Raw genomic sequence first — 115,343 nt, forward strand, 5'->3', positions numbered from 1 at the left:
ACCGCCGTCGGACAGCGCGCTGAAGCCGAACGCCTCGGGAAACGATCGGATTTCTTCGGTCGTCGGGTGGTGCGAAGCCCCTGCCGGAGGTTCGTAGCCGAGGAGCTGCTCGGCGTCGGCCAGCACCTGCGTGGGCAGTCCGGCGCTGACCGCCGTGAACCGTGCGCCGCCCCCGGCGCCACCCGCGCAGGCAGGGGCAGAGGTGTAGTGCAACTGCGCGAGGCTCATGCGTCGGCCCTCTTCGTCCATGCCACGGCCTCCCCGTGCCGGACAGCACCCCCGCTCCGTCGGCGCTGCCGAGGGCGGGCCGTACGGGTCGCGGGGACGACCCCGGCGGGGAGCGGGTCCGCGATCGCGGGAGCGACGCTATCAAGGACGCAACTCCCTTACGTACCCCGCTGGATGGACGCACTCGCGACCGGAGGCGGACACCGCCACGAGTCCCGGCGTTCATGCCCGGGTCATCCGGAGCCGGGCGCGAGGCAAAGGCGCGTTCAGTGCTCCTTCATCACTCGAATGGCCTACGCACCCGGGGCGTCTCCGGTCGTTGAGCGTCATCGGATTGAACGATCCCCCTGGGGCACCGCGATCCGGGCCCGAGGGTCGCCCTCCGTATAGGAGTTACTCGAATGAACCTCAAGTCTCTCTCCGTGGTGGCCGCCGTTCTCGCCCTGTCCGGTCCGGCCGGTGCCGCGACGGCGAGCGCGGTGCCCGGCACCGTCTCCGGCGACGGCGGCAACCGCATCGGCACCCTGCGGGCCAACGGCGACGCCTATGTGAAGGAGGGCGGCCTCAGCGCGCCATGGGTCCTGGAGCGCGACGACGTCAAGCAGATCACGCTGTCCGGAAACCGCATCGGTGTGCTCACGGGCGCCGGTACCGCCTGGGTGAAGGAGGGCGGTCTGAGCGCCAACTGGGTGCGGGAGGCCGGCGACGTCAAGCAGATCGCCCTGGCGGGCAACCGCATCGGTGTCCTGAAGGACAACGGCGAGGCATACGTGAAGGAGGGTGGCCTCAGCGCGAGTTGGGTCAAGGAGGCCGACAAGGTCAAGGAGCTGGAGCTGTCCGGCAACCGCATCGGCATCGTCAAGGGCAACGGCCAGGCGCATGTGAAGGAGGGCGGCCTCAGCGCGAACTGGGTCAAGGAGGCCGACGACGTCATCGGCATCGACCTGGCGGGCAACCGCATCGGTGTCCTCACCGCCAACGGAGCCGCCTGGGTGAAGGAGGGCGGCCTCAGTGCCAACTGGGTGCGGGAGGCCGACGACGTCATCCAGCTCGAACTGTCCGGCAACCGCATCGGCATCCTGAAGGACACAGGCGACGCGTACGTGAAGGAGGGCGGACTGAGCGCCAACTGGGTTCACGAGTACACCCACGCCATCCAGATCGCCCTGTCCGGCAAGCGCATCGGCGTCCTCAAGGGTGACGGCGCGGCCCGGGTCAAGGAAGGCGGCCTCAGTGCGTCGTGGGTCCTGGAGGCGGACAACGTCACCGAACTCGCCCTGTCGTGACGTGCGGGTCCGACGATTGACCTCGGGACCTCCGACCTCGGGACCTCCGACCTCGTGACCCCCTGACTCCGGACCTCTGAGTCCTGACCGTTGTTCCGATAACCACCGTGCCGCGTACCGGAGTCGATCCGGTGCGCGGCACGGTGCCGTTCGGGCCCCGCGCTGTCGGTTCGGACGCTCACGGCGTACACGATGAAATCGGTCCATGTGGTGGGGGCGAGGGCGGGTCCTGGTCGAGGCGTTGGCCGACCGTTGGACGGTGCTGGAGCGCGTACCGTCACCGGGGAAGACCATCCGCGCCGAACTGGATGTGCCATAGCGCACGCCGTGGCAGACGCTCCGGCTCCGGCGCGTCCCGGCATGCCCCTGCGCGTCCCGGAGCGCCCCGGTGCCGCGCCACCCCGGAGCACGGGGCGGCACCGGGACGTGTCGGTGGCCCCGGGATGCGCCGGTGGTGGCCTCAGGGAAGTTGAGCAGTGATCACGGTCACCGTGCAGACCAGCGCACCGGAGACGAGCGTGGGAACGGCGAACGTGAGCACGCGCAACCAGGTGTGCGAGCCGCGGGCCACGGGGAGCCGATGCCATACGCGGACGGAGGCTGCTGCCGCGAGCGCCAGCAGTCCGATGCCGATCGGCCAGACGACGGTGGGGACATGACCCCATTCGCCGATGCGCAGGGAGAGCAGGGACAGGGCGGCTCCGGTGACCAGCAGCGAGATCACCTTGAGCCGGTCCAGGGGCCGGGAGAGGCGGCTGCGGCGCGGCCGGACGACACCCACGAGGACCAGTGCGGGGGCGCCCGCAGCGAGCAGGAGCGTCAGCGCGATGAACGCCGGATGCGGCGACTGCGGTTCGTCGAACTCCGGTGCGGCTATGCCCAGCAGCGAGAATCCGATCTTCTCGACCGGTGTGCGGGTGGAGTTCGCGAGAACGACGACGGCGCGCCCGTCGTCGGTCTTGGCGACAAAAGTGCGGGAGCCGTTGGTCAGGCCGTTGTGCCAGCTGACGGAGGTGCCCGCAGCTTTCCAGATCTGCCAGCCCAGACCTATCCGGCCGTCGTGCTTCGCGTAGTCAGGGACGTCCGCCAGGGGCATGTGGGTACGGGCCAGAGCCTTGGGTGCGGACGGGCTCCGGCCGGCGGTGAGGAACTTGACGAGGTCGGCGCTGGTGGTCCAGGTGCCCGTACCGACCGCTGCCCAGGGGAGGTTGGTGAAGGGGACGGTGGGAACGCCCGCGGTGCTGTGCGGCAGCGCCGCGCCGCGCGGGGTGCCGGCGGTGTCGCGGATGGTGGTGTCGTGCATGCCGAGCGGGTCCAGGACGCGAGCGCGCAACGCGGTGCCGTAGTCGCGTCCGTCGACCTCGGCCAGGGTTTCGGCGAGGACGGCGTACCCGAGGTTGGAATACGCGAAGGAGGGACGCGCACCGGGACCGACGCCTGTCAGCGTGGCGAGGGTGCGCATGGGGTCGCTGAGCGCCGCGTAGCCGTTGCCCCCGAGGAGATGGATGGCCATGGCGCGGACGAAGGCCGGGTCCTGAGGGGGTATGGACGGCAGTCCGGCCGTGTGCGTGGCCAGCTGCCGGATGGTGATCGCACCGACGGCGGGGTCCGCGAAACGGACATCGGGCCACAGCTCGGCGAGCGTGTCCGTGAGTGTGATCTTCTTCGCCTCCAGCAGTTCGGCGAGCAGCGTGGCGGTCAGCACCTTCTGCACCGATCCCGTCTCGAAGGCGGTGTCGGGCGTGACGGGTGTGGAGCCGTCGGTGGTGCCCAGGGCTGCCCGGGTCGTCCTTCCTCTATTGACGAGGGCGACGGACAGGCCCACCGAACCGCCCGCGCTCCGACCGTCCGGGAGCAGCTCGGCGACACGGCCGGCGAGAGCGGCGTCACCGGTGGTGCGGGACGTGACCCCGGCGCTGCCGGGCGAGGCCAGGAACGCGACGACCAGGGCGAGCGACGCGGCGGCGAACGCCCACCACATACTTCTTGGGCGTCCTGGGCGTCCTGGGCGTCCTGGGCTCCTCGTGTTTCTCCTGCTTCTCGTGGTTCGTGTGCTGCTCGGATTTCGCGTGCTTGTCGGACGGCCGTCGTGGCCGTTGCGGAACGCGGGCATGGGACTTCCTCTCGGGCCGCATCGGACGGCCCCGGCCGGTGAATTCCACGTTCGCCCAGGTCACAGCGGCGCCGCGTCGGCCGTCCGGCCCGTAATCGGCACCCTGGAAATAGCCATTCGGCCACCGTGCCGGGCCCACTTCCCGACGTACAGTGCGGAACATGCACAACCAGTCAGCTGCCCGGTTCCGGCCGGGCGGCACGATCAAACTGCCCACCCCTCGGGTCCTGCTGTTCGGCTCGGCGGCGGTCCTGCTCCTGTTCGCCCTCCTCGTCGATGTCGACAGGCTGCGCGGCCTGAGCCCCGGGGGCGCCGGTCTGGGCCCCGGGGGCATCGACGGCGCGCTGTTCCTGGGGTCGGGCGCGATCGCCGCCGCGCTGGTGGTGTGGGCGCTGCGCCCGGGGACCTCGCCCGGGGCGACCGCCGCCGCGGCGACCGGGGCGCTCGTCGCCTCCCTCGCCGCCTCGGCCGGTTGTCGGCTGCTGTCGACGGGACACCAGCCGATCGGTTTCACGGAAGCGGCGGCCACCGCCCTGATCGTCCCGGTTGTCGCGTACCGCTGCCGCTCATGGCTCGTCGCGGGCGTCTCGGTCCTCACATTCGTCGCGATGCTCGCCTCTTCGCAACGCGCGGGACACCCACTGGACCCGGACAACGCGCTCCTCGTCCTCGCCCTCCTCAGCCCGGGTTTCGCCCTGCGCTGGCGCGACGAGCGGCGTGCCTGGCACATCGAGCGCGCGCTCCGGCAGGAACGAAACGCCCTCGCCCGTGATCTGCACGACGTCGTCGCCCACCAGGTCACCGGCATCGTGGTCCAGGCACAGGCGCTCCAGCACCTCGCCGCCCGCGACCCCGACACTCTCTCCACCGCTCTCGCCGACATCGAGGACGCCGGAGTGAACGCGCTCACCGCCATGCGCCGCCTGGTCTCCGCCCTGCGCGACGGAGAGCACCCGAGCGCCGGGACGGACCCGCCCACCGCGGTCCTGCGCGCCCTGCATCGCCCTGCCGTCGGGGACCGGCCCGCCGTCTCCGTGGTCCTCGACGACGGGGTGGACCTCGACCGGGTGCCCGGCGAGATCGCCGCCGCCGTGGTGCGCATGGCCCAGGAATCGGTCACCAACGCGGAGCGTCACGCCTGCGGAGTCGGCCGCATCACGGTACGAGTGAGTGTCGGCGAGGGAAGCATCCGGCTCGACGTCCGCGACGACGGCCACGTGGTCCACCGGGCCCACGCCGGTGAGGACTACGGCCTGATCGGTAGCACCGGCACCGGCACCGGCACCAGAACGAGAACCAGCACCAGCACCAGCACTGGCACCGGCAGTGGGCACGGTCCGGTCGGCACCAGGGCCGGCACCGGCGGCGGGTACGGATCGATCGGCACCCGCGGCGGTGGGTACGGGCTGATGGGTAGCGGCGGGGGTGGGTACGGTCTGATCGGTATGGCCGAGCGGGCCAAGCTCCTCGCCGGGACCTTCCACGCGGGACCCGCACCGGACGGTTCCGGCTGGCAGGTCAGCGCAGCCCTTCCAATCAACGCCGACGCGCGGAGGAAGAGGTGACCATTCGTGTACTCGTCGCCGACGACCAGCGCATGGTCCGTTCGGGCTTCCGCTACATCCTGGACGCCGAGCCCGACATCGAGGTCGTGGCCGAGGCGGGGGACGGTCACGAAGCACTCCGCCTCGCCGAGCGGCACCGGCCGGACGTGTGCCTGCTGGACATCCAGATGCCCGGCATCACCGGTCTGGAGGTCACTCGCCGCCTGGCCGCACCGGACGTGGCCGATCCGCTCCGGGTCGTCGTGGTGACCACCTTCGACCTCGACGAGTACGTCTACGAGGCGCTGTACGGAGGTGCCGTCGGCTTCCTCCTGAAGGACGCCGGTCCGACGACGCTCATCGAAGCCGTACGCGCCGCCGCACGCGGCGACGCGATGATCTCCCCGCAGATCACGGTCCGCCTCCTGAAGCACTTCACCGCGGCCGCTCGCCCGACCCGGCAGTCGGGCGAGCCGGGCCATCCGCTCACCAGCCGTGAACTGGAGACCGTCCGGGCCGCCGCGCGCGGCCTCACCAACGCCGAGATCGCCCAGACCCTGTACGTGTCGCTCGGCACGGTGAAGAAGCACCTGGCCGCCGCCCAGCTCAAGCTCGACGTCCGCAATCGCGTCGAACTCGCTGCCTGGGCCCACCGCCATGGACTCGTCCGTGACACGGACGACCCCTCACCCTTCGCCCGGTGATGGTTCTCCCGGGTGGTCGTGGGGGCGGGACGGGCCGGGGTGGGTAGGCAGGAGAGCGGTGGACCGTCCGTCGCTTCCCGCGCCCGTCCCGTACCCGACCCCTTCGAGGAGCCGCCGTGAAATTCGGGGTATCGACCTTCATCACCGACCAGGGCATCAGCCCCACCTCGCTCGGGACCGCCCTTGAGGAGCGCTCGTTCGATTCGTTGTTCATCGCCGAACACAGCCACATCCCGGTGAAACGCGAGACGCCCTATCCCGGCGGGGGAGAGCTGCCGGAGATCTACTACCGGACCCTCGACCCCTTCGTCGCCCTCACCGCCGCCGGGGTGGTGACCGAACGCCTGCTGCTGGGTACCGGCATCGCACTGATCCCGCAGCGCGATCCGATCATCACGGCCAAGGAAGTGGCCTCGCTCGACCTGGTCTCCGGCGGCCGGGTGATTCTCGGCGTCGGCATCGGCTGGAACCGCGAGGAGATGAGGAACCACGGCACCGATCCCACCACCCGCGGTCGACTCACCGACGAGCGGCTGCATGCCATGCGGGACCTGTGGACCGAGGAACAGGCTGAATTCCACGGTGAGTTCGTGAACTTCGCCCCGGTCTTCTGTTGGCCCAAGCCCGTACAGCGCCCTCATCCGCCGATCTACGTCGGTGGCGGCGAGGGTGCGTTCCGTCGGGTGGCGCGGTTCGGAGACGCCTGGCTGGCCCTCGGCGAGTCGCCCGAGAAGCTCGGTCCGCAGATCGAGCGGCTGCGGGACCTCGCCGACCGGGAGGTGCCGGTGGCGGTCTACGGCGTGCCCGACGACCCCGAGCAGGTCGAGGGATACGGCCGTCTGGGGGTCGAGCGGCTGTTGTTCTACGTGCCGACGATGCCCGAACGGGAGACTCTGGAACACCTGGACCGGCTGGCCGGGCTCGTCGCGCGGTACAGCTGAGGCACGGGGGCTGCGCCCGCGCGGCGTGTGCGCCGTCCCGCGTTGCGCGTGCTGTCCGCACGTGCGGTGCGTCCTGTCCGCACGTGCAGTGCGTGCTGTGCGTGCTGTGCTCGGGTGCCGTGCGGGCCGGGCCCGCGTGTCGTCCGTGCTGTGCCCAGGCGCCGCGTTCGCCCTGATGCCCTGGCTGCTGGGCGTGTGTGCTGTGAGTGCTGGAAGGGGTGCGATGCCCGCTCTGACGAGCGTCGAGGCGCGGGAGCTGTTCGCCGCGGCGCGTGTCGCCCGCCTGGCGACGGCCGACGCGTCGGCCCGCCCACATGTGGTGCCGGTGGTGTTCGCCCTGGACGGCGATGTGCTGGTGCTGGCCGTGGACCACAAGCCGAAGCGGACGACGCGGTTGAAACGCCTGGCGAACATCACGGCCAATCCGCCGGTCTGTCTTCTCGTCGACCACTACGAGGACGACTGGGAACGCCTGTGGTGGGTCCGGGCCGACGGGGAAGCCCGTGTGCTCCCGCCGCCGGACCGGTCCGGCGAGGCGGCCCGGCGCGTCGGAGCGCTCGTGGCGAAGTACTCCCAATACGCGGGCCGGTCACCGGAGGGGCCCGTCATCGAGGTCGCGGTCATGCGCTGGAGCGGTTGGCGCGCGGCGTGACAGGACAGCACCCGACAGCCGCCCCCCTCACCGCACCCGCCTATCGCCCCCTGCGCGTCGGGGGCGCGCACCCTCGCCCGCACACCCCCGACCGGGGGCATGCGGCCGGGGGTGTGCGGGCGAGGCCGTCAGGAACGGGTCGCGCCCTCCCGTACCGACACCGTCACGTGCTGGACGCGCATCGGGTGGCCCGGTTCGGTGCGCGGGCCCACCGTGGCGCCGTCGGTGGACGGGAGCATCCCGCCCATGGCGACGTTCAGGACCAGGAACATGCCCTGCTGTACGGCCCTGTCCCAAGTGCGCGTGTCCATACGGGACTTTGCGACATGGTGGTACGCACGCCCGTCCACGTACCAGCGCACCTCCTCGGCGCCGGGCGCCGTCCGGTCGACCTCGACCGCGTACGTGTGAAAGGCGCTACGGCAGCCGGGGCACGGCTGCGGCCGCGAGGTGAGGCCCACGGGCTCCTCACAAGGACCGCCCTCCAGGACGCCGCAGTGCATGGTGCCGAACACGGTGTCGCGGCCGTTGACGGACTCCATGATGTCGAGTTCCCCGACGCCCGGCCATCCGGTGTAGCCGTCGCGCAGCTTCGCGCCCAGGGTCCAGAAGGCGGGCCAGTACCCGGCCGCCGCGCGGCCCGTGACGTCCGGCAGCGCGATCGACGCCTCGATCCGCAGCGCACCGCCGGGCGGCGCGGCGAAGTCCGCCCGCCTGGACTCGATCCGGCCCGAATACCACCTGCCGTTCCTGAGCGTCGGGACGATCTCCAGCGAACCCTTCCCGTCCAGGCGGACGTTGTCCGTCGAGTCGGTCATGGTCTCGACCTCGCCGGTGCCCCACTGCGGGGCGGGGCAGCCGGGGTAGCAGGTGCCGAGGTCGTACGTCCAGTTCTCGGCGGACGGCCGACTGCCCGCAGGCCCGTCGAAGTCGTCGTGCATGACCCGCCGCCAGCCGGTGCCGCCGGCGCCTCCCGTACCTCCGGTGCCCCCGTCACCTCCGTCGGGCCCCGTGGCGGGCGAGGCGGCGGGCAGGGCGCCGATGTCCGTGAGGAGCCGTTCGAGCCGGGGCGCCAGGACCACCGCGGCGACGTTCGTCAGATGGGCGTCGTCCCGGTACAGCAGGATCCGGTCCCGTACGGCGGGGCAGGTCGCCCCCTTCTCCGGGCACAGGACCGGATTCACCGAGACGCCCCGCACCCCCGGCGTCCGCCCGTCGGCGATGCTCCGCGCCAGTGGGTCGGGCCACCGGGCGGTGTCGCGGTCGAACGCACAGGCCGCGGGATCCGTGGGGTGGCCGGACACACACGCGGGGATGTCCGTGCCGGGAATCGGGGTGTCCTCCAGGTACACGATCGGGGCACCGAGCGCGCGCAGCTTCTTCAACGTCTTCTCCCAGCCCCGGGCGAGGAGATTTCGGTCGTCGGTGTAGCGGTTGAGGGAGGAGATCACGACGAGGCGGGGCTTCGGGCCCCGCCGTAGCCGGTCCAGGGAATCCGCCCGCCAGGTGTCGCACTCGTGATAGGTGCGCCCCAACTGTGGGTTGACCACGTTCAGTTCGGGAAGAGGGCAGCCCTGCTTAACCAACTCCTGGAGGGCCCAGCCGCGTTCGGCCGCCAGGGCGAGCATCGGGGAGAACCACTGCCCGGCATGCGAATCGCCGAGCAGTACGATCCGGTCCTCGCTGTCCGCGGCGCCGAACAGGCACGGAGGGCTGCTCGTCACCGCGGGGGCCACCTCGCACGCCCCGTCCGGCGGAAAGTCCTTGCGCGCCTGGAGGGGGCTGGGCACCACGGGCCCGTCCCGGAACGGCGTACCGTTCCGCGCCAGCAGGTGCGGTCCCTCGGCCGCACCCGGCGGCAGGCCCTTCACGTCCACCGGGGCGGCCGGGCCGAGCAGGCGCAGTGCCGTCGTCCCCGTCACCAGGGCCAGGGCGACCGGGAGGACGACCGCAGCGACACCCACCGACAGTCCGCGCCGGGGGAGTTCGGTCACCGTCCTGTTGCGGCGCAACGGACGTTCGACCCAGCGCATGGTGGCCAGCGCGGGCAGTACGGACGCCAGGGTCAGTGCGACCTTGGCCGGCCGGCCCAGTGTCCCCAGGTGCGCCTCGGCGAGCACGAGCACGGGCCAGTGCCACAGGTAGAGGGTGTACGAGAGCCGCCCGAGCGCCCGGGGCCCCCGGGCCGCCAGCAATCGGCCGATGCCGTAGGCGATTTGGGCATCGGGGGCGGACTTCCCGGGACGACGTCCGGGTGTGCCGGCCAGGATGATCGCCGCCGTCGCGAGCGTCGGGACGAGGGCCGCGTATCCGGGGTACGGCGTCGATGCGTCGTAAGCCGTCATGCACCACACCAGGGCCGCCGCCCCGCCCCAGCCGCTCAGCAGGCGCAGCGGGCGCGGGCCGCGCAACAGATGCCACGGAAGCAGCGCCAGCAGCGCGCCGACCCCGAACTGCCAGACGCGCGAAGGGGTCCCGAGGTAGGCCATCGGCGCGGAGTCGCCCGTCCAGTGCTGCGCGAGAGCGAACGAGGCGAGCGTGAGCAGTACGGTCACGGCCGTCACCAGGGACCGTACGGCCCGGCCCCTGCGCACCGCCCTCGTGGCGGCGTACACGCACCCGGCGAACAGGGGCGCCCAGACGAGATAGAACTGTTCCTCCACCGCCAGCGACCAGAAATGCAACAGCGGGCTCTGGTCCTGACCGGCGGCGAGATAGTCGGTCTTCTGTTGCACGAAACGCCAGTTGGCGAGGGACAGCGCCGCCGCCACGACATCGTGCTCCAGGTCGGTGCGGCGCAGCGGGACGGTGAGCCAGGCACCGGCGAGCGCGACCGCGGCGAGGACGACGGCGGCGGACGGGAGCAGCCGGCGGGCCCGACGGGAGAAGAACTCGCCCAGCCGGACGCGCCCGGTCGTGACGGCCTCCCGCACCAGCAGCCCGGTGATCAGGTATCCGGAGATGACGAAGAAGACGTCGACGCCGACGAATCCACCGGCCATCCCTGGCACGGCGGCGTGGAAGAGCAGGACACCGAGCAGCGCGACCGCGCGCAGGCCCTCGATGTCGGGGCGGAAGCCGGCCGGGTGCGCGTCGGGCCGGGAGGCGTCGTGGTGGGGAACGTGCGGGCCCCGGGGACCGGAGCCGTCCGAGGGAGGTCCGGGAGGTGCGGTGCTCCCACTGCGGACGTCGGTGGGAGTCACGAGGGTGGACATCGGTGTGACGGGCCTTTCAACTCAGCCAGGGGAGCATCGGGTCGACCCAGCCGGACGCGAGCAGAGCGACGAGCAGGAGGGTCGAGGTCGCGGCCAGGGCTTCCGGCCAACGCCGGGGCAGTACGGGGCGCGCGCGGCGTACGCGGGGTGCGCAATCCGTAGGTCCTACGGTCTCCCGCAGGTCCGGCAGGGGCCGGGATGTCTCTCGGGCCGGACGGCGCAGCTCGGCCAACAGGTCCCTGATCAGGGGGAGATTGATCTGGCACTGCACCAACAGGTAGAGCAGGAGCCCCCAGTTGGGCGCCCAGCCGTTGCGCGCCACGGCGAGGACGAGTCCGGCGGCGGCCGCTCCGGTCGAGCAGCCGAGCCAGGCCAGCGAGACGAACACGACCCGGCGAGCCATCGCGCCCTTCGCCCCGCCCGAGACCCCGGTGGGTACCCAGGCGGCGCTGCGTCCGCGCAGGGTGTGCAGGAACGCGGCCCCGGCGGCGACGCTCGTGAGGACGTTGGCGCGGATCACCTCCACCCGCCAGCGGGTCCGGCTGATGCGCGGCAGCAGCACGTGCCAGAGCCAGAGCGGGGCCAGCAGGGGCAGCACGTGCCAGGGCCGAATGTCGTCCGGGTACCCGAACAGCATCACCAGCGGCGGAAGGGGAGCGGCGAAGGTGTTCACCGCGGTGGTCAGGTAGCCGACGATGCCTTCGTAGAAGCACAGTCGCATCCGCCAGGGCGCTCCCATGCGTTTGAGGACGGGGGTGCCCAGCAGGTGCAGATTCCCCATCGCCCAGCGGTACTGCTGGTTGACGAACGAGGCCAGGTTGTCCGGCGAGGTGCCCTTCGCCACCAACACCGGTACGTACAGGGTGCGGAACCCGTGCTCGTGGAGCGCGAGCCCGGTGTACAGGTCCTCGCTGTGGTCGAGTCGCGCGAAACCACCGGCCAGATCGATGGCGCTGCGCCGGTAGACCGCGTTGCTGCCGCAGCAGATGGCGGCGTCGCTGGCGTCCCGGGAGGGCTGGATCCAGCGGAAGAACCACTCCTGGGCCGAACCCGCCGCGCGTTGGATCCAGCCCATCGACTCGTCGGTGTCGAAGCACTGCGGACTCTGCACGATGCCCACGCCGGGGTCGGCGAGGTACGGCACCAGATGGCGCAGGAAGTCGGGGCGCGGCGCGAAGTCGGCGTCCAGGATGGCGATGTGTTCCGCGTTGCTCAGGGTGAGCGCGTGGTTGAGATTGCCGGCCTTCTTGAGGTGCCCCCGGTCGGGGCGCACGACGTAGCGGTAGCCGTACGCGGCGGCCAGTTCGCCGACCTCGGCCCGGTCGGCGTCGTCCAGCACCCAGACGGTCAGCGCCCCGGGCCAGTCGACCGAGGCGACGGCCCGGTAGGCGTTGTCCAGCACGGCGAGCGATTCCCCGCAGGTCGGTAAGTAGAGGTCCACCGTGGGGAGTTCGTCGGGGGTCCAGGCGTGGACGAGCACCTCGTGCGAACGCCTGCTCAGTCTGCGCTGGCGCAGGCTGTTGACCGAGGAGAGTACGAGCGCGACGACGTTGAGGGCGAGCACCGCGAGGAACGCCCACAGGGCCGGGGCGCGCAGGGAGAAGGTGAGCATGGTCGCCGCGGTGAGCACGAAGGCGAGCGAGCTGGCGATGAGCACCCAGCGGCGTTGTGGCCCGAAGTACCAGTAGAGCTCGTGGTCGGACGGAGGCTGAGGTAAGTGGTGGGTCGTCATAAGTCCCCCATGGCTGTGCATGTGGCGGCATCGGGTGACCGTCGAGAGCGCTCACCCTATCGTCAAAGGTGTAGACCATTCATCAAGGGTGTGTTAACTGAGCCGCCTGGTCGGGGCGTCCCTCAAGTGGTCCAGACCTATTCGATCATCTGTGCTCACGTCGTGCGGAATCAGCAGGTCGCGGCGCGGTGAACAGCCGTCCAACTCCTGCTGCGCGAGGGCCGGTGCGCGGTGCCTTCTGCGCCGGGTGTCGCGTGCCTCTTTTCGGGTAGGTCCTCACAACTCGCTTGTGAGTCAAGTGTCTTGATGGGGAAACAATCCCGGCCCGAGTCCTCGGGGCCGGACGCGTGGCCGTAGCATCGACGCGGCGCCGGGGAGACGGTGCCGGGGGAGACGATTCCGGGGTGACGGAGGTGTCCTGTCGTGTCATGGTCCGGGTCCGGGGCGAAGCCCGGGTACGGAGTCCTGGTGGCGGCCCCGCTGCTGATGCTGCTGGTGGCGTGCTCCGGTGGCGGGGAGGGGGCCGACGGAGCAGTGAGGAGCGCCCGCCCGGCCGATGGCGCCGCAACGTCCCCGGCCGGCGATGCGGGAACGACCGGTGGCGCGGGAGTCCCCCGGGCCATCGACGCGGACCCGGCCCGGCTGCCGGCCACCCGTGGGGCGGCGCTCGACCTCGTCCGGCGCGTCATAGCGGACCCCGAGAGCTTCGGGCCCGGAGTCGTGCCGCGCAGCCCGTACGAGAGCGGCCCCGACACCTGGCCCGTACTCGGGGCCGACTGCGTCTGGCGCCAGGAGAAGCCGGCGCCCAGCGTCCTCGCCAGCCTCACTCGCTCCTTCGAGGTGCCCGCCGCCCGGGGGAAGGGGCCGCTGCGGCTCGCCGCGGTCGTGACCGTGCACCGGACACGGGAGGACGCGCGGTGGGAGATGGCCGAGGCCATGGAGGAGACGATGCGCTGTCCGACACAGCAACTGCGGCCGGGCGAACTCGTCGGTTCCATGGTCTCGGGCTCGTTGATGCGGGGGGAGGCCACCCAGAACAACGCCGAGGACGCGCTGACGGAGTTCGGCGAGTACCGGAGTACCGCGCTCGGTGGCCCTCATCCGTATCTGTGGCACCAGACGCAGAGTCTGCAGTTCACCGTGTCCGTGACGGGCAAGGGGGCCAAGGGGTGGTCCGCGGACGACATCGGCGACTTCACGAGCCGGGCCCAGGCCGCCATGGAGGTGCGGCTCGAATCCGCCGTGGAGAAGCAAGGTTGAGGAGGACAGGCGGCTGATGGACGCGTTGAGGGCCTCGGACCCGTCACGGATCGGCGGGCACCGGCTGCTGGGGAGACTCGGTGCGGGCGGGATGGGGGTGGTCTACCTCGGCCGCGCGGATTCCGGGGCGCTCGCCGCGATCAAGGTGATCCTGCCCGAGTACGCCGAGGACGACGACTTCCGGACCCGTTTCAGCCGCGAGGCGGAGGCTGCCCGCCGGGTGGACAGCCCCTGGGCGGTGGCGGTCACCGATACCGACACCGCGGGCGAACGTCCCTGGCTGGCCACGGAGTTCGTGCCGGGTCTCGCACTGTCGGAGGCGGTGGCCCGGTGCGGACCGCTGCCCGCGCGGAGTGTCCGGGTGCTCGGGCGGCTGCTCTCCCGCGCGCTGGCCTCCGTGCACGCGGCAGGGCTCGTCCACCGCGACGTCAAACCGGGCAACGTCCTGCTGTCGGCCGACGGACCGCGCCTGATCGACTTCGGCATCGCGCGGGCCGTCGACGCCACGGCGCTGACCGCGACGGACCTGGTGGTGGGCACCCCCGGGTTCCTCTCCCCGGAGCAGGCCACCGGGGGCGGCACGGCCGCCGGACCCGCGAGCGACGTGTTCTCGCTGGGGTGCCTCCTGGCGTACGCGGCGACCGGGCGGCCCCCGTTCGGCAGCGGCGCCGTCGAGTCCCTGCTCTACCGCACCGTCCACGACGAACCCGACCTCGACGGGTTCGACGACCCGGAACTGCGTGCGCTTCTCGGCGTGTTGCTGTCCAAGGAGCCCGCAGCGCGGCCCGATGCCGCCCGGCTCGACGAGCTGATCGTCGAGGACGCGCCCGACGGCTCCATCGACTGGCTGCCCGAGGACGTCGTACGGCTGATCGCCGTCCGGTCCGCCGCGATGCTCGCACAGCCCGACATCGACGCCACGGTCGCCGAGCAACCCGCGACGGCCGCACCCGCACCGGGGCGAAGGGGGCTTCTCCTGGTGGCGGGCGCCGGAGCCGTGGTCGCGGCGGGCGGCGGCGCGTACGCCGTCCGGGAGTGGCTGGGCGGCGGTTCGCACGATTCCGGTGCGGCCGGCCCGGGCGGACCGGCCTGGACCCTCGGCGTACAGGCAGATCTGTCCGGCCCCAGGAGCGCCGACGGGCGGGCGCAGGAGCGAGGCGTGCGCCTTGCCGTCGAGCGGTTCAACTCCCTTGGGAACAAACCGTTCACGCTTGGGGTGAAGGTGCTCGACGACCGCGGGGAGCCGACCCGGGCCGCGCGGGTCGCCGAGCGGTTCGCCCGTGACCGCGAGGTGCTCGCCGTCATCGGTCCGACCGGCGATCCCGCCACCGAGGCCGTCCTCGGCGTGTACGACGAGGCGATGCTGCCGGTCATCACCCTTTCGGCGCTGCTGATCGCCTACTCCGCCAGGTCCAAGAAGTCCTTCTTCCAGGCCGCCCCGTTCGATGCCGCGCTGGCCGAGCCGATCATCAAGCGGCTGATGCTCCGGCCCGATGTCGAACGGCTCGGGGTGCTGCTGGACCGGTCCGGCGGCCAGGCCGCCTACCAGGTGGGCTACGCCACCCAGATGAACGCCGGTGTGCTCACCACCGGGACGGCGTATCCGAGAGTGGTGCCGACCGGAACACGGGACTTCGCGCCGGTCGTCGCGGACATGCTCGCGCACGCCACTGACGCCTTCTTCTACGCGGGTGGCGCGGCCGGAGCAGCCCGCATGGCGCGCGCCCTCGCCGCCACGTCCTTCAAGGGTCCGCGGATGGCCATGCACACGGCCATGAACGCCGCGTTCCTGAAGGACGGCGGGGACGCCGCCGAATCCTGGGAATTCACCGCCCCCTGCATCGCCGCGACGGCACCCGAGGCCAAGAAGTTCGCCGCCATGCACCGGAGACGGTTCGGGTCCGCCCCGGCCCGCTGGGCCGCCGAGGCGTACGACGCCGCCGGGCTCGTGATCGCCGCCCTCGCCCCTCTCGTCGCCCCTGCCGCCACCGCCGGTCCCACCCGGCGGGCCGGGAAGGCCCGGCGCCCCACGCGGGCCGCACTCGTGGCGAGGATCGCCGCGTCCACGTACGAAGGGGTGTCGCGGACCTATGCCTTCGACGAGGACCACCGCCTCAAGGGCTCGGACGCCTTCCTCTACACGGTGCGGAACGGCGGCTACCACTATGTCGGCCGGGCGCCGAGGACCGGGGCCTGATCCGATATGCGGCCCCTCACCCCGGACGACCCCCGCACCATCGGCGAGCACCGCACCCTGGCGCGGCTCGGGACGGGTGGCATGGGGGTGGTCTATCTGGCCCGTTCGCCCGGCGGAGCGCTCGCCGCCGTGAAGGTGATCCGGGCCGAACACGCCGACGACCCCGGCTTCCGCGCCAGGTTCCGGCGCGAGACCGAGGCCGCCCGGAGAGTCGCCGGACCGTGGGTGGTGCCGGTGACGGGAGCGGACCCCGAGGCCCGTGAGCCCTGGCTGGCCACCGTGTTCGTGCCCGGCCCCTCGCTGGCCGAGGCCGTCGTTGCCGAAGGTCCGCTGCCGGACACGACCGTCCGCCTGCTCGGCGCCCGGCTCGCCGGCGCACTCGCCGCGGTGCACGACGCCGGGCTCATCCACCGCGACGTCAAGCCCGGCAATGTGCTCCTCGCGCTCGACGGCCCCCGGCTCATCGACTTCGGTATCGCACGCCATGAGGGCGCCACCGCTCTCACCGCGACCGACGTCGTCATCGGCACGCCCGGCTACCTCGCCCCCGAACAGGCCTCGGCGGGTCCGCTCGGCCCGGCCTGCGACATCTTCTCGCTGGGCTGCGTCCTCATGTACGCGGCGACCGGGCGGCGGCCCTTCGGACAGGGCAACGCCGCCAGCGTGCTGTTCCGTACGGTGCACGAGGAACCGGACCTGAACGGCCTGCCGCCCGGACTGCTGTCACTCGTCGCGAGCTGTCTGGCCAAGAACCCGGCGGACCGGCCGACGGCACGCCAGGTGGAGCAGCGGCTCACCGCCGCCACGGACGACACCGTTCCCACCGGTGCCGCCGCTCCCACCCGGGCCGCCGATGCCGCGCACCCGGCCGAGTGGTCCTGGGCGCCGTCCGGGCTGTCCGCCCTGATCGCCGAACGCGCGAGCGCCGCCCTCGCCCTTCCCGCCCCCGAACCGCCCACGGCCGTGGCAGATCCCGGCCCGGACCGCGATCCGGGTGCGCCGCGCCCCGCGCGGCGACGCGTGCTCACCGCCGCAGCCGCCGCTGCCGTCCTCCTGGCGGGTGGCGGAACCGCGGTCCGAGTGATGGGCCGGCAACGGGACGAGGAAACCGCCGCCCGCACACTGCCCACGTACACGGTCGGTCTGCACGCGGACCTGACCGGCCCGGGCAGAGCGGTCGGCCTGGCGCACGAGCGCGGCGGCCGGATCGCCGTCGCCGACCACAACTCCCGCGCCGAAGCTGCCGGTTTCCGGCTCTCCCTGCGCGCCGAGGACGACGGTGGGGACGCGGCCCGCGCCCTTCGCGTCGCCGGCCGGCTGGCCGCCGATCCTGAGGTGCTCGCGGTCGTCGGCCCCACCGGGAACATCGCCGAGAACGCCGTCGTCAGCCGCTACGAGAAGGCGCGCCTCGCCCAGGTCGTCGTCGCGGCAGGGTCCACCACAGCGCAATGGGCGAGCGCCAAGTCCCTGTGCGTGACACGGCCCTTCGACGACGCGCTGTCGATCGCCCTGGTCCGCTACCTGGCCGTCCGTGCGGTGGACCGGCTGGTCGTCGTCGAGGACCGCGCCGACCCCCGGACCGGCTGGTCGCTCGCGAACTCCTTCCGGGACACCCGGTTCCGGAAGACCGAGGTGACCGTGCGCCCGGTCGCGGCGGGCTCCGCCTCCTTCGCCCCGGCCGCCCGCGCGGTGGTCGCGGCGGGAGCGGACGCCGTCGTCTACGCCGGGTCGTCACCCGCCCGGGGCGCCCGCTGCGCCACCGCCCTGGCCGACGCCGGATTCACCGGGACCGGCATGTCCGTCGGACCGGTCCTGGCACCCGCCTTCCTCCGGGACGCGGGGAAGGCGGCCGAGGGGTGGGTGTTCGCGGAGGCGTACACCAACCCGTCCCTGCTCCCCGCCGCGAAGGCGTTCACCGCCGCGTACCGGAGACGGTTCGGGACCGCCCCGGCCCGCTGGGCCGCCGAGGCGTACGACGCGGTGGGGCTGATCGCCCGGGCGGCCCGGGCCACGAGCGCCGTCGACGCCGTGCGCGACGGCCTCGCGCAGCGGCTGTTCCTCACCCGTCACCCGGGCATCACCCGGACACTGTCCTTCCAGCGCACCCGTCAGGTGACGTACGAGACGGGGATGTTCCTCTACCGGATCGACGGCGGACGGGCGCGCTTTCTGGGGCCGTACGAAGACGTGTGAAGTGCGTGAGACGTATGAACCGCATGAAACGTGTGCGGCGGGGGCGGTGGGACCGGCGGGACCGGTGTGGCGCGGGCCCCGGGTGCGGCGGGCTCGTCCCCGGGCCGTACGGCGGGGCATGAAGCGGAGCTGCGGGCGCGCTTAAGAAATCCTCGATGGACCCCGGGCGCGGGGTGCGGCAGATTTTGCCCGGGACGGCGCAGGATGGTGCGCGGCAGCCGGTCGACGCGCTGCCATGCCGTCCCTCATCTTCGTCCCCGGGCCCGCGGATTCCCCCAGGAATGCGCCGGTCCGGGGCATTCGACGTCGTACAGCGCAGGGAGCCACCGCCGTGAAGGCACTCGTGAAGCAGAAGGCCGAGCCCGGACTCTGGCTGATGGACGTGCCGGAGCCGGAGATCGGTCCCTCGGAGGTACTGATCAAGGTGCTCCGCACCGGCATCTGCGGCACCGACCTGCACATCCGGAACTACGACGGCTGGGCCCAGCAGGCCGTCAGCACTCCGCTCGTCCTCGGGCACGAGTTCGTCGGCGAGGTCGCGGAGACCGGCGCCGACGTCGTCGACATCAAGGTCGGTGACCTGGTCAGCGGCGAGGGCCACCTGGTGTGCGGGAAGTGCCGCAACTGCCTGGCCGGACGGCGCCACCTGTGCCGCTCCACCGTCGGGCTCGGCGTGGGACGGGACGGGGCGTTCGCGGAGTACGTCGCCCTTCCCGCGTCCAACGTCTGGGTGCACCGGGTCCCCGTGGACCTGGACGTGGCCGCGATCTTCGACCCCTTCGGCAACGCCGTGCACACCGCGCTGTCGTTCCCGCTGGTCGGCGAGGACGTGCTGATCACCGGTGCCGGGCCGATCGGCATCATGGCCGCCGCCGTCGCCAGGCACGCGGGCGCCCGCAACGTCGTCATCACCGACGTCAGCGAGGCCCGTCTGGAGCTGGCGCGGAAGGTCGGCGCCAGCCTCGCCCTGAACGTCGTCGAGGAGACCATCGCCGACGGGCAGCGACGGCTCGGCCTGCGCGAGGGCTTCGACATCGGCCTGGAGATGTCCGGGCGGCCCGAGGCGATGCGCGACATGATCGCGAACATGACGCACGGCGGCCGGATCGCCGTGCTCGGACTGCCGTCCGAGGAGTTCCCCGTCGACTGGGCCCACGTCGTCACCTCCATGATCACCATCAAGGGGATCTACGGCCGTGAGATGTACGAGACCTGGTACGCCATGTCCGTGCTGCTGGAGGGCGGCCTCGACCTCGCCCCCGTGATCACCGGCCGGTACGGGTACCGGGACTTCGAGGCGGCCTTCGACGACGCGGCGAGCGGCCGTGGCGGCAAGGTCATCCTCGACTGGACCTCCTGACCCGTCATCGCCGTCCTCGAAGCCGGCGACCGCCCGCCGAAACCCGGGGCCCGTCCGCCGAAACCCGGGGCCCGCCCGCCCGAAGCCGCGCCCGCCCCTCCGACACCCGACGCTCAACACCCCCGCCCGTACACGGCGAACCCTCGCGACCAGCTGGGAGACACCCCTCATGTTCGACTCCGTACGCGACGACCTGCGCACCACCCTCGACGAGATCCAGGCCGCCGGACTGCACAAGCCCGAGCGCGTGATCGGCACCCCGCAGTCCGCGAGCGTCGCCGTCACTTCGGGCGGCCGCCCCGGCGAGGTGCTCAACTTCTGCGCCAACAACTACCTCGGCCTCGCCGACCACCCCGACGTCATCGCCGCCGCCCACGAGGCCCTGGACCGCTGGGGCTACGGCATGGCCTCGGTCCGCTTCATCTGCGGCACCCAGGAGGTCCACAAGGAGCTGGAGCGACGGCTCTCCACGTTCCTCGGCCAGGAGGACACGATCCTCTACTCCTCCTGCTTCGACGCCAACGGCGGCGTCTTCGAGACCCTCCTCGGCCCGGAGGACGCGGTCATCTCCGACGCCCTCAACCACGCCTCCATCATCGACGGCATCCGGCTGTCCAAGGCCCGGCGCTTCCGCTACGCCAACCGCGACATGGCCGACCTGGAGACCCAGCTCAAGGAGGCGTCCGGGGCCCGCCGCCGCCTCGTCGTCACCGACGGCGTCTTCTCCATGGACGGGTACGTCGCCCCGCTGCGCGAGATCTGCGACCTGGCCGAGCGCCACGACGCCATGGTCATGGTCGACGACTCGCACGCCGTCGGTTTCGTCGGCCCCGGCGGCCGGGGCACCCCCGAGCTGCACGACGTGATGGACCGCGTCGACATCATCACCGGCACCCTCGGCAAGGCCCTCGGCGGCGCGTCCGGCGGCTACGTCGCGGCCCGCGCCGAGATCGTCGCCCTGCTGCGCCAGCGCTCGCGCCCGTACCTCTTCTCCAACTCCCTCGCCCCGGTCATCGCGGCGGCCTCGCTCAAGGTCCTCGACCTGCTGGAGGGCGCCGACGACCTGCGTGAACGGCTCACCGCCAACACCAAGCTCTTCCGTACCCGGATGACCGAGGAGGGCTTCGACGTCCTGCCCGGCGACCACGCCATCGCCCCCGTCATGATCGGGGACGCGGCGAAGGCGGGCCGGATGGCGGAACTGCTCCTGGAGCGCGGGGTGTACGTGATCGGGTTCTCGTACCCGGTCGTCCCGCAGGGCGCCGCCCGCATCCGGGTCCAGCTCTCCGCCGCGCACTCCACCGAGGACGTGAACCGCGCCGTGGACGCGTTCGTCGACGCGCGGGCCGCGCTGGGGCAGTAGCCCCCGCTTCCCGGAGCCGGGAACTTCCTCCCCCGGAGTCAGGACCTTGCTTCTCCCGGAGTCAGGACCTTCTTCGTGACCTGGGACAATGAGGAACATGATCGATGCACGGCGGCTGCGCATTCTCCGTGCGGTGGCGGACCACCGCACGGTGACCGCCGCGGCCGCCGCGCTCTATCTCACGCCCTCCGCGGTCTCCCAGCAACTGGCCGCACTGGAGCAGGAGACCGGGCACCGCCTCGTCGAACGCAACGCGCGCGGCGCCCGGCTCACCCCCGCCGGGGACATCCTGCTGACCCATGCCAACGCGGTGCTGGCCCAGCTGGAGCGGGCCGAGGCGGAACTGGCCGCCTACAGCGCGGGGGACGCCGGCACGGTCACGGTCGCCGCGTTCGCCACCGGCATCGGCCTGGTCCTCGCCCCCGCGATCGCCGAACTGGCCCGCACCGCACCCGGCATCCGGGTCCGGGTCCAGGACGCCGAGGGCGACGCGAGCGTGCCGATGGTGCTGGACCGTCAGGTGGACGTGGCGGTCGCCGTCGAGTACCGGGGCGCGCCGGGCGAGGACGACCGGCGGCTGACCCGGGTCCCGCTCTACTCGGAACCCTTCGACGCGGTGCTGCCGGTGGACCATCGGCTGGCCGGACAGGACGCGGTGGCGATCGCCGACCTGGAGAAGGACCCCTGGATCGGCCCGTACCCCGGCAACCCGTGCCACGACGTGGTGGTCCTTTCCTGCGAGTTCGCCGGGTTCCAGCCGAGGATGGAGCACTCCTCCGACGACTTCCGCGCCGTCGTCGCACTGGCGGGCGCGGGTGCCGGGGTGGCGCTGGTGCCCCGCTCGGCGCTGCGCGGCATGGAGCTGACGGGCGTGGTGGTACGGCCCGTACGGGGCAGCGCGCCCACCCGCCGCGTCTTCGCCGCGGTACGGCACGGGGCGGAGGGGCACCCGCTGATCGCACCGGTGCTGGACGCGCTGGCCGCGGCGGCGGAACGAGAGGCGGCACTGCCGCTGCCCGCGTCGCCGTGACGCGTGGCCGGCCGGGCGCTCCGCCTCAGCCGGTCCGTCCCCCGAGGCGGCGTCCCCCGGCCCCGCCCGGACGCATCGTGCCGAGTCCGGCCGCCGCCACCACGGCCAGCGCCAGCGCCCCGTAGCGGGCCGGGGGCAGGTACGGCGGCGAACCGGTCGTCGACACCGCGAAGGCCACCAGCGGCACCGCCGCGACCAGCGTGCCGATCGCCAGGCCGGCCACCGCGACCAGACCCGTCTCCAGGACCAGAGCCCGCCGCACCTGGCGGCGGCTCGCGCCGACCATCCGCAGCAGGCGGAACTCCGGGGCGCGCCCCACCGTGATCAGGGACAGCGTGCTGATCACCGCGAGCAGGGCGAAGCCGCCGATCACCCCGACCCCGATGATCACCAGGGCGTCGTCCTGGTCCGAGGCCGCCGGGGCGATCCGTATGTCGTCCGCCGTCGCGGCCCGGACCCGTACACCCGTGTACGGGGCGAGCGCGTGTCGCACCGCGGCGGCCGATTCGGTACCGCCGTCCGCCGTGCGGACCAGGATCCGCAACGCGCGCGGGGACTCGACATGACCGGCCAGGGCCTCGCTCGGCAGCATGAACTCACCGAGCCCCACGGACCGTTCGTACAGCGCCACCACGCGGAGGCGTGCCCGCGTGCCGTCGCCGAGGCGGAGCGCCACCGTGTCGCCGGTGCCGATGCCCAGATCGGCGGCCCGGTCCCGGCCGACCGCGACCGTGCCCCGGCCGGTGAGCTCCGCGAGGTCGCCCGAGGCGACGCGCGGATCGAGCGTGCCGGACAGCCCGCCCGCCGTCACCCCCAGCACGGGGATCCGCTCCAGCACCGGATCGCCCAGCTCACGACGGGTCAGGACGACCCCGGAACGCAGTACGCCGGTCGCGGCCGTCACACCCGGGGCCTCCCGCACCGCACGGACCGCGCCCTCCGGCAGTCCGGCGGCCGGACCCGTCACCACCAGGTCCGCCCGCAGCGCGGCGGCGGCCTGCCGGCCGGCGACCCGCTCCAGCGTCGAGGCCGCCGACAGCTGTACGCAGACGAACGCGACGACCAGCACGATCGGGGTGATCGCCGTGCCGAGGCGCCGATGGTGCGCGCCCGCCGACCTGACGGCCAGAAATCCGGACACCCCGCCCAGCCACCGCACCGGGCCGCCGAGCAGCCGCAGCGCCACCCGGGCGACCCACGGCCCCAGCAGCGCCACCGCGATGATCAGCGAGGTCGCGGCGCCCGAGGCGGCGACCGCCGCGGCCTGCCCGCTCTGCGCCGTCGCCGCACCGGCCGAACCGACCCCGGCGACGGCCAGCGCCACACCGGCGACCGTCCGCGCCCGGCCCGGTCCGCTCGGCTCGGGCGCACCCGCGGCGCCCAGTGCCGCGGCGGGCCGCAGCCGGGTGATGGACCTGGCCGCGAGCATCGACACCGGCCGCGCCAGGAGCGTGACGAGGCCCGCCGCCACGGCGCCCGCCGCGAGCGGCAGCCACACCGGCACGGGCAGCGGCAACGCCTCCGTGGTCAGCAGCGACCGCATGAACAGTCCCAGCGGTACGGCTCCGAGCGCGCCCGGCACCGACGCGGCACCGGCCACCCGGCTCACCTCTCGCCCGACGGCCGACCTCAGCTGACGGGGAGTCGCCCCGACCGCGCGCAGCAGTGCCAGCTCGCCAGAACGCTGGTGGACCGCCTGGGAGATCGTGGTGGCGATCACCAGCAGCGCCACCATGACGACCGTTCCGGCCACGGAGGCCAGCAGCGGCAGTGATTCCCCGCGGGCGCCGAGCGCGTCGACGTACTCGGCCTGCCCGCGCTCCGGTCCCGTGAGGACCCGGAGGGCACGGTCGCCGTGCGCGCGGTCGGGCAGCGCGGCTTCCAGCGACGAGCGCAGCGCCTCCACCGGCACACCGTGCTCGGCGACGACGCCGACGGCGTCGACCGTGCCGGGATGCCCGGCCAGGGCGGTGAGCCGCCGTTCGGTGAAGAAGAGGGCGGGGGCGCCACCGATCCGGTGCGAGGGCTCGGCGACGCCGCTGACGGTGTACGGCCGGGGCGTGCCGTCGGTCTGCACCGTCACCCGGCTGCCGGGTCCGCTGCCGGTCGCGGCGGCCAGGGCGCGGTCGACGACCACCTCGTCCGGGCCGTCCGGCGCGTGACCGCCGGTCAGCCGGTACGGGGTGAGCGCGGCGGCCGCCCACGACCGCCCCACGGCCGGGACCGCGTCCCGCGCCCGGCCGTCACCGTTCCGGGAGCCCACGGCCACCAGCACCGAATCGTCCGCGACGGCCTTCGCGGCACCCTCGGCGGCGGCCGCCCCCGCCACCACCGAACGGTCCAGACGCACCCGTTCCGGCAGATACGTCTCGGCGGTCCTCGGCTCGCTGCCCCAGGGCTTCGCCGTGTACGTCACCCGCTGGTCGGCCACCACCACCGCGTCCGCCGCGGCATGACGGCCCACCGGCGGTCCGGCCAGCAGCAGCGACCCCAGGACGAGGGCGAACGCGCCGATCAGCGCGGCCGCGGCCGCCGTCGCCCCGAACACCGCGGCCCAGGCCCCGCGATGGGCCCTCAGCGAGCGCCGGGCGAGGAACGCCGAGGCACGCCGCGCCCCTGAACGCATGTCCTTGCTCCCGGGACCGGACCAGGACCCGGACCCGGACCCGGCCCCCGAGCCGGGCACGCTCCCGGTCCGGGCGGTCCCGGGACCGGAACCGGCGCCGGTCGCTGCGCCCGACACCGCGCCTGCTCCCGTGCCCGCGCCGGTCCCCGTGTTTGCGCTCGTGTCCCTTCCCGTGCCCGTGCCCGCGTCCGCGTCCGTGTTCCTCCACGTGTACGGGGTCATCGCAGCCGTCCGCCGTCCATCGTCAGTACGGTGTCCGCCCGGCTCGCCGCCGCCGGATCATGGGTGACCATGACGACCGTGCGGCCGTCGGCCCGGACCGCGTCCCGCAACAGCCCGAGCACCAGGCCCGCCGACTCCGGGTCCAGAGAGGCCGTCGGCTCGTCCGCGAAGATCACCTCGGGTGCGGTCACCAGCGCCCGTGCCACCGCGACCCGCTGCTGCTGACCGCCCGAGAGCGTCGCGGGGGCCTGCCCGCCCCGGCCCGCCAGGCCGACCCGGGCCAGGAGATCACGGCCGCGGGCCAGCACCCGCTCGTCCGTCGGACCGGCGCCCGCCAGCACCAGCGGCAGCACCACGTTCTCCTCGATGGTCAGCGAGGGCACCAGGTTCAGGGCGTGCGACTGGAACACGAACCCGATCCGGTCCCGGCGCAGCCGGGTCAGCGCGGCCTCGGACAACGAGCCGAGATCGGTCCCCCCGACCCGTACCGTCCCCGAGGTCGGGCGGTCCAGGCCCGCCGCGCACTGCAGGAACGTGCTCTTCCCCGACCCCGAGGGCCCCACCACCGCGGTGAAGCTCCCGGCCGGGACCGTGCAGCTCACCGCGTCGAGCGCGAGCGTCCCCCGGCCGCCGCGCGGCCCATGGCGCCGGGTCACCGACTCCAGGGCGAGCGCGGTCGCCCGCACCCCCGTGACCGTTGTGACCGTGTCCACCCTCGAACCCACCGTTCCTCTTCCGTTCCTTGGCTGACCTGTGTAAACGCTAGGAGCGCCGGGAGCGGGGAGCGAGGGCGCGCACACCCGGACCGGGGTTCAGCCCGCTACACCGGGAGCCCGGGGGAGACCACCACTCCGGCGACGGGGGACGCCCCGTAACGTGGTGCGGCATGAGCACCACCCCCACCCCACTGGCGATCGCCGTCCGGCGCTCCTGGGACGCCTCGCGCCACCTGTTCATCGGCATGGGGACGGCCGTGGTCTGCTACGTGGGCTCCTTCCTGGTGGTGGCCGTCCTGTTGTTCGCGGCGGTGCTCATCGGGCTGCCCGCCCTGCCCGAGGCCGTGAAGCCGCTGCGCCTGCTGGTGGAGTTCGAGCGCCGCAGGGCGGCCGAACGGCTCGGCGTCCCCTACGCCCCGGCGCCCTGGCCCGCCCCGGACGGCGGTGAACTCTCCGAACGGGTGCGCCGTGTCCTCACCGATCCGATGGTCTGGCACGGGGCGCGCTGGATGCCGTTCCACGCGCTCGCGGGGAACGGCCTCGGATGTCTCGCGATGGCGCTGTGGCCGGTCGGGCTCTTCGTCGACGGGGTCGTGCTGCCGGTCCAGCACCTGCTGGACCGGCGGAGGGCCGACGAGTACGGCACGCCGCCGCCGGTGCGGCACGGCTGGGCCCTGCGCTGGCACGGTGTCCTCGCCGACCTGTCGGCGAGCTGGACCCGGTCCCTGCTCACCCCCTCGCCGTCCGCCGTCCTCGCCGGCCGGATCGATCAGCTGACCGAGAGCCGGGCCGGGGCGGTCGAGGCGCACGGCGCCGAACTGCGCCGCATCGAACGGGACCTGCACGACGGCGCCCAGGCCAGGATCGTCGCCCTGTCGATGCGCATCGGCCTCGCCAAACAGCTCCTCGACCGCGACCCGGACGCCGCGCGCCGGCGCCTCGACGAGGCCCAGGACGGGGCGGAGGAGGCGCTGGCGGAGCTGCGGCACGTGGTGCGCGGCATCCACCCGCCGGTCCTGACGGACCGCGGACTCGCGGGCGCGGTAAGGGCGTTGGCCGCCGACGTCGGCGTGCCCGTCAGCACGGACGTGGACGGTGTGGACGACGGGCGACGGCTTCCGGCCGCGATCGAGGCGGCCGCGTACTTCGTGGTCGCCGAGGCCCTCACCAACATCGGCAAGCACAGCGGCGCCACGGCCGCGACCGTGCGGATCGACCGGCCCCCCGGCAACCTGCGCGTGGTCGTCGGCGACGATGGTCGTGGCGGCGCGGACGAAGGCGCCGGCAGCGGGCTGGTCGGCATCAGACGGCGGATCGCCGCCCTCGACGGCACCACCCGCATCAGCAGCCCCACCGGGGGGCCTACGGAGATCGAAGTGGAGCTGCCGTGCGGATCGTGATCGCGGAGGACAACGCGCTGCTGCGGGAGGGCCTGATCCTGCTGCTCACCAGCTCGGGCCACGAGGTGGTGGCGGCCGCGGCGGCCGGGCCCGAGGTGCTGCCCGCCCTGCTGGAGCACCGCCCGGACGCCGCCGTGCTCGACGTGCGGCTCCCGCCCACCTTCCGCGACGAGGGCCTGCGTGCCGCGCTCGCCGCCCGCGACCGGCTGCCCGACCTGCCGATCCTGGTCCTGTCGCAGTACGTCGAGGAGACGTACGCCGCCGAACTGCTCGCCCGGGGCGCCCAGGGCATCGGCTACCTGCTGAAGGACCGGGTGGGCCGCGTCGACCAGTTCCTCCAGGCGCTCGAACGGGTCGCGGGCGGGGGTACGGCGCTCGATCCCGAGGTGGTGACGCAGCTGCTGACCCGCAAGTCCTCGGCCGAGCCCCTGCAGAACCTCACCCCGCGCGAGCGCCAGGTGCTGGAACTGATGGCACAGGGCAAGGCGAACGGCACCATCGCCGACGAACTGGTGGTGACCGAGCGCGCCGTGAGCAAGCACATCGGGTCGATCTTCCTCAAGCTCGGTCTGGAACCGGACGACGGCACGGTGCACCGGCGGGTGCTCGCGGTGCTGGCGTACCTGGAGGGCAAGGGCGCGCGCTGACTCCGGTCCGGGGCCGGACCGCGCCGCACGGGGCGGCGTGGCGCCCGCTACCGGCCGGCCGGCGCGGTCCGCCGCTCGCGGGACGCGCGTGCCGTGGGCACCACGACGGGGGCGCCGTCGCCGGGCGCGTCCATGATGTCCGCCTCGACCCCGTACAGCTCCCGGACGAGGGCGGCGTCCACCACGTCACGGGCCGCGCCCCGGGCGACGATCCGGCCCCCGTTCATGGCCACCAGGATGTCCGCGTACCGGGCGGCGCCCGCCAGGTCGTGCAGCACCATCACGACCGTGCGGCCGGCCGCCGCCACCTCCCTGACCAGTTCGAGGACCTCGACCGCGTGACCCAGGTCGAGCGCGCTGGTCGGCTCGTCGAGCAGCACGATCGGCGTCTGCTGGGCGAGCACCATCGCAAGCCAGCAGCGCTGGCGCTGGCCGCCGGACAGCTGGTCGATGCGGCGGTCGGCCAGCCCGGTGGTGCCGGTGGCGGACAGGGCCTCGCGCACGGCCCGTTCGTCCTCGCGGGACCACTGCCGGAACAGGCCCTGGTGGGGGTGGCGTCCGTACCGGACGAGACCGGCGACCGTCACCGCCTCCGGAGCCTGCGGGGACTGCGGCAGCAGGGCGATACGGTGTGCGGCGGCGCGCTGGCTCAGCTGCCAGATGTCGGAGTCGCCCGCCCGGACGGTGCCCGACTCCGGGCGGTGGAGGCGGGCGATCGACCGCAGCAGTGTGGACTTGCCGCAGCCGTTGGGGCCGACGATCGCGACGACCTTGCCGGCGGGCACGGAGAGGTCGACCCCGTTCACGACGGTGTGGCCGGGGTATCCGGCGGTGAGCGCCTCGATCGTCAGGTCCATGCCGGGCACCGCCGGGCCCGTGGCGGGCGGTGTGCGGGGCGGGACCGTCGTCGTGGTGGCGTCTGTCATGCCGGTCATGCCTTTCCTCGGGGCTGTCCGGGCCGGAACCGGCGGTCGGGGCCGCTCTCCCGCACCATCAGCATAGGTAAGCCTAGCCTAATCCCTCTTCGGTCTCCCGGAGGCTGCGGTGCACGGCCCGGGCGCGGCCCGCCCGTCAAGCCCGGCGGGCCGCACCGGACTTGGCCGCCGCGCGCCCCGTTCGCGAATGCCGTGCGCGACGCCCCGCACCTCGCCGCAGAGGTACCGCTCCGCGCGTTCCCGCGGGGTGCCGCTCGCGTCGACCCGGTGGGTACGGGCAGGATGCCGTACGCCGTGTCATGTCCCGTCGTGACGTCCCGCGCTCGCCAGGAGGCCCGTATGCCCAGCCCGAACCAGCCCGTGCCCTTCACCGCCGACGACTACCGGGCCCGGATGGCGCGCGCGGCCGACGCCGCCGCCGAGGCGGGGCTCGCGGGGGTGCTGGTCGCCCCCGGCCCCGACCTCGTCCACCTCACCGGCTATCAGCCCGTGAGCACCGAACGCCTCACGCTCCTCGTCCTCACGCCCGGTCAGGACCCCGTCCTCGTCGTCCCGACCCTGGAGGCCCCCGACGCGGCGGAGGCCGTCGGCGGACCGGCCCTCACCCTGCGGGACTGGACCGACGGCAAGGACCCGTACGCCGTCGCCGCCCCGCTCCTGCGGGACCGGGGACGGTACGGGATCAGCGACAACGCCTGGGCCATGCATCTGCTCGGACTGCGGCGCGCGCTCCCGGACACCTCGTACGTCTCCCTCACCGAGGCCCTGCCGATGCTCCGCGCGGTCAAGGACGCCCCCGAGCTGGAGCGGCTCGCGGCCGCCGGGGCCGCGGCCGACGCCACGTACGAGGAGATCCTCAAGGTGCGGTTCTCGGGGCGCAAGGAGACCGACATCGCCGCCGAACTCTCCGACCTGCTCAAGCGGTTCGGGCACTCCCAGGTCGACTTCACCGTCGTCGGCTCCGGCCCGAACGGCGCCAACCCGCACCACGAGGCGGGCGACCGCACCATCGAGCGGGGCGACATGGTGGTGCTCGACTTCGGTGGTCTGAAGCACGGTTACGGCTCCGACACCTCCCGTACGGTCCATGTCGGCGAACCCACCGCCGAGGAGCAGCGGGTCCACGACATCGTGCGGCAGGCGCAGGAGGCGGGCTGCGCCGCGGTCCGGCCCGGGATCGCCTGCCAGGAGGTCGACCGGGCGGCCCGCGCCGTCATCACCGAGTTCGGCTACGGCGAGCGCTTCATCCACCGCACCGGCCACGGCATCGGCGTCACCACCCACGAGCCGCCGTACATGATCGAGGGCGAGGAACGGCCGCTGGTGCCCGGGATGTGCTTCTCGGTGGAGCCGGGCATCTATCTGCCGGGCCGGTTCGGCGTACGGATCGAGGACATCGTGACCGTGACCGAGGACGGCGGCCGACGCCTCAACAACACGGCGCGCGAACTGGCGATCGTCGAGTAGCCGGGCGACCGCGCGGCGCGCGTCGACGGCGGGGAGCCGGGCGGGAGGCGGGGACGCCGGCCCCGGTCCCAGAGCCTGTCGGGTGACCTTCGATCGGAGAGCGGGCGCGGCGTGGTGCGTGCGATTCCAAGGCGCCGGAAGCGTGCGTGCCACGCCGCGTCCGCCCGATCAGAGGTCACCCGACAGGCTCTCAGTCGTCGGCCAGCAGCACGCACGACTCCGGCGGCAGGTGCAGCAGCCCGTCGCTCCCCGGCGCTTCGACGGGCTCCCACGCCGCCACCACCCGGCCGAAGCCGCCCCTGCGCCGCCCGTCGCCCAGCGGGATCGTGGCCGGTCTCCCGTCGAGGTTGACGGCCATGCGCAGATCGCCCCGCCGGTAGGCCAGCCAGCGCGCGTGCTCGTCGAACGCGGTGCGCACCGACGCCAGGTCGGGGTCGGCGAGGTCGGGCAGCGTGCGGCGCAGCGAGATCAGCCGCCGGTACCAGGCCAGCAGGCGGGCGTGCGGCTCCCGGTACGGTTCGCTCCAGTCCAGGCAGGAGCGGTCACGGGTGGCCGGGGCCTGCGGGTCGGGGACGTCGTCGGCGGCCCAGCCGTGCGACGCGAACTCGCGTCGCCTACCGGTGCGGACCGCCTCGGCCAGCGCCGGATCCGTGTGGTCGGTGAAGTACTGCCAGGGGGAGCGGGCGCCCCATTCCTCGCCCATGAACAGCATCGGGGTGAAGGGGCCGGTCAGCACGAGCGCGGCGGCGCAGGCCAGCAGGCCGGGGGAGAGCGTGGCGGCGAGCCGGTCGCCCCGTGCCCGGTTGCCGATCTGGTCGTGGGTCTGGGCGTAGCCGACGAAACGGTGGGCCGGGGTGCGGGCGATGTCGACCGGGCGGCCGTGGGTCCGGCCGCGGAAGGCGGAGTACGTACCGTTGTGGAAGAACCCGCTGGTCACCGTCTTGGCGACGGCGGCCAGCGGGGCGGCGGCGAAGTCCGCGTAGTACCCCTGGGACTCGCCGGTCAGCGCGGTGTGCAGGGCGTGGTGGAAGTCGTCGTTCCACTGGGCGTGCAGTCCGATGCCGCCGGCCTCGCGGGGTGTGGTCGTCCGGGGATCGCAGCGGTCGGACTCGGCGATCAGCGGGAGCGGGCGGCCCAGTTCGGCGGAGAGCGCGTCGGCTGCCGCGGACAGCTCCTCCAGAAAGGTCAGCGCCCGGGAGTCGGCCAGCGCGTGGACCGCGTCCAGCCGCAGCCCGTCGATCCGGTAGTCCCGCAGCCAGGCGAGCGCGCTGCCCAGCAGATAGGCCCGCACCTCGTCCGAGCCGGGTGCGTCGAGGTTGACCGCCGCGCCCCACGGGGTGTGGTGGGTGTCGGTGAAGTACGGGCCGAAGGCCGGGAGGTGGTTGCCCGACGGGCCGAGGTGGTTGTGCACCACGTCCAGGACCACCGCGAGTCCCAGACCGTGCGCCGTGTCGACGAAGCGCTTCAGGCCCGACGGGCCGCCGTACGGCTCGTGAACGGCCCAGGGCGCCACCCCGTCGTACCCCCAGCCGCGGGTGCCGGGGAAGGGGCACACCGGCATCAGCGACACATGGGTGACGCCCAGTGCGGTGAGATGGCCGAGCCGGGCCGCCGCGGCGTCGAAGGTGCCCTCCGGCGTGAACGTACCGATGTGCAGCTCGTACAGGACGGCGCCCGGCAGCCCCCGCCCCGCCCAGGCGTTGCGCCAGGCGTACGCCGAGTGGTCGACGACGGCGCTCGGCCCGTCCGGCCCGTCCGGCTGGCGGCGCGAACGGGGGTCGGGCAGCACGCGTACCCGATCGGCCTCGCCCTCGCCTCGTTCCCCGTCCCCGTTCCGTTCCCCGTGCGCGCCGCCGTCCTCGTTCCCGCCCCCGGCCAGGACGAATCCGTAGCGGTCCCCGTCCGACGCCTCGGCCTCCACCGTCCACCAGCCGGCCCGCTCGGCGTCAGGCGCCATCGCCCTCCGCGCGCCCGCCAGCCACAGATCGACCGCGTCCGCGTCCGGTGCCCATACCTCGAACAGCATGCAACGCTCCTCGTCTTCTCGCGCACCCGTGCCCCGTCGTCGGCAGCAGCCGCGACGGCTGACTCACGACACTGGATCGAGCCCCTTACCGGCGATTAAGGTCTGGTCCTGATCATTGCCCTGCCCGCTTTCGCTCAATACGCACTCCCTCTTACGGCTGTGGAGGCCGAGATGAACGTGCCGCGGTCGAATGTGCCGATGCCGAACGCGCCAGTGCCCGCCGCGCCGGCGCCGAACGGGTCCGGGACGGGCGGGGCCGCGACGACCGCGACCGCGGCCGCGTCCGCCGTGCCCGTGTTCCCGCCCGGTTTCCTCTGGGGGGCATCAGCCTCCGCGTTCCAGACGGAGGGGGCGACCGACACTGACGGCAAGGGGCCCTCCGGCTGGGACGCCTTCGCCGCACAGCCCGGACGTATCAAGGACGGCACCGACGTCGGCCGGGGCACCGGATTCCACCAGCACTACCGCGAGGACGTCGCCCTCCTGGCCGGGCTCGGCGCCGACGCCTTCCGGTTCTCCATCAGCTGGCCGCGCGTGGTGCCCGGCGGCAGCGGCGCCGTCAACCCGCAGGGCCTCGACTTCTACGACCGCCTCGTCGACGAGCTGTGCGCCCACGGCATCACCCCCGCCCCCACCCTCTACCACTGGGACACCCCGCTGCCGCTGGACGAGGCGGGCGGCTGGCTCAACCGGGACACCGCCTACCGCTTCGCGGAGTACGCGGGCATCGTCGCCGAACGCCTCGCCGACCGCGTACCGATGTGGATCACCATCAACGAACCGGCCGAGGTGACCCTGCTCGGCTACGCGCTCGGCCGGCACGCGCCGGGCCACACCCTCCTCTTCGACGCCCTGCCCGCCGCCCACCACCAGCTCCTCGCCCACGGACTGGCCGTGCGCGCGCTGCGCGGCGCGGGCGCCGACAACATCGGCGTCGCCGTCTCGCACACCCCGGTCTGGCCCGCCGGCGACCGCGAGGAGGACCGTTTCGGGGCGGAGCTGTACGACACGATCAGCAACTGGCTCTTCGCCGACCCCATCCTCACCGGCCGCTACCCCGACGAGAACTTCGCCGCGCTGATGCCCGGCCCGGTCGCGGACGACCTCGCGACCATCTCCACCCCGCTCGACTGGTACGGCGTCAACTACTACAACCCCACCCTCGTCGGCGCCCCCGACGCACAGGCCCTCGACTCCTTCTCCGGCTTCGAGATGCCCGCCGAACTCCCCTTCGGCATCCGGGAGATAGAGGGTTACGAGAAGACCGACTTCGGCTGGCCCGTCGTCCCCGACGGACTGCGCGAAACCCTCGTGCAACTGCACGCCCGCTTCGGCGACCGCCTCCCGCCGCTGTACATCACCGAGAACGGCTGCGCCGTCGACGAACCCGCCCGCGACGCCCGCCGGATCGCCTACCTCGAAGGACATCTGAAGGCCCTGCACGCCGCGATCGGCGCGGGCGTCGACGTCCGCGGCTACTTCACCTGGTCGCTGACCGACAACGTCGAGTGGATCGAGGGGGCCAGCAAGCGCTTCGGACTGGTGCACATCGACTACGAGACGCTGCGCCGCACCCCCAAGGACTCCTACGCCTGGTACCGCGACCTGATCCACGCCCAGAAGAACGGACACGCGGCGGCCGGGCACGCCTGACGGCGTCCCGCGCCCGGGTCCCTCACGGCCGCCCATTCACGGCCGCCCGGGCCTTACGAACGGCCCCGCGCGTGATCAATACTTCGCGCCATGGTCGCTTCGTGGTGGTCCCGGGCCCGACTGGGGATCTTCGTGCACTGGACGCCCGCCTCCGTGCCGGGCTGGGCCCCGCCGTACGTCCCCCCGGACGAACTCCCGGCGGAGGGCCGGCGCGCCCCGCTCGCCTGGACGGCGTACGCCGAGTGGTACGAGAACGCGCTCCGCTTTCCCGGAAGCCCCGTCTTCGCCCACCACCGGGCCACCTACGGCACCCGCCCCTACACCGCCTTCGGCGGCGACTTCAACGACGCGCTGGACTCCTGGGACCCGGCCGCCTGGGCCCGCGAGTTCCGGGCCGCCGGTGCCCGCTACGCCGTCCTCGTCACCAAGCACCACGACGGGTTCTGCCTCTGGCGCTCCGAGGTCGCCAACCCGCACCGCACCGGCTGGCACACCGCGCGCGACGTGGTCGGGGAGTTCGCCGAGGCCGTACGGGCGGAGGGGATGCGCTTCGGCGTCCACTACTCCGGAGGACTCGACTGGACCTTCGACGACCGTCCCATCGGCACCGCCGCGGACACCGTCTCCGCGGTCCCGCGCGGCGGCTACCCCGCCTACGCGGACGCGCAGGTGCGCGAACTGATCCGCCGCTACCACCCCGACATCCTCTGGAACTACATCGCCTGGCCCGCCTCCCGGGCCGATGTCCAGCGGCTCCTCGCGTACTACCGGTTCACCGTCCCGCACGGCGTCGTCAACGACCGGCTGTACCCGTACACACCGATGTGGCGCGCGCTGCGGCTGCCGGGGGCCAGGGCGCTGTACGACCGCCGCGAGCACCGCACCGTCGCCCGGGGCGAGGGGTTCGTCCCCCGCAAGCCCCCGTACCACGACTTCCGCACGCCCGAGTTCGCCCGTCGCACCGGCCCCGACCCGTACGAGATCACCCGCGGCGTCGACCACAGCTTCGGCTACAACCGCAACTCCCCGCCCGAGGCGTTCCTCGGCCGGGACGCGCTGGAGGCGCTCGTCCGCGAGACGGCGGCGGAGGGCGGCAACGTGCTGCTCAACGTGGGGCCGCGCGGCGAGGACGCGACGATCCCCGCCGAACAGCGCCTGCGTCTGGAGTGGCTGGCGGAACTCGCCCGCCGGGACGGTCAGTCCCAGACCATGGCGAAGGACCGCCCGAACTCCGCATAGCCGAGGCGGGCGAAGGACGCGGCCATCGGCGCGTTGCCGAGATCGGTCGCGGCCCGGATCCGGTCCACTCCGTCCTGCGCGGCCAGCAGCCGGGTCCCCTCGGAGAGGATGCCGTCCACGTACCCGTGGCCGCGCCGGGCGGGAAGGACACCGATGTACGCGATGACCGGGTTGTAGTCGTTGCGCGCCGGGATCACGAACCCGACCGGCTCGCCGTCCGGCAGTTCGGCGATCCGCCACCACTCGCGCGGCGTGGCGTACAGGGCCAGCTCCTCGTCGTAGTGCTTCTCGGCCGCCTCCCGGGCGCTGAGCCCGGACGCCAGGTCGGCCCGGCCGTGGGCGTCCAGGGTGCCCTCCATCACCGCCGTCATCAGCGCGAGCAGATCCTCACGACCTTCCACCGGGCGGAACCGCAGCCGCCCGTCGTCCGGCGGGACCGGCGTACCGGCGCGCCACTCCAGGCGCAGCCGCTCCACCAGCATCCGCGCCCCGGAGCGCTCCATCACCCGGATCCGCGCCTCGACGCCCTCACGGGTGGCCGGGTCCTCGCGCCAGTCCGGCGGTACGAAACGGCCGTACTCGGGGCGCGTCGCGCCGGCCGGTACGACCGCCGCCGTCGCCGTCTCCAGCAGCCGCAGGCCCGCCTCCTCGCGTTCGGGGCCTGGCAGGGTGTCGTCCAGGTCGAAGACGTCGAGGAGCAGAGGGGCGTCCCCGTCCCGGCTCCACCAGGCGATCCGGGCCACCACGCGCTCGCCGCGCAGCGCCACCCACATCCACCCGGGACGTCGGCGCCCGCTCTCCAGGTCCTCGGCGAGCTCGTCGTCGAGGAGGTAGGACAGCCGGAGAAAGAGCCCGAGTTCGTCCGGGCCGGTCAGCGGACGGATGGTCAGTTCCTGTGACGTCGCTTCCGGTGAAGCTGGGGGCACGAGGTCTCCTCGACGGTTGCGGAAGGCCGCCCGGGGACCACGGGCGGCGCGAGGCGGGAGACGGTAGCAACCGCTCCCCGGCACCGCTCCCGGATTTCGCGGCGGCGCGCGGCCCGGACGGAAGCGTGCCCGTACGGGCCGGGGTTCTTCTGGACACTCCAGGGCGGTCGGGCCGACAATTGGGCGTGTGACGTCCCCCTTCGAGTCCCACACGTACCCCGCGCGGCCGTCGGACGCCCAGCGCGACCGTGTGATCGGCGTACTCAGAGACGGCGCCGCACAGGGCAAGCTGTCGCACGACACGTTCTTGCGCCGCATGGAACTGGCTCTCGTCGCCCGGAGCCCGGAGGAACTGTCCGTCCTTACCGCAGACCTGGCGGGGAGCGAGGGCCGCTGGTCGCGGCGGCTGCTGAAGGCCGTGGGCGGGGTGTCCGGCTTCCCGGGCCGGGTGCGCCGGGTCTGGCGGACCGAACGGCTGCCGAGGCTCCTGCTTCCCGTCCCCGGTCCGTACCCCCTGCTGATCGGCCGCGATCCCGGCAACGGACTGCGGCTCAACCACGAGTCCGTCTCCCGGCTCCACGCCGAACTCACCACGCGGGACGGCCGCTGGATGCTCCGCGACCTCGGCTCGACCAACGGCACCTGCGTCAACGGGCAGCGCGTCGTCGGTGTGGTACGGGTCCGCGAGGGGGACCAGGTGAGCTTCGGGGGAATGAGCTTCCGGCTCACCGCGCCCGCCGTCGAACCTCCCGCCTGACGGCGACGCCCGACGCGCGCCGGACCCGACCGGCCGTGCCCGGTCCGGTCGAGCAGGCAGGTCGGTCCGGCGGCGGTGCGCTGGGGCGCGGACCCGCACAAGTGGGCCGTCACGGCACGAGTGGGTCACCCGGTGCGCACGGCTGTGGGCCGGTGGAAGCGGTGAGCGGGACAAGGGAACGGCCACGGGTTTTGCCGGACGGCCCTCAGCCGGTCCCGGTCCGGGCGAGCAGCGCCACCGGCCGTTCGGCGAACAGCTCGGCGACCGCGACCGAGGGCCCGGTGAACTTCCGGCCCGGCGTCAGCAGATCGGTCCACGGCCCGTCGTCCGGGAGCACCAGCTCCGTGTCGTGCCAGCCGCCCGACTCCGCCAGCCGCAGCGACAGCCGGGTCACCGCCGTGACCACCTCGCCCGAGCGGCAGAACGCCAGACAGTGCGCGGCCGCCGGACCGCGCGCGCTCAGCGGGACGTACGTACCGGATTCCCCGAACACCCCGGGCCGCTCGCGCCGCAGCCGCAGTACCACCGACGTGAGTTCCGCCTTCTCCTCGCAGGGGCCGTCCTCGGGCGGGAGGCGGAAGGGCCGCCGGTTGTCCGGGTCGACCAGCGCCACGTACTCGCGTTCCGTGCCCTGGTACAGATCCGGCACGCCCGGCATCGTCAGATGCACCAGCGCCGCGCAGAGCACATTGGCCCGCGCGTACGGGGCGAGCGTGGCCGTGAACCGGTCCAGCGTCTCGCGCACCCGACCGCCGTCCGCCGCCGGTCCGGCCGCGACGAAGTCCGTCACCGCCCGCTCGTACCCCGGATCGCGCTCGGTCCACGTGGTGGACAGTCCCGCCTCGCGCACCGCCTTCAGCAGTGCCGGTTCCAGCCGTCCCGCCGCCTCCCCGGCCGGCAGCCGCGCGCAGCCCGCGGCCGTCTGCCACGCCTGCCACGCGAACTGCTCGTCGGGCGCGGTCGTGGGGGTCGTCCGCGCCAGCTCCACCACCAGCCAGGACCACTGCTCCGGGCACTCCGTCAGCACCGCGACGCGGGCCCGCACATCGGCGCTCCGCTTGGTGTCGTGCGTGGTCAGGACCGTGGCCGTGGCGGGCCGCTCCCGGGCCAGCCGGGCGCAGAACGCGTGGAACTCGTCCGGTGTCACGGCCGGCCGCCCCGGGTCACCGCCCACCTCGTTCGCCGAGACCAGCGGGACGTACCGGTAGAACGCCGTGTCCTCGACCGACTTGGCGCGCAGCGCCGACGCGGTCTGCGCGAACCGGGCGCAGAACGCGGCCCGGTCGGGCCCCCCGCCCAGCCGACCGAGCGCCAGGTCCCGCACCACGTCCACCGCCGACGCCTCCTCCGGCACGGCGAACGCCGCCTTCGCATCGCGCACGACCACGTCCGGCAGCGTCTCCGGGGGCGTCCCGGGTTCCACATCCGGGGGAGCCCCCGGGCCCACCGCGGAGGCCGCCCTCGGGCGCGGACCGTCCGCCGTCACGTACGCGCGGTAGACCGGCATGCGCACCAGCAGCTCGCGAACGGCGGCGTGCAGGGCCCACGGCGCGTGGTCGCGCAGCGCGGGGTCCTCGGCGCAGACGCGTGCGGCAAGCCTGGTGAGCAGGCCGGTCTCCGCGGCCAGCTCGTGCGTCACGACCTCGTGCGCGGCGCGTCGGACGGTCGCCTTCCACGACCCGCCGCGGTCCATGGCCGGTCCCGCGTGCTCCCGGTAGCGTCCGATCAGCTCCGCGGCCCCCATCGGGTCGACGAAGAGACCGTCGATCCGGTGCAGCGCGTCGTACCCGGTCGTCCCCGCGACGGGCCAGTCGGCGGGGAGCGGCTCGTCACCGGTGAGGATCTTCTCCACGACCGTCCACCGTCCGTCGGCCGCGGCCGCGAGTCGCTCCAGATACGCCCCGGGATCGGCGAGCCCGTCCGGATGGTCGACGCGCAGCCCGTCGATCACCCCGTCCCGGACCAGTTCGAGGATCTTGCCGTGGGTGGCGTCGAAGATCTCCGGGTCCTCGACGCGCACCCCGATGAGACCGGAGATGGTGAAGAACCGGCGGTAGTTCAGTTCGGTACGGGCCAGCCGCCACCAGCAGAGCCGGTAGTGCTGGGCGTCCAGCAGCTCCGGCAGCGGCAGGTGCGCGGTGCCGGCCCGGAGCGGGAACTCCTGCTCGCCGTGGCGGAGCACCTCCCCGTCGACCCGGAACGCGTCCAGCTCGTCGCCGATCCGCCCGCCGAGCACCGGCAGCAGCACCCTGCCGCCGCCCGCCTCCCAGTCGATGTCGAACCAGCGCGCGTACGGTGACGCGGCGCCCTCGCGCAGCACCTCCCACAGCGGGCGGTTGAGGCGCGGCACGGCCGCCATGTGGTTCGGCACGATGTCCACGACCAGCCCGAGGCCGTGCTCCCGGGCCGTACGGGCCAGCCGCCGCAGCCCCTCCTCGCCGCCGAGCTCGGCGCGCACCCGCCCGTGGTCGACCACGTCGTAGCCGTGCCGGGAGCCCGGCACGGCCTCCAGGACCGGGGAGAGATGCAGATGCGAGACCCCGAGTGCGGCGAGGTAGGGCACGGCGTCCTCGGCGGCCGGGAACGGGAAGTCGGGCTGGAGCTGGAGCCGATAGGTGGAGGTGGGCGTCATGCGCCGTTACGTACCCGGCCCGCGCGCCCCTGTGTCACGGAACGCCGCAAAGGGCCCGACCGGCGGTGTCGCGGCCCGCCCCGCGACGCGCCGGGGCGTGCACGCCTGGAACCCGCGCCCGATGCCCGCGCCGGGCGCGCCCGCCGCGCGCGTACGCCGGACACCCTCGCACTCCACGTCCCCGCGTCTCGCCACGTACGTACGCGCGGGCGTGCGAGACGTCCGCACCGGGCAGTCGTGCGCGGCGCCTACGCCGGGCGCTGGAGCACCGCCATGCTCCGCCCGACCAGCGTCACCCGTTCGCCCGCCGATACCTTCGGCCCGCAGCCCGGCAGGACCCCGGCCGGGCGCGCCGTGTCGACGACCACCATCCACTGCCGCCCGTGATGCACCGGCACGCGGAACTCCAGGGTCTCGGCGCTCGCGTTGAACATCAGCAGGAACGAGTCGTCGGAGATCCGCTCGCCGCGCGGCCCCGGCTCCGAGATCGCGTGGCCGTTGAGGAAGACCGTCAGCGCCTTGGCGTGCGCCGCCTGCCAGTCCCGCTGCGTCATCTCCCGGCCCCCGGGCGTGAACCACGCGATGTCCGACAGCTCGTCGTGCGTGCCCTCGACCGGACGGCCGTGGAAGAACCGGCGGCGGCGGAAGACCGGATGGTCGCGGCGGAGCCAGACCATCGCCCGGGTGAACTCCAGCAGGCTGCTGCCCAGACCGTCCGCCTCGCCCGCACCGTCCTCCCGCTCGCCGTCCTCCGCCCCGGACTCGCCGTCCAGGACGCCGCCCTGCGGTCCGCTCCGCGCGGCGTCGGCCGGGTCCGGCCAGTGCACCCACGACAACTCGTTGTCCTGGCAGTACGCGTTGTTGTTGCCGCGCTGGGTGCGCCCGAACTCGTCGCCGTGGCTCAGCATCGGCACGCCCTGGGACACCATCAGCGTGGCGACGAAGTTCCGCATCTGCCGCATCCGGAGCTCCAGGACCTCAGGGTCCTCCGTCTCGCCCTCCGTCCCGCAGTTCCAGGACCGGTTGTAGCTCTCGCCGTCCCGGTTGCCCTCGCCGTTGGCCTCGTTGTGCTTGTCGTTGTATGCGACCAGGTCGTGCAGCGTGAACCCGTCGTGGCAGGTGGCGAAGTTGATCGAGGCGAGCGGGCGCCGCCCGTCGTCCTGGTACAGGTCGGACGAGCCCGTCAGCCGTCCGGCGAACTCGGCGAGCGTCCGCGGCTCGCCCCGCCACAGGTCCCGCACGGTGTCCCGGTACTTGCCGTTCCACTCGGTCCACAGCGGCGGGAAGTTGCCGACCTGGTAGCCGCCCTCGCCCACGTCCCACGGCTCGGCGATCAGTTTCACCTGGCTGACCACCGGATCCTGCTGCACCAGGTCGAAGAACGACGACAGCCGGTCCACCTCGTGGAACTGCCGGGCCAGCGTGGCCGCCAGATCGAACCGGAAGCCGTCGACGTGCATCTCCGTGACCCAGTACCGCAGCGAGTCCATGATCAGCTGGAGCACGTGCGGCGACCGCATCAGCAGGGAGTTCCCCGTCCCCGTGGTGTCCATGTAGTACCGCTGGTCGTCCGCGAGCCGGTAGTACGAGGCGTTGTCGAGGCCCCGGAAGGAGAGCGTCGGCCCCAGGTGGTTGCCCTCGGCGGTGTGGTTGTAGACCACGTCGAGGATCACCTCGATGCCCGCCTGGTGCAGTGCCCGCACCGCCTGCTTGAACTCCAGCACCTGCTCGCCGCGGTCGCCCCAGGAGGCGTAGTCGTTGTGCGGGGCGAAGAACCCGATCGTGTTGTAGCCCCAGTAGTTGGCCAGCCCCGCGTCCACCAACCGGTGGTCCTGGACGAACTGGTGAACGGGCATCAGTTCGATCGCGGTGACGCCGAGTTCGGTCAGATGGGCGATCACCTCCGGATGGGCCAGTCCCGCGTACGTTCCGCGCAACTCCTTCGGGAGCCCCGGATGGAGCATCGTCAGGCCCTTCACATGGGCCTCGTAGATCACCGTGCGGTGGTAGTCGGTACGCGGCCGCCGGTCGTCGCCCCAGTCGAAGTACGGGTTCACCACGACCGAGGTCATGGTGTGCGGCGCCGAGTCGAGGTCGTTGCGCGCGTCGGGCCGGCCGAACGGATAGCCGTACACCGCCTCGCCCCACCGGACCTGCCCGGCCACGGCCCTGGCGTACGGATCGAGCAGCAGCTTCGCCGAATTGCAGCGGACCCCGCGCTCGGGCTCGTACGGGCCGTGCACCCGGAAGCCGTACCGCTGTCCGGGCATCACCCCGGGCAGATAGGCGTGGCGGACGAAGGCGTCGGTCTCCCTGAGCTCCACCGCCGTCTCGGAACCGTCGTCGTGCAGCAGGCACAACTCGATTCGGTGGGCGGCCTCCGAGAAGACCGCGAAGTTGGTCCCGGCGCCGTCGTACGTGGCTCCGAGGGGATACGCCTGTCCCGGCCAGACCTGCATAGCTTCGACTCTTCCACTTCTGATCCGGGTGCCTGGTGGTTATGGGTCGTTCGAGCACGGTCTCTCATGAATATTCCGTATCTTCCCGATCTTCTCGAATCTTCCCCGAAACGGGTGCGGCTTCCTAGGACGTCGCGCGGGCCGGTCAACATCGGTCCGCTCCGTGTCGCCCCCAGGACCGGAATCCCGGGCCCCGAAATCGCTCCGGCCCCGGAACGAAGCCTCGGGCGGGGGGTCCAATCGCTATGAATCCGCTCACTACGGCGGATCTCGCCCCGGGGAACGCGCTTTCCACCTTGGGGAGTTGATGAAAGCAGCCTGTGCATCCGGCTGCACCGGATCACGCTCGCGGAGTACCCTTCCTTGATCGTTGGTGGGGGAGTGGAAGGCGGTGCACGGGTGAGCTCGGAAGGCTTCGAGCTGCCCCCGGGTGACACAGGTCACGAGGGGGAATCCGCCGATGCCCCACCAGGGGCGGTCTCGCTTGCCCGGCCCGTGGAGATCGGCGCGGAACTGGACTGGGGGGCGGACGCCTGGAGCGAGGTGCGCACCCGAGCCCAGCGGGCCGGACGCGCCTACATCTGGCTGAACCTCGTGGAGCAACGGCTGCGGGCCGTGGTCGCGGCGGTGCTCCGGCCCATCTACGAGCCGGTCCACGGCGAGGAGTGGGTGGTGGCCGCCGCCGGGCCCGCCGGGCAGGAGTGGGTGCAGCGTGCCGTCGCCGTGCGCGAGGTCTCCCGGCGCAAGGGCTATCTGCTCGATCCGGCCGACGACAACGTGCTCAGCTTTCTCACCCTGCCCCAGCTGCGGGAGCTGCTGGTCCAGCACTGGCCGTGCTTCGAGCCCTACTTCGACGACCGCCGCGAGGTCGAACTGGCGCTCGACGAGCTGGAGGTCGCGCGCAACGTGGTCTCCCGCAACCGCGCGCTGAACGAGGCGGTCCTCGCCCAGGCCGAGCGCGCCTCCGCCCGGCTCCTGGAGATCCTGGGCGGCGGCGCCTCGGTCCCGTCGGCCGACCGGCTCCCGGTCGACGCCGTCGAGGAACTGGTCGGCGACCGGTACGCGGACGTGGTGTCGGTCCATCCCGACCGGGTGCGGCTCCAGCGCCAGCTGCCCGCCGAGGACCTGTTCGGCGGCTCACGGCGCCTCGACGCGATCGGCATCGGACTCAACCTGCTGGTGCAGAACTTCTCCGGCCGCAGGCTGATCCGGCTGGCCGAGTCCGGCTGCCGGGTCCGGCTGCTGTTCATCAACCCGGCGAGCAGCGCGGTCAAGCGGCGCGAGCGGGAACTGGGCCTCAAGAAGGGCGAACTGAGCCGGTCCGTGGAGATGAACATCCTCCACATGCGCCGCGTCCGTTCCAGGCTCCGCGACCCCGGAGCGTTCGAGATCCACGTCTTCGACGAGACGCCGCGCTTCACGGCCTACCTCGTGGACGGAGACGGGACGGACGCGGTCGGGGTGGTGCAGCCCTATCTGCGGCGCGCACGCGGCATGGAGTCGCCGGTGCTGGTGCTGCGCGGCGGCGGGCGATCGGTGGTGCGGGCCGGGCAGGACAGCGAGCACGGCTTGTTCGAGACGTACCGCGAGGAGTTCGAGTCCGTGTGGACGGACTCCCGGCCCGTCTCCTGAGGGGCCGTGAGCCCGTTGTCAGTGGTGCGTGCGAGGGTGGTCACCACATGGGGGAGGAACACGAAGGAGGTACCCGATGAGCTGGCACCGGGAGGCGCTGGTCGGCTTCGACCTGGAGACGACGGGCACGGACCCGCTGGAGGCCCGGATCGTGACGGCCGCGGTCGTGGGCGTCGAGATAGGGGACGGGGAGCCGGTGCGGCAGCGCACCTGGCTGGCGGATCCGGGCATCCGGATCCCCGCGCAGGCGTCGGCGATCCACGGCATCAGCAGCGAGCGGGCGGCGGCCGAGGGGCGGCCGGTGCGCGAGGTGGCCGACGAGATCGCCGACACGCTCACCGGCCACTGGCTCCGGGGCGTCCCCGTCGTCGCGTACAACGCGGCCTTCGACCTGACGCTGCTGACGGCCGAGCTGCACCGGCACGGGCTGCCGTCCCTGAGCGACCGGCTCGACGGCGCCGGGATCGGACCGGTCGTCGACCCGTACACCATCGACCGGGCCGTCGACCGCTACCGGAAGGGGAAGCGGACCCTCGAAGCGGTCTGCGTCGAGTACGGGGTGGTGCACGGCGGCGCCCATGACGCGGCGGCGGACGCGCTCGCCGCGGTCCGGGTGGCGTACGCGATAGCCGAGCGGCACGGCTCGGTGGCCGGGTTCACCGCCGCCGAACTGCACGAGCGCCAGGTGGAGTGGTACGCGCGATGGGCGGCCGACTTCCAGGAGTTCCTGCGCCGCAAGGGCACCGCGGACGCGGTGGTGGACGGCCACTGGCCGTTGCGGGAGCCCGCCCGGGTGGCCGGCTGAGGGCGGGAGCGCCCCGGCCCGCCGGGGCTCACCGGGCGACGGGCGGCCTCCGCTCCGCCGGGAGCGTACAAGCGGTCGTCGGCCCCGCCGGGAAGCCCGGGACGGGGCCTCAGAACGGATACCACCGCACGGTCGCGTCCCCCTCGCGCAGCGACGCCACCCTGCGGCGGAATTCCGCCAGCGCCTTGGGGTTGGTCGGCGCGTGCTGAGACACCCACGCGCAGCTCGCCGTCTCCCGGGCGCCGCGCAGTACCGCGCAGCCGTCCCACTCGCGGACGTCCCAGCCGTACGCGGTGGTGAAGGCGTCGTACGCCTCGACGGGCAGACCATACCGGTCCCGGGACAGCGCGAGCACCACCAGATCGTGCTCCCGCAGGTCCGCCGAGAAGGTCTCCAGATCGACCAGCACCGGCCCGTCCGGGCCGACGTGCACGTTGCGGGGGAGGGCGTCGCCATGGATCGGGCCGGGGGTCAGACGCGGGATCAGCGTCGCCGCGGCCGCGGCGAAGCCGTCACGGCGCTCACGCAGATAGTCGGCGTCGGCCGGGTCGATCGCGTCGCCCGCGAGACGTAGCCAGCGCTCGACGCCGCCCAGCAGCTCCCGGGGCGGAAGTGTGAACCCGTCCGGGGCGGGCAGGGCGTGGACCAGCCTGAGCAGCCCCGCCAGATCGCGCGGTTCGGCGGGGCGCACGGCCGTCGGCAGCCGGTGCCAGAACGTCACCGGATGACCGTCCACCAGCCGCACCCCGGGCTCGGCCGCCCGTACGGCGGGGACGCCGGAGGCGGCCAGCCACCGTGCCACCGCCACTTCGCGCTCGGCCCGGTCCCGCAGCTCCGGGCTGAGCACGGCGTCCCGGCCGACCTTGACCACCAGATCGTCCACGGCGAACACCGCGTTCTCGCCCAGCGCGAGCAGCTCCGCGCCGCCGGACAGTCCGGCAGCGACCAATACCTCACGCGCACGCATTTCGTCCATGGATCCGATTTTCGCACTCGTGTCGGCCGGGTTGACGAACCGACGGCCCGTCAGCACGATGACGAGGATCACCTGAGCGTTCAGGGCGGTAAGAATCCGATCGAATGACGCAAGGGGTCGCATTCGCGACATCGACCAGCGCAGCGGTGCGAACCGGGCGAAAAACCCGCATCGGTGGACCGTGCGGGCGCCAGCCCCGACTGCCCGGAGCCCGTCCCCGGTCGGCCGGCGGCGGCCCGGGTGCCTGGTTCCTCGTCCTTCCCGCGTTGGTCCCGATCCTGGTCCTCAGCGTCGGGCCGCTCCTCCACGGCGTCGCACTGGCCTTCACCGATGCCCAGTCCGGCCGTACCCGCGCCACCCAGTGGGTGGGCACGCTGAACTTCCAGGACCTGCTGCACGACACCCTCTTCTGGGAGTCGTTCCGGATCGGTCTGCTGTGGGCGGTCGGTGTCACGGTCCCGCAGTTCCTCCTCGCCCTCGGCCTGGCCCTGCTGCTCGACCAGAACCTGCGGATGCGCTGGGCGGCGCGGGCCCTGGCGATCGTTCCGCGGGCGATGCCCGAGGTGGTCGTCGGCATCATGTGGCGGCTCGTCTACCACCCGGACGCGGGCGTCCTCAACGAGACGGTGCGCGATCTCGGCCTCGGCGACGGCAGGGCCTGGCTCACCGGCCCCACCACCGCCCTGCCCGCCGTGATCGTGGTGGGCGTCTGGGCCGGCATGCCGCAGACCACCGTCGCCCTCCTCGCCGGACTCCAGAACACCCCGCACGAACTCCACGAGGCGGCGGCGCTGGACGGGGCCGGTGCCTGGCGCCGCTTTCGCACCGTCACCCGGCCCGTCCTGAGACCGGTCGCGCTCGCCGTCACCGCGCTCAACTTCATCTGGAACTTCAACGCCTTCGCCCTGGTCTACGTGCTGACCGACGGCGGACCCGGCGGCCGTACCCGGCTGCCGACGCTCTTCGCGTACGAGGAGGCGTTCCGCTACGGGCAGTTCGGCTACGCCGCGGCGATGGGCTGCGTGCTGGTCGCGGTGGTCGCCGTGATCCTCGCGGTGTTCCTCGCCGGGCGGCTCGGGGGAGGGGAGGACCGGTGAGCCCGGCCCCCCGCGGCCCGGTGCGGGCCGGACAGTACGCCGCTCTCCTCTGCTACCTCGCCTTCCTGGCGTTCCCCTTCCTGTGGCTGATCTCCACCGCGTTCAAACCGGCGCGGGAGCTGGGGTCGCTGCACCCGACCTGGATCCCCGCGCACCCGACGGCGGACAACTTCCGCAGCGCGTTCGACGAACAGCCCCTGGTCCAGGCCGCCGTCAACTCACTGACCGCCGCCACCTGCGCGGCCCTCGTCGCGGTCGCCGTCGCCACCCCCATGGCGTACGTGACGGTCCGGCACCGCTCCCGGCTGTCGACGGCCACCACCGGTTGGGTCGTGGCCGGTCAGGCGTTCCCGATCGTGCTGGTGATCATTCCGCTGTTCCTGATCCTGAAGGAGCTCCATCTGATCGACACCGTGTGGGGGCTGGTCATGGTGTACGCGGTCTGGGCCCTGCCCTTCGCGCTGTGGATGCTGACCGGATATGTACGGGCGCTGCCCGTCGAACTGGAGGAGGCGGCGTCCGTCGACGGGGCGGGCCGGCTGCGGACGCTCGTCCCGGTCACCGCCCCGCTGCTCGCTCCCGGCATCGTCGCCACGGCCCTCTTCGCCTTCGTCACCGCGTGGAACGAGTTCTTCTTCGCGCTCGTCCTGCTCAAGTCGCCGGAGAACCAGACCCTGCCGGTCGTGCTGACCCACTTCATCGGTGCGGAGGGGGCCGCCGACCTCGGGCCGCTCGCCGCGGCCGCGTTCCTCGCGACGCTCCCCTCGCTGCTCGTCTTCGCGGTCGTCCAGCGGCGGATCGCGGGCTCCGTGCTCGCCGGGGCGGTGAAGAGCTGATGCGCGGCGCGGTACGCAGGACGGCCGTCGCCGCGGCCACCGCGCTGGCCCTGCTGCTCGGCGGCTGCGCGGGGACGGACGACGGCCGGGACGCCGATGGCAGGACCGAGATCCGATTCCTGTCGCTCGCCTGGCGGAAGGAGTCCGTCGAGGCGGGCAAACAGCTGGTGAGGGAGTGGAACGAGGCCCACCCCGACACCCGTGTCGGATACGTGCAGGGCAGTTGGGACACCGTCCACGACCAACTGCTCACCTCCTTCGAGGGGGGCGAGGCACCGGACGTCATCCACGACGCCTCCGACGACCTCGCCGACTTCGCGTACGGCGGATACCTCGCCGACCTGCGCACGCTCCTTTCGGACCGGCTGACCGCGGACATCCCGCAGCGCAGCTGGCGGACCACCACCTTCGGCGACGGCGTCTACGGGGTGCCGTTCCTCCAGGAACCCCGTGTCCTCATCGCCAACACCAGGCTCCTGGAGGCATCCGGCGTCCGCGTACCGATCCCGGCCCGCCCCTGGAGCTGGAGCGAGTTCCGCCGGGCGGCCAGGGACATGACCGGCGAGGGCACGTACGGGGTGGCCCGGCCGCTCAAGGAACCGGTCTCCGTCACCCTCAACCTCGGGCTCTCCGCGGGCGGCAGGCTCTTCCACCGAGGTCCCGACGGCAGGGTGACCCTCCGGGCCGGGCCCGGCGACCGGGTCGTCCCCGGAATCGTCCACGACCAGATCGCCGTCGACCGCAGTGCCACCCCCACCGCGCTCGGCATGAGCGGTTCCGACACCCTTCCCGGCTTCTTCGGTGGCAGGTACGCGATGGTCCCGCTGGGCTTCTCGTACCGTCAGCAGATCGTCGAGCAGGCCCCCGAGGGCTTCGAATGGACCGTCCTGCCCCCACCCGCGGGCAGCGAGGGAGCGGTCCAGGGAGTGAGTCCGCAGACCCTCTCCATCGCGGCGGCCAGCCCGCACAAGGCGGAGGCGGCGCGGTTCGTCGACTTCCTGCTGCGCCCCCGGAACACGGTGCGCCTCGCCCGGGGCGACTGGATGCTCCCGACCGGCACCGAGGCCCTCGCCGACCCGGCGCCGCACACCGGAAGACACGGCTGGGCGACCGGCGTCGCGATCGCGAGGGGACTGCGTCCGGCCCCCGCCCAGTCGGTCCGCGGCTACCCGGAATGGAAGGACAAGGTCGCCCCGCCCGCGCTCCAGGAGTACTACGGCGGGGCGATCGGCGCCGACGAGCTGAGAAGACGCCTGGTCGACGACGGAAACCGGGTGCTGGCCCGCTATCAGCGCTGAGGCACGCCGGGCGTGACGTGCCGTCAGGTCGCCCTGCTGCGCGGACGGCGTGTCGAACCGGAACATCCTCCACGAGGCCATGCGGTTGCCGCCGCCCTCCTGGACATCCTGCGCAGGACACCCCCGGAGTACCCCGCGCTCGACCCCCGGATCGGCGCGACCGGCGACGTCCTCGACCGGCTGCGTCGCGAGGATCTGACGGTGAGTCCGGAGCAGACCGCGGCGGAGGTTCCGCTCGCCGGACTGATGAGGGTCTCCGGGGCGCGGGTCGTACGGGCTGAGGGCCGGGGTTCCGCGCCGTCAGGCCCCGGGCGCCGGGCCGGGCGCGGTACGGGACCCGAGTCGGGCTCGTGTGAGCCCGGGGCCGGCCCGCGGGCCGGGACGGCGCCGACGGCCGGGGGCGTAAACAAGCCGAGTCCTCGTCGGCGTGCACGGCCCGGTGCGGTCCGCCTTCCCTCGTGCGAAGCGCAAGGGCCGTACTGGCGAGGGCGTCGGGGCCGTGCGAATGGTCCAACTTGCGGCGCGGGCGCCCGACTTGGGCACGCCTGGCCGAATTTCTATTACAAAACTTTGTTGCGTAAGTCACAGCCGCAAGAAGGTCTTGATCTGAGCGCGTCAATCGGCAAGGGTTTCGAGCCAACCCCCGGAGATCTTCCGGCCGGGGGTCAATCCCCCCACAAAGAATGACGAGGAGACCCCTCTTCATGGCTATTCACAAGCGCGCACGCCGGATCAAGCTCACCGCCGCGATAACCGCCGTGGCGGCGGCCGCCGGAGTCACCCTGCTGAACACGCCCGTCGCCGGAGCCGCGTCCGCTCCCGCGATGGGCGTCGTCTACGGCGCCGACGCGGCGAACGCCGTCCAGGGCAGCTACATCGTGATGCTGGACCACAAGGCCGACAAGTCGAAGCTGGCCAAGAAGTACGGCGGCAAGCTCGACCGGAACTTCAAGTCCGCCGTCAACGGCTTCTCCGCCAGCGGCCTCTCGCTGACCGAGGCCAAGCGACTCGCGGCCGACCCGGCCGTCTCCAAGGTGGTCCAGAACAAGAAGTTCCACATCGACGCCACGCAGCAGAACCCGCCGTCCTGGGGGCTGGACCGGATCGACCAGACCGAGACGGCCGGCGACGACGCGTACACCTACCCGGACAGCGCGGGCGAGGGCGTCACCGCCTACGTCATCGACACCGGTGTCCGCACCACGCACAACGAGTTCGAGGGCCGGGCCACCTCCGGCTACGACGCGGTGGACGACGACGACAGCGCGGACGACGGCAACGGCCACGGCACGCACGTGGCCGGGACCATCGCCGGTGCCACCTACGGTGTCGCCAAGAAGGCGAAGATCGTGGCCGTCCGGGTCCTCGACGACTCCGGCTCCGGCACCACCGAGCAGGTCGTCGCGGGCATCGACTGGGTCACCGCCAACCACGAGGGCCCCTCCGTCGCCAACATGAGCCTCGGCGGCGGTGCGGACGAGGCGCTCGACGCCGCGGTCCAGAAGGCCATCGCCTCCGGGGTCACGTTCGCCGTGGCCGCGGGGAACGATTCCTCCGACGCGAGCCAGACCTCGCCGGCGCGCGTTCCCGAGGCGATCACCGTCGCCTCGTCCACGGTGGACGACGAGCAGTCGTACTTCTCCAACTACGGGTCGATCGTGGACATCTACGCACCCGGGTCGGACATCACCTCGTCCTGGAACGACAGCGACGACGGTTCCAACACGATCTCCGGCACCTCCATGGCGACCCCGCACGTCGTCGGTGCCGCCGCCGTCTACCTCTCCGGACACCCGGACGCCACCCCGGACGAGGTCGCCACGGCGCTGACCGAGGGCGCCACCCCCGACGCGATCTCCAACGCGACCGAGGGCACGCCCAACAAGCTGCTCAAGATCGTCGAGTAGTCGCCCCCCGGGCGTGACCGGTGTCCGGACGCCGGTCACGCCGGGGGCCCCACGGCCGCCGCGCCCTCCCCCACGGGGCGCGGCGGCCGCTCCGCGCGGGCGCGTCGTCCTATGGTGTGACCATGACGATGTACGCGGCGCTGTTGCGCGGGATCAACGTGAGCGGCCACAAGAGGGTGCCGATGGCCGAACTCCGCACCCTGCTCACCGAACTGGGCCACGGAGACGTCCGTACCCATCTGCAGAGCGGCAACGCCGTCTTCAGCAGCCCGTCGGACGACGAGAACCTGCTCGCCGCCGAGCTGGAACGGGCCATCGAGAAGCGGTTCGGGTTCGCCGTCCCCTGTCTGGTCCGCGACGGCGCGTACCTCGCGGCGGTCGCCGCGGCCTGCCCCTTCCCGGCCGCCGAGCTGGAGGGCAGGCAGTTGCACGTCACCTACTTCGGGCAGCCCGTGGACGCGGCGCGCTTCGAACGGATCGAGGCGGCGGACCACCTCCCCGAGGAGTTCCGGCTCGGGGACCGCGCGCTGTACCTCTACGCACCCGACGGGCTGGGCCGGTCCAGGCTCGCCGACGCGCTGTCCCGCCCCTCCCTCGCCCCGGGCATCACCGCCACCTCCCGCAACTGGAACACCGTGCTCAAGCTGGTGGAGTTGACGGCGGCGGGGGAGACCACGCACCACGGAGCCGGCGCATGACCCAGACGCCACCCGGAGTGGCCGCGGCGGTGGAGGGCGAACTGCGTCTCCTCGACCCGGCGGTACGCGCCTGCGCCGACGTCCTCGCCCAGGTGCTGCACCCGGACTACCGCGAGATCGACTCCACCGGCCGGATCTGGGACCGGGACGCGATAATCGCCTCGCTCACCGGTCAGGGCGCCCCGCGCCCCGGCCCCCTCACCGCGTCGCGGATGCGCGGGGTCCAGCTGGACGGCGGACTGGTCCACCTCACCTACGACACCGAACGCAAGGGGCACCTCGCCCACCGCAGTTCGCTGTGGCTGTTCACCGGGACGGGCTGGGCGCTCTACTTCCACCAGGCCACACCGTTCGGCGCGACGGCAGCGGACATCGTTCCCCGCGCCGGCGGCTGAGCCCGCGCGGCGGCACGTCACGCGCTGCGAGCCGCGGCGAACGGACCCCTGCGCGGGCGACCGCCGCGCTCGTCGGCGGGCGGTCACGGTCGTCGGTGGACGGACGCGGACGGTCGCGCGCCCAGGGGCGGACCCGCTCGTTCAGCGGCGTGCGGCCCGGTGGGCCCGCGCCGTCCACCGGCCGTCCGTACGGGAGATCCGCACCGGATGTCCGAAGCAGTCGCTGACCAGGTCGGTGGTCAGCACCTCGTCCGCGTCGCCCGACGCCACACAGCGTCCTCCGCGCAGCAGCATCGCGTGCGTGGTGGACGCCGGCAACTCCTCCAGATGGTGTGTGACCAGGACGGTGGCCAGCTCCGGATGCTCCTCGCGCAGTGCGTCCAGACTGTCCAGCAACTGCTCGCGGGCCGCGAGGTCCAGGCCCGTGGCCGGTTCGTCGAGCAGCAGCAGGCGCGGCTCGGGCATCAGCGCGCGGGCGATGAGCGTACGGCCCCGCTCGCCCTGCGAGAGCGCGGGCCAGCGCGACTCCGTCTTCCCGCCCATGCCGAGGGTCTCCAGCAGGGTCTCGGCCCGGTTTCGCTGCTCCCGGGTCGGGGACCAGCGTGGCACCGGCTCGATCGAGTTGGTCAGACCGGTCAGCACCACCTCGCGCACCGACAGCGGGGAACGCAGCGGATGCCGCGGATCGACATGCCCGAGCATCGACCTCAGCTCCCGCAGATCGACCCGGCCCAGGGTGCGTCCGAGCACCTCGACGGTGCCCCGGGTGGGATGGTTGACCGCGCCGAGCAGACCGAGCAGCGTGCTCTTGCCGGCCCCGTTGGCGCCGAGCAGGGCCCAGTGCTCACCACTGCGCACGGTCACGGACACCGAGTCGAGCAGGACGTTGCCGTCCCGTACCAACGAGACGGCCTCGGCCCGGATCACCGGGGCGGCCGCGCCGCGAGCGGGTGCCCCGGCCGGGGCGGGAACGGGGGTGGTGGTCTGCGTGGTCACCTACGAGCACTCTTTCATGCGGGGCGGGTCCTTCGGGCGGACGCGAGCCCTTCCAGAAGGCTCATGTCCTCGGCGGACAGCCGGACCTCCCGAGCCCCCATGTTCTCCGCGAGATGGACGGGCGAACCGGTGCCGGGGGTGGGGCACAGGACGGGGGAGCGGTGCAGCAGCCAGGCGAGGGCGATCTGCCCGCGCGTGGCGCCGTGCCGATCGGCGACACCGGTGAGTGCGGCGCCCGCCTCACCGGTCAACGCCCCGTCGGCCAGTGGGAACCAGGGCAGAAACGCCAGGCCGTGGGCCTCGCACACCCTCAGTACCGCGTCCGACGAGCGGTCGAGGAGATTGAACCGGTTCTGCACCGAGGCGATCCCGGTCAGGGAGAGGGCCTGCTCCAGCTGGTCGGCGGTGAGGGTGTCCAGACCGATATGGCGGATCTTACCCTCCTGCCTCAGTTCATCCAGTGCGCCCAGCTGGTCGGCCATGGGCACCTCGGGGTCCAGCCGGTGCAGCTGGTAGAGACCGATCCGTTCCGTCCGCAGGCGTCGAAGGCTCGCCTCGCACATCGCCCGCAGCCGGTCGGGGCGGCCGTCGACGTGCCAGGCACGGTCGCTGGTGCGCACCACACCGCCCTTGGTCGCTACCACCAGTTCGTCCGGGTACGGGCGCAGGGCCTCGGCGACCAGTTCCTCGGCCAGACCGGGTCCGTAGTTGTCGGCGGTGTCGACGAGCGTGACGCCCTGTTCGACGGCCGCCCGCAGCACCGCCACCGCCTCCCGCCGCTCCCCGCGCGGCCCCCAGTAGCCGGGACCGGTCAGCTGGGCGGTGCCGTAGCCGAGGCGGCGCACGGGCGACTCGCCGCCCAGCAGGAACACGTCGTCGAGAGGGTGTGACACGGGAGACATGCGCAAAGGCTATCGACGACGGTGCGCCGTGCCGTGAGGCCCGGGCGTGGGGCGCCCGCGCCGGGGAATCGGCGGCCGGGGTGGGTAACCACTCAGCGAGAGAGCGGGAGGCGTTGTGCAGTGTCCCAGATGCGGCAAGCAGATGAGCCGTAACGTCGGTGGCTGGTGGACCTGTTGGAGCTGTGGCAACACCCAGCCCGGATACGGGGCGCCCTCGGCGTCCCGGCCGGTCGCGCCGGTCACGGGCGCAGACGTGTCGATGTGCCGCGTGCTCATATGAGACCGGCTCCGGCACCGGTTCCGGGACCCGCTGCGGCGCCGGTGAGATCCCTGCCGTCTACATCGATCTCCCGATTCCCGCCGTCCGGGGCCGTCCAGGTGCCCTATGGTGGTGCGGTGTCGACAGGAAACACCGTGGTCGCGCGCAACATGCGCTTCCTCAGAGAGCAGCGCGGGTTGTCGCTGGCCGAACTCGCCCGCCAGGCCGGGCTGGCCAAGCAGACGCTCTCCAAGGTCGAGCTGGGCACCGGAAATCCCACGGTGGAGACGCTGTTCGCGGTCGCGGCCGCCCTCGGCGTGCCGGTGACGCGACTGGTGGCCGAACGCGAGCAGGTCATGACGGTGCGTCGGGGCCGGGACGCGTCCTGGCAGGAGCGGTCCGGCTACGAGGTCCGCAGCCTCGACCATGTCTACGGCTCGGGTGTCATCGAGAACTACGTGCTGCGGATCCGGGGCGAGGGGCACTCGCAGCCCCACCCGGTGGGCACGCTCGAACATCTCTACGTCATCAGCGGCCGGGTCAGGGTGGGCCCGGAGGACAGCCCGGTGGAGCTGTCCGCCGGTGACTTCGTACGTTTCCCCGGCGACCGCCCGCATCTGTACGCGTCCCTCGACGGGGAGAGCGTGGTGCACATCGTGGTGAGCGTGCCGCGGGTCCAGCCGGGCACCGGCGGGGTGCACGGCGGTGTGCGCCGCGAGAACGGCGTGGCCACCGAGGACTGACCTCCGACGGGCGGGCGACGCTGTCGGAGTCCCGGAGTCCCGGAGTCCCGGCGGCACGTCGTTGCGCGACGGTCGCCGGGGCCCGGCCGGGGTGGCGCGGCTCAGGCGGCCGCGGGCTCCGCCGGTGCCGGGCGGCGACGACCGCGCGGGCGGGCCGCGGCGCCCAGCTCCCTGGCCGCCTCGAAGGCGACCCGGCGCAGCTCCGGCGCGACCCGGGCGGGTTCGAAACGGTGCAGTGCGCCGGAGACCGAGATCGCGGCGACCGGGCGGCCGGCCGCGCCCATGACCGGCACCGCCACGCACGTGACACCCGGCAGGATCTCCTCGCGCTCGTAGGCGATTCCCTCGCGCCGGACCCGGGCCAGTTCGGCCCGGAACTCCGCCGGATCGGTCACCGAGTGCTCCGTCGGCGCGGGCAGCCCCTGGGTGATGGCCAGCTCCGCCGCGTCGTGGTCGAAGGCGAGCAGCGCCTTGCCGACCGCGGTGCAGGACGCGGGCAGCCGCGAACCGATCCGGGTGGGCGTACGGGCCCGGCGGTGGCCGTGCAGCTTGTTGACGTACATGACGTCCGTGCGGTGCAGCACCGCCAGGTGCACGGTCTCGTGGGTGAGGACGTACAGCTCGGTGAGGAAGGGGAGCAGCCGTTCCTGGAGCATCAGCGGCGTCGGCCCGTAGGCCCGGCGCCCGATGTCGAAGAGCTGGGGGCCGAGCCGGTAGCTGCTCCCGACGCGCTCGACGACGGCGTTGCGCTGGAGAATGCCCAGCAGCCGGAACGCGGTCGACTTGGTGAGCCGGGTGCGGCGGGCGAGTTCGCTGACGCCGACCTCGCGGTCCTCCTCGGCCAGCGACATCAGCAGGGTCAACGCCTTGTCCACGGCGGTCTGCTGGTCCTGCGAGGGGCCGGTGCCGGACGCGCTCCCGGCATCGGTGGTCGAGATGGGGTCGAGCATGTCCGCCTCCGCAACACTCTCCGGCGACCACTTCAATGGACGCATGTCCACTTTAGATGACTGTTTCGGCGTCGTGAAGAGCAAAGGCTCCGCAAAATGGAGAAAGCGGTGCCTCGCATGTCATATCCGAGGGACGGGTGGCCGGGGGACACGTGCCGTGTCCGGGCGGCGTACGAGGCTCCTCACCCGCGGAACCGGGCCGGACGGGCGTCGCGCTGACCGCCGTCCGGCCCGTGTCCGGGGTGTGGTCCCGGTCAGGGGCGGACGATCACCTTCCCCGTGACCTCACCGTCGATCATGGCGCGGAAGCCGTCGTGGATGGCGGTCAGCGGGATCTCCCGGTCGATCCGGGGCCGCACCCCGGCACGCTCCATGAACCGCAGCAGCGACACGAACTCCTGGCGTGTCCCGCCGGTGGAGCCCAGCACCCTCTGCTGGAGGTAGAAGACCCGGTTCAGGTCGGCCGGCGGGTTGGCCCCGCTGGTCGCGCCGGCCACCACCACCGTGCCGCCGGCCCGCAGCGAGCGCAGCGAATGGGACCAGGTGGCCTCGCCGACCGTCTCCACGACCACGTCGACCTTCTCCGGAAGCCGTTCCCCGGTGGGCAGCGCCACATGGGCCCCCATTTCCAGGGCCGCGTCCCGCTTGGCCTCCGACCGGCTGGTCGCGTACACCCTGGCTCCGGCCGCCCGCGCCAGCGTGATGGCCGCCGAGGCCACACCGCCCCCCGCGCCCTGCACCAGCACCCGGTCGCCTGGACGTGTCCGCGCCTGGGTGAACAGCATCCGGTACGCCGTCAGCCAGGCCACCGGCAGACAGGCGGCCTCCGCGAAGGACAGCGAGGCCGGCTTGGGTATCAGATTCCGCCGCGGCACGCACAGGAACTCGGCGAACGCCCCGTCGTGCCGCTCCGACAGCAGCGCCCGGCCGGGGTCCAGGGTCTCGTCGCCGCCCCCGGCCTGCGGGTCGCCGATCACCGGATGGACGACGACCTCGTTCCCGTCCTCGTCGTACCCGGCCGCGTCGCAGCCCAGCACCATGGGCAGCCGCTCCGCCGGGTGGCCGACCCCGCGCAGCGTCCAGATGTCGTGGTGGTTCAGCGCGGCCGCGACCACGCGGACCACCGCCCAGCCGGGCGGGGCCACCGGAGCGGCGACCTCGCGCAGCTCCAGCCCGCCGAGCGGATCGGCGGGGTCCTGGCGTACGGCGACGGCGGCGAGCATCGGTCCTCCTGGGGCGGGGCGTCATCGAGATCGGCGCACGGGCGCGTACCGGCGCACCGCGCGAACCCCCGACCCTTCCCGGACCGGGCGTCCGGCGGCCAGCGACCGTGCCGGAAAGCGGCACGAACGTCCGGCGGGCCAGCCGGACCCGGCCCGGCCCGGCGGACACGGAGGGCGCGGAGAGCGCGGGTGCGGCCGGTGACCGGGCGCCGGGCGGCGTGACCCGGACGCGTTCCACAGGGCGGCACAACGCGTGGCAGCGCCGCCCGGGACGTCGTCTGCTGGGTGCTGCCCGTACGGACCGACAGCCCGTCCGGCCCCCGCCCGTACCCCCTGACCAGACCTGAAGGGACGGCCCGTCATGCAACTCAGCGGACTGGGATACTTCGGACTCCGCACCCGGCACGTCGACCGATGGCGCGCCTTCGCCGAGAACGTGCTCGGACTGTCGGCACGGACCACCGAGGACGGGCTGCGGCTGCGCGCGGACGACCGGGCCTGGCGCATCGCCCTGCACGAGGCCGACACCGAGGAATTCGGCTACGTCGGCTGGGAGGTGCCCGGCCCCGCCGAACTGGCCGCCGCCGCGGCGGAGCTGGCCGCCGCCGGTGTCGAAGTGACGCACGCCGACGACGAGTTGCTGCGCGAGCGCGATGTGCTCGGCCTCTTCCACGTCGAGGACCCCGACGGCGTCCGGGTCGAGATCTTCTACGGTGCCCGCACCGCCGTCACCCCGTTCGTCTCGCCGACCGGCGCCCGCTTCGTCACCGGCGAACAGGGCCTGGGCCATGTGGTGTTCTCGGTTGACGACTACGCCGCGACGCTCCGGTTCTACACGGAACTGCTCGGCTTCCGGCTCTCCGACTTCTGCGACCTCGGCCGCAAGCGCATCGCGTTCCTGCACACCAATCCGCGCCACCACTCGCTCGCCTTCGCCGGGCTCGTCATCGAGCCCGAGCGCAAGCCGCGCAAGGACGTGGACCCGGGCGAGCTGTTCCACTTCATGCTGGAGGTCGACGACCTCGACACCGTCGGCCACGCCTACGACCGCTGCCTGGAAGGGGCCGCGCCCGTCGCGCTGACCCTCGGCCGGCACAGCAACGACAAGATGCTCTCCTTCTACGCGGTCACGCCCTCCGGCTTCGAGATCGAGTACGGCCACGGAGCGATCACCGTCGCCGACCCGTGGACCGCGACCCGTGTCGACGGCACCAGCCTCTGGGGCCACCGCCGCCCGCCCAAGCCCGCCCCCGCCGTGCCCCCGGCCGCGGCCGCCCCGGAAGGAGCCACGGCATGAGCGCCCTGAACCGTGCCCCGGCCCCCTCCGTCGACGTCAGTGGGTACTTCGACATCGACCAGGGCCTCGTCGACCGCGGGATCTTCAGCGACAGCGGGCTCTACCAGCAGGAACTGCGCCGCGTCTTCGCGCCCAGCTGGCTGTTCCTCGCCCACGAGTCCCAGTTCGAGAAGCCCGGTGACTTCTTCAGCACGTACATGGGCGAGGACCCGGTCATCGTGACCATGGGCAAGGACCGGCGCATCCGGGCCTTCCTCAATGCCTGCCGCCACCGCGGCATGCGGGTCTGCCGCGCCGACGCCGGAGCCACCAAGGCGTTCACCTGCAACTACCACGGGTGGTCGTTCGACACCTCGGGCAAGCTGATCAACGTCCCCAACCGCGAGGGCTATCCGGACGACTTCGACGAGAGCCGCTGGGGCCTGATCGAGGTCGCCCAGCTGGACACGTACAAGGGCCTGATCTTCGCGACCTGGAACCCGGACGCCCCCGGGCTGGTCGAGGCGCTCGGCGGCATGACCTGGTACATGGACGCCATGCTCGACCGCGACCCGGAGGGCACCGAGGTCGTCGGCGGGGTCCACAAGTGGGTGCTGGAGGGCAACTGGAAGCTCGCCGCCGAGCAGTTCTCGTCCGACTGGTACCACGTCAACATCTCGCACGCCTCCGCCCTGATGGTCATGTCACCCACCGGCAAGGGGCCCAAGACCGAGATCGTGCAGACGCCGGGCCGCCAGTACACCGACCCGAACGGGCACGGCGCCGGCTTCCCGACCCACCCCAAGAGCCGTTTCGACGACCAGGTGGTGCACGAGTACTACGACTACGACCGGCTGCGCGAACGCCTCGGCAAGGAGCGCGCCGAGGGTCCGATGACGACCGGACACGCCAACGTCTTCCCCAACTTCTCCTACCTGCCCGTGAACGGCAGCATCCGCGTCTGGCACCCCAAGGGCCCGGACCGGATGGAGGTCTGGGCATGGACGATCGTCGACAAGTCGATGCCCGACGAGGTGAAGAACGCCCAGCGGCTCTACAACCTCCGCACGTTCGGACCCACCGGCATCTTCGAGCAGGACGACGGCGAGAACTGGAGCGAGGTCCAGGCCACCGCGCACGGCTTCGTGGCCGGCGGCATGGCGCTCAACTACCAGATGGGCATCGGGACGGGAGCCGAGGACGGCGTCCACCCCGGCACCACCGGACACCTGTACTCCGACGGGGCCGCCCGCGGCTTCTACACCCGCTGGCGCGACCTGATGAACACCCCGGCCTGGCACGAGAAGGCGGCTGAAGAACGATGAACACCACCGGCAACGTGGTACGGGTCGCCGATGTCGGCGACATCGAGGAGGGCGAGGCCCTCCAGGTGCCCGCCGAGCGGACCGGCTACCGCGACGCCATCGCCGTCTTCCACGACGGTGGCGCCTACTACGCGCTCGACGACACCTGCTCTCACGGCCAGGCGTCGCTCGCCGACGGCTGGATCGAGGACGGCGAGGTCGAATGCCCCCTGCACAGCGCCCGCTTCTGCCTCAGGTCGGGCGAGCCGCAGTGCATGCCCGCCACCATCGCCGCCCGGACCCACAAGGTCGAGGTGCGCGAGGGCGGGATCTGGCTGCACCCCGGTCAGGAGCCCACGGCATGAAGAGGATCGCCCTGGTGGGCGCGGGCATCTCCGCCGTCTCCACCTGCGACGCGCTGCGCTCCGGCGGATACGACGGCGAGATCGTGCTGCTGAGCGACGAGGAGGGCGTGCCCTACGACCGTCCGCCGCTCAGCAAGGACGTCCTGCTCGGCAGGGCCACCGTCCGCGACGACGTGGCGCTGCGACCGGCCGACTGGTACGAGAAGCAGCGCGTCGACCTGCGGCCCGCGACCGCCGTGACCGCGCTGCGCCCCGACGAGGGCGTACTGGAACTGGCCGACGGCACCGAGTTGACGGCCGACCGGATCGTCCTCGCCACCGGCGGCACCGCCCGCACCCTGCCGGTGCCGGGCGCAGACGACCCCGCCGTGCACACCCTGCGCACGTGGGCCGAGGCCGAACTCCTGCGCTCCCGGCTGATCCCCGGGGCCCGGATCGCCGTCGTGGGGGCCGGGCTGATCGGCGCCGAGACCGCGGCGGTCGCCGCCGGACTGGGCTGCCGGGTCACCCTCGTCGACCCGGTCCCCGTGCCGCTGACCGCCGTCGTCGGGCCCGACATCGCCCGTGCGCTGCACGACCGGCACCGGGCCGCGGGCGTCGACGTCGTCACGGGCGGCGTGGAACGCATCGACCGGGCGCCCGGCGCCGACGAGGTCACCGTCACCGTCGGCGGCCACGCCACGCCGATCAACGCCGACACGGTCGTCGTCGGCATCGGGATCCGGCCGGACACCGCGCTCGCCGAGGCCGCCGGGCTCACCGTCGACAACGGCATCGTCGTGGACGCCGCCCAGCGCACCTCGCACCCGAGGGTCCACGCGGTCGGGGACGTCGCCCGCCGCGCGGACCACCCGGTGCGCCACGAGCACTGGGACGCCGCGCAGCGCTCCGGTCAGGCCGCGGCCGCCGGACTGCTGGGGACGGACGCGCCCGGCGAACCGGCCTCCTGGTTCTGGTCCGACCGGTACGGCAGCCGCCTGGAGGCGGTCGGCTCGATGGCCGACGCCGAGGAGACCGTACGCCGACCGGAGACCGGGTCCGCGGCGTTCACCGTGTTCGGGCTGCGCGCGGGACGGGTGGTCGCCGCCGCGGCGATCGACCGGCCCAAGGACATCAAGGCCGCACAGCGGCTGATCGCCCGCGCCGTCGCCGTCACCCCGCAACGGCTCGCCGACGAGTCCGTCGAGCTGCGCGCCCTGCTGCGCGGCTGACCGGTCGCGCCCGCCCCCTTGTCGTTCCCCGCCGTCCGGCAGCCGGCCGAGGTCCACCGCCCGGACCGTGCCGCGGACCGGCACACCCGCTCCCCGCGCCCGCCGCCGTGCGATGGGATAGCCGACGCAGCGCGGCCTTCTAGGAGGATCCATGAGCATCCACACCCAGGACTCCGCCGCCCCCGCTCGAGGTGCGGCGCTGGACGACATGCTGCTCCACTTCGAGGTGCAGCGTTTCTACACGCTGGAAGCCCAACTGCTCGACCAGCACCGCTACGCCGACTGGCTGGAGCTGCTCGCCGAGGACCTGCACTACTGGGCGCCGGTACGGACCAACCGGCTGCGGCGCCAGCAGTCGCTCGCCGACGGCGCCCCGGGCGAGGTCGCCGTCTTCGACGAGACCAGGGCGAGCCTCGCCTGGCGCATCCGGCGGTTCGACTCCGGCATGGCCTGGGCCGAGGACCCGCCGTCGCGTACCCGGCACCTGATCACCAACGTCGCCGTGCGCGTCGGTGACGAACCGGGCACGTACGTCGCCGAGTCCGACTTCCTGGTCTACCGCAACCGGCTGGAGCGCGAGGTCGACGTGTACGCGGGCGGCCGCACGGACCTGCTGCGCCGCGAGGAGGACGGGAGGCTGCTGATCGCCCGCCGTCACATCCTCCTCGACCAGAACGTGCTGCTCGCCAAGAACATCAGCACGTTCCTCTGACCGCCCGCCCCTCCTTCCGCACGCCGGGCCCGATCTCCGACCGCCGCCCGCCGTGCGACGCTCGGCACGCGCGTGGCGACCGCCCTTCCGCACCCGCGGCGACGACCGCCCGCCGTTCCTGCCCCGTACCGACCGGCAAGCCCACCCCGCCGGCCCCGCATCCCCGTGGAGTTCCCGTGACGTCCGTCCGCACACCCGACGCCGTAGAGCCCGAGATCACCGAACACACCGTCCAGACGTCCCTGGGCACGATCTCGGTCAGTGAGGCCGGGCAGGGCCCCGTCCTGGTGATGCTGCACGGCGGCGGCCCGGGCGCCACCGGTCTCGCCAACTACCGGCAGAACCTCCCCGCGCTCGCCCCGCACCACCGGATCCTCCTGCCCGACCAGCCGGGCTTCGGTGGCAGCTACCGGCCGTCCGAGGAGGATCTGGACGCCCGCTCCATCACCGAGATCACCGTGGACGCGCTCCTGCAGGCCCTCGACGCCCTCGGCGTCGAACGGTTCCACCTGCTGGGCAACAGCCTCGGCGGCGCGGCCGCGATCGCCACCGCCCTCGCGGCGCCCGAGCGGGTCGAGAAGCTGGTCCTGATGGCGCCCGGCGGCGGCTGGCTGCCGTTCGGCCCGACCCCCACCGAGGGCCAGAAGGCGATGTTCCGCTACTACAACGGCGAGGGCCCGACCGTGAAGAAGATGCGGGACTTCATCCGCGTCATGACGGCCGAGCCCAAGCGCTGGGAGGACACGGTCCAGGCCCGGTACGAGGCCTCCCTCGACGCGAGCCACATCGAGTTCTACCACCGCTACAACGCGGCCTTCGGCAAGCGGCACGGCATGGACCCGCTCTGGCGCGACGTGCACCGGATCAAGGCTCCGACGCTGCTGCTCTGGGGGCGTGACGACCGCACCATCACCCTCGACGGTGCCCAGCTCATGCTCAAGCAGATCCGCGACGTCCAACTGCACGTGTTCGGAGGCTGCGGCCACTGGGTGCAGCTGGAGCGGCAGGCCGAGTTCGAGCGGCTCGTCAACGACTTCCTCCAGGAGCGCTGAGCCATGACCACCGCACACCCCGCCACCACGGAACCGTCCGCCGGCTGGCTCGACGGCGACGTCGCCCTGATCACCGGTGGCGCCGGCGGCCTCGGGCGCGCCGTCGCGCTGCGGTACCTCGCCGAGGGCGCCCGTGTCGCGGTGCTCGACCGGGACGCCGAGCAGCTGAAGGCGCTGGCCGAGGCCGCGGGCGAGCACGCCGACCGGGTGCTCGCCCTCACCGGTGACGTACGCTCGACGCAGGACCTGCACGCGGCGGTCGCCGCCACCGTCGAGCGGTTCGGGAAGCTCGACGTCCTGGTTCCCAACGCCGGGATCTGGGACTACCACCGCAGTCTCACGCGGCTCACGGGCGAGGAGCTGGCGGAGGCGTTCGACGAGGTCTTCGCCGTCAACGTCAAGGGCTATCTGCTCGCAGTGGAGGCGGCCTGGCGCGAGCTGGTGTCGACCCGGGGCAGCATCATCATGACTCTCTCCAACTCCTCCTTCCACACCAACGGCGGCGGCCCCGTCTACACGGCGAGCAAGCACGCCTGCCTCGGTCTGGTCCGGGAGTTCGCGTACGAACTCGCCCCCAGGGTCCGGGTCAACGGTGTCGCCTGCGGCGGCATGCGCACGCAGCTGCGGGGCCCGGAGAGCCTCGGTCTCGACGAGCGCAGGATCGAGGACTCGTTCGCCCGCGCCGAGGCGGCGGGCGAACGCCCGAACGTGCCGCTGTACGAGGCGAGCGTGGAGCCGGAGGACTTCACCGGGACGTACGTCCTTTTGGCTTCCCGCCGCAACAGCGGCAACATCACCGGGGCCGTGGTCCCCGTGGACGGCGGCATCGCCGTACGCGGCTTCCGCACCGCGGCCGGCGGCGCCGGTCTCTGACCGGTCGCCCCCGCCGCTTCCCCGACCGCCTCAGCCCCCCACCGACACAGCTCTCCCCTCCACCGCCACAGCCGACAGTCACCGAAGGAGCCGCTCGGGTCATGGTCGACATCAGTCCTGCTGCCGCCGTGCAGCGCAGAGCGCGGTACGACTCAGCCGCCCCCGCTCTCGTCTACGAGGGCCGGACCATCACGGCCGGCGCCCTCGCCGCGACCACGGGCAGGCTCGCCGCCGGGCTCGCCGCCCTCGGCGTGCGGCGCGGCGACCGCGTGGCGTTCCTGGGTCTCAACAGCGCGACGCTGCTGGAGACGCTGCTGGCAGCCACCCATATCGGCGCGGTGTTCGTGCCGGTCAACCACCGGCTGGCCGCCGACGAGGTACGGCACATCCTCGCCGACTCGGGAACGCACACGCTGATCGCCGAGGAGAGCCACCGGTCCCTGGCGGAGTCGATCCTCTCCGAGGTCCCGGTCCGTCGGCCGGTCCTCGTCGACACCGACCCGTCCTGCCCCGCGGCCCCCGCCCCGCCCGCGGTGTGGACCCCACTGTCCGAGGTGCTCTCCACGGACACGACGCCGCAGACCGCGGTCCCGGTGCGGGACGACGACCTGGCCGCGCTGATGTACACGTCGGGGACCACCGGCCGGCCCAAGGGGGTCATGCTCACCCACGGCAATCTGTGGTGGAACGCGGTGAACGTCGACACCATGGTCGACACCCGCCCCGACGACGTGAACCTGGCCGTGGCCCCGCTCTTCCACATCGGTGGGCTCAACGCCCTCACGCTGCGCACGCTCACCCGCGGCGGTGTCGTCGTCGTACGCCGCCACTTCGATCCCGAGCAGTGCCTGGCCGACCTGGTGGCGCACCGGGTCACCAGCGTCTTCGCGGTCCCGGCCATGTTCGCGGCGCTCACCCGCGCACCGGGGTTCGGGGAGGCCGATCTGTCCGCGCTGCGCGCGGTGATCGTGGCGGGCGCCGCCGTGCCGCCCCAGCTCATCCGGGACTACGCGGAGTCGCACGGTGTGCTGCTGCAGCAGGCCTGGGGCCTGACAGAGACGGCGCCGTTCGCCACGTATCTGCCCGCCGCGCGCACCCTGGAGAAGACCGGGTCCGCCGGTCTGCCCATGCCGTACACCGAGGTCTGCCTGATGGTGCCGGGCCGGGGCACCGTCATCGAGGAGCCGCATGTGCGCGGCGAGATCTGCGTGCGCGGCCCCAACGTCGTGGCCGGCTACTGGAACAACCACCGGGCCACCCGGGAGGCGTTCGACGACGCGGGCTGGTTCCACAGCGGCGATGTCGGATACCGCGACGAGGACGGCCACTACTACGTCGTCGACCGGCTCAAGGACATGATCATCAGCGGTGGCGAGAACGTTTATCCCGCCGAGGTCGAGCGGGTGCTGAGCGCCTTCCCCGGAGTCCACGAGGTGGCGGTCGTCGGCATCCCCCACCCGAAGTGGGGCGAGACCGTCGTCGCCGTCCTCACCTGCGAGCCGGGGGTCGAACCGACCCTCCAGGAGGTGCGCGACTTCGGCTCCGGCCGGCTCGCCCGCTACAAGCTGCCCACCCGCCTGGTCCTCGCCCCCGAACTGCCGCGCAACGCGAGCGGCAAGCTGATCAAGAGCCGGGTGCGGGACATCGTCACCGACACCGGGCCGACCACCGGCTGACCGGTCCGGCCGGCCCGGCCGCTCTCCGCCGGGCCGGCCGGACCGCCCGTCCCCGACCGGGGGACGGGCGGGCACACCCCGGCCTCGGGCCGTCGCACTTCCCGGCCCACCGCCTGCCGGGATCCCCCCACCACGAAGGGTCGCCGCCATGAAGCTCACCACCGTCGGCCACCACCCGCTGCCCGTGCCGGCCCTCCCGGGCCACGTCTCCGGATGGACCCTGCGCCCTGCCGGCTCCGCTCCCGCCACCGGGGCCACCGTCCCGTTCGGCGCGGCTCCGGCGGGCGCCGTCCGCACCTGCACGGCGAGCAGCGGCCACGACGGCGGACCGGTCGTCCGCCTGACGATCCACCGGGTGCTCCACCATCCGCTGCGCGGCTGCTACCCGGTCGGCGCGCACGATCTGCTGCTGGAGCTCGACATCACGGAGCCGCGGAACCCGGTGACCGGCGAGGGCCGGGACACCGCGGGGCTGCTCCGCTCCCTGGTCGCGGCCCTCTTCGCGGCCGATCCGTCCTGCCGTCGCATCACGGCGGCCCCGCCCGTCGAGGACACCGCCGCCCGGGAGCGTTACGCCGCCGGAGGCTTCCGCCCGGTGGCCGAGGCCGAGGTGCGCGAGGGAACCGTGGTGCTGATGGTGGTCGAGCCCGCGCAGGTCACCACGATCGACACGGCCCTTTCCGCCATGCCGCACTGACCTGCCGCGCAGGCTGTGGGGCGGGCTCGCCGGGGGCGGCGGCCCGGAGCCGTCCGCCCGACGGCCGGACGGCATGGGGGCGCGTGCGGATGCCGTCCGTCCGGTCCGACGGTTCCCGGTCGCGGGGCGGCCCGGTCGGACCGAGCGCGTCCGGTCGCGGGGCGGCCCGGTCGGACCGAGCGCGTCCGGTCGCGAGCCGGTCCGGCGGTGCCCGGGCGCGGAGACCGTCCCGGAACGGGTCACGCGCTGAGCGTGCCCGTCCGCGCGAACCCGGCCACGTGCCCGGCCGGCGCCGCAGCTCGCGAGGCCGGCGCGCGGGCCTCGTCGTACCGGTGCAGCAGCAGGCGGGCCAACTCCTGCGCCGGGCCCAGGACGTCGGCCAGCACGTCCGCGTCGGCCGCGCCCGCCGCTATCCGGTCGGGGAGCCGGCCGGGGGCGACGACGTACGGGGCCACCGCCACCCGCCGCACCCCCTCGGCCCGCAGGGCCCGCACCGCGTCCTCGGTGCGGGGGAACCCTGCGGGAGATGAGGCGGAGGCGAACGCAGGCCGCACGGCGCACCAACCGGTGTGCCGCAGCTCCCGCGCGATTTCAGCGATCACTGCGATCGCCTCCGGGTCGGTGGAGCCCGCCGAGGCCAGGACGAGCCCGGTCGAGGCGCGGTCGCCGGGACGGACCCCGGCCTCGCGCAGCCGACGTTCCAGCGCCGCGTTCAGCAGCGGCGACGGGCCGAGCACCTCGGCCTGACGGACGCGCAGCCGGGGCAGTCTGGTCCGGGCCTCGTGCAGCACCGTGGGGATGTCGGACTTGGCGTGGAAGGCCCGGGTCAGCAGCAGCGGCAGCGCGACGACGTCGACGGTGTCACCGGCGTCCTCGGGTTCCCGCGCCGCCAGGCGTTCCAACACCCTCGGTACGGACGGGGCGTTGAAGTCCAGGAAGCCGGTCTCCACACGCAGCCCCGGCCGCAGCGACCGTACCCGCGCGGTGAGCGCGTGCACGGTCGCCGCGTGCCGCGGGTCGCGGCTGCCGTGGGCGATGACGAGGAGTACCGGGGCGGACATGGCGTGGCTCAGTTCTTGACGAGGAGGCCGCGGCCGCGCAGCACCCGCCGCTCCAGCGGACTGAAGATCAGCAGGTCGATCGCGATGCCGACGAACAGGATCAGGATGATGGCGAGGAAGATGCCGGGCATGTCCGCGTTGTTGCGGCCGTTCTCCAGCAACTGCCCGAGTCCCAGGCCCAGATCGGGCGAGGAGGCGATGATCTCGGCGGCCATCAGCGAGCGCCAGGAGAACGCCCAGCCCTGCTTGAGACCGGCGAGGTAACCCGGCAGCGCCGCGGGCAGCACGATGTGCCGGGTCCCGCGCAGTCCCGTCGCGCCGAGCGTGCGGCCGGCCCTGAGAAAGAGCGGCGGCACCTGGTCGACGCCCGACACCAGACCGTTGGCGACCGAGGGCACCGCGCCCAGCAGGATCACCGCGTACATCATCCGGTCGTTCAGGCCGAGCCAGATCACGGCGGGCGCCACCCAGGCGACCGACGGCAGGGACTGCAGCCCGGACAGGATCGGGCCGATCGCCGCCCGCACGGGCTTGACCCGGGCCACCAGCAGGCCCAGCGGCGTACCGATCGCCACGGCCAGCAGGAAGCCGAGCAGACCGCGCGAGACGCTGGTCCAGATGACGTCCAGGAGCGTTCCCTGGAGCCACATGTCGGTCGCGCTCCGCCAGACCGCTGCCGGCGACGGCAGCTTGTAGTCGTCGGTGACCCGGGCCCGGACGAGGAGCTGCCAGACGACGAGCACCAGGGCCACGGCCAGCAGCGGCGGCAGGACCTTGCGCAGCAGCACCTCGCGCACGGGCGTGCGGCGCTCCTGCACGGCGTCCAGGGCGTCGAGTCCGGCCTCCAGGCCCGCCAGGTCGTCGGGCTTGGTGTCAGTGCTGGCCATGGCGGCGGATCTCCCCACGCAGTTGTTCGGTGATCTCGATGGACAGTTCCGCGACCGCCTTGTCCTCGATGCGGCGCGGCTGCTCGATGCCGACGGTCCACTCGCGGGCGATCCGACCGGGGCGGGAGGACAGCAGGACGACCCGCTGGGCGAGCCGTACCGCCTCGCGCACGTTGTGGGTGATGAAGAGGACCGAGACGTTCGTCTCCCGCCAGATCCGGGTCAGTTCGTCGTGCAGCACGTCCCTGGTGATGGCGTCGAGTGCGGCGAACGGCTCGTCCATCAGCAGCAGTTGACTGTCCTGGGCGAGGGCGCGGGCCATCGCCACGCGCTGTCGCATGCCGCCCGAGAGCTCGTGCACGCGCTTCTCGTACGCCCCGCCGAGCCGGACGAGTCCGAGCAGCCGCTCCGCCTCCGCCCGCCGATTCGACCTGGGCACGCCGCGCAGACGCAGCGCGAGTTCGATGTTGCGGCCCGCGGTCAGCCACGGGAACAGGGCGTGCTCCTGGAACATGAGGGCCGGCCGCCCGCCGGGGGTCTCGATGGAACCGGTCGTCGGGCGGTCGAGCCCGGCCACCAGGTTGAGCAGCGTCGACTTTCCGCACCCGGAGGCCCCCAGGAGGGTGACGAACTCGCCGGGCGCGACATCGAGCGAGATGTCGTCGAGGACGAGTTGCGGTCCCTCCGGTCCGCCGAAGGACTTGGACACGTGCGAGATGCGGGCGGCGTGCCCGACCGCGGTACGGTCAGCGGCCCTGGTGAGCGTGGTCGCCATGGTCGTCACCTCCTGGGGATCTGGATCCGGGCTCCCGGGGACGGGACCCGGGCTCGGGTTCGGGCGGGGCTACTTGACGCCGAGACCGGCGTCGGAGACCTCGGGCCTGCCCGCGGCCTTCAGGACCTTGTTCAGCGGCTCCAGGTCGTAGATGCCGTTCAGGTCGGGCTTCTCCAGCAACCCGGCCTTCACCGCGTGCTCCGCCTGTGCGTCGAGCGTGGCGGCCAGCGGATCGTCGGTGAGCTGGATGGACTTCCACGCCGGGTCGAGGATCTCGGCGGGCAGCGGCTTGCCGGTCAGCTTCTTCAGCGCGGCGTTCGCGGACGCCTTCGCCCTGTCCGGGTCGGCGTTGATCCACTCGTTGGTCTTCACCGAGCCGCGCAGCACCGCCTCGACGACGTCCGGGTGCTCGGCGAGGAACTTCTGCGACACGATGATGTTGGTGATCACGAACTTGTCGTCCGGCCACAGCGACGACTCGTCGAGCAGCTCCTTCGCGCCCTCGGCGACGAGCTTGGACGCGGTGGGCTCGGGGACCCAGGCGCCGTCGATGGAACCGGACTTGAAGGCGTCCGGGGTCACCTTGTTGTCCGTGCGGACCACGGACACGTCGCCCTTGCCGCTCTGGGCGTCGACCTTCCAGCCCTTCTCGGAGATCCAGTTGAGGAAGGCCACGTCCTGGGTGTTGCCGAGTTGCGGGGTGGCGATCTTCTTGCCCTTGAGGTCGTCCAGGGTCCTGATCTTCTTCGGGTCGACGACCAGCTTGACCCCGCCGGAGGCCGAACCGCCGATGATCCGCAGGGACTTGCCCCTGGACTTGGTGTATCCGTTGATGGACGGCGAGGGGCCGATGAAGCCGATGTCGATCGATCCGGCGTTCAGCGCCTCGATCTCGGACGGGCCCGCGTTGAACTGCGAGGTCCTGAGCGTGGTGCCGCCCAGTTCCTTCTGGAACAGGCCCTCCTGGTCGCCCACCAGGGCGGTGGCGTGCGTGAGGTTGGGGAAGTAGCCGATCCGTACGGTGTCCACGGAGAGCTTCTTCGCGCCGGCGGCGACGGCCGGATTCTTCGTGTCGTCGTCCTTCGCCGCGGAGCCGTAGCCGCAGCCGGTGAGCGCGACGGCGAGCAGCGGCAGGGCGGTGACGGCGGCCAGTCGGTGGCGCGCGGTGGTACGGAGGGCAGGCACGGGAGGTGTTCCTCTCGTTGGCCCGGCGCTCATGTCCCCCGGAATCAAGGGGGACGCGGCCGGGAGTCGGCGGGTCTTCGTCTGAGCCGGCTGAACCGGATGAATCGGCCGTACGCGCGGACGAACCGGCCGTGCGTACGGCGCGCGCGGTGCGCGTGCGGGCACGGTCGGTGCGCGCGGGGGCGCGAGCGGTGGGTGTACGTCATCGGGCGCATCGCGCACACCGCTCGCACCGCGCACATCGCGCGACCCCGCCCTGACCACTGCCGAGGGCGCCGCTGCCGACACGGCCGCCCTCCTTCGCGAACGTGGCGTAGACGTCCGCGAACACGGAGCGGACGTCCCCGGGCACGGAGCGGACGTCGATGCCCATCAGAAGTCCCATTCGGCGTCGTCGGCGGCGTCGGCGGCGTCTTCGGCCCCGGCGCCGGACGCGGCGGCGAACGAGGCGCCCGCCATCCCGGCCGTCAGCGTCGTGCCGTCGGCCGGGTCGATCAGCAGGAAGGAGCCGGTGCGCCGGGAGTCCGCGTACGCGTCGAGGGCGAGCGGCTCCGCCGTACGGATCACGACCCGGCCGATGTCGTTGGCGACGAGGCGACCCGGCGCCGGGTGCTGGGAGAGGTCGTCCAGGGTCAGGCGGGAGGGGATGTCCTTGACGATCGCCTTCACCGTGCGGGTGGTGTGCTTGAGCAGCACCCGCTGTCCGACGGCGAGCGGCCGGTCGGCGACGTGGCAGACGGTCGCCTCGACGTCCTGGGTCACCGCGGGGGCGTCGGCCGACGGGGCGATCAGGTCGCCGCGCGAGATGTCGATGTCGTCGGCCAGCCGCAGCGTCACGGACTGCGGCGCCCAGGCGATGTCCACGCTCTCGCCGAGCGCGTCGATGGCGCTGACGGTCGACGTACGGCCCGAGGGCAGCACGGTCACGGCCTCGCCGACACGGAACGCGCCCGCCGCTATCTGGCCCGCGTAACCCCGGTAGTCGGGGTGCTCGGCGGTCTGCGGCCGGATGACGTACTGCACCGGGAAGCGGGCGTGGCAGGCCGTGAGGTCATGGCTGACCGGCACCGTCTCCAGGTGCTCCAGCACGGTCGGCCCGCCGTACCAGTCCATGTGCGCGGACGGCTCCACCACGTTGTCACCGGCCAGCGCGGAGATCGGGATCGCGGTGATCTCCGGCACGCCCAGCGACGCGGCGTATGCGGTGAACTCCTCGGCGATCGCGGCGAACACCGGCTCCGCGTAGTCGACCAGGTCCATCTTGTTGACGGCCAGCACCACGTGCGGCACCCGCAGCAGCGCGGCGACCGCGGCGTGGCGGCGGGTCTGCTCGACGACCCCGTTGCGGGCGTCGACCAGGACGACGGCCAGTTCGGCCGTCGAGGCGCCCGTCACCATGTTCCGGGTGTACTGCACATGCCCCGGGGTGTCGGCCAGGATGAACCGGCGGCGCGGCGTCGCGAAGTAGCGGTACGCCACGTCGATGGTGATGCCCTGCTCGCGCTCGGCCCGCAGCCCGTCGGTCAGCAGTGCCAGGTCGGGGGCCTGCTGGCCGCGGTTGCGGGAGGCGTGCTCGACGGCTTCCAGCTGGTCGGCCAGGACCGACTTGGAGTCGTGCAGCAGACGTCCGACGAGGGTGGACTTGCCGTCGTCGACGGACCCGGCGGTGGCGAACCGCAGCAGGGTGGTGGCCGACAACTGCTCTGTGCTCCGGGTGGATGTGGTCATCTAGAAGTACCCCTCGCGCTTGCGGTCTTCCATCGCGGCCTCGGACAGTTTGTCGTCGGCGCGCGTCGCGCCCCGTTCGGTGAGCCGGGAGGCGGCGATCTCGGCGATCACGGCGTCGAGCGTGACGGCGTCTGAGTCGACCGCGCCGGTGCACGACATGTCGCCGACCGTGCGGTAGCGGACCTGACGGGTCTCGACCCGCTCGCCCTCCCTGGGGCCGCCCCAGTCGCCCGCGGTCAGCCACATCCCGGACCGGCTGAAGACCTCGCGCTCGTGCGCGAAGTAGATCTCCGGCAGCTCGATGCCCTCCCGGGCGATGTACTGCCAGACGTCCAGCTCGGTCCAGTTGGAGAGCGGGAAGACCCGGACGTGCTCGCCGGGGGCGTGCCGGCCGTTGTACAGCTGCCACAGCTCGGGGCGCTGGCGGCGCGGGTCCCACTGGGAGAACTCGTCGCGCAGCGAGAACACCCGCTCCTTCGCGCGCGCCTTCTCCTCGTCGCGGCGCCCGCCGCCGAACACCGCGTCGAAACGGTTCTGCTGGATGGCTTCGGTCAGTGGCACCGTCTGGAGCGGGTTGCGGGTGCCGTCCGGGCGCTCGCGCAGCTTCCCGGCGTCGATGTACTCCTGCACCGAGGCGACGTGCAGCCGCAGCCCGTGCCGGGCCACGGTGCGGTCGCGGTACTCCAGCACCTCGGGGAAGTTGTGCCCCGTGTCGACGTGCAGCAGCGCGAACGGCACCGGCGCGGGCGCGAACGCCTTGAGCGCCAGGTGCAGCATCACGATGGAGTCCTTGCCGCCGGAGAACAGGACCACCGGCCGCTCGAACTCGCCCGCCACCTCGCGGAAGACGTGCACCGCCTCCGACTCCAGGGAGTCCAGGTGGCTGAGCGCGTATGGGCTGTCGGTGCCCTCCGACACGTTCGCGACGGCTCTCATGCCGCACCCCTCTCGCTCAGCAGCGCGTACAGCCGCGCCGCGGACTCCTGCACGGTCTGCCGGTGCGACTCGATCCGCAGGTCCGGCGACTCGGGCTCCTCGTACGGGTCGTCGACCCCCGTCAGCCCGCTGATCTCGCCCGCCGCCTGCTTGGCGTAGAGGCCCTTCACATCGCGCTGCGAGCAGACCTCGACCGGCGTCGCGACGTGCACCTCCAGGTACGGGGTGCCCTCCGCCTGGTGCCGCTTTCGCACCGCGTCCCGGCTGTCCGCGTACGGGGCGATGACCGGGACCAGTACCTTCACCCCGTTGGCCGCCAGCAGCTCCGCGACGAAGCCGATCCGCTGCACGTTGGTGTGGCGGTCCTCGCGGGAGAAGCCGAGACCGGCGGAGAGGAACTCCCGGATCTCGTCCCCGTCGAGGACCTCCACACGGTGGCCCTCGCCACGCAGCCGCCCGGCGAGCTCGTACGCGATGGTGGTCTTGCCCGCGCTCGGCAGACCGGTGAGCCAGATGGTGGCTCCCGTCTCCGTCACGCTCATCGAAGTCTCCCGATCAGTCGTCATCAGTCGTTCCTCGGCGGGCCGTCCCGCAGCCGTCGTCCGCCGTCCCTCGGCGGGTCCTTCGCCGCCCGTCATCAGCCGTGCAGCCCGCACTCGGTCTTGCCCCGGCCGGCCCAGCGTCCGGCTCGGGCGTCCTCGCCCGCCGACACCCTGCGCGTGCAGGGCGCGCAGCCGACGGAGGCGTAGCCGTCCATCAGCAACGGGTTGGTGAGGACGCCGTGCTCCGCCACGTACGCGTCGACATCGTCCTGCGTCCAGCGGGCGATCGGGGAGATCTTGACCTTCCGCCGCTTCTCGTCCCAGCCGACCACCGGGGTGTTCGCCCGGATGGGTGACTCGTCGCGGCGCAGCCCGGTCGCCCAGGCCGTGTACCCGGTCAGGCCCTCCTGGAGGGGCTGGACCTTGCGCAGCCGGCAGCACAGGTCGGGGTCGCGGTCGTGCAGCCCCGGCCCGTACGCGGCGTCCTGCTCGGCCACCGTTCGGCGCGGGGTGAGCGTGATGACGTTGACGTCCATCACCGCCTCGACCGCGTCGCGGGTGCCGATCGTCTCGGGGAAGTGGTAGCCCGTGTCGAGGAACACCACGTCGACGCCGGGACGGACGCGCGAGGCGAGGTGGGCGACGACCGCGTCCTCCATCGAGGAGGTGACGCAGAATCTCTCGCCGAAGGTGTCGGCGGCCCACTTCAGGATCTCCTGTGCGGAGGCGTCCTCCAGCTCCCGGCCCGCCCGCTCGGCCAGGAGCCTGAGGCTCTCGGTCCCGGGGGCACCGTTCCCGGCGTCCCGGGCGTCGGCGACGTCTCCGTCCTCAAGACCCGCATTTTGCCGACTGCTCATCATGTCGCGTCCCCTTCACCGTCGTTGCGCTGAAGACCCCGGGTCAGCAGGCCCAGGAACCTGAGCTGGAACGCGCGGTTGCAGGAAGCGCATTCCCAGGCGCCGTGCCCGGTCTCGTGCGGGCGCAGGTCCTCGTCGCCGCAGTACGGGCAGTGGAACGGCGCGGCACGTCCGCTCATGACAGCGACTCCGCGCTCGCCCGCGCCGCCCAGGCGGCGAACCGCTCGCCCTCCTCGCGCTCCTCCCGGAATCGGACGAGCACGCGCTCGACGTAGTCGGGCAGTTCGTCCGAAGTGACCTTCAGGCCGCGGACCTTGCGGCCGAACCCGGCCTCCAGGCCGAGGGCGCCGCCGAGGTGCACCTGGTAGCCCTCCACCTGGTTGCCGTCGGCGTCGAGCACCAGCTGGCCCTTGAGGCCGATGTCCGCGGTCTGGATGCGGGCGCAGGCGTTGGGGCAGCCGTTGATGTTGATGGTGAGCGGCTCGTCGAAGTCCGGGAGCCTGCGCTCCAGTTCGTCGATCAGCGAGGCGCCGCGCGCCTTCGTCTCGACGATCGCCAGCTTGCAGAACTCGATGCCGGTGCAGGCCATCGTGCCGCGCCGGAACGGTGACGGCTTCACCTGGAAGTCCAGCGCCTCCAGCCCGGCGACCAGCGAGTCCACCCGGTCCTCGGCCACGTCGAGGACGAGCATCTTCTGCTCGACGGTGGTGCGCAGCCGGTCCGAACCGTGGGCGGCGGCCAGGTCCGCGATCTTGGCCAGGGTGGAACCGTCCACGCGGCCGACCCGGGGGGCGAAGCCGACGTAGAAGCGGCCGTCCCGCTGCCGGTGCACCCCTACGTGGTCGCGCCAGCGGCTGCTGGGCTGCTCGGGCGCGGGCCCGTCGATCAGCGGACGCTTCAGGTACTCGTCCTCCAGCACCTGGCGGAACTTCGCGGGGCCCCAGTCGGCCATCAGGAACTTCAGCCGGGCGCGGTTGCGCAGCCGCCGGTAGCCGTAGTCGCGGAAGATGCCGACGACCCCGGCCCAGACGTCGGCGACCTCGTCGAGCGGCACCCAGGCGCCCAGCCGTTCGGCGAGCCGGGGGTTGGTGGAGAGCCCGCCGCCGACCCACACGTCGAAGCCCGGACCGTGTTCGGGATGGACCACACCGACGAACGCGATGTCGTTGATCTCGTGCACCACGTCCTGCACCGGCGAACCGGAGATCGCGGTCTTGAACTTGCGCGGCAGGTTGGAGAATTCCTTGTTGCCGATGTAGCGGTCGTGGATCTCGTCGACCGCCGGGGTGCCGTCGATGATCTCGTCGTCGGCGATGCCCGCCACGGGGGAACCGATGATCACGCGGGGGCAGTCGCCGCACGCCTCGGTGGTGGAGAGCCCCACGGCCTCCAGCTTCTCCCAGATCGCGGGGACGTCCTCGATGCGGATCCAGTGCAGCTGGACGTTCTGCCGGTCGGTGATGTCCGCGGTGCCGCGGGCGTACTCCTGCGAGATCTCACCGATCACCCGCAGCTGTGCGGTGGTCAGCCGGCCGCCGTCGATCCTGACCCGCAGCATGAAGTACCGGTCGTCCAGCTCCTCCGGCTCCAGGATCGCCGTCTTGCCGCCGTCGATCCCGGGCTTGCGCTGGGTGTACAGACCCCACCAACGCATGCGCCCGCGCAGGTCGTTGGGGTCGATCGAGTCGAATCCGCGCTTGGCATAGATCGTCTCAATGCGTGTCCGCACATTGAGACCGTCGTCGTCCTTCTTGAACTGCTCGTTGCCGTTGAGCGGCGTGTGGTGCCCCACGGCCCACTGACCCTCGCCACGGTGGCGTCCGGCCTTGCGGCGGGGCGTGGTGGTCGCGGGCTGATCCGGGGTGGCGGCCATGACAGTACGTCCTTCGGGACTGCAGGAGGGCGGCTCTGAACCGCACACTCGCATCGAGGCGCGGCGGTGCGCGGGGAATCACAGAGGAGAAGAAAAAGGGGGAGAACGGGGAGAACGCGGCGGTGCTGGGACTCTCAGCTCGCCGGACAGATGGCGCTGGACATGCGGCCGAGGTCGACGTGGCGTCGACTCACCAAGGCGATTCCAGTTCCGGGCATGATGGAAGCCTGGCACGCCCTTCTCGGACCAGTCCACTACCGTCCATGATGCGGACGTGAAAGTCCTGCCATACGAGACGACGCACCCTCCGGCACGGTGCGCACGCGAGGTGTTATGGCCGTGATGGCCCCGATCGCCCACCCGTGCGGGCACCGTGCCGTCGCGCCACCGCCCCGCCGCCGATTCCGGCGTCGCCCGCCGCTCGTTACCGCTGCGCGCCCGGCCACGGACCCGGGGTGTCCACCACGGGCTCCCGCTCCACCTTCGTGTCGAACAGCCGGAATCCCCGCCGCAGATAGTTGTCCATGGCGTGCGGGCCGTCCTTGGAACACGTGTGCAGCCACACCCGCTTCGTCGGCGTCCGCTCCGGCCAGCGCTCCGCGAGGTCCCAGGCGCGGGCGACCCCGTACGAGAGCAGGTGACCGCCGATGCGGCGCCCCCGGAAGGCGGGTATCAGCCCGAAGTACATGATCTCGACCACGCCGTCGTCCTGCGGGTCCAGTTCGATGTATCCGGCGGGGGTGCCGTTCTCGTACGCCACCCAGGTCTCCGCCCCGGGACGCTCCAGGGCCTCCTGCCACTGCGCGTACGTCATCGGGAGCCGGTCCGTCCACCGGATGTCGCCGCCGACCGCCGTGTACAGGAACCGGCTGAACTCGGGCAGCGGCACCTCGGACCGCACGATCCGCACATCGCCCTCGGGGAGCGCGGCGGGGCGCAGGTCGTCCGGGGAGGTCTGCTCCAGGGACCAGATGGTCACCTCGTCGGTGGCGGGGGAGACACCGGAGTCGGCGGGGCCGTCGGTGGCGGCGGGGCGTGCGGGGTTGTTCATGGCTGCCAGGGAACCATGCCGGACGCCTCGCGCCCAAGCCGGTCCCACCCCGCCCGACCGTACGGCCCGCCCCTGCCCGGGCCGCCCGCCCGCCCCCGCTCACGTCGTACGGCGCGCCCCCGGGCCCTACGCCCCGACGCCGGCCGTGACACCCGCCCCGCCCGGAACCCGGACCGTGTGCACGGCCCGGCACCGCTCACGCCGTACGGGTCCTGACCACCACCGGCGCCGTCGAGCGCGGCAGCAGATCGGCCGGCTGTTCCGGATGGACCACCTCCACCTCGACCCCCTCGCCGAAGCGGTACGGGCGGTGCGCCAGGACCTCCGCGAGATGGCGGCGGATCCGGGAGATCTCCGCCCGTACCGTCACCGTCCGGGTCGCGTCGCCGAAGATGTCCTCGGCCAGTTCGGACGCCGTACGGCCCTCGCGGTGCAACGCCAGCGCGTACAGCAGCTCCGCGTGGCGCGGCGACAACCGCTGCGTCCAGGTGTCCACCGCGCCCACCACGCTGACCGAGAGCCCGTGCGGCCGGCTCAGGTCCAGCACCACCCGTCGGCGCGGCCCGTCCCCCGGTCCTTCCGTCGCCCGCACCAGCCAGCCCCCGGGCAGCGGCTCCGCCTCGCACATGCCGAGCGACGGCAGCCAGACCCGGCCCGGCCGCATCGACTTGGGCAGCGGCAACCGTTCCACCGGAGGCATCCCGGTCACCGCCGCCAGCCACCCGTGGGTGTCCACCGCCACGGCCCGGCCGCCCAGCCGGCACAGCAAGGGCGCCGCCACCGAACGCAGCCGGTCGATCGCCCGCAGGTGCCGGTTCCTGAGCTCGCTCTCCGCCAGCCTGGCCACCGAACCGACCAGGGCCAGCGAGGTCGGATGGAAGGTGGACGCCGGGCCGCTCATGTCGACGATCCCCATCATCCGGCCGTCCCTCGGATCGCGGACCGGGGCCGCCGCGCACGTCCAGTTGTGCAGACGGCGCACGAAGTGCTCCGAGGAATGGACCTGGACCGGCGCGCGCGAGACGAGCGCCGTACCGATCGCGTTCGTCCCCGTGCTCTCCTCCGCCCAGGCGGCGCCCTCCGCCAGACAGATGCCGTCCGCCCGGCGCAGCACGCCCGGGTTGCCCCGGCGCCACAGCACCCGGCCCTCCACGTCGGTGACCACCACGATCTGCTGGGTGGCGTCCGCGAGCGACACCAGGCTCTCGCTCAGCAGCGGCATCACCTCGTTCAGCGCCGACATCCGGCGCCGGCGCTCGACCTCGTCCGTCTCCAGCAGCACGCTCTCCGTGGACTGGTCCGGATCGAGGCCGCTGCGCAGCACCCGGTCCCACGAGGCGCCGATCTCGGCGCGGAGCGCGGTCGGCGGGCCCTCGCCCCCCGGCTTCCTCTCCCCGGAACGGCGGATCCGGCGCGGGGTTTGGGCCGACCGCGGGACGGCCGGTCGCCTCACCTCGGCGGTGCTTGTCTCCACTCTCATTCCCCCAGTCGCCAGAGCGGCCCGATGGCCCATCCTGCCCCGACAGGGGGCCCGATAGCGCGCACTCCACACAATGGTTGCAACCCTTTGCAACTCTGGCGAGGCGGTGCGGGTCCGTACGAGAGTGGCGGAACACCGTGCGGCGGCGCCTGCGCACCGCCGGTCGGTGTGCACAGCATGGGGGGTGGTGCCGTGTCGGCGCAGCACCACCCCCCGTCGCTGCGCCCGCACGCGCCACCTCCCACGTACGCGTGAACCGGGCACCCGACTCCCGCGTTTCACCCCCGTCGCCGGGACACCCGCGCACGGCCCCGCGGCTCCGCCCGGGGCGGCTACCGCTCGACCGGACGGGCCCGTTCCACCACCGTCGCCAGATCGAGACTGTGCGGCAGCGTCCCGAAGGCCGAGCCCCGGTCCCCGCCCAGCCGTGACGCGCAATACGCGTCGGCGACCTCCGGCGGCGCCCAGCGCACCAGCAGCGAACCCTGGAGCACCGTCGCCATCCGCTCCACCAGCCGACGGGCCCGGGCCTCGATCCCCTCCAGATCGGCCAGCTCCGTCAGCATGCCCTTGATCGCCCCGTCCAGCCGGTGATCCGCGCCGCGCGCCCGGCCGACCTCCTGGAGGAAGGCGTTCAGCGCCGACGGCTCGCGCCGCAGCGCCCGCAGCACATCGAGCGCCTGGACGTTCCCCGAGCCCTCCCAGATCGAGTTGAGCGGCGCCTCCCGCAGCAGCCGGGGCATCCCGGACTCCTCCACGTACCCGTTGCCGCCCAGGCACTCCAGCGCCTCGGCCACCATCGGCGTGCACCGCTTCGTCACCCAGTACTTCGCCGCGGGCACGGCGATCCGCAGGAACGCCCGTTCGCCCTCGGTGTCCGCGTCGTACGCCGCGGCCAGCCGCACGGCCAGCACCGTCGCCGCCTCCGACTCCAGCGCCAGATCGGCCAGCACGTTGCGCATCAGCGGCTTCTCGATCAGCGGCCCGCCGAACACGCCGCGGTACGCGCAGTGGTGGATCGCCTGCGCCGCCGCCTGCCGCATCAGAGCCGCCGAACCGGTCACGCAGTCCAGCCGGGTCGCCGCCACCATCTCCATGATGGTCCGCAGCCCGCGCCCCTCCTCGCCGACCCGGCGCGCCCACGTGCCCTCGAACTCGACCTCGGCCGACGCGTTCGACCGGTTGCCCAGCTTGTCCTTCAGCCGCTGGATCGCGAAGGGGTTGCGGGTGCCGTCCGGCAGCACCCGGGGCAGCAGGAAGCAGGTCAGGCCGCCCGGTGCCTGCGCCAGCACCAGGAAGGCGTCGGACATCGGCGCCGAGCAGAACCACTTGTGCCCGGTGAGCAGGTACTCGCCCGCCGCCGACAGCGGCTGCGCCCGGGTCGTGCTGGAGCGCACGTCCGTGCCGCCCTGCTTCTCCGTCATGCCCATCCCGAAGAGCACCCCGGCCTTCCCCGCGGGCGGCCGCAGCCCCTCCTCGTACACCGTCGACGTCAGCAGCGGCTCCCACTCCCGGGCCAGCGCCGGATCGGTGCGCAGCGCGGGCACCGCCGCGTGCGTCATCGACAGGGGACAGCCGTGGCCCGCCTCGGCCTGCGTCCACACCAGGAAGCCGGCCGCCCGTCGCACATGACCGCCGGGCCTGCCCCACGCGTCGGTCAGACCGGCGCCGACCGCGTGCCCCAGCAGCCGGTGCCAGGCAGGGTGGAACTCGACCTCGTCGATGCGGTTCCCGTACCGGTCGTGGGAACGCAGCACCGGCGGATTCCCGTCAGCCTGCGCGCCCCACGCCTGGGCCTGCGCGGAACCGGCGGCCCTGCCCAGCTCACCGAGTTCGGTCAGGGCCGCGGCGGACGGCTCGGCCGGCAGATGACGCCGTACCGCCTCGGAAAGCGCGAGATCCGCCGCGAAGACGTCGTAGCCGACCAGCGGCGGTACCTGGTTGGTCACGGTGTGGGTGGTGGGTGCCATGCCGATACGGTAAAGACGTGCAGGCAGCGAATGAAACACCCGAACGGCCGGCGGGGCGGCTCCACCGGGTCCGAGCCCTCTACCGCAACGTGTCCAAGCGGAAGCTGGCCTGGCACCTGCTCAAGGACACCGTCAACTCGTGCATGGAGTACCGCATCCTGGGACTCGCGGCGGAGGCGGCGTTCTTCACCCTGCTGTCCCTGCCCCCGCTGCTCCTCGGGCTGATCGGACTGCTCGGCTACGTCGACGAGTGGACCAGCACCACGACGGTCGCCTCGATCGAGCGCAACATCCTCAACGCCGCGCACACGGTGCTCAGCGAGCGGGGCGTGAACGAGTTCGCCAAGCCGCTGCTGTCGGACGTCACCACCGGTGCCCGGCCCGACGTCATCTCGATCGGCTTCGCGATCGCGCTCTGGTCGGGCTCCCGCGCGGTCAACGTCTTCATCGACACGATCACGGTGATGTACGGCCTCGACGGCCAGCGCGGCATCGTCAAGACCCGGCTGCTCGCCTTCCTGCTCTACGTGATCGCGCTGCTGCTGGGCGCCGTCGTGCTGCCGCTGCTCGTGGTGGGCCCGGACCGGGTCGTGGAGCTGGTGCCGTGGGGCACCGAACTCATCAGCATCCTGTACTGGCCCCTGGTGGTCCTGCTGTCGATCGCCTTCCTGACGACGCTCTACCACGTGTCCGTGCCGGTCCGTTCGCCGTGGAAGGAGGACGTGCCGGGAGCACTGGTGGCGTTCGTGATGTGGGTGCTCGGCAGCTTCCTGCTGCGGATCTACCTCACCAGCACGGTCGAGGGCCCCACGATCTACGGATCGCTGGCAGCGCCGATCGCGGTCCTGCTGTGGATCGGCGTCTCCGCGTTCGCCGTGCTGGTCGGGGCGGCGGTCAACGCCGCCATCGACCGGGTGTGGCCCTCGCTGGCGACGGCCGCGGCGCGCGCGGCCAACGACCGGGTCCGGGCGGCCCAGGCGGCCGAACTGGTCGCGCGGGCGCGGGCGGAGGGCAGTGGCGAGGGGGACGACGGCGAGGACGACGACTGCGCCTACATGCCGTCCGAGTTCCCGGAACGCTGGTCGCGGTTCCTGCCGCCGGAGGACGTGAAGTCGCGACTGCAGCCGAGCCGCGAAAAGGACCCGGACAAGCCGACCGGACCGCCCGAGGACTGAGGCGGCCCAGGAACGGCGCGGGAGAAGCCGTGCGGAGGGGGACGTCGTACGAGGAGAGGACGTTGTACGAGGAACGGGCGTCGAGGTTCGACGGCGCGACCCTCTGGACCCTGCGCGTGCCGGAGGGCTCCGCGCATCCGGTGCTGCCCGACGGATGCATGGACCTGCTCTGGATCGGCGGCCGACTGCTCGTCGCGGGCCCCGACACCCACGCCCACGTGCCGGACGGCGTGACGGGCGGCCGGTACGCCGGAATCCGTTTCGCTCCCGGCACGGCCCCCGCCCTTCTCGGCGTACCGGCGCACCAACTGCGCGACCGCCGGGTCGCCCTCGCGGATCTCTGGCCGAGCGCGCTGGTCCGCGACCTCACCGAACGCGTTGCAGCAGCCCCCGATCCGGCCGCCGCGCTGGAGGCGATCGCCCTGCGCCGGGCCGCGGACACGGCGCCCCCGGACCCCCTCATGCGATCCGTCGCCGCGCACCTGGGCGAGGGCCGGTCCGTCGCGGACACCGCGCGGTCGGCCGGCCTGGGCGCCCGCCGACTGCACCGCCGTTCGCTCGCGGCCTTCGGCTACGGACCCAAGACGCTCGCACGGATCCTGCGGCTGCGGCGCGCCCTCGCCCTCGTCCGCTCCGGAACCCCGTACGCCGAGGCGGCGGTCATGGCGGGCTGCACCGACCAGGCCCACCTCGCGCGGGAGATGCGCGACCTGACCGGCACCACCCTGACCGCCCATCTGAGGGCCGACCCGTAGTCCCGGCGGGCGCCCGACGACAGCCGCGGCACCTCGTCGCGTTCTCGGAAAGCCCGCATGTGTCCCGCACACGTCCCGCGTACGGGCGCCCTTTCGCCCTGCGGTGCACCACATCCGACGCCGCGCGCCGATCCGCCACGGACGACGGGACGGCCCTCGGCCCGGCCGTGACGGGACCGGCGCTCCCGCGCCCGCCGCCGGCCTCAGCCGCGGTCGGCGAACAACGACACCGCGCAGCCGTCCGGGTCGAGGACCATCGCGTACCGCTGCCCCCACACCGCGTCCCACGGCTTCAGACGCCCCCGGTACCCGGCACCCGTCAGGTCCTCGTACACCGCGTCCACCTCCGCCGCGCCGTCGCAGCGGAAGGCGAGCCCGAGACGCTCACCGCCGCTCGGCGCCGTCCATCCGGGGTCGAACGACCGGACGACGTCCTCGGTGTCCCACAGCAGGCGCTGCCCGCCCGGGAGCGCCACTTCGACATGGGGTGCGGAATCCGCGTCGGCGGGGATGTCGAGCCCGAGCCTGCGGTAGAAGGCGAGCGAAGCGGCCAGATCCGCGGTGATGATGCCGATCGCGTCCATGTGTGGAGTCATGCCCCGACCGTAGGCCGGGCACCGCGCCGGGTCTTGTACGAAACGGACACGTCCGGGCCGTCGGCACCGGCCCGGACGGTACGGGCGGGAGCCACCGGGCCGAACGCCGGGGCGCCCCCCGCCCGCCGCCGCGCGGCTACGGGGCGCCCGTGCCGTTCGCGCGGTCCGCACCGTCCACGCAGTCCTCGGGCGACGTCCCCGGATCCGTGAGCGCGAGACCGAGCAGGGCGCGCTCGGACACCCAGCGGCTCGGGCGGTGGCGCGGATCGCCCGTCGTGCGGTGCAGCGCCCGGTGCAGCTCCAGCATCCGGGCGGCGCCGATCCGGTCGCCCCAGGCCAGCGGGCCGACCGGGTAGCCGAGCCCGGCCGTGACGGCCAGGTCGATGTCGGCGGGGGAGGCGATGGAACGTTCCGCGATCGACGACGCCACCGACACGATCGACGCCAGCAGCCGCTGCGCCACCGAACCCGCCGTGTCCCGCACCACCGAGACCGCGTACGGGTCGCCGCCGTCGCCCGCCCGGCCCAGCACCGCGCGGGCGTCGCGCGCGGCGGCCGGATCCGCCGCCGGGGTCACGGCCAGTACCCGGCGCCGCCCGGCCGCGGGCAACGGGTCGACCCCGAAGGAACGGCTCGCGGGCAGCCCGTGCTCGGCGACGGCCGAGGCCACCGACACACCCCAGACCGGAATCAGCACGACCGCCCCGGACGTCGGCCCGGAGCCCGTTTCGACGACGGCGCCCGCGGCCGTCAGGGCCTCGCGCAGCGCCGCCGCGTCGCCGTCCCCGGGACCGGAGCCGTGGACGAACACGGGACGGTCCGCGTCGCCCGTGACCGGCGGCTCCGGGGCCGGGGCGGGGGCGTCGGGGCCGTACGCGAACCAGCCGCGCCCGGTCTTGCGGCCGTGCAGCCCGGCGGCCACCCGGTTGGGGGTGAGGTAGGAGGGGCGGAGCCGGTCCGCGTACCGGAACCCCTGCCAGATGGAGTCGATCACCGCGGCCGTCACGTCCAGACCGGTGAGGTCCATCAGCTCGAAGGGGCCCATGCGCAGACCGAGCACGTCACGGGCGATCCGGTCGATGTCGGCCGGCTGCGCGACCGACTCCTCCAGCAGCGCGAGGGCCTCCGTCACCAGGCCGCGACCGGCGTGATTGACGAGGAAGCCGGGAGTGTCGGCGACGGTGACGGCGCGGTGCCCGCAGCCCTCGACGAACGCGGTGAGGGCGGGCGGGATCTCCGGGCGGGTGGCCGCGCCCGGCACGATCTCGACGATCCGCATCAGCGGCACCGGGTTGAAGAAGTGCAGCCCGGCCAGCCGGGTCGGGTCCTTCAGCGTGGCGGCGATGCGGGTGACCGACAGGGACGAGGTGTTGGTCGCGAAGACAGCCGTCGCGGGCAGCACCTGTTCGAGCCGGCCGAAGACCTCCGTCTTGGTGCCGAGATCCTCCCGCACGGCCTCGACGACCAGTTCGACGTCGGGGCCCGGCGCCCACGGGTCGTCCAGCGGGACCAGCCGCTCCAGGGCGGCCGCCGACTCCTCGGCGGACGACCGGCCCTTCTCCACGGCCCGTTCGAGCATGGACCGTACGAAGTCCACCGCGGCCGTCACCGCTTCCGTACGCGCGTCGCACAACTCGACGGTGTGTCCGGCGGTCGCCGCCCACTGGGCGATGCCGCGGCCCATGGCCCCGGCGCCGACGATCCTGATACGCATGGCGGTTGAGGTCCTCTCGGGGTGACAGGTGATCCGACCCAGCGACGATAGACGCGAACACGGCGCGCGGTCCGGCTCCCGGGCGATCCCATGACGCCGACCTGCCACCGGTTTCCGGCGGGCCAGGGGCTATTGATCACCGTTGCCCGCGAAATTAGAGTCGCGTCGGGACTACCGTCCGGTGATCCAGGACCCAGGGACCCGCCCGTCGGGAAAGGCGCCCGCCCACCCGGCCGCACGACCTCACCACCGAAAGGTCACGCCGTGCCCGACCAGCTGCCCGACGTCGTCATCTGCGAACCGCTGCGCACTCCCATCGGCCGCTTCGGCGGAGCGTTCGCCCGGCAGACCCCGGCGGCCCTCGCCGCACGCGTCGTCACGGAGGTCGTCGCCCGCACCGGCATCGACCCCGGGGCGGTCGACGAGGTGATCCTGGGGCACGCCTACCCCTCCGCCGAGGCCCCCGCCATCGGCCGGGTCGTCGCTCTCGACGCCGGACTGCCCGAGACCGTCACCGGCATCCAGATCGACCGCCGTTGCGGCTCCGGGCTCCAGGCAGTCCTCGACGCGGCCATGCAGATCCGGGCCGGCTTCAGCGAGGTCGTCGTCGCGGGCGGCGTCGACGTGATGAGCGCCGCCCCCTACTACACGCACGAGGGCCGCTGGGGCATCAAGGGCCCCGGCCTCCAGCTCCACGACGCGCTGGCCCGGGGCAGGGTCACCGCGGGCGGCCTTCACCATCCCGTACCGGGCGGCATGATCGAGACCGCCGAGAACCTGCGCCGCGCCTACGGCATCGGCCGCGCCGACCAGGACGCCCTCGCCCTGCGCTCGCAGCAGCGGGCCGCCCGGGCGGCGGCGGAGGGACGGTACGACGCCGAGATCGTCCCCGTGACCGTACGGACCCGCAAGGGCGAGACGGTCGTCACCGCCGACGAGCACCCCCGCCCCGACACCACCGCCGAACAACTCGCCGCGCTGCGCCCGGTCATGGCCGCGTCCGACCCCGACGCGACCGTGACCGCGGGCAACGCCAGCGGCCAGAACGACGCGGCCGCCGCCTGCCTGGTGACCAGTGCCGCCACCGCCGAACGGCTCGGTCTGAACCCGCTGGTCCGGCTCGTCTCCTTCGCCCGCGCCGGGGTGCCCGCCGCGACCATGGGCCTGGGTCCCGTCCCCGCGACCCGCGCCGCCCTCGACCGCGCCGGGCTGACGCTCGACGACCTCGACCTGATCGAGATCAACGAGGCGTTCGCCGCCCAGGTGCTCGCCTGCACCCACGAACTGGGGCTCGGCGAGACCGATCACGAGCAGCGCGTCAACGTCAACGGCTCCGGCATCTCGCTCGGCCATCCGGTCGGTGCGACCGGCGCCCGCATCCTCGCCACCCTGACCCGCGAGATGCACCGCCGTGAGGTCCGCTACGGCCTGGAGACGATGTGCATCGGCGGCGGCCAGGGCCTCGCCGCGGTCTTCGAACGCGTCCGGCCCTGACACACGGGGGCTCAGCGAGTCGTGTGCGCGCCGGGGCCGTCGGCACGCCGCTGTCCCTGGGCTAGGCACCGCTCCGGAGCTCGGGGGACAGGCCCGCGCATGCCGAGGCGCGGGCGCGCTCGGCCCCCGACACGAGGTCGGCGACGATGTCGGCGGCCGGCTCGACGGCGGTGACGAGGTCCAGTCCCTCACCCTCCCGGACCGGAACGGCGTCGGGATCGCCGCGCGCGACCGCGTCACGGAACGCCTGACGGAGGGTGGTGTCCCGGCTCAGCTCCTCCTCACGGCCGCGCCACCGTTCCAGGAACGCGTTGCGCGGGGTGCGGGCGGTGCAGGGGTGGGGCCACCCGGCGTCGCGGGCGATGTCCAGCACCCTGCTCCGTTCCGAGTCGCCGCCCCGGGCCTCGACGAGGGCGCGGGCGACCGGCGGGGGCACCAGGGCCTCGGAACCGACCTGGAAACGGGTGCCCACCAGGGCACCCGTCGCCCCGAGCGTCAGCGCGGCGGCCACCCCGCGCCCGTCGGCGATGCCGCCCGCGGCGAGCACCGGGACCGGCGCGACCAGGTCCACCACCGCGGGGACGAGCGGCAGGGTGCCGCGCGATCCACCGTGTCCACCCGCCTCGCCGCCCCACGGGCCGTCCCGCAATCCCCGGCGTCACCGCCGCGCCGAACGGGAGGCGGTGCTCAACGGACCGGGGTCAGCCCGGCGGCACGCAGACGCCGGGCGACCAGGGCGACGGACCCGGCATTCAGCGGGATCTGGGGGAACGCGGTTCCGGCGCACTCGATGACGCCCAGCAGACTGAGCGCCGCCTTGAACGAGCCGAGCGCCGACGAGCTGCGGCCCATCTCCGCCTCGGGACCGGCATCGACCATGGCGAACAGCTCCACGAGCCGCTCCTGCTCCTTCGCGGCGAGCGCCCAGTTCCCGGCCCGCGCGGCGTCGTACAGCCGGACGTACCCGGCCGGATCGACATTGCCGATGCCCGGTACGACGCCGTCCGCACCGGCCAACAGGGCCGCGTCGACGGTGAGTTCGGAACCGGTGAGTACACTGAACCGCGGCGCCGGGCCCTTCTCGCGGCCGTCCCGTCCGCCCAGCCCGACGAGCAGCCGGCGCAGTGCGCCCTCGTCGCCGCTGCTGTCCTTGAGCCCGGCGAGGGTGCCGTCCTCGGCCAGTTCGCGTACCAGGGCGACGGGCAGCTTGCTGTGCACCGCGACAGGGATGTCGTACGCGAACAATGGCAGGTCGACCGCCGCGCGCAGCCGCCGGAAGTGGCCGGCGATCTCCTCTGGATGGGTCCGGGTGTAAAAGGGCGCGGTGGCGACCAGGGCGTCCGCACCGAGTCCGGCGGCGGTCCCGGCCTGGTCGATCACGCGTGCCGTGGTCGTGTCGATGACGCCCGCCAGCACCGGGACCCGGCCCGCGACCGCCTCGACCACCGTCCGCAGCGTCGTGGCCCGCTGCTGGTCGGTGAGGTACGCGACCTCGCCCGTGGAACCGAGCGCGAACACCCCGTGCACCCCGCCGTCGACGAGATGCTCGACGAGCCGGGCGAGGGACGCGGTGTCGACCTCCCCCCGGGAGTCGAGCGGAGTGCAGACCGGCGGGACGACGCCCCGCAACGGTGTGGTCAGGGACATGGCGGTGACTCCCACTCGGTCGAGGCGTCGACCCGTGGCCCGGTTCGGCCGCACGGGAACGAGAAGACATGAGACGTAAGATGTCCTATGTCTCGCTCACCATAGGCAGAAGCTCCGGCGACCGGTCAAGTGCCGTTCGAGGAACGGAAGATCGTGTCGCGACCGGCCGCCGTCAGGGCCGACGCATGCGGCCGTACAGATAGCTCGTGGTGCCGTTCAACGCGGCACGGCTCCACGCCTCCACGTCGGCGGGCCCCATGCCCGCCCAGTCGGGCGTGTGCTCCACCAGCTCGCGCCCCAGCCTGCGGCCCAGCTCCACCAGACGGGCTCCCTCGGCGCCCCGCTCGTCGGCGTACCGGCACAGCGCCTCGGCGGCCGAGGCGGATCCGCGCAAGGCCCGTTCCAGGCACAGCGCGTCCCGCAGCGCCTTGACCGCACCGCTGGCGGTGTGCGGCCGGGTGACGCTCGCCGCGTCGCCCGCCAGCAGGAACGGCGGTACGGCGGCCCGGGGCACGACGAAGTCGGCGACCGGATGGAGTGCCTGGGCGGCGTGCTCGCCCCGGGCGACGATGTCGGCCCACTCCGCCGGGAAGTGCTCCTCCGCGATGCTCCGCACGTACGCGGTGGAGACGGGGACCGACGGCGCCGCCGACCGCGGGGGAGAGCCGTAGATCGCGTAGGCCAGCAACAGCGTTTCCGGGGCGGCCCCCGGGATCAGGTAGAAGACGCCGTGCCCGCCCGGGAACCCCAGCGTGACCCAGGCGGTCCGCAGCAGTTCCAGCGGCTTCGGATGGTCGCGCAACGCGGTCAGCGGGATCGTGCCCCGCCACACCAGATATCCGGCGGGCACGGGCCGTACGTCGGGCGCGATCAGCGCGCGGGTGACGGAACGGTGCCCGTCCGCGCCGACCACGACGTCGTACTCCCGCTGCCCGTCGCCGGTGCGGACCAGGGCGCGGCCGGAGGCGGACCGCCCGACGGACACGACGGGCACTCCCCGGTGGTACGTGCCCTCACCGACCTGCGCGTGCAACGCCCGCCACAACAGTCCCCAGTTGCACGCCGTCACCGCGGCCTGCTGCCGGGCCAGCTCGCGCGAGGACCGCCCTCCCGGCGCCCGGGTGATCCACACGCGATCGGCCACCGGCGCGGTCGGCATGTCCGTGCCCAGATAGCCGTCCGTCACCAGCTCCCGGTGCAGCGACGGCGGGACGACGATGCCGAACCCCCGGTCCTGCAGCGCGCCGCCGCTTCTCTCGTGGACGGTGACGTCCGCCCCGGCCCGGGCTGCGGCGATCGCCATGGCGCAGCCGGCGATGCTGCCTCCGACCACTCCGATGCGTAAGTTCGCCCCGATGCGTGAATCCGTCACTGCCACCCGTGCTCCCGCATGTTGACGCCCCGACAGGTTCGACTCACCCCATCGTCGCACCCGGAACGCGGCCGTGCGCCGTGTCCGCACGGCTGTCGTACCGACGGTTCAGCGCCGGGCCGGGCCGTCCCCGTCCCGGCGGCCCCGGGACCGGTCGTCCCGCTCCCGGTCGTGCCGGGCGCGCGCCTCGGAGATCCGGCGTCTGACCGGCGCGTAGTGCTCGCTCAGCGCCTGTGCGAAGCCGGGTACGTCCTCGGCCCGCGCGGCGTCCACGATGCTCTGGTGCGAGGCGATCGTGGCCGTCTCGTCGGCGTGGGTGAAGCCGTCCAGATGCGGTGCGACGATCGCGTACACGTCCCAGAAGGCCATCGAGAGCTGGCCGACCAGTTCGTTGCCCAGCGGCGCCACGAGCAGGGCGTGGAACGCCCGGTCCGCCTCGACGAAGCCGTGTCCCTCCTGCGCGCCGGTCGCTCGCATGGTGGCCACCAGACCGTCCAGCGCGTCGAGTTGGTCGTCGGAGAGCAGCGCCACGATCCGTTCGGCCATTCCGCGCTCGAAGAGCTCCCGCACGTCGACCAGGTCGGCCAGCACCCGGAAGTCGTCGCCGGGGGAGAGCAGCCCGCGGAACGCCAGGCTCTCCACGAGGGCGGACAGGCTCAGCCTGCCCACATAGGTGCCGTGTCCGTGCCGCACCTCCACGATGTCCAGCGCGTCGAGGATCTTGACCGCCTCGCGGACGCTGGAACGGCTGGCGCCGAGCGCCTCGCACAGGGCCGGCTCGGGAGGCAGCGGATCCCCGGGGCGCAGCCGCTCCTCAAGGATGTGACGCTTGATGCCCTCGACGACTTCCTGCCGGAGCGACCGCCGACCGGACCTCGCGCCGGACATGCGTGGAATCCCCACCTCTCGACCCTCTGCCTCTCGGCCCTCCCGCTCGTCGGGCCAGGGCCCCACGCTACCAAGGCATCAGACATCCGATGTTCCGTGGCGACGGGCATGCAAAAGGTCCGCCGGCGCAGCCCCGGCTGCACCGACGGACCCGTCCGTCACCTGCCTGTCGGCAGTCGGTTGTGCGCGTCAGCCCTTCGAGGCGCGGGTGCGGCGCACCAGCAGGGCGCCACCGAGCACCATCGCGGCGCTCGCACCGCCGGCCAGGCCCAGGTTGGTGTCAGAACCGGTGTGTGCCAGCTGCGGCTTGTGGTGGTGCTGCCAGTGCGGCTTGTGGTGGTCCGACTCGTGCTGCCAGTGCGGCTTGTGATGGTTCGACTCGTGCTGCCAGTGCGGCTTGTGATGGTTCGACTCGTGCTGCCAGTGCGGCTTGTGATGGTTCGACTCGTGCTGCCAGTGCGGCTTGTGGTGGTCCGGCTTGTGCGGCCAGTGGTGGTGTCCCGGAGGACAGTTGTGATGATGGTGGTCGTGGACGACCGGCGGCTTGTGCGGCGGGTCGACCGGGGGCTTGTGCGGCGGGTCGACCGGGGGCTTGTGCGGCGGGTCGACCGGAGGCTTGGGCGGGTCCACGGGCGACGGCGCCGCGTTCCCCGACTCGTTACCGCACTCGTTGCCGACCGCGGGGTTGAGCGCGCCGACGACATCGACCGTGTTGCCGCACACGGTGACCGGAACGTCCACCGGAACCTCGACGAGGTTGCCGGACAGCACACCGGCGGATTCGGCCGCGACGCCCTCGGCGCTCGCGCCCTGGGCGCCCGTGCCGCTTCCCTGACCGCCCTGGTTCCCGCACTCGTTGCCGAATGCCGGGTTCAGCAGGCCGATCACATCGACCGTGTTGCCGCAGAGGTTGACGGGAGCGTGTACCGGCGCCTGCACGGCGTTGCCCGAGCCGATGCCCGGTGAGTCGACGGCGGTGGCCCCGGCGGAGGCGTCCGCGAACGCGTACCCGCCGGTGGCGGTCAGGATGCCTGACGCCGCCGCCATCACGAGCACGCTTTTACTCAAGGCTTTTCGCATTGATTGCCCTTTCTTAGGACACGTCGCGCGAGCGCGGGGGCTCGCGGCTCGTTCATCAGGCGGTGCGGTATTCGCCGGGGACGACACCCCGTACGACCTCAATGCGTGGGCCTTTCGGTGGTGGTCACGGCGGATCGGCGAGAACGCGTCGCAGCGTTCCTCACGGTTCTTCACGCGACGAATCCACCTCCTACCAGGCGCACACCAGGGCCGCACGCCTGGTGACACACATAACGAGGAGGAAATGTCGAGGAAACTCGTATTTCGTGGAATTTTTGTGACCACTCGAACGGATTACATGAGTGGGTCCCCGTTTGGCGGGGTTGCCGTGTGATTGCTCCGGCTCAACCCGGACTACGGAAAGGGAAGTTGAGGCTCCGAAGGAATGCAGGGGCGGTGAAACGCTTCTGCGGTAGTCCTTGCTTACTTTCGTACTGCTGTCCGTGCGGCTTCGGCGTTCGGGTGAATGGAGAGAACCAAAAGACCGTTCGTGAGTTGGGCAGGAAGCTCCGGTACGGGGCATCCGTTACGAGAAGGGTTAATCGTGATCAAGAAGGTTCTGGCCACGGGCGCCGTGGCCGCCTCCATCCTCGGTCTGGGCGCGACGCAGGCCATGGCGGTCGGTGACGACGGCGGTACGACCTCGGTCAATGGCAACGGAGCCTCGCAGTCGTTCGGCAACGCTGTGACCCACGGTGACGGAAGCCCGCAGTTCGACCTGGTCCAGGGCAGCCTGAACAAGATGTGCGTCGGCCTGCCGCTGAAGGCCAACCCCGGCTCGCTCATCGGCGGTATCCCGGTCACGGCCCAGGATGTCAACGTGCTGTCCTCGCCGCAGAACCAGCAGTGCGCCGAGAACTCCACCCAGGCCAAGGGCGACGAGCCGCTGTCGCACATCCTGAGCAACATCCCGGTGTTCTCCGGGAACGGCGTCGGCAACAGCTGATCCGGCCGACCGCAGTGACAGGCCCGGGCCGTCGGCGTTCCTCCTCCGCGCGGTCCGGGCCCGCTGCTGCCCGCCCTGTCGCCGCCCCGCCGGGGCGCTCCGACGGGATGGCGTACGGAACGGCCCGACCGGCGCCCCGTGCTGTCGATAAATCGGCAGCGCATCGGCGCTCAGTCTTTCGGGCGATTCTCGAGATTCTTCCGTTTCAAGAGTTTCGCCCACGGTCCTGCATCGTTACGAATCGCAGCGGCGGAGTCACGAGTGATCAGGGCCGTACTCGTGCGGCACGAAGGACGTGGCCGCATCGGACTCCGTCGAAGAAAGGGACAGAAGTGAAGTACACCAAGGTCGCCGCCATTGCAGCCGGAACCCTGATGGCGATGGGCGCCGCCGCACCCGCATTCGCCGACGCCGGTACGTCCGGCGGTTCCGCCCTCTCCCCGGGCCTGGTCTCGGGCGATGCCGTCCAGGCCCCGATCCACATTCCGGCCAACGTCTGCGGCAACACCGCCAATGGGATCGGTATTCTCAACCCCGCCTTCCACAACTTCTGCATCAGCGGCTGATCCCTGGTCGACCGGCGAACGCCCGTGGCGGAAAGGCCCAGGAACGCATTCGGTCGCGTTCCGGGGTCTTTTCCTTTCCGTTTCCGGTGGGCGCGACGTGCCGCCAAGAAATCGCGTCCCCTCCAGTTGCCCGGTCGCGATCGCTTCGTTACCCAGAGGGAAAGCAGTGGAAGCCACAGTCAAAGAGACTGGAACGATCGCGTGTGCGCGACCGGTGGGACGCCGCTGCAGAAGGGAATCCCGAAAGTGAAGTACGCGAAGTCCGCTGCGTTCGTCGCCGGTTCCGTGGTCGCTCTGGGAACGGCTGCTCCTGCCTTCGCCGTCACCAACGCCACGCCCCTCGACTTCAGCCTCACCGGCGGCGTCAACCAGGTGATGGCCAGTGCGCTGCAGGCCACCGACCTGCTCGTCGACACCGTCGGGGGCGCTGCGGAGAAGATGCACAAGCAGGGCACCGTCACCAAGCTGACCGACCAGGCCGCCGGTGCGGCCAAGGGTGCGGCCCCGCTGCTCGGGGGCCTCCCGGTCGGTGGCTGATCCGGCACGGCCGTCCGCATTCCCGCATTCCCGCATTCGCGGATTCCGTTCGCCTCCGCGCCATGAACACGGCGAACAAGCGTGCGGAGAAGAATCGTTCGAGTGAATCGCCACAACCATCCTCGTCACCTTGAGTTGATCAGGGCGCTCCGGACAGGCGAGCAAGAAGAATATCCAGAAGGGCTTTTTCATGATCAAGAAGATGATGGCCTCGGCGGCCGTCGCCGCTTCCATCGCCGGCGTCTCCGCCGCGATGGCCCCGCAGGCCATGGCCGTCGGGAACGACACCGGCACGACGTCGGTCAACGGCAACGGTGCCGTCCAGTCGTACGGGAACTCCGCCACCCACGGCGACTGGAGCCCGCAGTTCGCGCTCATCCAGGGCTCGCTCAACAAGCCCTGCGTCGCCCTGCCGGCCAAGGCCAACGTCGGTTCGCTCCTCGGCGTCGTCCCGGTCTCCGTCCAGGACATCAACGTGCTGTCCTCGCCGCAGAACCAGCAGTGCACGGAGAACTCGACGCAGGCCAAGGGTGACGAGGCGCTGTCGCACCTCCTGAGCAACATCCCGATCCTGTCCGGCAACGGCGCCGGCAACAACTAGGACACCAGGGCTCCGGCCGTCCGACGCCGACCCCGAACGCCTCGTCTGCGTAGGGCACGGCGTCGTGTGCGGCTTCGAGTGCGCCTGTCCATAGTGTGCGAAACCCGTGGGGCCGACGCATCCAGGCCGCCGGTTCTCCGGCGAGCCGGGCGCGTCGGCCCCACGGCGTGCGTCCGGAGCCCCGCCACCCCCCGAACGAGCGGGCGCACTGGGCCGGTTGCCGTAGCGCCGACGGACGTCGCGCGGTGTATCGGGTAAGGACCGGACATGGATCAGTACGACAGTCAACGCCCCCACGGCGGCCGGCGGCACGCGCAGGACGCCACACCCATCTACGACCGGTTGCTCGCCGAATGGCGGGCGGCCCGCAGCGGAGCGCAGCCGGTGCCGCCCGGGCGGCAGGCGCGGCCCCGTGCGGGATGCCGCGTTCCCGCCGCCCGTACCCCCGAGAAGCCGTCGACGGGTGAGCTGTGAGGGTCGAACCCGCGCAGGATCGAACCCATTTGGGTGGATATGCGGAACTGTCGCTCCCGTAGTGGGTTGATCAATACGTTCCACAACGGGACGCTCCGAAAGGTGAAGCGTGATGAAGAAGATGATGGCCGGCGCAGTCGTGGCCGTGTCCCTGATGGGCCTGTCCGCCGCCGTTGCCCCCGCGGCCATGGCGGTCGGCAATGACGACGGCACCACGTCGGTCAACGGCAACGGCGCCACGGACGTGTTCGGCAACGCCGCGACCTTCGGCGACGGCAGCCCGCAGACACAGCTCGTCCAGGGCTCGCTGAACAAGCTCTGCCTCGGTGTGCCGGTCAAGGCCGATGCCGGTTCGCTCATCGGTGGTATCCCGGTCACGGCCCAGGATGTCAACGTGCTGTCCTCGTCGCAGAACCAGCAGTGCACCGAGAACTCGACGGAGGCCAAGGGCGACGAGCCGCTGTCGCACATCCTGAGCAACAACCCGGTGTTCTCCGGCAACGGCGTCGCCAACGACTGACGCCCACTCGGATGCGGGTGGTCACGGGAAGACGATCCGGGGCCGCCCGCACTCCGTGTCCGGCGTCGCGCAGGCGGAGCCGGGGCCGAGCCCGGGCTCCGTTCGTGACGATGCCCACCGCGCCACGGGGGCGGTGGGCATCTGGCGTACGGGGGGTGATTCAGCCGAGGCTCCGTACCGGAAGGACGCAGTGGGCCGAGGTCATGATGACGTTCGGGTCCCCCGCGAAGGCCCGCAGCAGGTCCTCGCCGACCGGTCGTCCCGGAGCGCCCTGGGGCCACGGGCGGGTGGCGAACATGACGTTCACCTCGCCGCGTTGCTCGGCGGCGGTCAGCCACTCGGCCGGGGCGGGGTACTGGGCGGTGAAGTGGGGGAGCGTCAGGACCGCCTGGCCGGCCTGGACGAGCAGCTTGACCGGAAGCCCCGGCGTCTCGGCCGCGTACACCGGGCCGGTGCCCACCGGCAGTCCGTTGCGCTCCAGGGAGGCGCGCATGGCGGTCTCGCCGGTGGCCGGGCCTTCCGCGCCGTCGCCCAGCGAGTAGACGAGAAGGAAGGCGGCGTCGGGGCCTCCGTCGGGGTGTTCGCCGCTCCACCCGATCAGCGAGATCGTGCCCAACTGGGCTTGTGTGAAGGTTCCGGTGGCCGTCTGCGGTGAGGTCATGCTCGGCACCATAACGGCCGATGAGCGGTCTATGTGTATGTGTATCACCTGATCGAGGGATATCACCGGATATCTCCGGTGAATGCCGTCAGGACCGCGTCATGGCTCCGAGTGGACGCGGCGGGGGTGGGAAAACGTGTTGACGGCGCCTCGTGGTCGCGGGCTATCGTGTGCGGCGTCGCCGGGCGGCGGACTGCCGTCGGTGTTGGTCCCGTGCGTGAACCAGGAGGTGAGGACATTGATGACTGTCGCCGAGATGGGCGTTGCCCACCGCAGAAGCATCGTTCCCGCCCCCGTGGTCGCCGGCTGACCTCTTCGTTCGACAACACCGCGCGCCTGTGAGCGCGTTGCCGGGGCCACCCTTCGAAGGGTTTCCCTTGTCCTCCCAGTTCTCTGGTTCTTCCTCCTTCTCCTCCTTCTCTTCCGATTCCTTCCGGGACGCGTCCGCCGCGCCTCCGCTGTCCGCATACGGCTGGGACGACGGCTGGGCCGCCGCGTTCGCCCCGTACGCCGCGCAGGGGCTGCTGCCCGGGCGCGTGGTGCGGGTCGACCGCGGGCAGTGCGACGTCGTCACCCCGCGGGGGACGCTGAGGGCCGACACCGCGTTCGTCGTCCCGCGTGATCCCATGCGCATCGTCTGCACCGGTGACTGGGCCGCCGTCGACCCCGACGGGGATCCGCGGTTCGTACGGGCGCTGCTGCCGCGGCGTACGGCCTTCGTCCGTTCGACGACGTCGCAGCGTTCCGAGGGACAGGTCCTCGCCACCAACGTGGACCACATCGCCATCTGCGTCTCGCTCGCCACGGAACTCGACCTGGGACGGGTGGAGCGCTTCCTCGCGCTCGCCATGTCCAGCACCGACGGGGCGGCGCTGCTCCGCGACGGGGCGGACGCCGCGGACGGTGCCGCCGAACCGGTCGTGGTGCTGACCAAGGCCGATCTGGTGCCGGACGCCACGACGCTGTCGCACCTCGTCCAGGACGTCGAGGCCGCCGCGCCCGGTGTGCAGGTGCTTCCCGTCAGCTCCGCCACGGGCGAGGGACTGGACGTGTTCTCCGCGATCGTGTCGGGTGGCACGAGCGTGCTGCTCGGGGTCTCCGGCGCGGGCAAGTCGACCCTGGCCAACACTCTGCTCGGCCGCGACGTGATGGAGGTGCGGGCCGCGCGCGAGGTCGACGGCAAGGGCCGTCACACCACCACGACCCGCAACCTTCTGGTGCTGCCCTTCGGGGGCGTGCTCATCGACACCCCCGGGCTGCGCGGGGTCGGGCTCTGGGACGCGGAGACCGGCGTCGGTCAGGTCTTCTCCGAGATCGAGGAACTGGCCGAGCACTGCCGGTTCCACGACTGCGCCCACCGGTCCGAGCCCGGCTGCGCGGTGCTCGCCGCGGTCGAGGACGGCTCACTGTCCCACCGGCGCCTCGACAGCTTCCGCAAGCTGCTCCGCGAGAACCGGCGCATCGTCGCCAGGACCGATGCCCGGGTGCGGTCGGAGATGCTGCGCGAATGGAAGCGCAGAGGGGCCGAAGGGAGGGCGGCCATGGACGCGAAGCGCGGCAGGACGCGGTAGGCCCTGTCGTCGAAGTGCCGCCGTCCGGCGGAGGCCGCACGGCAGGCGGCAGTTTGACGCCAGGGCCTGGGTCGCGACGCCGGGTCCGATGTCCGAAATCCGCCGGTGCGGTGCCGGCAGGTGCCGCACACTGGACGGTGTGATGGACGAAACGACCAGGTACGAGGCGGTGAGCAGCCGCGACGCCCGGTTCGACGGGGAGTTCTTCTTCGCCGTCGAGACGACCGGCATCTACTGCCGGCCGAGCTGCCCCGCCGTCACCCCCAAGCGGAAGAACGTCCGCTTCTTCCCCACCGCGGCCGCCGCCCAGGGCCACGGCTTCCGGGCGTGCCGACGCTGCCGCCCGGACGCCGTGCCCGGCTCGGCGGAGTGGAACGTACGCGCCGACGTCGTGGGACGCGCCGTTCGGCTGATCGGGGACGGTGTGGTCGACCGGGAGGGCGTGCCCGGTCTGGCGCACCGGCTCGGCTACAGCGCGCGCCAGGTGCAGCGGCAGCTCAACGCGGAACTGGGCGCCGGACCCGTCGCGCTGGCCCGGGCCCAGCGCGCCCACACCGCGCGGGTGCTGCTGCAGACGACCGGGCTGCCCGTGACGGAGATCGCCTTCGCTTCCGGCTTCGCCAGCGTCCGTCAGTTCAACGAAACGATCCGGCGGATCTACGCCCGCACGCCGAGCGCGCTGCGGGCCGAGGCGGGGGCGGGGTCCGGGGCGGCGGGGCGGGCGGCGCACACCACCGGCATCCCGTTGCGGCTCGCGCACCGGGGGCCGTACGCGGCCCGCGAAACCTTCGACCTGCTGGCCGACGAGGCGGTCGGCCGCGTCGAGGAGGTCGTCGGGACGCGCGGTGCCCGGACCTACCGGCGCACCCTGCGCCTGCCCTACGGCACGGCCGTCGTAGCCGTCGACGAACGGGCCGCGGGGCCCTGGCTGGACGCCCGGATCCATCTCACGGACCTGCGTGATCTGACGACGGCGGTGCAGCGGCTGCGGAGGCTGTTCGACCTGGACGCCGATCCGTACGCCGTCGACGAACGGCTCGGCGCCGATCCGCGGCTCGCGGCGCACGTCGCCGCCCTTCCGGGGCTGCGTTCCCCGGGGACCGCGGACCCGGAGGAGTTCGCCGTCCGGGCGCTGGTGGGCGCGGCGGAGGCGGAGCGGCTGGTGGAGGCGTACGGCAAGGTCCTCGACGTTCCCTCCGGCGGGCTCACCCATGTGTTTCCCGAGCCGGGCGCGCTGGCCGGAGCGGTGGAGGATCCGGCACTGCGGGCGCTGGCCGGCGCGCTCGCCGACGGGGGCGTACGGCTCGACGCCGGGGCGGACCGCGACGAGGCGGAGCGGGCGCTGCTCCGGCTGCCCGGGATCGGTCCGGGGACCGCAGGGCTCATCCGGATGCGGGCGCTCGGCGACCCCGACGTGGACCCTGGTGGCGGGCCCGGGGCGGAGGGGTGGCGTCCGTGGCGTTCGTACGGGGCGCGGCATCTGGAGCTCCTCGGCGTCACCTGAGCCGACGGGCGGGGCCGGGAGCCCCGGGGCCCCGGGCGCGCTCCGGGGCGGCCGGGCTCACGCCCAGAGCAGCACGCCGAGCCAGGCACCCGTCACCAGCAGGCACGCGAAGAGTTCGACGAGCACGGACCAGCCCGTGGCCCGCATCACCGAGCGGACCGATGCCCACCCCGCGCCACGACTGCCGAGCCGCAGCCGCTCCACCCCGTAGACGGTCCCCACGTAGCCCACCAGTGCGCCCACCACCGGGACCACGAAGAAGCCCACGATCGCGCCGACGCCGCCGAGCACCAGCGTCCTGTGCGGGGCGCCCGACTCGTGCGGGCGGCGCGGCGGCAGCAGCGGTTTCAGCGCCTGGTCCACCAGCAGCAGCGCGGTGGCGCCCATGAGCACGGACCAGGCCGCCGTCGTCCTGTCGGTCAGCGTCCACCACAGCACCGCGGCCCAGACGATCGCCTGTCCGGGCACCCCCGGCACCAGCACGCCGATCAGGCCCAGGAGCATGACCAGGCCGACGGCGACGAGTTGCCACACACCCATTCGACCAGCCTGACGGAGTCCGGCCGGTCCCGCCCGTCCACGGCGCCGGGCACCCCGGGCACCGACGGGTCAGGCCCGGGGCTCCCGGGCCACCCAGCCCCGCTCGTACGCGTGCCAGCCCAGCTGGAGCCGGGTCGACACCCCCGTCAGTTCCATCAGGCCCTTCACCCGCCGCTGCACGGTCCGCAGCCCCAGGTCCAGCTGCTTCGCCACGCTCGCGTCCGTCAGCCCGGCCAGCAGCAGCGACAGGATCTCCAGGTCCGTCGCGTCGGGTCCGGTGGGGACCTCCTCCAACAGGTCGCCCCCGCCGAACCGGAGCGGCATCGCCTCCCGCCACACCGCCTCGAACAGTCCCATCAGCGACTCCAGCAGCCCGGAGCCGTGCACGACCAGCGCCGCGGGCTCCGCGCCCCGGCCGGTCAGCGGCACCATCGCCAGGGCCGCGTCGGCGACGACCAGCTTGGTGGGCACCCGGTCGACGACCCGGCACTGCTCGTCGCGGCCCAGCGCCGCCGAGAGCTCCGTGATCCCGGACGGCAACGAGAGCACCTCCCGCTCGACCACCACCCGGAACGACACCCCACGCGTGGCGGCCCGCTCCTCGGCCTCGTTCTCCGTCCCGCTCACCGCGATCGGCTTCCCGGTGACCAGGGCGCACACCTCGCTGGTGGCCCCCAGCTGCAACTGATGGAAGCGGTGCGCCACCGCGCTCGCGCCCGTCACCACCTCGACCAGATCGTGCACGGCCGAATCGGTGGCCTCCGCCCGGTACTCCTCGGCGAGCAGCGCCGCCGCCAGCTCCGCCTGCTCCAGCTCGTGGCGCTGCTGCGTCAGCAGGGCCCCCAGCGCCACCGCCGGAGGCGCCGCCACCCAACGGCCGGTGCGCGACGAGGACTGGGCGGCCAGACCGTGCTGCTCCAGCCTGCGCAGCGCCCGTTCGGTGTCCGGCTCGGGGAGCGCGAGCCGGTGTGCCAGATCGGGGACCTCGGCGGCCCCCACGGTCACGAGCGCGCGGTACGCCGACTCCTGTATCTCGTCGAGACCTATGGCCCCCAACATCCCTCGGTCCCTCCCGGACGCATTGATTCCGCACGCCGTCGCTGATTCCGGGCGCCGGTCGTGGCGGAAAGCGGCCACGGCGTAAACCCGCCGTGCACATCATCCCTTCATCGCCCCGCGCTCTGCCAATGTGGCGCCACCGCAGTACCGACAACTTCCGGAATGCCGCTGTTTGTTCAGAGGCAACCCGGTTTTACTTGGGGAGAGCGATGCGTCCGATATCGCGTACGGCGCTGGGGGCGGCCACCGCCGCCGTCCTGGCCGTCACCGCGATCGCACCGTCCGCGGCAGCGCCGCAGGACGACGCGAGCGCGAAGAGACCACTGACCGGCAGTTCGCCCGCCACCTCCAAGGCGGGCGAACCGGTCACCGTCACCCTGGTCACCGGCGACAAGGTCCTGGTGCGCACGGACAGTTCCGGGGCCGCGTCGGTCACCGCGCTGCCCCGCGAGGACGGCTCCGTGCCCCTCCTGCAGACCAGACAGTCCGGCAAGGACCTCTACGTCTACCCCGACACCGCCGCCCGGGCGCTGGCCGCGGGCAAGGTCGACCAGGAACTCTTCAACGTCACCGGACTCGTCCGGCAGGGCTACGACGACGCCCACACCTCCGCGCTGCCGCTGATCGCCGTCTACGGCGACGCCGCGGCCCGTACCGCGCCCGCCACCCCGCGCGGAGCGAAGCGCGGACTCGTGCTCGACGCCATCGACGGCGTCGCGCTCAAGGCGGACAAGAAGAAGGCCGCCGACTTCTGGGCGGACGTCACCGACACCCGTTCCCGCTCGGCCACCGGTCTGAAGAAGCTCTGGCTCGACCGCAAGGTCCGTGCCACCCTCGACCGGTCCACCAAGCAGATCGGCGCCGACCTCGCCTGGGCCGCCGGATACACCGGCAAGGGCACCAGGGTCGCCGTCCTGGACACCGGCGCCGACGCGGAACACCCCGACCTCAAGGGCCGGATCGCCGCCTCGGAGAACTTCACCGACTCCAGCACCGCCGACGACCGGCAGGGGCACGGCACCCACACCATCTCCACCGTCGGCGGCTCCGGCGCCGCGAGCGACGGCCGGAAGAAGGGCGTCGCCCCAGACACCGAACTGCTCAACGGCAAGGTCCTCAACGACAGCGGCTCCGGCGCCGAGTCCTGGATCATCGCCGGCATGCAGTGGGCCGTCGACCAGAAGGCCGACGTCGTCTCCATGAGCCTCGGCAGCCCGGAGCCGACCGATTGCACCGACCCGATGAGCGTCGCCGCCGAGAAGCTCGCCCGGAGCGAGGACACGCTGTTCGTGATCGCTGCGGGCAACTCCGGCCCGAGGCTCAACACCGTCTCCTCGCCCGGCTGCGCCCCGAGCGTGCTGACCGTCGGCGCCGTCGACCGCGACGACACCACGGCCCAGTTCTCCAGCCGCGGGCCCGTGATCGGCGCGCACACCCTGAAGCCGGAGATCGCCGCCCCCGGCGTCGCCATCTCCGCCGCGGCGGCGGGCGGCCGGGGCGTCTACGCCTACCAGTCGATGTCCGGGACGTCGATGGCCACCCCGCACGTGGCGGGCGCCGCCGCGATCGTGAAGCAGCGTCACCCGGACTGGACCGCCCAGCAGATCAAGGCCGCCCTGGTGTCGTCCGCGAAGAGCGGCATCCCCGGGGACGTGCGCGAGACCGGCGCCGGCCGGCTCGACGTGAAGGCCGCGATCGACACCACCGTCGTCGGCGCCGCCGCCGTCCAGGCCGGCTCCTTCAACTGGCCGCAGGACAGGAACGACCGCACCACCGTCGACCTGCCCTACACCAACTCCGGCACCAAGCCGGTGAAGCTGTCGCTCCAGGTCCAGGGCGTCACGGGCAACGACGGCTCCGCGGTCCGCACCCCGGTCGCCGGGCTCGACACGAAGACCGTCACCGTCCCGGCCGGGGCCACCGTGAAGGTCCCGCTGCGCATCGACCCGTCCGCGAAGCTGAAGGCCGCCCAGTACGGCGACGTCACCGGACGCGTCCTGGCCACCGGGCCCGGCGGTGCGAAGGTCTCCACCCCGTTCTCCCTGTACGTGGAGCCGGAGACCGTCACCCTGCGCGTCAAGCTGATCGACCGCGCCGGCAAGCCCGCCACGGGCTCCTCCTCGCTGGACGTCATCGGCACCGACACCTCCAGCGGCGAGCGCCGCTTCAACGACGGCGCCGCCGACCAGGTCTACCGGCTGCGCCCCGGGGCGTACTTCGTCTCCGGGTTCGTCATCACGCCGGACACCGCGGACGCCACGGGCCGCACGGCCGAGTCCGTCGGCTACCTCGCCCGTCCGCAGCTCGACGTCACCAAGGACACCACCCTGGTGCTCGACGCCCGCAAGGCCCACCGGCTCCAGGTGAAGACCGCGGACCGCGCCTCCGAGAACCGCTCCACGACCCTCGCGTTCGGCCGCTCGTGGGACGACACCTGGCTGCACTCCGGCTCCATCACCGGTACCGGCAGCGTCGAGAACTACCTGGCGGACGTGCAGGGCAAGGCCCGCGACGGCGACTTCGAATTCTCCAGCTTCTGGCGCGCGTACGCCCCGCAGATCGAGAAGCTGTCGGTCGTCGGCGGCGCCGCACTGCACCCGAGGGTGGCGAGCACCGGCTCCGTCAACCTCGACGGCACGGGCGAGGCCGCGCTCGTCGACGCCGGAAAGGGCACCCCCGACGAGCTGAGGGCCGCGGGCGTCGAGGGGAAGATCGCGCTGGTCGAGGTCGGCGACGACGGGTACGTGAACACCCAGGCGCGCGACGCGAAGGCCGCGGGTGCGAAGGCCGTCGTCGTCCACCGGCGGGCCGCGGGCCCCTGGCAGCCGTCGGCCGGCTTCGGCCAGGCGCCGGTGCCGTCGCTCGGCATCGAGGCGGGGGAGGCCGCCGCGCTGAAGTCCGCCCTGGCCGAGGGCCCGGTGACGCTGCGCTGGAAGGCCACCGCGGTCAGCCCGTTCGTCTACAACCTCGCCTTCCCCGAGACCGGTCCCCTCACCTCGGACCGCACCTACCGGGTCCGGGACAAGAAGCTCGGCACGGTCGTCTCGAACTACGAGGCGATGGGCGTCGCGGCGGACTACGTGGACACGATGATCATGGGCCGGCCGTACGGCGGGCTGTTCTCCGCTGCCAGCGACACCGTCGCCGTCCCCGGTAAGCGCACCGAGTACTACTCGGCGGGCGACACCGCCTGGACGCGCTACCTCTCCTCCAGCTTCCCCTGGGGCGAGGCCATGGCCGACCGGGCGCGCACCTACACCGCGGGCTCGAAGGGCACGCAGAACTGGTACCGGGGCATCCTGGCCCCGACCGCACCGCGCGACGCCGACGGCAAGCTCCAGCTGGCCGCCGAGCGGCAGGACAACCTGATCGGCGTGGCCCCCGCGTTCTGGGGCGACACCGAGCACATGGGCATCCAGGGTTCCTTCGGCGACACCGGCAACATGAAGCTCACCAGTGGCGGCAAGGTGATCGGCCAGTCCTCCTGGCCGTCCGGGGTGTTCACCGTCCCGGCCGAGGACGCCGCGTACGAACTCACCATGGAGACCATGAAGTTCGGGCAGCCCGCCGCCGTGTGGAAGCGGTCCACCCAGACCCGGACGGTCTGGAAGTTCCGTTCCCACCGGGACGAGAACGCCTACTCCCAGGGCATTCCGCTGCTCTTCCCGAGCTACGACCTGGACGCGGACGGGCTGAAGACCCTTCCGGCGGAGGACGGCCGGACGATCGGGCTGAGCGTCATCGGCCACGCGGGCTATACGCCCGGCAAGCTGGTCGCCGCCAAGGTCTCGTACTCGTACGACGGCGGCGAGACCTGGACCGAGGGCACCACCGCGCAGCGCGACGGCCACTGGACCGCGACCGTGAACCACGCGGGCGCGGCCGGGAAGCCGGTCACGCTGAAGACCGAACTGACGGACGCCAACGGCAACTCCGTCGTCCAGACCGTGAGCGACGCGTACGCCGTGCGTTGATCACGACCTGACCGGTCCGCCGGACGGCTTTCCCGTGGGGGGTGGGTCCGTCCGGCGGACCTTTTGCATGGCCGGGGACCCCGGATCGCACGACGGGGACCTCGGATCGCATGGCCGGGGACCCGGTTTGCACGGCCGGGGTGCACGGACGCGCCGTGCGCGCGGCGCGTCGCGTTTTCGTCATGCGCCGTTTCCGTGCGGCCCGTGCGGTGGACAATCAGGGGTATGAGCCAGCAGGGGGAGCGGCCCGCCGACGGGGACGACTGGTGGGACAGGCTGTACGACGAGACCGACAGGGACACCGGGGCCGGCGGCGCGAGTGGCCCGGGTGGTGCGGGCGACGCCGGTGACACCCTCGACGACCGCTTCGACTCGGTGGCGAGGGCGGTCGGTCCGGCGGGGAACGGGGGGAGCGCGGGGATGCCGCTCCCGGAGCCGGAGTCCGAGCCGGAGCCGTCCCGGACGACGTTACGGACGCGTGCCCCCTGGGAGCCGCCCGAGGAGAACGCACCGGCCCCCGGGGCCGCACCGGCCGGCCCGCCCAGCCCCCGCACCTTCGCCGACTTCACCGCCCCGACGCCCATGGGCGCGCCGGCGGGCCCCGCCGCACCGATGCCCACCGGACCACCGAAGATCCCTGACCGGTCGATGCCTGCCGGACCAGTGGCGGTCCCTGGTCGGTCGACCCCCGTCGGACCGCCGGTGGTGCCCGCCGCGCCGACACCCGCCGCACCACCCGTGGCGCCTGATTCGTCGATGTCCGCCGGACCAGTGGCGGTCGCCGGTCCGTCGACGCCCGCCGCCCCGCCGTCGTCCGCGGGACCGCCCGTGGCCCCCGCTCCTGCCGTGCCGCGTCCCGCGCGCACCCACGTGGGCGACCGGCCGCCCACGTACGACGCCGAGCCCACCGCGCTGCCCGTCACCGTCCCCCAGGAACTGGACGGTCTCGTCGCCGCCGACACGGTGCTCGACGGAGCCCGGTACGGCACCTACACCTTGCGTGCAGCCTCGGTGCGCGGGGGCTCGGCGCGGTCCCGGGGCGAGCACCGGCGCGACGCCCTGCTCACCGCGCGCTTCGGCGCCGACCGGGAGGCGCTCGTCCTGGTGGCCGTCGCCACCGGAGCCCGTGCCTCCGAGCAGGCGCACCTGGCCGCGGCCGACGCCTGTCGCTGGATCGGCGGTGCGATCGGGCGCAGCCATCCGCGCCTGACCGAGGACATAAGGGCCGGACGGCACGGCGAGCTGAAATCCGGTCTGCGGCGGCTCACCGACCGCGGGTTCGGCAGGCTGCGCGCCCGTGCCGCCGAGCTGGGGCTCGAACCCGGACAGTACTCGGCGGGGCTGCGTTGCCTCCTGCTGTCCGCCGACCCCGACTGCCGTACCAGGATCTTCTTCGGCATCGGTGCCGGTGGGTTCTTCCGCCTGCGCGACGGCGTCTGGCAGGACCTCGAACCGGGGATTGCGCACCGGGCCGGGCCCTCCGTCGGGAACGCCCCGGACGGAGGGAACACCGAGAACGCCGGGAACACCGGAAACGCCGGGAACACCGGAAACGGAGCGATCGGCGGGGGCGGGGGGAAGGCCGGGGAGTCCGGTTCCGCAAACGGGGAGTCGTCCCGCCCGGGAGGCGCCGTCGCCGGTGGCGACCGCCCTGCCGAGCCGTTCCGCTTCCGGGCCTCGATAGCCCGGTCGGGTGACATGCTGCTGCTGTGCAGCCCCGGGCTCGCCGTACCGCTGCGCGACGAACCGGCACTGGCCGGGGAACTCGCCGAACGCTGGACCGGCGGTGAGGCACCGGGGCTCGCGGCCTTCCTCACGGACACTCAGCTCAGGGTGACGGGCTACTCCGACGACCGTACGGGCGCCGCCGTCTGGGAGGCGTAATCGCGCACGCCATGGGTTGATGGATGCGGAGTCCGGAAGCCGAAGCGCGGAAAGGGTACGCATCCATGGCGAAGCAGAACGTGTCGGAGCAGTTCGTCGACATCCTCGTCCGGGCGGGCGTGAGGCGTATGTACGGTGTCGTCGGCGACAGTCTCAACCCGGTCGTCGACGCCGTCCGGCGCAACTCGGCCATCGACTGGATCCAGGTCCGGCACGAGGAGACCGCCGCGTTCGCCGCCGGGGCCGAGGCCCAGGTCACCGGTTCGCTGGCAGCCTGCGCCGGGTCGTGCGGCCCCGGCAATCTGCATCTCATCAACGGTCTCTACGACGCCCACCGCTCCATGGCACCCGTCCTCGCCCTCGCCTCGCACATCCCGTCCGGCGAGATCGGGCTCGGCTACTTCCAGGAGACCCACCCGGACCTGCTGTTCCGGGAGTGCAGCCACTACAACGAGATGATCTCCAACCCCCGGCAGATGCCGCGGCTGCTCCAGACGGCCATCCAGCACGCGATCGGCCGGGGCGGGGTCAGCGTCGTCACGATGCCGGGCGACATCGCCTCCCAGCCCGCTCCGGACAGAACGGTGGAACACGCCCTGGTCACCACGCGGCCGACGGTGCGGCCCGGGGACGCGGAGATCGAGAAGCTCTGCCGGATGGTCGACGAGGCGAAACGCGTGACGTTGTTCTGCGGCAGCGGAACGGCGGGTGCCCACACCGAGGTGATGGAGTTCGCCGAACGGGTGAAGGCCCCGGTCGGGCACGCACTGCGGGGCAAGGAGTGGATCCAGTACGACAACCCGTACGACGTCGGCATGAGCGGGCTGCTCGGCTACGGCGCGGCCTACGAGGCGACCAACGAGTGCGACCTCCTCATCCTGCTCGGCACCGACTTCCCGTACCAGGCGTTCCTCCCCGACGATGTGAAGATCGTCCAGGTCGATGTGCGTCCTGAGCACCTCGGCCGCCGTTCCAAGCTGGACCTGGCGATCTGGGGCGATGTGCGCGAGACGCTGCGCTGTCTGACCCCGAGGGTGAAGCCCAAGACCGACCGCAAGTTCCTCGACCGGATGCTGAAGAAGCACGCGGACGCGCTGGAGGGCGTGGTCAAGGCGTACACCCGCAAGGTCGAGAAGCACATCCCGATCCACCCCGAGTACGTCGCCTCGGTGCTGGACGAACTGGCCGCCGAGGACGCCGTGTTCACCGTCGACACCGGCATGTGCAACGTCTGGGCCGCACGCTATCTCTCGCCCAACGGCAAGCGCCGTGTCATCGGTTCCTTCAGTCACGGCTCGATGGCCAACGCGCTCCCGCAGGCCATCGGGGCCCAGTTCGTCGACCGGGACCGGCAGGTGGTGTCGATGTCCGGCGACGGCGGATTCACCATGCTGATGGGCGACTTCCTGACGCTCGTGCAGTACGACCTGCCGGTCAAGGTGGTCCTGTTCAACAACTCGTCACTGAGCATGGTCGAGTTGGAGATGCTGGTGGCCGGTCTTCCCTCGTTCGGCACCTCCAACAAGAACCCCGACTTCGCGGCCGTCGCCCGCGCGGCCGGGGCCTACGGAGTGCGGGTGGAGAAGCCCAAACAGCTGGAGAGCGCCCTCAAGGACGCCTTCAAGCACAAGGGCCCGGCCCTCGTCGACGTCGTCACCGACCCCAACGCGCTCTCCATCCCGCCGAAGATCAGCGCCGAGATGGTGACCGGATTCGCGCTCTCCGCCAGCAAGATCGTGCTGGACGGCGGTGTCGGCCGGATGGTCCAGATGGCCCGCTCCAACCTGCGCAACGTGCCCCGTCCCTGAGCGCGATCTCCCGGTGGATCCGGGGTTCTCCGGGCAGCCGATGCGACATCAACTGCCTTTGTCCGCACCCTTGGCGACCTCGAAACAATGTGACATATTACTGACGTGTTCATGAGGCAGCCTTTGGATGTCGTCATCGTCGGTGCCGGGGTGGTCGGCGCCGCCCGCGCCTATTACGTCTCCCGGGTCGGACGGTCGGTGGCCGTCGTCGACCGGGGTCCGGCCGCACGTTCGCCCGCGACGCGCTCGCTCGCCGTGGGGCACGGGCTCGTGCCCCAGCTGGACCTCGCCGTGGCGGCGGGCTGCGGGACGCGGGTGTGCGCCGACGGCACCCACGCGGTCGCCGTGGACGAGTGGCTGCGGACCACCGCGCCGCGGATCTGGGCAGCGGGGGAGCCCGGTGGCGTCGCAGGCATGGAACTCGCTCTTGTGAAGGGGGAGTTGACGGCACTCTCGGTCGTCCACGAGGTGCGCGGCGGGATACGGCGGGACGCGGCGCTCAGGGCGGTCGCCCTGAGCCGGTCCCGGCGTCGCCTGCGTGCCTTCGCAGCGCCGATGGGGCCGTGCACCGACCAGGGGCGGAGCGGGGCGGGTGGCTCACCGACGACACGGAGGTCTGCCGCTGCGAAGAGGTCGTGGCGGGGCGGATCCGCGACGCCGCGAGCGGCCCGGCGCCGGGGACGCCCGGACCGTCGAGCTGTTCACCCGGGCCGGAATGGGCCAGGGTGCGGCTTCGCCGCCCGCGAGCCGGCGGCGGTGCACAGCGCCCCTCCGGGCGTCGGCCGTTGTCCGGAGGGGCCCGCCCGCCGCCCGCCGGCCTGCCCCGTCAAGCTGTCCGAACTCGTTGCCGAACCGGCCGATCCCGGCTAGTGCCGCTCCCGGCAACGTTTGCCCCGTCGCGCCGCCCGGCACTTCCCCGAGCTCTCAGCTTCGTTCGAGCAGGGGAGACCCCATTCGAGGGCTTGTGGCCGCCTTGCGATCGCACGCACCGGACGACGCTCCTTCCGGGCAGACCTTGCCGGTCACGGCACTGGTGCCCCTCCCGGGAACGCTTGTTGGGGCGAGCGTCGCCGGGAGGGGTGCGAGGGCGGTCCTCCGTCCTGCGATGCGACGCGCCGGGCGCCGCGAGCTTCCCGGCAGACCTTTCCGGTCGTGCCACCAGGAGGCCCGCCGAAACCCCGGGCACCGGCGCGCGCGGCGTCCGGCGCACGCCGGCCGGCCCCCGACGTGCCCGGTCCAGGAACCGGCGCGTCGCGGGCGCTCCCGCGCCGCGTACGGCACCCGCTGTGCGCGCTTCGTAACGCCGCGCCCGTCATGTCCTGTCACCACTCTCGAGGAGCCACGATGCAGCAGCACACCCCGCACGCCCGCACCCGCCCCTGGCAGGGAATCATGGTCGCCACACCGCTGACTCTGCGCGCCGACGGCACGATCGACTACGACGCCTACGCCACGCACGTGCGGCAGCTCATCGAGGCGGGCTGCGACGGAGTGGTGCCCAACGGATCGCTGGGCGAGTACCAGACCCTGACCGACGAGGAACGCGAGCGGATGGTCCGGGTCGCGGTGGAGGCGGCGGGCGACGGCGACCGGGTCATGCCGGGCGTCTCCGCCTACGGCAGCGCGGAGTCACGGCGCTGGGCGCAGCAGGCGGCCGAGGCGGGCGCCGGTTCCGTGCTGCTCCTGCCGCCCAACGGATACCGGTGCGAGGACGTGGCCGTCCGCGCCCACTACGCCGACGTGGCCGCCGTCGGGATTCCGGTCGTCGCGTACAACAACCCGTACGACACCAAGGTGGACATGACACCCGGCCTGCTCGCCGAGATCCACCAGGAGGGCAGCATCGTCGCGGTCAAGGAGTTCACCGGCGACGTCCGCAGGGCGTACGAGATCCGCGAGAGGGCGCCGGAACTCGACCTGCTCGTGGGCGCCGACGACGTACTGCTGGAACTGGCCCTCGCCGGGGCGGCCGGCTGGATCGCCGGGTGTCCGAACATGCTGCCGTCCAGCTGTGTCGAGCTGTACCGCGCCGCCGTGACCGGGGACCTGACGACGGCGCTGCCGCTGTACCGGGAACTGCACCCGCTGCTGCGATGGGACTCCAAGCCCGAGTTCGTCCAGGCCATCAAGGCGTCCATGGACGTGGCCGGGCGCCACGGCGGTCGCACCCGTCCGCCGCGTTTCCCGCTCCCCGCGGACGACGAGGCGGCCGTGCGTTCGGCGACCGAGAAGGCCCTGGCCGCAGGGCACAGCTGAGCACCGTCGTACCACCCGGGCACGGCCCCGGCCGTCGCCGTACCCCCGGGGTCCGGTGGCGGCCGTCCCGACCGTGCCCGGTTCACCGGCGGCCCGGCCCGACGCGGACTTCGGCGTGCTCCGCATCGAGGGATTCGTGCTGTGAGACCGCGGCTCGCGGCGGCCAGGCACGGTGTTCGGGGCCGTGCCCGAGGCGCCCGCGGACTCGTCAACTGACGGGGAAACAGGGCCGGGACGACCGAGGCCGTGGAAAAAGGTGACATTGTATTCTGAGGGCCCGTACGGCGCTGGAGGAATGCATATGGCTCCCCTGACGACGCTCAACGCCCTCTCGGCGCACGAGCACTTGCGCGACCGGGTGGCCAGCGCGCTCAGGGCGGCTCTGATCGCCGGCGACCTGCGGCCGGGTGTGGTCTACTCCGCTCCGACTCTCGCCGCCCAGTTCGGGGTGTCCGCCACGCCGGTGCGCGAGGCGATGCTCGATCTGGCGCGGGAGGAGCTGGTCGAAGCGGTACGCAACAAGGGTTTCCGTGTGACGGAGCTGACCGGCCAGGACCTCGACGACTTCACCGAACTGCGCGCACTGATCGAGGTCCCCACCGTCGGCCGGATTGCCAAAATGGGCAAGACCGCAGAGCTGAGGGAGCTGCGACCGCTGGCCGAAGCGATCGTGGCGGCCGCCGCCGAGCACGACATCATCGGGTACCTGGAGGCCGACCGGCGCTTCCATCTCGAACTGCTCGGTCTGGCGGGCAACCGCAGACTGGTGGAGGAGGTCGGCAACCTGCGCAAGCGGTCTCGGCTCTTCGGTCTCAACCGCCTGTCGGAATCGGGACAGTTGACCGCGTCCGCCGAGGAGCACGTCCAGCTGCTCGATCTCATGATCGCCGGTGACGCACCGGGTGCAGAGAAGCGCATGCTGACACACATGTCCCACGTCAGATCGATCTGGGCCGACGACGGAGACGACCCGGGCGCGGTCGTGCGAGGCACCGGGTCCGGAACGGCGTCCCGGCCGGCGGCCGAGGGCTGATCACCGGACGCCGGTCCTCGGCGTCCACGGACCGCTCCTCGACCGCAGGCGCCGTTCTTCCGGATCAGCCGTCCGGCAGGGTGGCCATCCACTTTTCGATCCCGTCGGCGGTGCGCGGCGGCGTGGACGACAGCAACCGGGCACCGTCGGCCGCGATCAGCGGATCGCCGTCGATCCGCACGCCGATCCTGCGCGGGGACGGCGGAAGCGTACTCGTCGTCGCCCGGTCTCCCGGCGCTCCTCCACAGGGCGGAATTCGCCGAGCACCGTTCCGGTGGCGAGCCCTGCCGTGCGCGCGGGCTGCGGCGGGCCGACGGAGGGCAGGAGTCCCACCGACGGAGGGGGCCCGCGCCGCTCGACACCCGGGTCGGCGGCCGTGCCCCGAACAGCCTCTCCTGGGCGTGCGGACGGGCTCGCCGGAAGAGGCGTGGGGCGCAACGATCGTCATTCCTCGGCTTCCCGGCGGTTTGCGAAGCCCCGGTCCAGGAGGCGGGGTTCGGGGACTGGCCCGAACGGCGGCTCCTCGGTGGGGCGTCCGGCGGCGGCGACCTGCGCATGTCGACGGTCGGGCGAAGTCCCTTGCGCGAGCCGCGAGTTGTTCGGGAGGGCAATGCGTGTGAGAGGGGTTCCTAAGGACATGTGACATGTGCCATTGTACAGCCCGCGAAAGGAGCGGGTGTGCTCATGTCATCCCCTGCCCGCTCCCTCGCGTTCCCCCCCACCCGCGCACTCGCGCGGTTGACACACCGCTGGGAGGCGGCACGTGAAGAACCGAACGGTTCGACAGCGATTCACTGGATTGTCCACTGCGGTCCTGGCAGCATGCCTGGGCCTGGGCCTGCTCTCCACGCCGAGCCAGGCCGTCGAGCAGCGCTCGACCGTATCGTCGGCGACCGGTCGCACCCAGGCCGGCGACGCCGGTGCGGTCCGTACGGACGGCGGGCCTGCCGCAAGGCCCGTCGGCCCCTCGGCCGAGGCGCCGACCGCACCAGCGGACGACGCCGACCACTTCGGCCGCAAAGCCCTCAAGGCCGCCGACCGCCCGCCGTTGTCCGCGTCCAAGGACGCACTGCGGCGGGACTACGACGACCCCGGAGCGGCGCTCCCGAGCCACCTGGCGCCGTCGATGAAGGCCGACTCCAAGGCCAAGGGCGGATCCAGGGGCCGGACCGCGGCCGAGTGCGATGTCAGCGACTTCACCAGCCGCACCGGAAGCGAACTGGTCCAGCAGATCAAGTCATCGACGACCGACTGCGTCAACACGCTGTTCCGCGTCAAGGGCAACGACGGCAATCTGGCCTTCCGTGAGGCGCAGATGGTCACCGTCGCCAACGCCATGCGCGAGGGATCGGCCGCCTACCCCGGCGACAGCAGTACCGGCATGCCCCAGCTGGTCCTCTATCTCCGAGCCGGGTACTACGTGCAGTTCTACGACCCCGACACGGTGGGCAGCTACGGGCCGGAACTGCGTACGGCCATCCAGGGCGCGCTCGACGCGTTCTTCGCCTCCTCGCACGCCTTCGACGTCACCGACGCCAACGGGCAGACCCTGTCCGAGGCCGTCATATTGATCGACAGCGCCGTGGAGAACGCCCGCTACCTGTCCGTCGTCAAGCGGCTGCTGGCCGACTACGACTCCTCGTACAACGAATTCTGGTACATGGTCAACGCCGTGAACAGCGTGTACACGGTGTTCTTCCGCGGTCACCAGGTGCCGGAGTTCATCGCCGCGGTGGAGGCCGACCCCAGCGTGCTGGAGGCCCTCAGCGACTTCGCCTCGCGCCATCTCGACCTGCTGGGCACCAAGCAGTCGTTCCTCGCTTCCAACGCGGGACTCGAGCTCGGCCGCTTCCTCAAGGAAGACTCCCTGCGCCCCAAGGCGAGCCCGCTGGCCGCCGGACTGCTCGGCAAGAGCTCCATCACCGGACCCACCGCCCCGCTCTGGGTCGCCGTGGCGCAGATGGTCGAGGCCTACGACAAGGCGAACTGCTCGTACTACGGCACCTGTGACCTCGCGGAGCGTCTAGAGAAGGCCGTCCTGCCGGTGAAGCACACCTGCAGCGACAGCATCACCATCCGGGCGCAGGACATGGCCGCGGAGGAACTCGAGGCCAGCTGCACCAGCCTGCGCAACCAGGACGCCTACTTCCACGAGGTGGCCCGGGACAACGGACCGGTCGCCGACGACAACAACAAGACCATCGAGGTCGTGGTCTTCGACTCCAGCACCGACTACCAGACCTACGCCGGCGCGATCTACGGCATCAACACGAACAACGGCGGCATGTACCTGGAAGGCGACCCCGCCGCGGAAGGCAATCAGCCCCGGTTCATCGCCTACGAGGCCGAGTGGGTCCGCCCCGACTTCCAGATCTGGAACCTGAACCACGAGTACACGCACTACCTCGACGGCCGCTTCAACATGCACGGCGACTTCGAGGACGGACTGACCACGCCGACCGTCTGGTGGGTCGAGGGCTTCGCGGAGTACGTCTCCTACTCGTACCGCAAGGTCGACTACGACGCCGCCGCCGAGCAGGCCGCGAACCACACCTACACCCTGCGGACCCTGTTCGACACCACCTACGAGAACGCCGACCAGACCCGCGTCTACAACTGGGGCTATCTTGCCGTCCGTTACATGCTGGAGTCCCACCGCGCGGACATCGACACGCTCCTCGGCCTCTACCGCAAGGGTGACTGGGACGGTGCCCGCACCCTGCTCGCATCGACCATCGGCGACCGTTACGAAGCCGACTGGAACACCTGGCTGACCGCCTGTGCGGCCGGCAGCTGCGGCGGCGGCACGCCCACCGAGCCCGGGGGCGAGTGCACCGGTAGCGACGCCAGGGAGCTGGGCAAGGACTGCGGGCGCAGCGGGCTGAAGGCGGTCAAGGGCGACTACGCCTATCTGTACGTACGCATTCCGGCGGGCACCGCTCAGCTGCAGATCACCGTGTCGGGCGGCACGGGCGACGCCGACCTCTACTACAACGCGGACAAATGGGCGACCACCGACGCCTACACCAGCCGGGCCGTCGGCGCCGGGAACGAACACACGCTGACCATCGACCACCCGGCGGCCGGAGACCGCTTCATCAGCCTGCACGCCGTTGAGGGATTCGACGGCGTGACCGTCTCCACCAAGTACTGAGACCTTCGGGCACACGACAACGGTCTGCCCGCGGAGGGATCCCCCTCCGCGGACAGACCGGCCGTCGCCGTCGGTTCACAGCAGTCTGAGCGCGCCGGGCCGCGTCCCGGCCGTGAGGACGTCCACGAGCAGGTCGAACAGGGTCGGTCCCCGCCCGGCCAGCGCGTCGTCGAGCCGGCGCCGCACCTCGGGCCGGTTGCTCTCGTGCACGCGGGCCAGGCGCTCCCGCAGGTATCGGGCCGTCTCCTCGTGGCCCAGGGCCTGTGCCGACCGTTCGTGGTCCCGCCATTCGATGACGAAGTCCCCGTCGTCCGGAGTGCCCATCCCGCCGCCCAGACAGTCCGCCAGGGCGTCGAAGTTGCGGCCGAAGTATCCGCCGGGGCCGTTCACGGCCTCGCCGATGACGGTCCAGAACCGCTCCAGGCCGGTGACCCGGGAGCCGTCGATCACATAGGTCACGGTCATGACCGGAGGCTACAGGTCCGGGGACCGGGAGCGGGCCGGGCCGCCCGCGCGGACGGTGATCCGCGCCGCAGGTGGGGGGCTACGGCGCGGATCGGTTCGGGGCCGGGCTTCAGCAGCCGCGGTCGATCAGGTCGAAGGTGGCGTAGTGGTCGCTGGTGTAGTAGTCCTCCCGCACCCGATCGCCCGTGACGACGCGTCGCGCGCCTCGGGTCGGGGAGCCGGGGGTGACGACCGTGTACTCGTGGTAGTAGCCGGTGCTCTGCTTGGGCAGGACGCCTTCACGGTTCTGGAAGACGGAACCGTCCTGCGAGTACGGGAACGGCCCGCCCGCCGCGATCAGGCGGAGGGTGTCGTGCGCCTGGGTCGGCAGGTCCGAGTAGCAGATGCTGCCGACCGAGGCGGGGGCGGCGGTGGCGGCCGTGACGACGGGGCCGCCGACGAGGAGCGCGGACAGGAGGGCGGCGGCGCCGCCGAGCGTGGTGATCCGTGGGGGGATTCTCATGCCCCCCATGATGACGCGCGTAGACATGGACCCGTCAACGCCGATCCATGGGAATTCTGTGGAAGTTCACCGCAGGGTCGGAAAGACGACGCCGATGTGCAGCCGAGGGCTCGGATTGCTCGTGCGCGCGTTCACATAGGGGGGTCCGACAAGCGTGACGGCCCTCCCCGGGGGCATGCATCCCCGTGAACGTGTTCCGAGAAGGAGTCCGACGAGACGACGAAAAGGGGGCGATTCACCGTGCGCGCGGGGGAGAAGACGCAGCGTCAGGAAGAGGCCGGTCCGAAGAACGAGGGGGCGGGGCCGCGACGGGAGGCGTGGGGGCCGGCCCGGATGCGGAGACGGCTGGCACACACCGACCTGGCGGCCGTGAGCGAAGTCCGCCGCGCGCTGCGGGAACTGCTCCGCCACCGTTGGCGGGCCGAGCCGGCCGGAGCGGCGGAGCTCCTGCTCAGCGAAGTGGTGACCAACGCGCTGATCCACACAAGACACGGGGCCGTCGTCACGGCGAGCGTGGGTCCCGCCGGACTCCGGGTGGAAGTACGGGACTTCGGGCCGTTGCCGCCCCTGTCGTACGTACCGGACGCCGACGACGGTACGCACGGCCGGGGGCTGATTCTGGTCCGGAGTCTCGCGGACGCCTGGGGAATCGACGCACGCGCCCTGGGCAAGGTCGTCTGGTTCGAGCTGGACGGCGAGAGGCCCTGAGAGCCCGGAAGCAACCGGGCCGTCAGGGCCTCTCGCGACGGAGCGTCAGCCGAACTGCTGCTCCAGATCCTTCAGTTTCCGCTCCAGCGAGTCGAGCCGGGGCAGCGC

The 115,343-nt window shown here is 72.5% G+C and carries 97 protein-coding genes and 1 pseudogene (2 of these 98 running past the window's edge); 55 read left to right on the plus strand and 43 right to left on the minus strand.

Translation table 11 applies throughout. From position 1 onward, the window contains the following. A protein-coding gene (locus tag AB0E67_RS13100; RefSeq protein WP_362025539.1) for a GTPase-associated protein 1-related protein crosses the window boundary here: on the minus strand, window positions 1–228 show its 5' end (the start). It extends 2,265 nt beyond the left edge of the window; the window shows 228 of its 2,493 coding nt (coding positions 1–228); the start codon lies at window positions 226–228; its stop codon lies off the left edge, out of view. A 401-nt stretch (window positions 229–629) separates the two neighbouring features. Between AB0E67_RS13100 and AB0E67_RS13105 the strand changes: the two genes are divergently transcribed. Both AB0E67_RS13105 and AB0E67_RS13110 read left to right on the plus strand, forming a co-directional pair. Beyond that, on the plus strand, window positions 630–1,514 hold the full coding sequence (locus tag AB0E67_RS13105) for a peptidase S1 (RefSeq protein WP_362025000.1): 885 nt from the start codon (window positions 630–632) through the stop codon (window positions 1,512–1,514). 214 nt (window positions 1,515–1,728) lie between these two features. Then, window positions 1,729–1,833, plus strand: a pseudogene (locus tag AB0E67_RS13110) (ATP-binding protein); the annotation flags it as partial. 141 nt (window positions 1,834–1,974) lie between these two features. Here the strand turns inward: AB0E67_RS13110 and AB0E67_RS13115 are convergent. Beyond that, on the minus strand, window positions 1,975–3,495 hold the full coding sequence (locus AB0E67_RS13115; RefSeq protein WP_362025002.1) for a serine hydrolase domain-containing protein: 1,521 nt from the start codon (window positions 3,493–3,495) through the stop codon (window positions 1,975–1,977). 293 nt (window positions 3,496–3,788) lie between these two features. On the opposite strand from AB0E67_RS13115, the gene AB0E67_RS13120 reads away from it, so the two are divergent. The 4 genes from AB0E67_RS13120 to AB0E67_RS13135 all read left to right on the plus strand — a co-directional run bounded on the left by AB0E67_RS13120 (window position 3,789) and on the right by AB0E67_RS13135 (window position 7,468). Next, the gene (locus tag AB0E67_RS13120; RefSeq protein WP_362025005.1) at window positions 3,789–5,192 is read left to right on the plus strand and encodes a histidine kinase; all 1,404 of its coding nucleotides are present in this window, start codon (window positions 3,789–3,791) and stop codon (window positions 5,190–5,192) included. Next, complete coding sequence (locus AB0E67_RS13125; protein WP_362025008.1) at window positions 5,189–5,875, plus strand: response regulator transcription factor; 687 nt, start codon at window positions 5,189–5,191, stop codon at window positions 5,873–5,875. Before AB0E67_RS13120 ends, AB0E67_RS13125 begins: the two co-directional genes overlap by 4 nt. Before the next feature lie 116 nt (window positions 5,876–5,991). Next, window positions 5,992–6,816 carry an LLM class F420-dependent oxidoreductase gene (locus tag AB0E67_RS13130; RefSeq protein WP_362025011.1) on the plus strand — a complete coding sequence of 275 codons (825 nt, stop codon included), beginning with the start codon at window positions 5,992–5,994 and terminating at the stop codon, window positions 6,814–6,816. 223 nt (window positions 6,817–7,039) lie between these two features. Beyond that, complete coding sequence (locus tag AB0E67_RS13135) at window positions 7,040–7,468, plus strand: TIGR03668 family PPOX class F420-dependent oxidoreductase (RefSeq protein ID WP_362025014.1); 429 nt, start codon at window positions 7,040–7,042, stop codon at window positions 7,466–7,468. A gap of 128 nt (window positions 7,469–7,596) precedes the next feature. Here AB0E67_RS13135 and AB0E67_RS13140 read toward each other — a convergent pair whose 3' ends face one another. Both AB0E67_RS13140 and AB0E67_RS13145 read right to left on the minus strand, forming a co-directional pair. Beyond that, on the minus strand, window positions 7,597–10,683 hold the full coding sequence (locus AB0E67_RS13140) for an acyltransferase family protein (RefSeq protein WP_362025017.1): 3,087 nt from the start codon (window positions 10,681–10,683) through the stop codon (window positions 7,597–7,599). A gap of 16 nt (window positions 10,684–10,699) precedes the next feature. Then, on the minus strand, window positions 10,700–12,415 hold the full coding sequence (locus AB0E67_RS13145; protein WP_362025020.1) for a cellulose synthase catalytic subunit: 1,716 nt from the start codon (window positions 12,413–12,415) through the stop codon (window positions 10,700–10,702). Between the two features lie 423 nt (window positions 12,416–12,838). Between AB0E67_RS13145 and AB0E67_RS13150 the strand changes: the two genes are divergently transcribed. The 6 genes from AB0E67_RS13150 (at window position 12,839) to AB0E67_RS13175 (ending at window position 21,818) form a co-directional block, all read left to right on the plus strand. Further along, on the plus strand, window positions 12,839–13,675 hold the full coding sequence (locus AB0E67_RS13150) for a hypothetical protein (RefSeq protein ID WP_362025023.1): 837 nt from the start codon (window positions 12,839–12,841) through the stop codon (window positions 13,673–13,675). Between the two features lie 16 nt (window positions 13,676–13,691). Beyond that, complete coding sequence (locus AB0E67_RS13155; RefSeq protein ID WP_362025025.1) at window positions 13,692–15,872, plus strand: bifunctional serine/threonine-protein kinase/ABC transporter substrate-binding protein; 2,181 nt, start codon at window positions 13,692–13,694, stop codon at window positions 15,870–15,872. A gap of 6 nt (window positions 15,873–15,878) precedes the next feature. Beyond that, a complete protein-coding gene (locus AB0E67_RS13160; protein ID WP_362025027.1) occupies window positions 15,879–18,065 on the plus strand; it encodes a bifunctional serine/threonine-protein kinase/ABC transporter substrate-binding protein in 2,187 nt (728 codons plus the stop codon). Between the two features lie 331 nt (window positions 18,066–18,396). Beyond that, entirely contained in the window at window positions 18,397–19,425 is a 1,029-nt protein-coding gene (gene tdh, locus AB0E67_RS13165; protein WP_362025030.1) for an L-threonine 3-dehydrogenase, read from the plus strand. A gap of 169 nt (window positions 19,426–19,594) precedes the next feature. Then, window positions 19,595–20,788 carry a glycine C-acetyltransferase gene (locus tag AB0E67_RS13170; protein WP_362025032.1) on the plus strand — a complete coding sequence of 398 codons (1,194 nt, stop codon included), beginning with the start codon at window positions 19,595–19,597 and terminating at the stop codon, window positions 20,786–20,788. 97 nt (window positions 20,789–20,885) lie between these two features. Beyond that, the gene (locus tag AB0E67_RS13175; protein WP_362025035.1) at window positions 20,886–21,818 is read left to right on the plus strand and encodes a LysR family transcriptional regulator; all 933 of its coding nucleotides are present in this window, start codon (window positions 20,886–20,888) and stop codon (window positions 21,816–21,818) included. Window positions 21,819–21,843: 25 nt separating this feature from the next. Here the strand turns inward: AB0E67_RS13175 and AB0E67_RS13180 are convergent, their stop codons facing one another. Continuing rightward, entirely contained in the window at window positions 21,844–24,444 is a 2,601-nt protein-coding gene (locus AB0E67_RS13180; RefSeq protein WP_362025038.1) for an ABC transporter permease, read from the minus strand. A 218-nt stretch (window positions 24,445–24,662) separates the two neighbouring features. Further along, window positions 24,663–25,379 (minus strand): ABC transporter ATP-binding protein, encoded by a 717-nt coding sequence (locus AB0E67_RS13185; RefSeq protein WP_362025040.1) that lies wholly within the window; start codon window positions 25,377–25,379, stop codon window positions 24,663–24,665. A gap of 173 nt (window positions 25,380–25,552) precedes the next feature. On the opposite strand from AB0E67_RS13185, the gene AB0E67_RS13190 reads away from it, so the two are divergent. Continuing rightward, on the plus strand, window positions 25,553–26,782 hold the full coding sequence (locus AB0E67_RS13190; protein ID WP_362025043.1) for a histidine kinase: 1,230 nt from the start codon (window positions 25,553–25,555) through the stop codon (window positions 26,780–26,782). Continuing rightward, window positions 26,770–27,429 carry a response regulator transcription factor gene (locus tag AB0E67_RS13195; RefSeq protein WP_073785186.1) on the plus strand — a complete coding sequence of 220 codons (660 nt, stop codon included), beginning with the start codon at window positions 26,770–26,772 and terminating at the stop codon, window positions 27,427–27,429. Before AB0E67_RS13190 ends, AB0E67_RS13195 begins: the two co-directional genes overlap by 13 nt. Before the next feature lie 47 nt (window positions 27,430–27,476). Here AB0E67_RS13195 and AB0E67_RS13200 read toward each other — a convergent pair whose 3' ends face one another. Next, window positions 27,477–28,286 carry an ABC transporter ATP-binding protein gene (locus AB0E67_RS13200; protein WP_362025542.1) on the minus strand — a complete coding sequence of 270 codons (810 nt, stop codon included), beginning with the start codon at window positions 28,284–28,286 and terminating at the stop codon, window positions 27,477–27,479. Between the two features lie 417 nt (window positions 28,287–28,703). Between AB0E67_RS13200 and AB0E67_RS13205 the strand changes: the two genes are divergently transcribed. After that, window positions 28,704–29,831 carry an aminopeptidase P family protein gene (locus AB0E67_RS13205; RefSeq protein ID WP_362025046.1) on the plus strand — a complete coding sequence of 376 codons (1,128 nt, stop codon included), beginning with the start codon at window positions 28,704–28,706 and terminating at the stop codon, window positions 29,829–29,831. Between the two features lie 190 nt (window positions 29,832–30,021). Here the strand turns inward: AB0E67_RS13205 and treZ are convergent, their stop codons facing one another. Next, a complete protein-coding gene (treZ, locus tag AB0E67_RS13210; RefSeq protein WP_362025049.1) occupies window positions 30,022–31,857 on the minus strand; it encodes a malto-oligosyltrehalose trehalohydrolase in 1,836 nt (611 codons plus the stop codon). 198 nt (window positions 31,858–32,055) lie between these two features. Here treZ and AB0E67_RS13215 point away from each other — a divergent pair, with 198 nt between their 5' ends. Further along, complete coding sequence (locus tag AB0E67_RS13215) at window positions 32,056–33,510, plus strand: GH1 family beta-glucosidase (RefSeq protein WP_362025052.1); 1,455 nt, start codon at window positions 32,056–32,058, stop codon at window positions 33,508–33,510. A 90-nt stretch (window positions 33,511–33,600) separates the two neighbouring features. Then, window positions 33,601–34,749, plus strand: coding sequence for an alpha-L-fucosidase (locus AB0E67_RS13220; RefSeq protein ID WP_362025055.1), 1,149 nt, complete (start codon window positions 33,601–33,603; stop codon window positions 34,747–34,749). Here the strand turns inward: AB0E67_RS13220 and AB0E67_RS13225 are convergent. Then, window positions 34,707–35,675 carry a GNAT family N-acetyltransferase gene (locus AB0E67_RS13225; RefSeq protein WP_362025058.1) on the minus strand — a complete coding sequence of 323 codons (969 nt, stop codon included), beginning with the start codon at window positions 35,673–35,675 and terminating at the stop codon, window positions 34,707–34,709. The genes AB0E67_RS13220 and AB0E67_RS13225 overlap by 43 nt on opposite strands. Window positions 35,676–35,862: 187 nt before the next feature. Between AB0E67_RS13225 and AB0E67_RS13230 the strand changes: the two genes are divergently transcribed. Then, entirely contained in the window at window positions 35,863–36,432 is a 570-nt protein-coding gene (locus AB0E67_RS13230; protein WP_362025060.1) for a DUF1707 and FHA domain-containing protein, read from the plus strand. 205 nt (window positions 36,433–36,637) lie between these two features. Here the strand turns inward: AB0E67_RS13230 and treY are convergent, their stop codons facing one another. Together treY and glgX are read right to left on the minus strand one after the other, a co-directional pair. Continuing rightward, the gene (gene treY / locus AB0E67_RS13235; protein WP_362025063.1) at window positions 36,638–39,064 is read right to left on the minus strand and encodes a malto-oligosyltrehalose synthase; all 2,427 of its coding nucleotides are present in this window, start codon (window positions 39,062–39,064) and stop codon (window positions 36,638–36,640) included. A gap of 248 nt (window positions 39,065–39,312) precedes the next feature. Then, a complete protein-coding gene (glgX, locus tag AB0E67_RS13240) occupies window positions 39,313–41,523 on the minus strand; it encodes a glycogen debranching protein GlgX (protein ID WP_362025066.1) in 2,211 nt (736 codons plus the stop codon). A gap of 399 nt (window positions 41,524–41,922) precedes the next feature. Here glgX and AB0E67_RS13245 point away from each other — a divergent pair, with 399 nt between their 5' ends. Together AB0E67_RS13245 and AB0E67_RS13250 are read left to right on the plus strand one after the other, a co-directional pair. Further along, complete coding sequence (locus AB0E67_RS13245; RefSeq protein ID WP_362025069.1) at window positions 41,923–43,155, plus strand: SAV2148 family HEPN domain-containing protein; 1,233 nt, start codon at window positions 41,923–41,925, stop codon at window positions 43,153–43,155. A gap of 76 nt (window positions 43,156–43,231) precedes the next feature. After that, window positions 43,232–43,960, plus strand: coding sequence for a 3'-5' exonuclease (locus AB0E67_RS13250; protein ID WP_362025072.1), 729 nt, complete (start codon window positions 43,232–43,234; stop codon window positions 43,958–43,960). A 109-nt stretch (window positions 43,961–44,069) separates the two neighbouring features. On the opposite strand, the gene AB0E67_RS13255 is transcribed toward AB0E67_RS13250, so the two are convergent. Beyond that, complete coding sequence (locus tag AB0E67_RS13255; RefSeq protein ID WP_362025075.1) at window positions 44,070–44,936, minus strand: aminoglycoside phosphotransferase family protein; 867 nt, start codon at window positions 44,934–44,936, stop codon at window positions 44,070–44,072. Window positions 44,937–45,040: 104 nt separating this feature from the next. Here AB0E67_RS13255 and AB0E67_RS13260 point away from each other — a divergent pair, with 104 nt between their 5' ends. The 6 genes from AB0E67_RS13260 (at window position 45,041) to AB0E67_RS13285 (ending at window position 51,167) form a co-directional block, all read left to right on the plus strand. Then, window positions 45,041–46,033, plus strand: a complete 993-nt coding sequence (locus AB0E67_RS13260; RefSeq protein WP_362025078.1) for a sugar ABC transporter permease — start codon at window positions 45,041–45,043, stop codon at window positions 46,031–46,033. Next, on the plus strand, window positions 46,030–46,869 hold the full coding sequence (locus tag AB0E67_RS13265) for a carbohydrate ABC transporter permease (protein ID WP_362025080.1): 840 nt from the start codon (window positions 46,030–46,032) through the stop codon (window positions 46,867–46,869). Before AB0E67_RS13260 ends, AB0E67_RS13265 begins: the two co-directional genes overlap by 4 nt. Next, the gene (locus AB0E67_RS13270) at window positions 46,869–48,167 is read left to right on the plus strand and encodes an extracellular solute-binding protein (protein WP_362025082.1); all 1,299 of its coding nucleotides are present in this window, start codon (window positions 46,869–46,871) and stop codon (window positions 48,165–48,167) included. The genes AB0E67_RS13265 and AB0E67_RS13270 overlap by 1 nt, the downstream gene beginning before the upstream one ends. Before the next feature lie 704 nt (window positions 48,168–48,871). Next, window positions 48,872–50,074 (plus strand): S8 family serine peptidase, encoded by a 1,203-nt coding sequence (locus tag AB0E67_RS13275; RefSeq protein ID WP_362025085.1) that lies wholly within the window; start codon window positions 48,872–48,874, stop codon window positions 50,072–50,074. A 122-nt stretch (window positions 50,075–50,196) separates the two neighbouring features. Then, window positions 50,197–50,772 (plus strand): DUF1697 domain-containing protein, encoded by a 576-nt coding sequence (locus AB0E67_RS13280; RefSeq protein ID WP_362025088.1) that lies wholly within the window; start codon window positions 50,197–50,199, stop codon window positions 50,770–50,772. Further along, window positions 50,769–51,167 carry a nuclear transport factor 2 family protein gene (locus AB0E67_RS13285; RefSeq protein ID WP_362025090.1) on the plus strand — a complete coding sequence of 133 codons (399 nt, stop codon included), beginning with the start codon at window positions 50,769–50,771 and terminating at the stop codon, window positions 51,165–51,167. Before AB0E67_RS13280 ends, AB0E67_RS13285 begins: the two co-directional genes overlap by 4 nt. A 141-nt stretch (window positions 51,168–51,308) precedes the next feature. Here the strand turns inward: AB0E67_RS13285 and AB0E67_RS13290 are convergent, their stop codons facing one another. Next, window positions 51,309–52,070, minus strand: a complete 762-nt coding sequence (locus AB0E67_RS13290) for an ATP-binding cassette domain-containing protein (RefSeq protein ID WP_362025545.1) — start codon at window positions 52,068–52,070, stop codon at window positions 51,309–51,311. Window positions 52,071–52,177: 107 nt separating this feature from the next. After that, the gene (locus tag AB0E67_RS13295; RefSeq protein WP_362025093.1) at window positions 52,178–53,065 is read right to left on the minus strand and encodes an aldo/keto reductase; all 888 of its coding nucleotides are present in this window, start codon (window positions 53,063–53,065) and stop codon (window positions 52,178–52,180) included. A gap of 396 nt (window positions 53,066–53,461) precedes the next feature. Here AB0E67_RS13295 and AB0E67_RS13300 point away from each other — a divergent pair, with 396 nt between their 5' ends. Continuing rightward, a complete protein-coding gene (locus tag AB0E67_RS13300; RefSeq protein WP_242433980.1) occupies window positions 53,462–54,067 on the plus strand; it encodes an XRE family transcriptional regulator in 606 nt (201 codons plus the stop codon). 101 nt (window positions 54,068–54,168) lie between these two features. Here the strand turns inward: AB0E67_RS13300 and AB0E67_RS13305 are convergent, their stop codons facing one another. Together AB0E67_RS13305 and AB0E67_RS13310 are read right to left on the minus strand one after the other, a co-directional pair. Further along, complete coding sequence (locus AB0E67_RS13305) at window positions 54,169–55,017, minus strand: IclR family transcriptional regulator (RefSeq protein ID WP_362025096.1); 849 nt, start codon at window positions 55,015–55,017, stop codon at window positions 54,169–54,171. Window positions 55,018–55,271: 254 nt separating this feature from the next. Then, a complete protein-coding gene (locus AB0E67_RS13310; protein ID WP_362025099.1) occupies window positions 55,272–56,240 on the minus strand; it encodes a zinc-binding dehydrogenase in 969 nt (322 codons plus the stop codon). Between the two features lie 361 nt (window positions 56,241–56,601). Here AB0E67_RS13310 and AB0E67_RS13315 point away from each other — a divergent pair, with 361 nt between their 5' ends. The 9 genes from AB0E67_RS13315 to AB0E67_RS13355 all read left to right on the plus strand — a co-directional run bounded on the left by AB0E67_RS13315 (window position 56,602) and on the right by AB0E67_RS13355 (window position 65,406). Continuing rightward, window positions 56,602–57,537 (plus strand): VOC family protein, encoded by a 936-nt coding sequence (locus tag AB0E67_RS13315; protein ID WP_362025101.1) that lies wholly within the window; start codon window positions 56,602–56,604, stop codon window positions 57,535–57,537. Then, window positions 57,534–58,841 (plus strand): aromatic ring-hydroxylating dioxygenase subunit alpha, encoded by a 1,308-nt coding sequence (locus tag AB0E67_RS13320; protein WP_362025104.1) that lies wholly within the window; start codon window positions 57,534–57,536, stop codon window positions 58,839–58,841. Before AB0E67_RS13315 ends, AB0E67_RS13320 begins: the two co-directional genes overlap by 4 nt. After that, window positions 58,838–59,185 carry a bifunctional 3-phenylpropionate/cinnamic acid dioxygenase ferredoxin subunit gene (locus tag AB0E67_RS13325; protein ID WP_351521325.1) on the plus strand — a complete coding sequence of 116 codons (348 nt, stop codon included), beginning with the start codon at window positions 58,838–58,840 and terminating at the stop codon, window positions 59,183–59,185. The genes AB0E67_RS13320 and AB0E67_RS13325 overlap by 4 nt, the downstream gene beginning before the upstream one ends. Next, window positions 59,182–60,396, plus strand: a complete 1,215-nt coding sequence (locus AB0E67_RS13330) for an FAD-dependent oxidoreductase (RefSeq protein WP_362025108.1) — start codon at window positions 59,182–59,184, stop codon at window positions 60,394–60,396. Before AB0E67_RS13325 ends, AB0E67_RS13330 begins: the two co-directional genes overlap by 4 nt. A gap of 151 nt (window positions 60,397–60,547) precedes the next feature. Continuing rightward, the gene (locus AB0E67_RS13335; RefSeq protein WP_362025109.1) at window positions 60,548–61,108 is read left to right on the plus strand and encodes a 3-phenylpropionate/cinnamic acid dioxygenase subunit beta; all 561 of its coding nucleotides are present in this window, start codon (window positions 60,548–60,550) and stop codon (window positions 61,106–61,108) included. Between the two features lie 176 nt (window positions 61,109–61,284). Then, the gene (locus tag AB0E67_RS13340; RefSeq protein WP_362025111.1) at window positions 61,285–62,160 is read left to right on the plus strand and encodes an alpha/beta fold hydrolase; all 876 of its coding nucleotides are present in this window, start codon (window positions 61,285–61,287) and stop codon (window positions 62,158–62,160) included. Window positions 62,161–62,163: 3 nt separating this feature from the next. Further along, window positions 62,164–63,033, plus strand: coding sequence for a 3-(cis-5,6-dihydroxycyclohexa-1,3-dien-1-yl)propanoate dehydrogenase (gene hcaB / locus AB0E67_RS13345; RefSeq protein ID WP_362025114.1), 870 nt, complete (start codon window positions 62,164–62,166; stop codon window positions 63,031–63,033). Between the two features lie 101 nt (window positions 63,034–63,134). Next, window positions 63,135–64,709, plus strand: coding sequence for a long-chain fatty acid--CoA ligase (locus tag AB0E67_RS13350; RefSeq protein WP_362025117.1), 1,575 nt, complete (start codon window positions 63,135–63,137; stop codon window positions 64,707–64,709). 148 nt (window positions 64,710–64,857) lie between these two features. Further along, the gene (locus tag AB0E67_RS13355; protein WP_362025120.1) at window positions 64,858–65,406 is read left to right on the plus strand and encodes a GNAT family N-acetyltransferase; all 549 of its coding nucleotides are present in this window, start codon (window positions 64,858–64,860) and stop codon (window positions 65,404–65,406) included. A 239-nt stretch (window positions 65,407–65,645) separates the two neighbouring features. Here AB0E67_RS13355 and AB0E67_RS13360 read toward each other — a convergent pair whose 3' ends face one another. The 14 genes from AB0E67_RS13360 to AB0E67_RS13425 all read right to left on the minus strand — a co-directional run bounded on the left by AB0E67_RS13360 (window position 65,646) and on the right by AB0E67_RS13425 (window position 79,751). Beyond that, a complete protein-coding gene (locus tag AB0E67_RS13360; protein ID WP_362025122.1) occupies window positions 65,646–66,467 on the minus strand; it encodes a sirohydrochlorin chelatase in 822 nt (273 codons plus the stop codon). Between the two features lie 8 nt (window positions 66,468–66,475). Next, a complete protein-coding gene (locus AB0E67_RS13365) occupies window positions 66,476–67,354 on the minus strand; it encodes an ABC transporter permease (RefSeq protein ID WP_073785242.1) in 879 nt (292 codons plus the stop codon). Then, window positions 67,341–68,129 (minus strand): ABC transporter ATP-binding protein, encoded by a 789-nt coding sequence (locus tag AB0E67_RS13370; protein WP_362025125.1) that lies wholly within the window; start codon window positions 68,127–68,129, stop codon window positions 67,341–67,343. The genes AB0E67_RS13365 and AB0E67_RS13370 overlap by 14 nt, the downstream gene beginning before the upstream one ends. 69 nt (window positions 68,130–68,198) lie before the next feature. After that, window positions 68,199–69,314, minus strand: a complete 1,116-nt coding sequence (locus AB0E67_RS13375; protein ID WP_362025128.1) for an aliphatic sulfonate ABC transporter substrate-binding protein — start codon at window positions 69,312–69,314, stop codon at window positions 68,199–68,201. 372 nt (window positions 69,315–69,686) lie between these two features. Then, on the minus strand, window positions 69,687–71,042 hold the full coding sequence (locus tag AB0E67_RS13380; protein WP_362025131.1) for a GTP-binding protein: 1,356 nt from the start codon (window positions 71,040–71,042) through the stop codon (window positions 69,687–69,689). Then, window positions 71,043–71,978, minus strand: coding sequence for a sulfate adenylyltransferase subunit CysD (cysD, locus tag AB0E67_RS13385; protein WP_362025134.1), 936 nt, complete (start codon window positions 71,976–71,978; stop codon window positions 71,043–71,045). It abuts the gene before it with no gap. Beyond that, complete coding sequence (gene cysC, locus AB0E67_RS13390) at window positions 71,975–72,520, minus strand: adenylyl-sulfate kinase (protein ID WP_073785254.1); 546 nt, start codon at window positions 72,518–72,520, stop codon at window positions 71,975–71,977. The genes cysD and cysC overlap by 4 nt, the downstream gene beginning before the upstream one ends. 95 nt (window positions 72,521–72,615) lie before the next feature. Continuing rightward, entirely contained in the window at window positions 72,616–73,377 is a 762-nt protein-coding gene (locus tag AB0E67_RS13395; RefSeq protein ID WP_362025548.1) for a phosphoadenylyl-sulfate reductase, read from the minus strand. Next, the gene (locus AB0E67_RS13400) at window positions 73,377–73,556 is read right to left on the minus strand and encodes a hypothetical protein (RefSeq protein ID WP_362025137.1); all 180 of its coding nucleotides are present in this window, start codon (window positions 73,554–73,556) and stop codon (window positions 73,377–73,379) included. The genes AB0E67_RS13395 and AB0E67_RS13400 overlap by 1 nt, the downstream gene beginning before the upstream one ends. Continuing rightward, window positions 73,553–75,250, minus strand: a complete 1,698-nt coding sequence (locus AB0E67_RS13405; protein ID WP_362025140.1) for a nitrite/sulfite reductase — start codon at window positions 75,248–75,250, stop codon at window positions 73,553–73,555. Before AB0E67_RS13405 ends, AB0E67_RS13400 begins: the two co-directional genes overlap by 4 nt. A gap of 134 nt (window positions 75,251–75,384) precedes the next feature. After that, complete coding sequence (locus tag AB0E67_RS13410) at window positions 75,385–75,468, minus strand: putative leader peptide (protein ID WP_310739661.1); 84 nt, start codon at window positions 75,466–75,468, stop codon at window positions 75,385–75,387. A gap of 206 nt (window positions 75,469–75,674) precedes the next feature. Further along, window positions 75,675–76,301 carry a GNAT family N-acetyltransferase gene (locus AB0E67_RS13415; protein WP_351633944.1) on the minus strand — a complete coding sequence of 209 codons (627 nt, stop codon included), beginning with the start codon at window positions 76,299–76,301 and terminating at the stop codon, window positions 75,675–75,677. A gap of 196 nt (window positions 76,302–76,497) precedes the next feature. Beyond that, a complete protein-coding gene (locus AB0E67_RS13420; protein WP_362025143.1) occupies window positions 76,498–77,781 on the minus strand; it encodes a GAF domain-containing protein in 1,284 nt (427 codons plus the stop codon). Window positions 77,782–78,113: 332 nt separating this feature from the next. Next, a complete protein-coding gene (locus AB0E67_RS13425; protein ID WP_362025146.1) occupies window positions 78,114–79,751 on the minus strand; it encodes an acyl-CoA dehydrogenase family protein in 1,638 nt (545 codons plus the stop codon). A gap of 17 nt (window positions 79,752–79,768) precedes the next feature. On the opposite strand from AB0E67_RS13425, the gene AB0E67_RS13430 reads away from it, so the two are divergent. Together AB0E67_RS13430 and AB0E67_RS13435 are read left to right on the plus strand one after the other, a co-directional pair. Beyond that, window positions 79,769–80,926 carry a YihY/virulence factor BrkB family protein gene (locus tag AB0E67_RS13430; protein WP_362025148.1) on the plus strand — a complete coding sequence of 386 codons (1,158 nt, stop codon included), beginning with the start codon at window positions 79,769–79,771 and terminating at the stop codon, window positions 80,924–80,926. Window positions 80,927–80,955: 29 nt separating this feature from the next. Beyond that, on the plus strand, window positions 80,956–81,681 hold the full coding sequence (locus tag AB0E67_RS13435) for an AraC family transcriptional regulator (protein ID WP_362025151.1): 726 nt from the start codon (window positions 80,956–80,958) through the stop codon (window positions 81,679–81,681). 203 nt (window positions 81,682–81,884) lie between these two features. Here the strand turns inward: AB0E67_RS13435 and AB0E67_RS13440 are convergent, their stop codons facing one another. Next, the gene (locus tag AB0E67_RS13440) at window positions 81,885–82,277 is read right to left on the minus strand and encodes a VOC family protein (protein ID WP_362025153.1); all 393 of its coding nucleotides are present in this window, start codon (window positions 82,275–82,277) and stop codon (window positions 81,885–81,887) included. Window positions 82,278–82,413: 136 nt separating this feature from the next. Beyond that, window positions 82,414–83,991 (minus strand): 3-hydroxyacyl-CoA dehydrogenase, encoded by a 1,578-nt coding sequence (locus tag AB0E67_RS13445; protein ID WP_362025156.1) that lies wholly within the window; start codon window positions 83,989–83,991, stop codon window positions 82,414–82,416. A gap of 264 nt (window positions 83,992–84,255) precedes the next feature. Between AB0E67_RS13445 and AB0E67_RS13450 the strand changes: the two genes are divergently transcribed. Next, entirely contained in the window at window positions 84,256–85,485 is a 1,230-nt protein-coding gene (locus AB0E67_RS13450; protein ID WP_362025158.1) for an acetyl-CoA C-acetyltransferase, read from the plus strand. 61 nt (window positions 85,486–85,546) lie between these two features. Here AB0E67_RS13450 and AB0E67_RS13455 read toward each other — a convergent pair whose 3' ends face one another. The 5 genes from AB0E67_RS13455 to AB0E67_RS13475 all read right to left on the minus strand — a co-directional run bounded on the left by AB0E67_RS13455 (window position 85,547) and on the right by AB0E67_RS13475 (window position 90,460). Further along, window positions 85,547–86,134 carry a nitronate monooxygenase gene (locus AB0E67_RS13455; RefSeq protein WP_362025161.1) on the minus strand — a complete coding sequence of 196 codons (588 nt, stop codon included), beginning with the start codon at window positions 86,132–86,134 and terminating at the stop codon, window positions 85,547–85,549. A gap of 38 nt (window positions 86,135–86,172) precedes the next feature. Beyond that, window positions 86,173–87,132, minus strand: coding sequence for a dihydrodipicolinate synthase family protein (locus AB0E67_RS13460; RefSeq protein ID WP_362025164.1), 960 nt, complete (start codon window positions 87,130–87,132; stop codon window positions 86,173–86,175). 172 nt (window positions 87,133–87,304) lie between these two features. Continuing rightward, entirely contained in the window at window positions 87,305–88,504 is a 1,200-nt protein-coding gene (locus AB0E67_RS13465; protein WP_362025167.1) for an FAD-dependent monooxygenase, read from the minus strand. Between the two features lie 108 nt (window positions 88,505–88,612). Beyond that, window positions 88,613–89,392, minus strand: a complete 780-nt coding sequence (locus AB0E67_RS13470; RefSeq protein ID WP_362025170.1) for an FCD domain-containing protein — start codon at window positions 89,390–89,392, stop codon at window positions 88,613–88,615. Window positions 89,393–89,581: 189 nt separating this feature from the next. Then, complete coding sequence (locus AB0E67_RS13475; RefSeq protein ID WP_362025172.1) at window positions 89,582–90,460, minus strand: chaplin; 879 nt, start codon at window positions 90,458–90,460, stop codon at window positions 89,582–89,584. 556 nt (window positions 90,461–91,016) lie between these two features. On the opposite strand from AB0E67_RS13475, the gene AB0E67_RS13480 reads away from it, so the two are divergent. The 6 genes from AB0E67_RS13480 to AB0E67_RS13505 all read left to right on the plus strand — a co-directional run bounded on the left by AB0E67_RS13480 (window position 91,017) and on the right by AB0E67_RS13505 (window position 94,116). Then, window positions 91,017–91,418, plus strand: a complete 402-nt coding sequence (locus AB0E67_RS13480; protein ID WP_362025175.1) for a rodlin — start codon at window positions 91,017–91,019, stop codon at window positions 91,416–91,418. Window positions 91,419–91,750: 332 nt separating this feature from the next. Then, window positions 91,751–91,984: a chaplin gene (locus AB0E67_RS13485; protein ID WP_362025178.1), complete on the plus strand. Its 234-nt coding sequence runs from the start codon at window positions 91,751–91,753 to the stop codon at window positions 91,982–91,984. A 246-nt stretch (window positions 91,985–92,230) separates the two neighbouring features. Continuing rightward, window positions 92,231–92,521, plus strand: a complete 291-nt coding sequence (locus AB0E67_RS13490; protein WP_362025180.1) for a hypothetical protein — start codon at window positions 92,231–92,233, stop codon at window positions 92,519–92,521. A 190-nt stretch (window positions 92,522–92,711) separates the two neighbouring features. After that, window positions 92,712–93,122, plus strand: coding sequence for a rodlin (locus tag AB0E67_RS13495; RefSeq protein WP_362025183.1), 411 nt, complete (start codon window positions 92,712–92,714; stop codon window positions 93,120–93,122). A gap of 267 nt (window positions 93,123–93,389) precedes the next feature. Next, the gene (locus tag AB0E67_RS13500; RefSeq protein WP_362025185.1) at window positions 93,390–93,596 is read left to right on the plus strand and encodes a hypothetical protein; all 207 of its coding nucleotides are present in this window, start codon (window positions 93,390–93,392) and stop codon (window positions 93,594–93,596) included. Between the two features lie 112 nt (window positions 93,597–93,708). Beyond that, on the plus strand, window positions 93,709–94,116 hold the full coding sequence (locus tag AB0E67_RS13505) for a rodlin (protein ID WP_362025188.1): 408 nt from the start codon (window positions 93,709–93,711) through the stop codon (window positions 94,114–94,116). 160 nt (window positions 94,117–94,276) lie between these two features. On the opposite strand, the gene AB0E67_RS13510 is transcribed toward AB0E67_RS13505, so the two are convergent. Next, complete coding sequence (locus AB0E67_RS13510) at window positions 94,277–94,777, minus strand: DUF5949 family protein (RefSeq protein ID WP_362025191.1); 501 nt, start codon at window positions 94,775–94,777, stop codon at window positions 94,277–94,279. Window positions 94,778–95,235: 458 nt separating this feature from the next. Between AB0E67_RS13510 and rsgA the strand changes: the two genes are divergently transcribed. Continuing rightward, window positions 95,236–96,348, plus strand: a complete 1,113-nt coding sequence (rsgA, locus tag AB0E67_RS13515) for a ribosome small subunit-dependent GTPase A (protein ID WP_362025551.1) — start codon at window positions 95,236–95,238, stop codon at window positions 96,346–96,348. Between the two features lie 142 nt (window positions 96,349–96,490). Next, window positions 96,491–97,852 carry an AlkA N-terminal domain-containing protein gene (locus AB0E67_RS13520; protein ID WP_362025554.1) on the plus strand — a complete coding sequence of 454 codons (1,362 nt, stop codon included), beginning with the start codon at window positions 96,491–96,493 and terminating at the stop codon, window positions 97,850–97,852. Between the two features lie 57 nt (window positions 97,853–97,909). Here the strand turns inward: AB0E67_RS13520 and AB0E67_RS13525 are convergent, their stop codons facing one another. After that, a complete protein-coding gene (locus tag AB0E67_RS13525) occupies window positions 97,910–98,392 on the minus strand; it encodes a DUF456 domain-containing protein (protein WP_362025193.1) in 483 nt (160 codons plus the stop codon). A 69-nt stretch (window positions 98,393–98,461) separates the two neighbouring features. Further along, window positions 98,462–99,451, minus strand: a complete 990-nt coding sequence (locus AB0E67_RS13530) for a helix-turn-helix domain-containing protein (protein ID WP_362025196.1) — start codon at window positions 99,449–99,451, stop codon at window positions 98,462–98,464. Between the two features lie 209 nt (window positions 99,452–99,660). On the opposite strand from AB0E67_RS13530, the gene AB0E67_RS13535 reads away from it, so the two are divergent. The 7 genes from AB0E67_RS13535 (at window position 99,661) to AB0E67_RS13565 (ending at window position 113,560) form a co-directional block, all read left to right on the plus strand. Continuing rightward, the gene (locus AB0E67_RS13535) at window positions 99,661–103,425 is read left to right on the plus strand and encodes a S8 family serine peptidase (RefSeq protein ID WP_362025198.1); all 3,765 of its coding nucleotides are present in this window, start codon (window positions 99,661–99,663) and stop codon (window positions 103,423–103,425) included. Window positions 103,426–103,650: 225 nt separating this feature from the next. After that, window positions 103,651–105,309, plus strand: a complete 1,659-nt coding sequence (locus AB0E67_RS13540; RefSeq protein WP_362025201.1) for a protein phosphatase 2C domain-containing protein — start codon at window positions 103,651–103,653, stop codon at window positions 105,307–105,309. Between the two features lie 65 nt (window positions 105,310–105,374). Then, window positions 105,375–107,117, plus strand: a complete 1,743-nt coding sequence (locus AB0E67_RS13545; RefSeq protein ID WP_362025204.1) for a pyruvate dehydrogenase — start codon at window positions 105,375–105,377, stop codon at window positions 107,115–107,117. 111 nt (window positions 107,118–107,228) lie between these two features. Beyond that, on the plus strand, window positions 107,229–107,987 hold the full coding sequence (locus AB0E67_RS13550; RefSeq protein WP_362025206.1) for a hypothetical protein: 759 nt from the start codon (window positions 107,229–107,231) through the stop codon (window positions 107,985–107,987). A gap of 474 nt (window positions 107,988–108,461) precedes the next feature. Further along, complete coding sequence (locus tag AB0E67_RS13555) at window positions 108,462–109,373, plus strand: dihydrodipicolinate synthase family protein (RefSeq protein WP_362025209.1); 912 nt, start codon at window positions 108,462–108,464, stop codon at window positions 109,371–109,373. Between the two features lie 301 nt (window positions 109,374–109,674). Further along, window positions 109,675–110,406, plus strand: a complete 732-nt coding sequence (locus AB0E67_RS13560) for a GntR family transcriptional regulator (RefSeq protein WP_362025212.1) — start codon at window positions 109,675–109,677, stop codon at window positions 110,404–110,406. Window positions 110,407–111,169: 763 nt separating this feature from the next. After that, window positions 111,170–113,560, plus strand: a complete 2,391-nt coding sequence (locus tag AB0E67_RS13565) for a collagenase (protein ID WP_362025215.1) — start codon at window positions 111,170–111,172, stop codon at window positions 113,558–113,560. Between the two features lie 75 nt (window positions 113,561–113,635). On the opposite strand, the gene AB0E67_RS13570 is transcribed toward AB0E67_RS13565, so the two are convergent. After that, entirely contained in the window at window positions 113,636–114,025 is a 390-nt protein-coding gene (locus tag AB0E67_RS13570; protein WP_362025217.1) for a barstar family protein, read from the minus strand. A 109-nt stretch (window positions 114,026–114,134) separates the two neighbouring features. Continuing rightward, window positions 114,135–114,527, minus strand: a complete 393-nt coding sequence (locus AB0E67_RS13575) for a ribonuclease domain-containing protein (protein WP_362025220.1) — start codon at window positions 114,525–114,527, stop codon at window positions 114,135–114,137. A gap of 345 nt (window positions 114,528–114,872) precedes the next feature. Between AB0E67_RS13575 and AB0E67_RS13580 the strand changes: the two genes are divergently transcribed. After that, window positions 114,873–115,235 (plus strand): ATP-binding protein, encoded by a 363-nt coding sequence (locus AB0E67_RS13580; RefSeq protein ID WP_362025556.1) that lies wholly within the window; start codon window positions 114,873–114,875, stop codon window positions 115,233–115,235. Between the two features lie 45 nt (window positions 115,236–115,280). On the opposite strand, the gene AB0E67_RS13585 is transcribed toward AB0E67_RS13580, so the two are convergent. Continuing rightward, window positions 115,281–115,343: the 3' end of a DUF2637 domain-containing protein gene (locus AB0E67_RS13585; RefSeq protein WP_362025223.1), read on the minus strand. The gene runs 1,008 nt beyond the window's last position; the window shows 63 of its 1,071 coding nt (coding positions 1,009–1,071); its start codon lies off the right edge, out of view — the gene reads right to left on this strand; the stop codon is at window positions 115,281–115,283.

Source organism: Streptomyces sp. NPDC032161, assembly GCF_040636995.1.
GTDB lineage: Bacteria > Actinomycetota > Actinomycetes > Streptomycetales > Streptomycetaceae > Streptomyces.

Coding starts and splice junctions, on each gene's coding strand:
- AB0E67_RS13470 (WP_362025170.1), bottom strand. CDS start 89,392: ATGTCCGGCGCGAGGTCCGGTCGGCGGTCGCTCCGGCAGGAAGTCGTC.
- AB0E67_RS13420 (WP_362025143.1), bottom strand. CDS start 77,781: ATGAGAGTGGAGACAAGCACCGCCGAGGTGAGGCGACCGGCCGTCCCG.
- AB0E67_RS13405 (WP_362025140.1), bottom strand. CDS start 75,250: ATGGCCGCCACCCCGGATCAGCCCGCGACCACCACGCCCCGCCGCAAG.
- AB0E67_RS13540 (WP_362025201.1), top strand. CDS start 103,651: ATGAGCCAGCAGGGGGAGCGGCCCGCCGACGGGGACGACTGGTGGGAC.
- AB0E67_RS13500 (WP_362025185.1), top strand. CDS start 93,390: ATGGATCAGTACGACAGTCAACGCCCCCACGGCGGCCGGCGGCACGCG.
- AB0E67_RS13160 (WP_362025027.1), top strand. CDS start 15,879: ATGCGGCCCCTCACCCCGGACGACCCCCGCACCATCGGCGAGCACCGC.
- AB0E67_RS13365 (WP_073785242.1), bottom strand. CDS start 67,354: ATGGCCAGCACTGACACCAAGCCCGACGACCTGGCGGGCCTGGAGGCC.
- AB0E67_RS13505 (WP_362025188.1), top strand. CDS start 93,709: ATGAAGAAGATGATGGCCGGCGCAGTCGTGGCCGTGTCCCTGATGGGC.
- AB0E67_RS13560 (WP_362025212.1), top strand. CDS start 109,675: ATGGCTCCCCTGACGACGCTCAACGCCCTCTCGGCGCACGAGCACTTG.
- AB0E67_RS13510 (WP_362025191.1), bottom strand. CDS start 94,777: ATGACCTCACCGCAGACGGCCACCGGAACCTTCACACAAGCCCAGTTG.
- AB0E67_RS13175 (WP_362025035.1), top strand. CDS start 20,886: ATGATCGATGCACGGCGGCTGCGCATTCTCCGTGCGGTGGCGGACCAC.
- AB0E67_RS13270 (WP_362025082.1), top strand. CDS start 46,869: ATGCGCGGCGCGGTACGCAGGACGGCCGTCGCCGCGGCCACCGCGCTG.
- AB0E67_RS13275 (WP_362025085.1), top strand. CDS start 48,872: ATGGCTATTCACAAGCGCGCACGCCGGATCAAGCTCACCGCCGCGATA.
- AB0E67_RS13305 (WP_362025096.1), bottom strand. CDS start 55,017: ATGCTCGACCCCATCTCGACCACCGATGCCGGGAGCGCGTCCGGCACC.
- treY (WP_362025063.1), bottom strand. CDS start 39,064: ATGACGCCCACCTCCACCTATCGGCTCCAGCTCCAGCCCGACTTCCCG.
- AB0E67_RS13400 (WP_362025137.1), bottom strand. CDS start 73,556: ATGAGCGGACGTGCCGCGCCGTTCCACTGCCCGTACTGCGGCGACGAG.
- AB0E67_RS13360 (WP_362025122.1), bottom strand. CDS start 66,467: ATGTCCGCCCCGGTACTCCTCGTCATCGCCCACGGCAGCCGCGACCCG.
- AB0E67_RS13525 (WP_362025193.1), bottom strand. CDS start 98,392: ATGGGTGTGTGGCAACTCGTCGCCGTCGGCCTGGTCATGCTCCTGGGC.
- AB0E67_RS13570 (WP_362025217.1), bottom strand. CDS start 114,025: ATGACCGTGACCTATGTGATCGACGGCTCCCGGGTCACCGGCCTGGAG.
- AB0E67_RS13320 (WP_362025104.1), top strand. CDS start 57,534: ATGAGCGCCCTGAACCGTGCCCCGGCCCCCTCCGTCGACGTCAGTGGG.
- AB0E67_RS13310 (WP_362025099.1), bottom strand. CDS start 56,240: ATGCTCGCCGCCGTCGCCGTACGCCAGGACCCCGCCGATCCGCTCGGC.
- cysD (WP_362025134.1), bottom strand. CDS start 71,978: ATGAGAGCCGTCGCGAACGTGTCGGAGGGCACCGACAGCCCATACGCG.
- hcaB (WP_362025114.1), top strand. CDS start 62,164: ATGACCACCGCACACCCCGCCACCACGGAACCGTCCGCCGGCTGGCTC.
- AB0E67_RS13250 (WP_362025072.1), top strand. CDS start 43,232: ATGAGCTGGCACCGGGAGGCGCTGGTCGGCTTCGACCTGGAGACGACG.
- AB0E67_RS13550 (WP_362025206.1), top strand. CDS start 107,229: ATGAGGCAGCCTTTGGATGTCGTCATCGTCGGTGCCGGGGTGGTCGGC.
- AB0E67_RS13440 (WP_362025153.1), bottom strand. CDS start 82,277: ATGACTCCACACATGGACGCGATCGGCATCATCACCGCGGATCTGGCC.
- AB0E67_RS13215 (WP_362025052.1), top strand. CDS start 32,056: ATGCCGAACGCGCCAGTGCCCGCCGCGCCGGCGCCGAACGGGTCCGGG.
- treZ (WP_362025049.1), bottom strand. CDS start 31,857: ATGCTGTTCGAGGTATGGGCACCGGACGCGGACGCGGTCGATCTGTGG.
- AB0E67_RS13220 (WP_362025055.1), top strand. CDS start 33,601: ATGGTCGCTTCGTGGTGGTCCCGGGCCCGACTGGGGATCTTCGTGCAC.
- AB0E67_RS13135 (WP_362025014.1), top strand. CDS start 7,040: ATGCCCGCTCTGACGAGCGTCGAGGCGCGGGAGCTGTTCGCCGCGGCG.
- AB0E67_RS13325 (WP_351521325.1), top strand. CDS start 58,838: ATGAACACCACCGGCAACGTGGTACGGGTCGCCGATGTCGGCGACATC.
- AB0E67_RS13545 (WP_362025204.1), top strand. CDS start 105,375: ATGGCGAAGCAGAACGTGTCGGAGCAGTTCGTCGACATCCTCGTCCGG.
- AB0E67_RS13520 (WP_362025554.1), top strand. CDS start 96,491: ATGGACGAAACGACCAGGTACGAGGCGGTGAGCAGCCGCGACGCCCGG.
- AB0E67_RS13315 (WP_362025101.1), top strand. CDS start 56,602: ATGCAACTCAGCGGACTGGGATACTTCGGACTCCGCACCCGGCACGTC.
- AB0E67_RS13530 (WP_362025196.1), bottom strand. CDS start 99,451: ATGTTGGGGGCCATAGGTCTCGACGAGATACAGGAGTCGGCGTACCGC.
- AB0E67_RS13445 (WP_362025156.1), bottom strand. CDS start 83,991: ATGCGTATCAGGATCGTCGGCGCCGGGGCCATGGGCCGCGGCATCGCC.
- AB0E67_RS13295 (WP_362025093.1), bottom strand. CDS start 53,065: ATGTCTCCCGTGTCACACCCTCTCGACGACGTGTTCCTGCTGGGCGGC.
- AB0E67_RS13330 (WP_362025108.1), top strand. CDS start 59,182: ATGAAGAGGATCGCCCTGGTGGGCGCGGGCATCTCCGCCGTCTCCACC.
- AB0E67_RS13425 (WP_362025146.1), bottom strand. CDS start 79,751: ATGGCACCCACCACCCACACCGTGACCAACCAGGTACCGCCGCTGGTC.
- AB0E67_RS13380 (WP_362025131.1), bottom strand. CDS start 71,042: ATGACCACATCCACCCGGAGCACAGAGCAGTTGTCGGCCACCACCCTG.
- AB0E67_RS13105 (WP_362025000.1), top strand. CDS start 630: ATGAACCTCAAGTCTCTCTCCGTGGTGGCCGCCGTTCTCGCCCTGTCC.
- AB0E67_RS13255 (WP_362025075.1), bottom strand. CDS start 44,936: ATGGACGAAATGCGTGCGCGTGAGGTATTGGTCGCTGCCGGACTGTCC.
- AB0E67_RS13395 (WP_362025548.1), bottom strand. CDS start 73,377: ATGAGCAGTCGGCAAAATGCGGGTCTTGAGGACGGAGACGTCGCCGAC.
- AB0E67_RS13145 (WP_362025020.1), bottom strand. CDS start 12,415: ATGACGACCCACCACTTACCTCAGCCTCCGTCCGACCACGAGCTCTAC.
- AB0E67_RS13460 (WP_362025164.1), bottom strand. CDS start 87,132: ATGTCCCTGACCACACCGTTGCGGGGCGTCGTCCCGCCGGTCTGCACT.
- AB0E67_RS13350 (WP_362025117.1), top strand. CDS start 63,135: ATGGTCGACATCAGTCCTGCTGCCGCCGTGCAGCGCAGAGCGCGGTAC.
- AB0E67_RS13190 (WP_362025043.1), top strand. CDS start 25,553: ATGAGCACCACCCCCACCCCACTGGCGATCGCCGTCCGGCGCTCCTGG.
- AB0E67_RS13205 (WP_362025046.1), top strand. CDS start 28,704: ATGCCCAGCCCGAACCAGCCCGTGCCCTTCACCGCCGACGACTACCGG.
- AB0E67_RS13335 (WP_362025109.1), top strand. CDS start 60,548: ATGAGCATCCACACCCAGGACTCCGCCGCCCCCGCTCGAGGTGCGGCG.
- glgX (WP_362025066.1), bottom strand. CDS start 41,523: ATGCAGGTCTGGCCGGGACAGGCGTATCCCCTCGGAGCCACGTACGAC.
- AB0E67_RS13170 (WP_362025032.1), top strand. CDS start 19,595: ATGTTCGACTCCGTACGCGACGACCTGCGCACCACCCTCGACGAGATC.
- AB0E67_RS13575 (WP_362025220.1), bottom strand. CDS start 114,527: ATGAGAATCCCCCCACGGATCACCACGCTCGGCGGCGCCGCCGCCCTC.
- AB0E67_RS13200 (WP_362025542.1), bottom strand. CDS start 28,286: ATGGACCTGACGATCGAGGCGCTCACCGCCGGATACCCCGGCCACACC.
- AB0E67_RS13355 (WP_362025120.1), top strand. CDS start 64,858: ATGAAGCTCACCACCGTCGGCCACCACCCGCTGCCCGTGCCGGCCCTC.
- AB0E67_RS13535 (WP_362025198.1), top strand. CDS start 99,661: ATGCGTCCGATATCGCGTACGGCGCTGGGGGCGGCCACCGCCGCCGTC.
- AB0E67_RS13370 (WP_362025125.1), bottom strand. CDS start 68,129: ATGGCGACCACGCTCACCAGGGCCGCTGACCGTACCGCGGTCGGGCAC.
- AB0E67_RS13285 (WP_362025090.1), top strand. CDS start 50,769: ATGACCCAGACGCCACCCGGAGTGGCCGCGGCGGTGGAGGGCGAACTG.
- AB0E67_RS13260 (WP_362025078.1), top strand. CDS start 45,041: ATGACGCAAGGGGTCGCATTCGCGACATCGACCAGCGCAGCGGTGCGA.
- AB0E67_RS13155 (WP_362025025.1), top strand. CDS start 13,692: ATGGACGCGTTGAGGGCCTCGGACCCGTCACGGATCGGCGGGCACCGG.
- AB0E67_RS13115 (WP_362025002.1), bottom strand. CDS start 3,495: ATGTGGTGGGCGTTCGCCGCCGCGTCGCTCGCCCTGGTCGTCGCGTTC.
- AB0E67_RS13555 (WP_362025209.1), top strand. CDS start 108,462: ATGCAGCAGCACACCCCGCACGCCCGCACCCGCCCCTGGCAGGGAATC.
- AB0E67_RS13495 (WP_362025183.1), top strand. CDS start 92,712: ATGATCAAGAAGATGATGGCCTCGGCGGCCGTCGCCGCTTCCATCGCC.
- AB0E67_RS13415 (WP_351633944.1), bottom strand. CDS start 76,301: ATGAACAACCCCGCACGCCCCGCCGCCACCGACGGCCCCGCCGACTCC.
- AB0E67_RS13120 (WP_362025005.1), top strand. CDS start 3,789: ATGCACAACCAGTCAGCTGCCCGGTTCCGGCCGGGCGGCACGATCAAA.
- AB0E67_RS13280 (WP_362025088.1), top strand. CDS start 50,197: ATGACGATGTACGCGGCGCTGTTGCGCGGGATCAACGTGAGCGGCCAC.
- AB0E67_RS13410 (WP_310739661.1), bottom strand. CDS start 75,468: ATGCCCGGAACTGGAATCGCCTTGGTGAGTCGACGCCACGTCGACCTC.
- cysC (WP_073785254.1), bottom strand. CDS start 72,520: ATGAGCGTGACGGAGACGGGAGCCACCATCTGGCTCACCGGTCTGCCG.
- AB0E67_RS13140 (WP_362025017.1), bottom strand. CDS start 10,683: ATGTCCACCCTCGTGACTCCCACCGACGTCCGCAGTGGGAGCACCGCA.
- AB0E67_RS13180 (WP_362025038.1), bottom strand. CDS start 24,444: ATGCGTTCAGGGGCGCGGCGTGCCTCGGCGTTCCTCGCCCGGCGCTCG.